Source organism: Thermomonospora echinospora, assembly GCF_900108175.1.
Classification (GTDB): domain Bacteria; phylum Actinomycetota; class Actinomycetes; order Streptosporangiales; family Streptosporangiaceae; genus Thermomonospora; species Thermomonospora echinospora.
In genome coordinates this window covers 1-111,745 of record NZ_FNVO01000023.1, presented here as the reverse complement: position 1 = coordinate 111,745, position 111,745 = coordinate 1, and the positions used below count along the sequence as shown (strand labels likewise).

The following is a 111,745-nucleotide window of genomic DNA, read 5'->3' as shown; positions in this document are numbered from 1 at the left end:
CGGTCGCCCTCTCAGGCCGGCTACCCGTCGTCGCCTTGGTAGGCCATCACCCCACCAACAAGCTGATAGGCCGCGAGCCCATCCCCAACCGAAAAAACTTTCCACCCCCCACCATGCGGCAAGAGGTCATATCCGGTATTAGACCCGGTTTCCCAGGCTTATCCCGAAGTCAGGGGCAGGTTGCTCACGTGTTACTCACCCGTTCGCCGCTCGAGTACCCCCGAAGGGGCCTTTCCGCTCGACTTGCATGTGTTAAGCACGCCGCCAGCGTTCGTCCTGAGCCAGGATCAAACTCTCCATCAAGGTCACACACCCACCCCCAGAGGGGACGGGCAAACCTGAACGGGACTCACATCCCAGCAGACACCCACCAGCCACAACAACCGGCGAGCATCGCCTCAAAGAAATTCCTCAGACGAGGAACAACAACCCCAACAACCAGGGGCTGTCACAAGGCACTGGCTTTTAACACACTGTTGAGTTCTCAAGAAACGGACACCCACCCCGCAACACCCACCCTCCCGGGCGAGCGCCCCGTGGGGCAACCCTTCTACTGTACCCGTTCGTCCCGGTTTGTCCAACTCGGTCCGCTCGGGCGCCGCCGTGATCTTCAGGACGCGAGGCATCGCGCCCGTCCGGTCTGTGGTGGCTTCCCCCGGGGCCGGCCGCCTGTCGGCGTCCCGCTCCCCCGTGGGGCAGGTAGAACATTAGGTTGACCGTGCCACGTCGTCAAATCGACGGCAGAGTGAACGAACAACCAGGTCAGGAGGGGTATTTCCGCCTCCACAGGCCCCCTGGCGAGGGCCTCGTGATCACTCTGTGATGTTGATCGTGGTGCCTCCACGGGCCGCGAAGCGGCCCGGCGGAGATCCCGGGCGGACGTCACGGCAACGTCCAGACAAGACAACCACCCAGGTCAGCCGGAATATTCCCGCCCTGCCCGCCCCGCAAACCTCTGGCGGGACCCTCATGGATCACTCCGTGACACGGGACCCCGACACCTCCGCAAACCGTCAAGCGGACCGGCGGACGTCACACCGGCGCCCGGGAGAGACACGTCCAGGTCAGCCGGGGGACGTCCAGCCCCACAGGACTCTGGGGCTCCTCCCGGATCACCGGGCCGCGCAAACCGTGAAGCCGGTCAGCAGGGCCTTCGGCGTCAGGCGAGAGACCAACACCCCAGCACGTCCCCTGGCAGGCGTTGTCGACCGCCCCACGACCGTGGGCGCAAGCCATCAGGTAGACCGGCGGACGTCACATTGGCGCCCGCCGGAGACAGTGACCGGGCCGGCCGGGACGTCCCTGCAGACCACCCGGCAAGGCCCTCGCGATCGCCCCGTGACGCAGCCCCCGGCGTGCCACAGGTCGTGAAGCGGCCCGGCGAGGGCCTTGGGCGGACATCACGCCGGACGAAGTAAGGACAACGACCGGGCGACGAGGATGTCCCAGGCGGTGAGGGCCGTCCCGGACATGACGGACGCCCGGCCGGGGTGGGCCGGGCGTCCGTGGGGTCGAAGGCTCCTGGAGCCCCGCTCGCGCCTCGATGAGCGGGGTGGCCGGGCGTCCGTGGAGCCGGGATCAGGCCTCGGGGAGTGCGACCTCGACGCCGCCGACGTTGCGCTTGCCCCGCCGCAGCACCAGGAACCGGCCGTGCAGCAGGTCTTCGGGTACGGGGACGGCGTCCTCGGAGACGACCTTGGTGTTGTTCAGGTAGGCGCCGCCCTGGGCGATGGTGCGCCGGGCCTCGGACTTGCTCTTGCACAGGCCGCTGCCAACGAGGAGGTCCGCGACGGCGGGCAGCTCGCCGGGCGGGATCTCCGCGTGGGGAACCTCACGCAGGGCCGCGCGGAGGGTCCGTTCGTCCAGTTCCTCCAGGGCGCCCTGCCCGAACAGCGCGCGGGAGGCCGCGATGACCTTCGCGCACTCGTCGGCGCCGTGGACCATCGTGGTCAGCTCCTCGGCCAGGGCCCGCTGGGCCTGGCGGGCGGCGGGACGTTCGGCCGACTCCTTGACCAGGTGCTCGATCTCCTCCCGGGAGCGGAAGCTGAAGACCTTGAGGTACTTCTCCACGTCCCGGTCGTCGGCGTTGAACCAGAACTGGTAGAACGCGTACGGCGAGGTCAGCTCGGGGTCGAGCCAGTAGGTCTCGCCGCCGGCGGTCTTGCCGAACTTGGAGCCGTCCGCCTTGGTCAGCAGCGGGGTGGTGAGGGCGTGGGCGGACCCGCCCTCCACCCGGCGGATCAGGTCGACGCCCGCGGTGAGGTTGCCCCACTGGTCGCTGCCGCCGGTCTGCAGGCGGCAGCCGTACCGCCGGTAGAGCTCCAGGAAGTCCATCGACTGCAGCAGCACGTAGCTGAACTCGGTGTAGCTCATGCCCGTGCTCTCCAGGCGGGTCTTCACGGTCTCGCGGGCGAGCATCCGGTTGACCGGGAAGTGCTTGCCGATGTCGCGCAGGAACTCGATGGCCGTCATGGGGCCGGTCCAGTCGAGGTTGCTGACCATGAGGGCGCCGGTGGGGCCGTCGAAGTCCAGGAATCGGGCGACCTGGTCGCGGATGCGCCCGACCCAGCCGGCCACGACCTCCTCGGAGTTGAGGGTGCGTTCGGCGCTCTTGCCGCTGGGGTCGCCGATCAGGCCGGTGGCGCCGCCGACCAGCCCGATCGGGCGGTGGCCGGCGCGCTGGAAGCGGCGCAGGGTGAGGATCTGGATCAGGTTGCCCAGATGCAGGCTCGGCGCGGTCGGGTCGAACCCGCAATACAGCGTGACCGGCCCCGCGGCGAGCAGCGCCCGCAGATCGTCCAGGTCAGTGGACTGCGCGATCAGGTCGCGCCACGCGAGATCCTCAAGGACGTCGGTCACGATCTCCCTCGTCTTCCGTGCTCTCCGGGCTGTCCGGTACGCCCACCAGGGTGCCCGATGGGCCGTCGTTCACGGTAACGATATTCACCGGCCGTAGCGGAAGTGACGGGCGGGGACGCGCAGTTCGTGCCTGGAAGTGCTCTGGTCAGTGCCCCAGCGGCGAAGGGGCGCATCATCGGCTCTCACCGCTCCCGTCCAAGGCGGAGCCTCGGCCCGTGGCCCTGCGGCGGCGGGGGACGTGCAGGCGGTAGGCCGACACGCTGGGCTCGCCGTCGATCCAGAAACGCCAGGGGACGTCCTTGGCGGCGCTCACACCGACCCGTGGGCCGGTGCAGATCCGGGCGGGATCCACCGGTTCGCCGGTCAGGACCCGCACAGGCGAGCCGGGGGCACAGGCGTCCAGCCCGTTGTGCTCGCGGGCGATGCCCAGCGCCTGGCAGAGCCGGGCCGGGCCGCGGGCGAGGTCGCGGGGAGACGAGCGGGGGCGGCGCGCGACGGCCAGGTCCCGCCCGTCGGTCACCTCGCCGGCCCGGAGCAGCACCGCCGACGCCTTGCCCTCTGGCCCGCACACCAGATTCATGCAGAAGTGCATGCCATAGGTGAAGTACACGTAGACGTGCCCCGGCGGCCCCCACATCACCGCGTTGCGGGGGGTGCGGCCCCGGTAGGAGTGGGACGCCGGGTCGAGCGCGCCCGCGTACGCCTCGACCTCGGTGAGGCGCAGCGCGACCTCGCCCTCCTCGGTACGGTGCGCGAGCACCTGGCCGAGCAGGGCGGGGGCGACCTCCTCCACCGGACGGTCGAAGAAGTCGCGGCCGAGGAGGTCGCTCACGCCGGCCGCCTGCGGATCGGCATGGGCCGGGTCCTCAGGAGTCGGAGCCCGAGGCCCAGGCCGCGTGCTCGTTGACCAGGGCGCGCAGGTTGGCGAGCTGCTCGCGGACCTGGTCGGGGCCGGTGCCGCCGTAGGCCTTGCGGGAGGCCAGTGCGCCCGCCACGTTCAGCACCTCCCGGACGTCGGGGGTCAGGTGCGGGGACACCTTGGCCAGCTCGTCGTCGGTGAGGTCGCCGAAGTCGGAGTCGTTGACCTGGCACCACACCACCAGGTGACCGACGACCTCATGGGCGTCGCGGAACGGGACGCCGCGCCGTACCAGCAGCTCGGCCAGGTCGGTGGCCAGGGCGAAGCCCTCGGGGGCCAGCGACTCCAGGCGTTCGGTGTTGACCCGCATGGTGGCGATCAGGCCGGACATGGCGGGCAGCACCAGCAGCAGGGTCTCGACGGCGTCGAAGACGCCCTCCTTGTCCTCCTGCAGGTCGCGGTTGTAGGTGAGCGGCAGGCCCTTGAGGGTGGTCAGCAGCCCGACCAGATGGCCGATGAGCCGGCCGGCCTTGCCGCGGGCCAGCTCGGCCACGTCCGGGTTCTTCTTCTGCGGCATGATCGACGACCCGGTGGCGTAGGTGTCGTCCATCTCGATCCAGCGGAACTCCTGGGAGGCCCACAGCACGACCTCCTCGCCCAGCCGGGACAGGTGGACGCCGATCAGCGCCGCCGCGAACAGGAACTCGGCGGCGAAGTCGCGGTCGCTGACCGCGTCCATCGAGTTCGGCGCGGGGGCGTCGAAGCCCAGTTCCTCGGCGACCGCCTGCGGGTCCAGCGGCAGCGAGGAGCCGGCCAGCGCGCCCGAGCCCAGCGGGGAGATCGCCGCGCGCTTGTCCCAGTCGCGCAGCCGGTCGATGTCGCGGGTCAGCGGCTGGACGTGGGCCAGCAGCTGGTGGGAGAACAGCACCGGCTGGGCGTGCTGCAGGTGGGTCATGCCGGGGGCGGCCACCCCCAGGTTGTGCTCGGCCTGGGCGATCAGCGCGGTCTCCAGCTCCACCAGCCGGCTGACGATCTGCCGGACGTGGTCGCGCAGGTACAGCCGCAGGTCGGTGGCGACCTGGTCGTTGCGGCTGCGGCCGGCGCGCAGCTTGCCGCCCAGCGCGCCGAGCCGTTCCAGCAGGCCGCGCTCCAGGGCGGTGTGCACGTCCTCGTCGGCGACGGTGGGCCGGAACTCGCCGGAGCGGCAGGCCTCCTCCAGGTCGTCCAGGGCGCCCAGCATGCGGGTCAGCTCGTCGTCGGTGAGCAGGCCCGCCCGGTGCAGCACGCGGGCGTGGGCGCGCGAGCCCATCAGGTCGTACGGGGCCAGGCGCCAGTCGAACTGGACGCTCACCGACAGCCGGGCGAGCGCGTCCGCCGGACCGCCCTCGAACCGGCCGCCCCACAACCTCGTCGGTGCCTTGCTCACACTGCTCCCATCTGTACGCCGCGGCTCCGCCGCGACGGCGTGCTCATGGTCGCGCCTGTGGCGCGACGGCTCGCGGACGTGTTCATGGTCGCGGCTCCGCCGCGACGGCGGGCGGTCCTGAGGCCGCGTGGTCCGCCCTCGTCGTTCTCACGATCGCCGGTGCCTCGCGATCGTGAAAAGCCCCTCGGTCCAGACCATGCGGGCCCGCTCTCCGGTGGCCTTCGGTGACCCAGCCGTTCGAAGCCTACCGGGCGGGGCCGATCACGCCGCCCTCAATCTCCACAGCCTGGCAGGCCGCGCGGCGGGAACGCCCTGCCGGGCGAGGGAAAAGTCGAAGAGGCCTCGCAGGGGGCCGGTTCATCGCGAAGCTCCTGGTCGCGGCCGTCTCCGCCCTGGCCGGCGGGCCCTTCGGCATGTATGGGCCCTCTCCGCCGCGGTCGGGATCACCTGTTCACACGTTCTCGTCCAGGCTCGTCCAGGCTCGTCCAGGAACGCCCAGGACCGTACCGGCCGCTCCGGTTCGCGGCATCGGCCCGCTCGGCGGCGGGCCGACCGGCGGCGCGCGGCGCTTCCTCGTCGCGGGCAAGATCGCTCGTTCTCCGCGGTCTTGCCCGCGCCTCAGCTGGGACCGGTGCCGGTCCCGGCCGCGCCTCAGCCCTGGACGCGCCGGTCGCGGATGGCGGCCATCTTGCTGGGCAGGCCGAACAGCTCGACGAAGCCCTTGGCCAGGCTCTGGTCGAAGGTGTCGCCGGTGTCGTAGGTGGCCAGGTCGTAGCTGTAGAGAGAGGCGTCGCTGCGGCGACCCGTCACCACGGCCCGACCGCCGTGCAGGGTGAGCCGGATGTCGCCGGAGACCTGGCGCTGGGAGTCGGCGATGAAGGCGTCCAGCGCGTACTTCAGCGGGGAGAACCACAGGCCGTCGTAGACCAGTTCGCCCCAGCGCTGGTCGACGCCGCGCTTGAAGCGGGCCAGGTCGCGCTCGACGGTGACGTTCTCCAGCTCCATGTGCGCGGTGATCAGCGCGATGGCGGCGGGGGCCTCGTAGACCTCGCGGCTCTTGATGCCGACCAGCCGGTCCTCGACCATGTCGATGCGGCCCACGCCCTGGGCGCCGGCGCGCTGGTTGAGCTCGGTGATGATCTGGTACGGGGTCAGCGCGCGGCCGTCGAGGGCGGTGGGCACGCCGGCGGTGAAGGTGATGACGACCTCGTCGGGGTCGCGGGGCACGGCCGGGTCGGCGGTGTAGTCGTAGACGTCCTCGATGGGGCCGTTCCAGATGTCCTCCAGGAAGCCGGTCTCCACGGCGCGGCCCCACAGGTTCTGGTCGATGGAGTACGGGGACTTGGCCGACACGTCGATCGGCAGGCCCTTGGACTCGGCGTACTCGATGGCCTTGTCGCGGGTCCAGGCGAAGTCCCGGGCGGGCGCGATGACCTTCAGGTCGGGGTGCAGCGCGGACAGGCCGGCCTCGAAGCGGACCTGGTCGTTGCCCTTGCCGGTGCAGCCGTGCGAGACGGCGGTGCCGCCGAACTCCTTGGCGGCGGCCACCAGGTGCTTGACGATCAGCGGCCGCGACAGCGAGGACAGCAGCGGGTAGCGGTCCATGTAGAGGGCGTTGGCCTGCAGGGCGGGCACGCAGAAGTCGGCGGCGAACTCCTCGCGGGCGTCGACCACCACGGCCTCGGCGGCGCCGCACGCCAGCGCCCGCTTGCGGATGACCTCCAGGTCCTCGCCGCCCTGGCCGACGTCGACGGCCACGGCGATGATCTCGGCGCCGGTCTGCTCGGCGAGGAACGGGATGGCCACGGAGGTGTCCAGACCCCCGGAGTATGCGAGTACGATCCGCTCGCTCATAAGGTGATCTCCTGTTTCGGCAGTGCTGAAGAAGACGTGCGGGTTGTGGTGCGCTGGAGACGGGGGCCGCGGGCCCCTAGCCTCGTCGTTCGGTCAGCCGCAGCAGCGCGTCGGCCAGGGCCTGGCCGCCCTGGGGGTCGCGGGCGATGACGAGGATGGAGTCGTCACCCGCCACGGTACCCAGCACCGTCGGCCACTCGGCGTGGTCGATGGCCGAGGCCAGGTACTGGGCGGCGCCGGCCGGGGTGCGCACGATGACCAGGTTGGCCGACGCCTCGGCGGAGACCAGCAGTTCCTGGGCCAGCCGGGCGAGCCGGCCGTGGAAGGACTCGGCGTTGCCGATGCGGGTGCGCGGGATGCGCTCGCCGCCCTCCCCCGGCACCGCGTAGATCAGGCTGCCGTCGTCGGCGCGCAGCTTGACCGCGCCGATCTCCACCAGGTCCCGCGACAGCGTCGCCTGGGTGACCTCCAGGCCCTCCTCGGCCAGCAGCCGGGCCAGTTCTCCCTGGGAGTGGACGGGGTGGCGGGTCAGCAGCTCGATGACACGGGCGTGCCGCGCCGCCTTGGTCATCGGAGTGGTCATCCGGGGCCCCCGCCCGCGGACCGCTCCAGCAGCCAGGTGAGCAGGGCCTTCTGGGCGTGCAGCCGGTTCTCGGCCTCGTCCCAGACCACGCTGTGCGGGCCGTCCAGGACGGTCGCGGCGATCTCCTTGCCCCGGTAGGCGGGCAGGCAGTGCAGCACCGACACGTCGGCGGCGGCCAGCGCGACCTTCTCCTCGTCGATCGCGTAGGGCGCGAAGACGGCGACGTCCTTGGCGTCCTGGCCCATCGAGACCCAGGTGTCGGTGGCCAGCACGTCGGCGCCCTGGCAGGCGGCCTTGGCGTCGGTGGTGACGGTGACCGATCCGCCGGCGGATCCGGCGATCTCGGTGGCGCGTCCGACGACGGCCGGGTCGGGCGTGTAGCCCTCGGGGGCGGCGATGCGCACGTGCAGACCGGCGGTGGCGCCGCCCAGCAGGTAGGAGTGGGCCATGTTGTTGGCGCCGTCGCCGAGGTAGGCCAGCGTCACGCCGGCCAGCGTGCCCTTGGCCTCCTGGACGGTCTGCAGGTCGGCCAGGATCTGGCAGGGGTGGAACTCGTCGGTGAGGGCGTTGACGACCGGCACCGAGGACGCGGCGGCCATCTCCTCGACCCGCTGCTGCCCACCGGTCCGCCACACGATCGCGGCGACCTGCCGTTCCAGCACCCTGGCGGTGTCGCCGATGGTCTCGCCCCGGCCGAGTTGGCTGGTGCCGGCGTCCATCACCAGGGCATGGCCGCCGAGTTCGGCGATGCCGACCGCGAACGAGATCCGGGTGCGGGTGGATGGCTTGTCGAACAGCACCGCCACCGTCCGGGGGCCCTCCAGGGGGCGGTGGGCGAACCGGTCCCGCTTCATGGCCGCGGCCAGGTCGAGGACCTCGGCCTGCTCGGCGGGGGTCAGGTCGTCGTCCCGCAGGAAGTGGCGCACCATCTGTCAGCCCTCCTTGGCGGCGTCGAGGATCGAGGGGAACGCGTCGACCAGCGCGCCGGCCTGGCCGGCGGTGACGACCAGCGGCGGGGCGAGCCTGATCACGTTCGGCTGCACGGCGTTGACCAGGAAGCCGGCGTCCCGCGCGGCCGCCTCCACCCGTGCCGCCACCGGCTCGGCCAGCACGACGCCCAGCCACAGGCCGCGGCCGCGGACGCCTGCCAGCAGGGGGTGGCCGAGCGCGGCGAGGCCGTCCTTGAGCAGGGCGCCGACCTCGGCGGCGTTGCCGAGCAGCCCCTCCTTCTCGATGGTGTGCAGCACGGCCAGGGCGGCGGCGCAGGCCACCGGGTTGCCGCCGAAGGTGCTGCCGTGGTCGCCCTTGGCGAACAGCTCCCCGGCCGGGCCGAAGCCGACGCAGGCGCCGATCGGCAGGCCGCCGCCCAGGCCCTTGGCCAGGGTGAGGATGTCGGGGCGCACGCCGTCGTGCTGGTGGGCGAACCAGGTGCCGGTGCGGCCGATGGCGGACTGGATCTCGTCCATGACGAACAGGGCGCCGGTGTCGTCGCAGATCTGGCGGGCGGCGGCGAGATAGCCGTCCGGCGGGGGGACGACGCCGCCCTCGCCGAGCGTGGGCTCCAGGAAGACCGCGGCGCACTCGCCGGTGACGGCCTCGGCCAGCGCCTGCGCGTCGCCGTACGGGACGAACCGCACGTCGAGGGCGAACGGGCCGAACGGCTCGCGGATCGACTGCTTGCCGGTCAGCGACAGGGCGCCCATCGACCGGCCGTGGAAGCCGTTCTCGGCGGCCACGAAGTAGCCGCGACCACCGCGCCCCCGCCCCCGGCTCTTGCCGTACTTGATGGCGAGCTTGAGGGCGCACTCGTTGGCCTCGGTGCCGCTGTTGGACAGGAACACCCGGCCCTGGCCGCCCAGCAGCCGGCGCAGCTCCTCGGCCAGCAGCACCTCCTGCTCGTTGATGAACAGGTTGGAGGTGTGCACGATCGAGTGGACCTGCTCGCCGACGGCCTCGGCGAGCGCCTCGTGGGCGTGGCCGAGGGAGCTGACGGCGATGCCGGCGATGAAGTCCAGGTACTGCCTGCCGTCGGCGTCCCAGGCCAGGCAGCCCTGCCCGGCCACCAGCGCCACCGGCGGCACCCCGTAGTTGGGCATGAACGCGGCCTGGTAGCGGGCCAGCAGTTCCTGGGAGCTCGCGCCCGTCTGCGACCTGTTCACGAGGCTCCTCCCCGGCTCGGCAGCACCATGGTGCCGATGCCCTCGTCGGTGAACACTTCCAGCAGCAGCGAGTGCGGCACCCGGCCGTCCAGGACGTGCGCCTGCGGGACGCCGCCGCGCACCGCCTGCAGGCACGCCCCCATCTTCGGGACCATGCCGGCCGACAGGTCCGGCAGCAGCTTCGCCAGTTCGTCGGTGGTCAGCTCGTCGATGACCTCGTCGCTTTCGGGCCAGTCGGCGTACAGGCCCTCCACGTCGGTGAGCACGATGAGCTTGACGGCGTCCAGCGCGACCGCCAGCGCCGCGGCGGCGGTGTCGGCGTTGACGTTGTAGACCTCGCCGTCGTCGCCGCGCGCCACGCTGGAGATCACCGGGATGCGGGCGTCGTCCAGCAGGCTGCGCACCGCGCCCACCTGGACCTCGACGATCTCGCCGACCTGACCGATGTCGACCGGCTCGCCGTCGACGATGGCGGGCTTGCGCTCGGCGGTCAGCAGGTTGGCGTCCTCGCCGGACATGCCGACCGCGAACGCGCCGTGCCGGTTGATCAGCCCGACCACGTCCCGGTTGACCTGGCCGACCAGCACCATCCGGACGACCTCCATGGCCTCGGGGGTGGTGACCCGCAGCCCGGCGGTGAAGCTGGACTCGATGCCCTGCTTCTCCAGCGCGGCGTTGATCTGCGGGCCGCCGCCGTGCACGATCACCGGCCGCAGCCCGGCGTAGCGCAGGAACACCACGTCCTCGGCGAAGGAGCGCCGCAGCGCCTCGTCGGTCATGGCGTGCCCGCCGTACTTGATCACGACGGTCTTGCCGTGGAAGCGCTCCAGCCACGGCAGTGCCTCGATCAGCGTGGCGGCCTTGGCCAGCACGTGGCCCCGTGGCGCGCTCATGTCGAGTACGCCGAGTTCTCGTGGACGTACTCGGCCGTGAGGTCGGTCGTCCAGACGGTCGCGGACTCCGGGCCGGCCGACAGGTCCACGGTGATCGTCACGTCGCGGGGACGCAGGTCGACCTTGTCGCGGTCGTCGCCGACCGAGCCGTTGCGGCACACCCACACCCCGTTGATGGCCACGTTGACCTGGTCGGGGTCGAAGACCGCCTCGGTGCTGCCGACCGCCGACAGCACCCGGCCCCAGTTGGGGTCCTCGCCGTGGATGGCGCACTTGAGCAGGTTGTTGCGGGCGATGGCGCGGCCGACCATGACCGCGTCGAAGTCGCTGGCGGCGCCGACGACCTCGATCGCGATGGCCTTGCTGGCGCCCTCGGCGTCCACCAGCAGCTGGCGGGTCAGGTCGGCGCACACCTCGGTGAGCAGCGCGGTGAACTCGGCCTCGTCCGGGGTGACCCCGGCGGCGCCGGAGGCCAGCAGCAGGACGGTGTCGTTGGTGGAGATGCAGCCGTCGGCGTCGAGCCGGTCGAGGGTGACGGTGGTGGCCGCGCGCAGCGCCCGGTCCAGCACGGCGGCGTCCAGGTCGGCGTCGGTGGTCAGCACGCACAGCATGGTGGCCAGCGAGGGGGCGAGCATGCCCGCGCCCTTGGCCATACCGCCGATCGTGTAGCCGGCCTCGGCCCGCCGGAAGGAGATCTTGGCGACGGTGTCGGTGGTGCGGATGGCGTCGGCGGCGGCCAGCCCGCCGTCGCGCGACAGCTCGGCGGCGGCGGTGTCGATCGCCGGCAGCAGCCGGTCCATGGGCAGCCGCTCGCCGATCAGCCCGGTGGAACAGACCGCGACCTCGCCGGCCGAGTCGTCCAGCACGGTGCCGACCCGCTCGGCGGTGGCGTGGGTGTCCTGGAAGCCGGCCGCCCCGGTGCAGGCGTTGGCGCCGCCGGAGTTGAGCACCACCGCGCGCACCCGGCCGCCGCTCAGCACCTGCTGCGACCACAGCACGGGGGCCGCCTTGACCCGGTTGCGGGTGAAGACCCCGGCCGCCGCACGCGACGGCCCGTCGTTGACGACCAGTGCCAGGTCACGGTCGTCGCTGTTCTTGAGCCCTGCGACGACGCCGGCGGCGCGGAATCCCAGGGGGGCGGTAACGCTCAAGGGGACACTCCGATCGTGGTGAGTCCGAGCTCTTCGGGCAGGCCGAGGGCGAGGTTGGCGCTCTGCACCGCGCCTCCGGCGGTGCCCTTGGTGAGGTTGTCGATGGCGGCGACGGCGACCAGGCGCCCGGCGCGCTCGTCGAGGGCGACCTGGACGAGCGCGGTGTTGGCGCCCAGCGTCATCGCGGTGGCGGGCCACCGCCCCTCGGGCAGCAGCCGGACGAACGGCTCGCCGTCGAAGGCGCTCTCGTAGGCCTCCCGGACCGCGGCGGCGCCCACCCCGGGTCTGACCCTGGCGGTGCAGGTGGCGAGGATGCCGCGGCTCATCGGCGCCAGGGTGGGGGTGAACGACACGGTGACCGGCTCCCCGGCGACCGCGCCCAGGTTCTGGACGATCTCGGGGGTGTGCCGGTGCACACCGCCGACTCCGTAGGCCGCCACCGAGCCCATGACCTCGCTGCCCAGCAGGTGCGGCTTGAGGCTGCGGCCCGCGCCGGAGGCGCCGGAGGCCGCCACCACCACGACGTCCGGCTCGGCGATCCCGGCCGCGAACGCGGGGAACATCGCCAGCGTGGACACCGTCGGGTAGCAGCCGGGCACCGCGATCCGCCGGGTGTCGCGCAGCACCGCGCGCTGCCCGGGCAGCTCCGGCAGCCCGTACGGCCAGGTGCCGGCGTGCGGGGAGCCGTAGAAGCCCTCCCAGTCGGCGGCGTCCCGCAGCCGGAAGTCGGCACCGCAGTCCACGACCAGGACGTCGTCGCCGAGTTGCTCGGCCAGCGGGCCGGACTGTCCGTGCGGCAGCGCCAGGAAGACCACGTCGTGCCCGGCCAGCGTCTCGGCGGTGGTCTCGGCCAGCACCCGGCCGGCCAGCGGCCACAGGTGGGGCTGCAGCGAGCCCAGTTCCGCACCGGCGTTGGCGCCCGCCGTCAGCGTGCCGATCTCGAACTCGGGATGGCCCGCCAGGATGCGCAGCAGCTCCCCGCCCGCATACCCGCTGGCGCCGGCCACCGCCGCCCTGATTCCCATACCGTTCGGACCCCTCCCGCTCACTTGCTCGGCAAAATTATGCATCAAGGTGGATGAGTATCCAAGAGCGGGGGGGTGATCTCTCAGCATGTGGACGATCAGCCGGCCCCACCCGCGTATACCCATCCAACCCAGTGCCGCACCGTGATCACGATTGCGGGCCCCTCCGGCCGGTGCCCGCGGTACTGCGGGTACCGCGCCACCAGCAGGTCCACCGACCGCTCCAGTTCCGGCGGCTCCTCGACGACGCGCGCCTCACCGTCGGCCCGCACCCACCACAGCCGCGTCCAGTCGTCCTCGTAGTGGTCGGCCAGCACGCTCACCCAGGGGTTCTCGGCGATGTTGCGCAGCCGCTTGAGCTCCCGCGTCCGCTTGGGCTTGTGGTCGACCGCCATGTGGATCCGGTCCCCCTCCACGGCGAACGTCGCCACGACCAGATGCGGCCGCCCGGCCCCGTCCGCCGTCGCCAGCCGCGCCACCGGCATCCCGGCCAGCCGCCGCCGTGCCTCCCCCGCCTCAAGCCCCGGCATGCCGCTCCCCAGGTTCGCCCGGCCACCCGAACCGGCATACCCCGCGGGGCACTCCGCCAATGCACCGAGCAGATCACCACAAAGGCGACAAACCTCACAGCGCCGAGGCGATCCTCGGCACGCGCGCACCCGCCGTCGCGCAGCAGGCCCGGCAGGAACAGGTGGGACCCGGGGGTTTACCCATCCCCCGGGTCCCTGGTTGCCGCCCAATTGCGCGCGCCGGAACGTTCAAGGACGCGGATCAGGCTCATACCGTCCGCCTTACCTTTAGGCCATCGCCTCGCGAGAGAGGCGAGCCGGAATCGAACCGGCATAGTCAACGGCTTTTGTCCACGTCCGGAGCTCCGGCGCTCGGCGGCGAATGTTGAATCTGGAGCGAGAGTCTGAGTCTGGGCGGCGGCTGCCTCTACCGGTTGGGCCACCCCGGCGCGAGTGCCGGGGGCGGGATTCGAACCCGCGCTGTCACACGCCTGTCGTCAGCTTGAACTTCAGTTTCAACTTGCGCTCCTTGCGCACCCTCCGCGCCGAGGCGCGGAGGGAGTCTCCATGCTAGGCGACCGTCACTGGAACAGGTAGTCGAAAACGGCCTGCCCCACGTGCCGGTCGGTGACCTCGGCGCTGTTGGCCTCCTCACGGGCGTACTTGACGGCGTCCTGCAGCTTCTCCACGCGGTCGAGCAGTTCGTTGACCCGCTTGGCGGGCAGGGCGCCGGAGAACTTGACGGTGGTCCAGTACCCGACCGGCACGTCCTCGTAGTAGACCTCGACCTGGGCGGGGTGCTTGTCGGTGGCCTCGGCCTTGACGTGGTTGCGCGGCACCTTCTTGGTCTTGACGGTGCGGACCGGCTCGGTGCGCCACACGTCGGTGGAGGCGTCGTAGGTCCAGGACTCGGCGGCGTCCAGCACCGGCAGCTTCCTGACGAAGTCGTGCAGGTCCTTCAGCTGCTTTTCCAAGAAGAGCAGGTAGCTGACCGGCACCTCGCGCAGCAGCGCACGGCCGTCCACGGTGACGTCGGCGCGGGCGGTGCAGTTGGCCCAGTCCTTGGTGGCGGTGACGTCGAAGAGCCTGGTCAGCGTGGCGGCGACCTGGCGCAGCGTGTCCTCGGCCTTCACCTGGACCCGGGTGGACTCGGGCGGAAGCTGCTCGCCCTCCTCGTCCTTGGGCTGGTAGGTGCGGGAGATACCGGACAGCGGCGGCAGTTTCTGCAGCGCCTGGTGCGCCTGGGTCAGCTCCTGGAAGGACTTGCTCTTGACGCCCTTCTCGACGGCGATGATCTGATTGAGCTTCGCCATGCTCTGGTCCCCCTGTTCCTGCAGATCGGCGACCAAACTAGCAGCCACAAGATCGACATCTCATGACATTTTTCGAAGTTCCTCACCGCGGCGGGTCCTCCACGACCCCCGCGGCCCGGTCCATGCGCAGCCACCGGGTGACGCCGATCGTCTCCAGGAACGGCAGGTCGTGGCTGACCACGACGAGCGCCCCCCGATAGGCGCCGAGAGCCTGGGCGAGCTGCCGGACGCTGGTGACGTCCAGGTTGTTGGTGGGCTCGTCCAGCAAAAGCAACTGCGGGGCGGGGTCGGCGAGCAGCAGAGCGGCGAGGACGGCGCGGAAGCGTTCCCCGCCCGACAGGCCACCGGCGATCTGGTCGGCGCGGGCGCCGCGGAACAGGAAACGGGCCAGCCCGGCCCGGATCTCGTTCCGTGACGCGTTCGGGGCGAAGGCCCGCACGTTGTCGGCGACGCTCAGGGCGTCGTCGAGGACGTCGAGGCGCTGGGGCAGGTAGCGCAGTCCCTGCACACCGACCTTCACCTCGGTCCCGGGCAGTTCGTGCTCTCCCGCCAGGGCGCGCAGCAGGGTCGTCTTGCCCGAGCCGTTCGGCCCGGTGAGGGCGATCCGCTCGGGGCCGCGCACGATCAGCTCCCGCAGCGACCCGGTGTCCGGCTCGGGCGCGGTGAGCCCGGTGACGGTGAGCACCGTGCGGCCCGCGGGCACCTCGGTCCGGGGCAGCTCGACGCGGATCCCGTCGTCGTCGTGGACCGCCTCCTCGGCCTCCGCCAGCCGCTCCTCGGCGTCGCGGAGCCGTTCCTCGTGCAGGGCACGGTGCCTGCCCGCCGACTCCTGGGCGGCCCGCTTGCGCGCACCCAGCAGGATCTTGGGCATGCCGCCGCTCTCCGCCGCCCTCCTGCCCTGACGGGCCCGGCGGGCCAGCTTGAGCTGCGCCTCCGCCAGGTCACGGCGCTGGCGGCGCACCTCGGACTCGGCGGTGCGCACGGCCCGCTCGGCGGCCTCCTGCTCAACGGCCAGCGCCTCCTCGTAGGCCGGCAGGTTGCCGCCGAAGGTCCGCAGCCGGCCGTCCCGCAGATCGGCGATCTCGTCGACGCGCTCCAGCAGCGCCCGGTCGTGGCTGACCACGACGAGCACGCCGGGCCAGGAGTCCACGGCCTCGGCCAGCCGCCGCCGTGCGGCCAGGTCCAGGTTGTTGGTCGGCTCGTCCAGCAGCAGCACCTCGGGACGCCGCAGGAGCAGCGCGGCCAGCCCGACCATCATGGTCTCGCCGCCGGACAGGGTCTCCACGGCCCGGTCCAGGCCGACGTGCGGCAGGCCGAGCCGGTCCAGTTCGGCGCGCGAGCGTTCCTCGACGTCCCAGTCGTCGCCAACGGCGGCGAAGTTGGCCTCGGTGGCCTCGCCGCGTTCGATGGCGTGCAGGGCGGCCCGGGTCCCGGCGATGCCGAGCAGATCGGCGACGGTGCGGGCGGTGCCGAGCGGAAGGTTCTGCGGCAGGTGGCCCACGGTGCCCGACACTGTGATCGCGCCCGCCCGCGGGCGCAGTTCCCCGGCGATCAGCCGCAGCAGGGTCGACTTGCCCGAGCCGTTGCGGCCGATCAGCCCGGTGCGGCAGGCGCCGAACGTCCCGTCCAGGCCGGTCAGGACGGGCGTGCCGTCGGACCAGGTGAACGAGACGCCGGAAAGGACGACGGCGTGTGACATGGGGCGGTTCTCCTCTGGGTGCCGGAACGTGTACGGAAGCGACGTACAGACACCGCGGAGAACGCACGAAGCGTCAGCGGGGGACTCGCCCTGGGTCGGGGATCACCGAGGTCACGCGCGAACCGGCGGCATCACGCCACGGCCGGTCTTCTGCGCGGTGTCTGTGACCTCAGTGCCTCAACGAAACCTCCGACGGGCGGCGACAGGACCCGACCAGATTAGGAAACGCCGCGGCGCCCCGCAACCGGACCTCCGGTCACGGGGCGCCGCGTGGTGTCCGTCAGCCGCTGCGCAGGACGGCGCCGGTGCGCTCGGCCGCCGCCGCCACCGCCGCGTCACGGGCCGCGCCGGCCTCCTCGGCGGTGAGGGTACGGTCGGGTGCGCGGAAGCGCAGCGTGAACGCCAGCGACTTGCGGCCCTCGCCGATCTGCTCACCGGTGTAGACGTCGAACAGCCGGATCGACTCCAGCAACTCGCCGGCCCCCTCGCGGAGGGCGGCCTCCACCTCGGCGGCCGGGCGGGCGGCGTCCACCACCACCGCGACGTCCTGGGTGGCCGGCGGGTAGGTGGACACGTGCGGCGCCCGCACGGGGGCGGGCGGGGCCAGGCGGGACAGTTCCAGCTCCATCGCGCTGGTGCGAGGCGGAAGACCGTACGCCGCGATGACCCGCGGGTGCAGCTCACCGGCGTGCCCGACCAGGGTGTCCCCCACGTACAGGGCCGCGCACCGGCCCGGATGCCAGGGGGCGTGCCGGTCGGCCGCGACGGTCAGCTCGGCGCCGGTCTCCCGAGCCACGGTACGGGCGGCCTCGATGGCATCGGCCCAGCTCGCCGGGCGGCCCTGACCCCACCAGCCGGCCGGCTCACGTTCGCCGGCCAGCACCACGGCGACCCTCAGCGGCTGGTCCGGCAGCGCCGCGTTCACCGAGGCGATCTCCTCGGGGGCCGGGCCGCGGTCGACGGCCAGCCGGGGGGCCTGCGCCGGGGCGTCCGGACGGGGCCGGAACACCAGGCCCATCTCGAACAGGCCGACGTCGCCGCAGCCGCGCCCGGCGTTGCGGGCCAGCGCCTTCAGCAGGCCCGGCAGCAGCGTGGTGCGCAGCAGCGGCTCGTCCTCCGACATCGGGTTGGCCACCCGCAACGTCCGGCGGCGCCCGTCGTCGGCGGGAAGCTGTAGGTCGTCGAGGTCCTTGCCGGACGTGAACGGGAAGGTGAGCGCCTCGACGTACCCGGCCGCGGCCAGTGCCCGGCCGACCCGGCGGCGCCGCCGCTGGTCGGCGGTGAGCCCCTGCCCGGCGACCGGCCGGGGCGGCCGGGCCGGGATGTTCTCGTAGCCCTCCAGCCGGATGACCTCCTCGGCCAGGTCGTTGGGGTCGACCAGGTCGGGGCGCCAGGACGGGGGCGTGACGGTCAGCTCGTCGTCGCCGGCGACGGTGCAGCCGATGTCGGTGAGCCGGCGCACCACGGTGTCGCGGCCGTAGCGCACGCCGGCCACCCGGTCCGGGTGGTCGGCCGGGATGGTGATCACGGTCTGCTCGGCCGGCGCCTCGGCGTGCGTCACCCCCGGGACGAACTCGGCGCCGCCCAGCTCGACCAGCAGCTGCGCCGCCCGGTAGGCGGCCCGCAGCGGCAGCTCACGGTCGACGCCGCGCTCGAACCGGTAGGACGCCTCGCTGTGCAGCCGGTGCCGGCGCACCGTCCGGGCGATGCCGACCGGGTCGAAGTGCGCCGCCTCGATGACGATGTCGGTGGACTCCTCGTCGATCTCGGTCGCCAGGCCGCCCATCGCGCCGGCCATCGAGATGGGGCCGGAGGCGTCGGTGATGAGGATGTCCTCGGGGTCGAGGGTGCGGGTGACGTGGTCGAGGGTCTCCAGCTTCTCGCCCGCCCGCGCCCGCCGCACCACGATCTCGCCGGTCAGCTTGGCCCGGTCGAAGGCGTGCAGCGGCTGGCCCAGCTCCAGCATCAGGTAGTTGGTGACGTCGACGGCCAGCGACACCGGGCGCATCCCGGCCCGGTGCAGCCGCACCCGCATCCACATCGGCGTCTGCGCCGACGGGTCGAAGCCGCGGATCTCACGCAGCACGAACCGGTCGCAGGCGGTCGGGTCGGCAATGCTCGCCGGGTGGCTCGTCTCGGTCTCCTCCGGCGGCTTCACCTCGGCGGGGTCGTGGAACGGCACGCCGTAGGCGATCGCCGCCTCGCGCGCCACCCCGCGGATCGACAGCGCGTAACCGCGGTCGGGGGTGACGGCAATGTCCAGGACGTCGTCGCGCGCGCCCAGCAGCTCGATGGCGTCCGCGCCGATCTCCGGCTCACCGGGCAGCACCAGGATGCCGCTGTGGTCGTCGCCGATGCCCAGCTCGGCGACCGAGCAGATCATGCCCTCCGACATGCGGCCGTAGGTCTTGCGCGCGCCGATCTTGAAGCCGCCGGGCAGCTCGGAGCCGGGCAGCGCCACCACGACCCGGTCGCCCTCGGCGAAGTTGCGCGCGCCGCAGATGATCTGCTGCGGCTCGGCGTTGCCGACGTCCACCCGGCAGTAGCGGATCGGCTTCTTGAAGCCGGTCAGCTCCTCGATCTCCAGCACCCGGCCGACCACCAGCGGGCCGGTCAGGTCGTGCCCGGCGGACTCCACCGTCTCGACCTCCAGCCCGGCCGCGATCAGCCGGGCGGCCAGGTCGCGGCCGGTGACGTCGGCGGGCAGCTCGACGTGCTCGCGCAGCCAGGACAGCGGGACCCGCATCAGATCTCCATCCCGAACGGAAGGGTGAACCGCACGTCACCCTCGACCATGTCGTGCATGTCCGCCACACCGTGCCGGAACATCAGCGTGCGCTCCACGCCCAGCCCGAACGCCCAGCCGCTGTAGCGGTCGGGGTCGATCCCGCAGGCCACCAGCACCCGCGGGTTGACCATGCCGCAGCCGCCGAGCTCGATCCAGCCCGCACTGTCGCACGTACGGCAGGACCGCCCGCCGGTGTCCGTCGAAGCGCCCCGGCACGCGAAGCACTCCATGTCGACCTCGGCCGACGGTTCGGTGAAGGGGAAGTACGACGGCCGGAACCGTGTCCGCAGCCCTTCTCCGAACATGCCGCGGACGAACGCCTCAATCGCTCCGCGCAGGTCGGCCATGGTGATGCCCTCGTCGACGGCCAGGCCCTCCATCTGGTGGAAGACCGGGCTGTGGGTCGCGTCGAACTCGTCGGACCGGAAGGTGCGGCCCGCGCTGACCACGTAGACCGGGAGCGGACGGCTCAGCAGCGCCCGGATCTGGACCGGCGAGGTGTGCGTCCGCAGCACCATGCCCGACTGGCCCGACTGGCCCGACTGGCCCGACTGGCCCGACTGGCCCGACTGGTTCGAGCCGTCCGGGCCGTCCTGGCCCGCGATCCAGAACGTGTCCTGCATCGAGCGCGCGGGGTGGTCCAGCGGGATGTTGAGAGCGTCGAAGTTGAACCACTCGGCGTCCACCTCGGGGCCCTCCGCGACCTCGAACCCCATGGACACGAAGACGTCCGTCATGCGCTCCTGCATGGTGGTGACCGGATGCCGGGCTCCCCGCGGAGCGCGATCCCAGGGCAGGGTGACGTCGACCGCCTCCTGGGCCAGCGCGTTACGGTCTCGTTCCTCTTCCAGTTCCGCCTGGCGATCCTGCAGAGCCTGGGCCACCGCCTTGCGCGCCGCGCCCACCCGCTTACCCGCGTCGGCGCGGGCCGCCGGAGGCAACGCGCCGATCTCGCGATTCGCCAGGGCCAACGGGGACCGGTCCGCCATGTGGTCCAGCCGGGCGCGCTTCAGCTCCTCCAGGTTCGCCGCGGCGGCGATCGCCTGCAGTGCCTGGGCTCGCATCCGGTCGACCTCGTCCGGCTTGAGTATCGAGACCTCGACAGGGTCATAGGACTGATTGGACGCTGACATGATGTTGTGAGACAACCTCTTGAGTCGGTCGCACCCGCGCTACCAGCGGGTGTCTGCTGGGAGGTCGGACCGCTCACAGTCCCGTGCGGGCACCGAATGGTGAGCGGCGGGAGACGGCGGCCGACGATGACAGTCGATACGCCCGCCGGAGCGGTCCCGTCCGGGTGTCAGGTGTGATCGGGACCCTCGGCGGGCATCATAAATCGATGACCCAGGTCATCCGGATCCCGCCGCCTCGTCACGGGCCGGGCAAGCTGCTGCTCGCTGCGCACGGCCACGGCGGCACCCTCCTCACACATCCGATCGCTGGTGTCAACCCTACCAGCCCCTGCCGCGCGGACGGCGATGTCCTCCGTTGACCGAGGGTGAGCCGGCCGTACCCGTCCCGGCCGGCTGGTCCGTGGCCGGTTCGGGTCCACGTTCCGGGAGGACGCCCTTGATCGATCCGGTCGAATGCTGCCGGCGGTTGAAGCTGCACGGTTGTACGTATTTCTCAGGCGTCCCCTGCTCGTACTTCGCCTCCCTGCTCCAGGCCCTGGACCTTGACCCCGGCATGCGCTACGTGGAGGCCGCCAACGAGGGGTCCGCGCTCGCGACGGCGGCGGGAGTCGCCCTCGCGGGCGGTAGGCCCGTGGTCGTCCTGCAGAATTCCGGGCTCGGCAATCTCGTCAATCCGCTCACCTCGCTTTCGGCGGTCTTCGACCTGCCCGCTCTGCTCCTTGTCAGCTGGCGCGGCTGCCCGGACGAGCCGGCCGACGAGCCACAGCATCGGATCATGGGCGCCGCGACCCCTCGGCTGCTGCGCCTGCTCCAGGTCCCCTATTGGCTCGCCCCTCCGGATACGGAGAAGTTCAACGACGTACTGGAAGCGGCCGTCCAGACCATGCTGCGGTCCCAGCGGCCGGTGGCGCTGTTGTTCCGCCGGGGGACCTTCTCCCCTGTGGAACCTGCCGGTGTCCCACCCGCCGTCGGCGGTTTCACCAGGCGAGACGCCGTTGCGGTGATCACCCGGAAGCTCACCGACCGGGACGCGCTCGTCGCGACCACAGGAATGATCTCCCGCGAACTGTTCCGACAGCGGGACCGGCCGGCGAATTTCTACATGCAGGGGTCCATGGGGCATGCCGGCGCCATCGGGCTCGGGCTGGCGCTCAAGAGCCCCGGGCGCAGGGTCGTGGTGGTCGACGGCGACGGCGCCGCCATCATGCATCTCGGCAGCCTTTCCGTCATCGGCAGCACCATGCCGCCCAACCTCGTGCACATCATTCTCGACAATGCCGTCTACGAGTCCACCGGGGGGCAGCGCACCAGCGCAGCACGGACCGACTTCTCCGCGGTCGGCCGCGCCTGCGGTTATCGTCAGGCCCATCAATGCTCGGATGCCGCCGCACTGGCCGCGGTACTCGACGGCGCGGCACACTCCGCCGGCCCCACGCTGATTCATGTGAAGATCACTCCGGACTCCGGCACCAAGCCCGCGCGAGTGGCAACGGAACTTCTCCCTAGAGAAGTCAAGGAGCGTTTCCGCAAGGCCCTGCGCGAAGATATCGAAGCTTGAGGTCTCGGCGGGGAAAGAGTGACTCTTGGTCAACGGTCCCAGCCGGCGGAGGTTTCGTCCCCGACGGGTCCCGATCCGCGGTCCACCGGCGTCCTCGTGGCCCGTGTGGCCGCAGAAGGGGGCCGGGCGGGCCGGCCGCCACGGACCAGTGACCTTGACCGCCGAACTCGAACAGACGGGCAGATGCCGATGTCCCTACCCGAGATCCGCGCCCTCCCCGCTCTTTTGCGACCGCCTCGGAACAGGCCGGTACTGGTCGCCGGAGCCCACGACGGCATGACCGCCCGACTCGCCCAGCGCAACGGGTTCGGCGCCGTGTGGGCTTCCGGGTTCAGCCTCGCGACCAGCCACGCCGTGCCCGATGCCAGCGTGCTGTCCATGTCCGAGAGCCTGGCGGCGGTACGGATGATGAGGGCCGCGACCGACCTACCGATCATTGCGGATTGCGACACCGGCTTCGAGGACACCGCCGACATCACCTCCCTGGTCCAGTCCTACGAGGCCGCCGGGGTCTCGGCGGTCTGCATCGAGGACAAGGCGTTTCCCAAGTACAACAGTTTTCTGTCCGCACCCCAGACCCTTGAGACGACGTCGGTCTTCTCCGCCAAGATCGAGGCGGCCAAGAAGGCCCAGCGCGGCACCGGCTTCATGGTGGCCGCCCGCACCGAGGCGTTCATCGCCGGACTCGGCGCGCGACAGGCCATCGCCAGGGCCGAGGCCTATGTGAACGCGGGCGCGGACATGATCCTGGTGCATTCCAAGGCCTCCTCCCCGCATGAGATCTATGAGTTCATGGAACTGTGGGACCACCGCAGTCCCGTCGCCGTGATACCCACCAGCTATCACGGTGTCACGATCGACGAGTTGGGCTCGGCGGGGATCGCCATGGTCATCTATGCCCATCACGCGATGCGGGCGGCGGCCCGGGCGGTGAACATGGCATTGCGCTCCATCATCGACGCCGGCACGACCACGCATATCGAAAAGGATCTCGCCACCCTGCAGGAGGTGTTCGAGATTCAGGGGGCGACCGGGCTTCGGGGGTCGCGTTCCGCCGGCGGCGAGGCGGGATCACGGACCAGGAACGCTTCGAAAAATTTCATTTCCCCGGGCGACGGCACCGGACGTGATACCGTGTGATCACGTCCAATGAGCGACGATTCACCATCCGCCCATACGGCCGTATTCTTCCGCGGCCTGCCGCGGCCGGCGGACGAGACATCGAAGGATACCCATGGATTCGCCTGACCAACATGTCGAAAAAATCGTCGCCGAGCGACTGCTCTACACCGGCAGGACCATTAAGGTGTTCGAGTTGAAGGTGGAGACGAAACCGGGCGTCTACGAGAATCTGGAGATCGTCGAGAAGGCCGGGGACAGCGTCGCGATCCTACCGGTCGATGACTCCGGGAACGTGCACATAATAAAAGAATACTATGCGGCGGCCGACAGCAGGCTCTACAGCCTGCCCAAGGGGACCATAGAGGCCGGCGAGAGCCCCCAGGAGGCCGCCCGGCGCGAGATGCAGGAAGAGGTCGGGCTGGCCGGGGACCTCACCCCGTTGGCCGTATTCGACCTCAGCCCCGGATATCTGCGCCAGCGGACCAGCATCTTCCTGGCGCGCAACCTTCGACACGTACCGGTCGGCGGCGACGAGGTGACCTTCATCGCACCCGTGAGCATCCCCTACGACCAGGCCATCGCCATGGCCCTGTCAGGCGAGATCACCGAGGCCCGCCTGGTAGCCGCACTTTTTCTCGCCCAGCCGCACCTCAAGCGGGCAAGAGCCCTCCCGAGCAAAATCGAATAACAACTGGAGCGACACCGTGCCGCACGATACGGGAGCAAGTTTCCGCAACTGGCGCCGGGAGAACCTCGCGCACCGAAGGGTGTTCATATCACATGCGTCCGAGGACACCGACATCGCCTTCAATGTCGCGGCGCTGATCAAGCGTTATCTCGATCTCGACCCTCAGGTCGACCAGGGTTTCCTGCGGCCCGGGACCGACTGGTCGGCGGAGATAACACGGCGGGTCGGCAAGTCGGAGCTCGTCATCGTCCTGCTGTCCCGTGTCGTGGCCGGCGAACTGGCCAAAGGCGTTGAGGACGAGATCAAGCTCGCCCAGTCGCTCAACATTCCGATCGTCTTCGGCCGCATACGCGGCTACCGGTCGTCGATGCGTCATCAGGTCATCGACTTCGGCGAGGACGGGCGGCGGGTCGACGGCATCTGGGACCTGGCGAAGTACCTGCTCTCCGAGTCGCACCAGTTCCGCGTGCTCGGCCTCGACTCGCTCTATGTGAACCCCTCCGCGACCGGAGCGGTGCTGGGGAGTCCCGAGGACATCGCGAACCAGGCGGCCGAAATCAGCATCCTCGGCCACACCATGAAAAAGTGGCTGGGAGACTACGGCAATGCCATCCGCCACGGCAAGGCGTCGATATCGATGTACTTTCCCGCCGTCGACGCCATCGGCATGGATCTCTTGGTCGCCACCCACCGGAACGGCACCCAGGTACTCGAACAGATAGCCCGCGCCAAGCGTCACGCGCTCGCCATAGAAGAAGAGTTGGACGATCCGGCCAAGTTCAGCTGCTACGCGGTACGAATAAAACCGATGTTCAGCGCCATGATCGTCGACCGCGCTCAGCACAACGCCTTCATCGTCGCGGACCACTACTCTCTCGCCAGGGGCGCCGAAGGCCGACCCAACCTGGTGATCCACGGTTCTTCCACACCGCTGTTCGAGTATTACTCCAGTGCATTCGATCGAGTGATCGCCGATGCGTATCCGCTCAAGCAAGAGATCATTCCCTGACCGGCGCCGGATCGCAGCCCCCTGACCGGGCGGCCGGGAGAGAGCTCACCTCCCGTCATCCGCCCCATGCCTCTCGTACGAAGGAACGCCTGGCCGCGGGCCAGGCGTTCCTACTCCCCCGCCCGCCGAGAAGGAGTTACTTCGCAGGGGTCAGCGCGGAAGAGCGCTAATCATGGCCCGTCGCCGTCCGGCCGGTGCAAGCACGCGCTCCGGTACTGGCCAGCATGTCGGCGAGGCTCGGAGGAGGCTCGCCCTGCGCGTCCGCTCCGAACGGGAGGATCTTCACGAGACCGCCCTCCGGAGCGCCGCCGGACAGGTCCGCATCAGCGGCGACGATCACGGTCGGCAGCCCCCGGGCCGTTCTCAGGGAGGCCACCGTGCCCGGTAGTTTGCCCAGCCAGGTCGTCGCATCGACCCGTCCTTCGGCAGTGATCGCCACATCGCTTTCCAGCACCGCGGGCATCGCCCCGAGCAGATCCAGGACTCTGAGTGCCCCTGACTCCCCGGAGGTGGTCGCGACCGTGGCCAAGCCGGCCCCGACCCCTCCACCGGCGCCCAGCCACGGCCGGGTCCACAGCCGCTCGGCTCCGGAGGACCACAGCCTGTGCTCGTCGGCCGCCAGGACCCGCACGATCCTGGCGAGTGTTTCGGCGAGGACTCCACGGTTGGCTTCGGTCACTCCCTTCTGACGGCCGAAGCGGCCGATGCTCTCGTCCAGCCCGATGCGCACATCCGCCAGAACCTGAATCGTCACGTCGCCCAGCCGCCGGATCGCCGGGCGGAGATCGACGGACGCCACGTCGCGCAACGCCCAGGGAACTGGAGGGAGCGTGGCCCCGGTGGCGTCGAAGAAACGAGCCCCGAGGGCGCCGAGAGCGCCGGCGCCGGCATCCACGTACGCCGTGCCGCCGGCCCCCAGCAAGATATGGCGGGCTCCGGCCTCGACCGCCGCCGCGATCATTTCACCGACCCCGGCCGACGTCGCCCTGAGCGGATCCAGTTCGGCGGGCCGCAGGCTCGCCAGCCCGCAGGAGGCGGCCGACTCAACCACTGCAGTGGTCTCGGTCATGAGCAGCCAGGAGGCGTTCTTACGACGGCCGAGCGCATCGGAAACCGGCAGGACATGGCGGACGGCACCGGGCGAGCGGGCGAGTACGTCCGTTGTCCCGTCACCGCCGTCCGCCGCGGGAAGGAGCACGACCTCGCCCACCCCGGGGGCCGTGCCGGCTCCCCGGCCGAGAGCATGCGCGACGGTGTCCGCCGAAGCCGTGCCGCGCAGGCAATTGGGCACGACGGCCACGCTCATCGACCGGAAGGCACCCTGGGCCGGACTCACCGCCGACGTTCGTCCCTGCTGATCCAGGTGCGCAACAGCAGCCGGCTCCGCGCCGGATCCGGGTGGTCCACGAACTCCGTGCGCGCATGCAGGGTACGCAGGTTGTTTACGATCAGTACCTCATCCGGCCGCATGCGTCCTTCGATCTTCCTTGTCCGGTCGACCGCCGCGTCGAAGGCGTCCAAGGCGGCGTGCTGCCCGGCGGTCAGTTCCGGGGCGCCCCGCTGCCGGTGGCCGAGTTCGACGTAACGCCGGAGATAGGTGACGGCGGGTCGCCCTCGGTGGTCGAACAGGATCGGCTTGGCCACGGTGTGCTCTGCATCGCCGGTGCCGTCACCACGTCGATGGAAGTGAAACGGCCTGCCCAGCACGTCGACGACCGCCTCCTGCCCGGCCAGTTCGCGCACCACGTCCCGCAGGTGCGCCAGGTGCAGGGATCCCCCTCGCATCGCCTGCCGGACGCAGAACAGGGCGAACATGTCCGGTACCGGAAACCCTGCCTCCGCCCCATCGGTGTGGAAATGGCCACCGAATCTCGAATCCGCGTAACGAGTGCTCTCTCCCTGCCCGATCGTGCTGCCCCGGTCGCGGACCTCACGGACCACGGTGCCGTGCCGATCCTGTGGTATCGGCGTACCGAGGAGCTCGCTGAACCGCAGAACGGCGCGGTGATCGGTCCAGATCCCCTCCGGAAAGCCCTGCAGCACGCAAAGGCCCGGCCATGACTCCAGCTCTGTGACGAGGGAGTCCAGCCAGGAGCACAGCTTCCGCATCGTCGGGCCACCGCTGTCCTCTCCGCGCAGGAACGCGGGCAGCTCCGGCCTGATCGGGTACCGGAAACGATCGAATCCGTTCACCGTCGGCATGCGTTCCTCCCGGTGGCCGGCTCTTCGCGTACCCTCGATCGATCTCCGCGCCCGGATCAGGCGTAGTCGGGGGTGCCGGCGGGCACAGTGAATCGGAACTCCGCACCGCCGCCGGGGGCGCGCCGCACCGCGATGGTGCCGCCGTGCGCCTCCACCAGGCCCTTGACGATGAACAGGCCGAGCCCGGTGCCGCCGCGCCGGTTGCCGCCGGGGCCGCGCCAGAACTGGCGGAAGACGCGCTGCGCCGCCTCGGGCGGGATCCCCTCGCCCTCGTCGCGCACTGACACGACGGCCCCGGGGCCGTCCGCCGCGTTCACCCGCTCGATCACGATCGTCACGGTGCCGGCGCCGTGCCGGACGGCATTCTCCAGCAGGTTGCCCAGGATCTGGTCGATCTTGTCCGGATCCAGCCACATCTCCGGCAGCCCGTCGGCAGCGATCAGCCGGAACCGGTCGGCGGGGTCGCCGGCGGCCACCCGCCCGGCGATCACCTTGCGGGCCTCCTCGGCCAGGTCGACCACCTGGCGGCGCATCTCCAGCCGGCCCGCCTCGATCCGGGACACGTCCAGCAGTTCGGTGATCAGCCGGGTCACCCGGTCGGCGTCGGCGTTGACCGTCTCCAGCATCACCCGCTTCTGGTCGTCGTTGAAGCGGTGCCACTTGGCCAGCAGCGTCGCGGTGAACCCCTTGACGCTGGTGAGCGGGGAACGCAGCTCATGGGCGACGGTGGAGACCAGGTCGGCCCGGTCGCGTTCCTGGCGGGCCCGGCGGGCGGCGTCGCGGAAGCTGATCGTGAAACGTTCCACGGACCGGTCGGGACGGCGCCGGTAGGAGGCGGCGACCAGCAGTTCGGTGCCGCCGGCCAGGAACAGCGGGCGCTCGGGGTGCCGGGTGCGGGTGGCCAGGCCCCCGTACGGGTCCAGGCACTTCCACCAGTCGCGTCCCTCCGCGTCGTGCAGCGGCAGCACGTCGCGGAAGTCGCGGCCCAGCGCCGCCTCGGCGGCGATGCCGGTCAGCCGGGTCGCGGCGCGGTTGAACACCACCACGCGCGCGCGGGCGTCGGCCACCAGCAGCCCGTCGGGCAGGTCGTCGGCCCACTCCGGGGCCGGATGGCCGAGCGGGCCGCGCCCGTGCCGGAGGGCGGGCACGGCGGGCCGCGACACCTGCGGGGAGTTTTCGACACCCACCAGCGCCTCCAGAGCACCCGTGAAACGCGGCCTGTCGGAAGAGAGCCTATAGCCACCCGGCGGGAACGCGGGTCCGCGAAACCCCTTACCCACAGGGCTTTTCACGGTTTCCGGCGGATACGTCCCACTCGCGGGGAAGTCCAGCGGATACGTCCCACTCATGGAGAAGTCCAGCGGATACGTCCCACTCACGGAGAAGTCCAGCGGGTCCGTCCCCCTCGCGGGGACGCCCGGTGGAGGCGTCTCGCTCATGGGATGCGGCCGGGCCGTCAGCTCAGGGACGAGGTACGGCCCGCCGCGACGGCCTGGGCGACGGTGTCGTACAGCGGGAAGACCTGCTCCAGGCCGGTGATGCGGAACAGCCGCCGCTGCGACGGACGCACCGCGGCCAGGCTGATCTCGCCGCCGCGGGCGTGCAGGTGGTTGTGCGCGCCGACCAGGGCGCCCAGCCCGGTGGCGTCACAGAAGCCGACCCCGCCGAAGTTCAGCACCAGCCGGCCCTGACCGGCGGCGGTCAGCTCCTCGCCCAGCTCGATCAGCCGGGCGCGCAGCTCCTCGGCGGTGCGCAGGTCGATCTCGCCGGTGACCGCGGCCACCAGCGTCCCGCCGTGCGCGCCGGCCACCGTGACGGTCAGCTCGGCCTCGCCGTCGGCGGGCGAGAGCGCGCCGGCGCCCTGCCGGCAGCGCGGCACGGCCGCCGACGAGCGCGGTCCGTGGTGTTGCGGTCGTCGTGAACGCGGCACCTGAGGCGCCTTCCTGTCGTCGATCATCGTCGCCCCCCTCTCGCGGCGTCAGCGCCGCTCTCCGGCCACCGTAGGCACCGGATGAGACGCGCGGAATCCCTCGTCAGACGGGTTCCCGCTCCTGCTTGGGGACGAGCCCGCCGAGCGGGTCACCGTCAGACGGTGAAATTCTCACGACCATCCTGACAGCCGGGACACCCGTGAAGATCGCTAACGGGCGTCCGGAAACGGCCAGGGTTTTCCGGCTGGGAAGGCAACCGTCCAGGCCGTTCGGACGTTGTCGCCGACCCGGTGGCGGTGACGCCCGGCCCCTGTGGGCACGCGCCGACCGAGCCGCTTTCCGCGCGTTCCGGCGGGCCGCCCGTCCAGGTCGGGCCCGTTCCTCTCGGTCAGGCTCGTTCGGTGCCGGTGGAGGCTTCGCCCGCCACGGGCCCGCCGGGTGCGGGGCGATCGGAGCACCCGGTGCGCTGGGCGCGGGCGGAAGCGTACAGGCAGACCGCGGCGGCGGTCGCCAGGTTCAGGCTTTCGGCACGTCCGTAGATGGGGACCCGGACGACCTCGTCGACGTCGCGCAGGATCTCCTCCGGCAGGCCCCACGCCTCGTTGCCGAACACCCAGGCGGTGGGCCGGGCCAGCAGCCCGTCATCGATGGCCGAGTCCAGCGTGCGGTCCCCGGCCCCGTCGGCGGCCAGCACCGTCAGGCCGCTGTCCCGCAGCGCGGGGATCAGCGTGCCGAACCGGGGCCCGGCCACCACCGGGACGTGGAACAGGCTGCCCGCCGAAGCCCGCACGCACTTGCCGTTGTAGGGGTCCACCGACGCGTCGGTGAACACGACGGCCTCCGAACCGGCCGCGTCCGCCGTGCGCAGCACCGTCCCGGCGTTACCGGGGTCGCGGACGTGCGCGAGCACCGTGACCAGCCGGGGCCGGGGCGCCAGCGCCTCGGCCAGCCCGACGTCGACGAACCGGCACACCGCCAGCAGGCCCTGCGGCGTGACGGTCTGCGCCAACTCGGCCATGACCTCGCCGCTGACCCGCAGCACCGGTGCGCCCGCCCGCTCGGCCGCCGTCACCAGATCGGCGTGCCGGGACTCGGCCTCGGCCGTGGTGAACAGCTCCGACAGCACGCCCGGCAGCTCCAGCGCCTCCCGCACCGCCTGCGGCCCCTCGGCCAGGAAGCTGCGGTCGCGGTGCCGGAACGTGCGCTTGGCGAGCCGCCGAGCCGATTTCACCCGGGGCGACCGGATGGAGGTCAGCTCGCGGCCCGCCATGTTCCCCGCACTTCCCGTCCGGACGACCTTCTGCTCGCCGATGCTCAGGCGGCCTTGGCGTCCTGCGCCGGCAGCGACTCCTTGGCCAGCTCGACCAGGGTCTTGAAGACCTCCGGCTCGTTGACCGCGAGCTCGGCCAGCATACGGCGGTCGACCTCAAGCTCGGCGGCCTTGAGGCCCTGGATGAACCGGTTGTAGGTCATGCCGTTGGCGCGGGCGGCGGCGTTGATCCGCTGGATCCACAGCCGGCGGAACTGGCCCTTGCGGTCCTTGCGGTCCCGGTAGGCGTAGGTCATCGAGTGGAGCATCTGCTCCTTGGCCTTGCGGTACAGCCGCGACCGCTGGCCCCGGTAGCCGCTGGCCCGCTCAAGGACGACCCGACGCTTCTTGGCGGCGTTGACAGCCCGCTTCACACGTGCCACGTGTCCATCTCCTTTGCGCGAGGCCGGGTCCGATGGGGCCCGGCCGGTGATCGTCGAAGACCCTCGGAAGGTGCCGAGGGATGGCTACTTGCGAAGCAGCTTCTTGATGTTCTTGGCGTCGGAGTCCGCGACCACGACCCGGCCATCCAGGCGCCGGGTGCGCTTGGAGGGCTTGTGCTCGAGCAGGTGGTTGCGGTTGGCGCGGCGGCGCGTCACCTTGCCGGAGCCGGTCAGCTTGAAGCGCTTCTTGGCACCGCTGTGGGTCTTGGTCTTCGGCATGGTCGCCGTCGTCTCCCTCGTTCTCGTCCGCGCGGGCGCGCGGGGGACGTGCGCGAGCGGGGCGCGCGCCATGGGTGGCATGGCGGCGCGCCCGTTCGGCGCACCGAATGTACGTGCTGAACCCGCCCCGCCGGCGCACCGGTCAGGGGCGGCGGCCCGGGCGTGGGGCGCCCGGACGCGCGGACCCACCGCGCGACACAGCGGATCGCGCCCGTGGGCCGGCGAGACGCCCCGGCCGTGCGGCCGGGGACTTCAGTCTTCGCCGCGCGCGCGCTCGCGGTCGGCGGCGCGCTCGGCCTTGGCCTCCGCCTTGGCCTCGGCCTTCTTCTTGTGCGGGCCGATCACCATGATCATGTTACGGCCGTCCTGCTTGGGCCGCGACTCCACGAAGCCGAGGTCGGCGACGTCGTCGGCGAGCCGCTGCAGCAGCCGGAACCCCAGCTCGGGACGGGACTGCTCCCGGCCCCGGAACATGATGGTGACCTTGACCTTGTCGCCCGCCTTCAGGAACCGCACCACGTGACCCTTCTTGGTCTCGTAGTCGTGCGGATCGATCTTCGGCCGGAGCTTGATCTCCTTGATGACCGTATGCGCCTGGTTACGCCGCGCCTCGCGCGCCTTCATCGCGGACTCGTACTTGAACTTGCCGTAGTCCATCAGCTTGGCCACGGGCGGGCGCGCGGTCGGCGCGACCTCCACCAGGTCAAGATCGGACTCACGGGCGAGTTCGAGTGCCTTGACGATGGGCACGATGCCCACCTGTTCGCCGTTTGGGCCGACGAGCCGGACCTCCGGCACACGAATGCGGTCGTTGATACGCGGTTCGGCGCTGATGGGACCTCCTTGGGGCGTCACGTGGTCATATGTGTTCCAGCCGACCGGTCGCACCCGCGGGCCATCACGCGAAAAGCCCCGCACGACTCACATGCGGGGCCACCATCGGTCGTCACGGCGGCCGACGCCGCCGAAACTCGGCGACCGGCCGACACGTCGCCAGTGCGACGCGACACCGTCCGCCGGACCGATGACCCTCCGGCCTGACGGCCGAACAGGTGGGAGTGACCTCCGCTTGAGCACCCGGGGGCTGGTCGCCTCCGGGTCGGTCAGCGAGTAAGACTATCAGCTTTTAGTTTCGCGTCCACTCTACCCCATTCCCGACGGGGCGCGGATCTCCGACGGCCGGGTCCGGCCGCGGGCGGAGACGCCGTACGCCGCCTGAGCCGGCGTCAGCGAGAGGCCCGGGAACGGGCGGCCCGGCCTCCCGGGATCAGTGCGGATCGCCGCGCCGCGCGCGGGAGGCCAGTTCGGCCTCCCCGGCGGTCCGCATCGCCTCGACTGGGACGTCCTCGCGGCCGGTCATCATCGCCACCTGGCGGACGGCCTGGTGCAGCAGCATCGGGAAACCGCCGACCACCGTGCCGCCGGCCCGCTCGACCGCCTGGGCGAGCGCGGTCGACCACGGCGCGTACACCACGTCGAACAGCGCCGCGCCCGACTCGGCGACCAGGTCGCAGTAGGGGTCGGCGGCCCGGCCGGGCAGGGTGGAGACGACCAGATCGACCGGCAGGGCGCCGGCGAGCGCGTCGAACGTGAGGACGCCGACCGACAGCCCCAGCCGTTCCCCGACACCGCGGGCCTCCTCCGCCCGGGCCGGGTCGCGGACGGCCAGGGTCACCGCCTCCAGCCCGAGTTCGCGCAGCGCGGCCAGCGCGGACGCGGCGGTGGCGCCACCGCCGAGCACCACCGCCGACCGGGGGGCGCGCACCCCCGCCTCGGTCAGCGCGGTCACGATGCCGTACACATCGGTGTTGTCACCGAACCTGCGCCCGTCCCGCCAGATGACCGTGTTGGCGCCGCCGACGGCCGCCGCTGTTTCCGACACCTCGTCGACGAGCTTGAGCACGGTGCGCTTGAGCGGCATCGTCAGCGACAGGCCCACCCATTCGGCACCGAGACCGTCCAGCAGGGGCGCCAGGCCCGCCTCATCGCACTCGATCGCCTCGTACGTCCAGCCGGACAGACCCATCGCCGCGTACGCGGCGCGGTGCAGCACCGGCGACAGCGAATGCGCGATGGGTGAGCCCAGGACCGCGGCCCGTGGCACTCAGTCGCCTCCGTTCTGCTTGTTCCGGTTGTACTTGTCGACCAGGCGGTCGTGCTCCTCCTGGGTCTTGGAGAACTCGGTCAGGCCCTCCTCGGGATTGGTGGTGACGAAGAAGAGCCAGCCGTCCTTGGAGGGCTTGAACACCGCCTCGATGGCCTTGGCGCCGGGGCTGGAGATCGCTCCGGGCGGCAGCCCGTGGTTGCGGTAGGTGTTGTACGGGCTCTGCGTGTTGAGTTCCTCGTGGCTGGCCTCGATGCCGAACTTCTTCAGCGCGTACATCACCGTGCTGTCCATCTGGAGCTGCATCCGCCGCTTGAGCCGGTTGTAGATCACCTCGGAGATCTTCGGCATGTCGCTGGGCTTGCCGCTCTCCGCCTGGATGATGCTCGCCATCGCGATCGCCGTACCGGGCTTCATCCCGGCCTCCTTGGCCCTGTTCTCCAGGTCCAGGTCCTCGGCGTTCTGCTTGAACCGGTCGACCATCGTCTTGAGCGTGGCCTCGGCGCCGGCGTTGGGGTCCAGGTCGTAGCGGCCCGGCCACAGGTAGCCCTCGACCTGACCCTTGGCATAGGACGGCAGGCCGAGCCCCTTGGGATCCTCGACCACGGCCTCGAAGTCCTTGACGGGGATGCCGGTCTTCTTGGACAGCCGCTCGATGGTCTGCGAGACGCGCAGCCCTTCGGGAATGGTGATCTGGCTACTGGCGCGGGACTTGGGGTCCAGCAGCAGGCCCAGCGCGGCGGCGGCCGACATCTTCTTGCGCATGGCGTAGAAGCCGGGCTGGATGCTCGCCGAGCGCGGCTCCTTGGTGGCCGCGCGGACGTAGGCCTTGCTGCTCTTGACCACGTCGGCGGCCTCCAGCCGCTGACCGATGAGCTGGCCGGTGTCGCCGTCCTTGATCTGGACGGTGACCTGGCCGCTGCCCTGCCCGGAGTAGTCGGGCGTGGACAGCCGCTTCTCCAGGGCCACCAGGCCGAGCAGGCCGCCGCCGCCGAACACCGCCACCAGGAAGGCCAGCGAGAACATCACCGCGGCACGGCTGCTGGCCTTGCGCTTGCGTTGCCGTTTGCGGACCGAGGCCTTGCCCTTCCGGGTGGGCCGCTCCTCGTCGGGCTCGTCCTCGTACTGCTCCTCGAAGAGGCCCTGGTGATGGTCCTCGTGGAGGCCGTCGTAGTGACCATCTTGAGGGTCGTCGTAGCGGCCCCCTTGGGGACCGTCGTGGTAACTCTCTGAGCGGCCGTCGTAGTGGCCCCCTTGGGGACCCTCGTAATAGCCCTCTGAACGGCCGTCGTAGTGGCCCCCTTGGGGGCCGTCGTAATACCCCTCTTGAGGGCCGTCGTAGTAGCCCTCCTGGTGACCGTCATGAGGGCCCGCCTGGTGGTCGTCGTAGCGACCCGGCGGTCGGCGGCGGTCGTCGTAATGCTCCTCAGGGCCGCCGTAGTGTCCTGTGGGGCGGCCGTAACGGCCCCCGGGGCGGGGACTCCCGTAGCGGTCCTCGCCGCCGCGGCGGCCCTGATGGCCGTCGCGGCGGCCTCTGTGGGCGGGGTCTTCGAAAAGGTCCAGATCGTTCATGAGCTTCCCCGGACTGTCTCACCGGGCGGCCGTCCCGTCAGGCGTTCCCCGTCGAGGGCCGCTTGCAACAGGACGGCGGCGGCGGCCTGGTCGACCACCTGGCGGCGGGCCTTGCCGCGCACTCCCGACTGCCGTAGACCGGTCTCGGCCGTGACGGTGGTGAGCCGTTCGTCGTACAGCCGGACGCCGTCGTCGGGCAGCAGCCCCGACAGCCGCCCGGCCAGCGCCTCGGCGAACCGCCTGGCCTGGTCGGCGGCCGGGCCGCTGCGGCCCGACAGCGAGGTGGGCAGGCCGACGATCACCTCGACGGCCTCGTACTCGGCCACCAGCTCGGCGATCCGGTCCAGGTCCCCCTTGCCCCGCCGGACGGTCTCCAGCGGAGTGGCCAGGACGCCGCGAGGGTCGCTGCGCGCCACGCCGATGCGGACGCTGCCGACATCGACGCCGAGCCGGGCGCCCGGCCTCACGCCCGCCTCACCGGTTCGCGCGGGGCGGGCGGGCCGGCCGGGGCCCCATGACAACAAGATCCGTGCACATGACGAACAATACGGGCACCGTACCGAGCGCGGTTCGAGATCACGCGGACCCGACTGCCCGTTCGACGGCCACCAGCGCCTCGCCGATAGCCGCCGGGTTCGCGCCGCCGCCCTGCGCGAGGTCGTCCTTGCCGCCGCCACCACCGCCCAGGGTCTTGGCCGCCACACCGACCAGGGCGCCGGCCTTCAGGCCCCGCTCACGGGCGCCGTCGTTGATCGCGACGACCACGACCGGGCGGTCCTTGGGAACGCCGGCGACCATGACGACGGCGGGCCTGCGGGCCAGCCGCCCCCGTACATCCACGGCCAGCTTGCGCAGGTCGTCGGCGCCGGTGCCGTCGGGGGCGCGGTGCGCCACGAAGGCGATGCCGCCCACGTCCGCGGCGGACTCGGCCAGCGAGCCCGCCACCGCCAGGACCTGGGCCGAGCGCAGCCGCTCCAGCTCCTTCTCCGCCTCGCGCAGCCGGCCGACTATCCCGGAGATGCGCTCCGGCAGCTCCTCCTTGCGGGTCTTGAGCTGCTCGGACAGCTGGGCCACCAGCACGCTCTCCCGGGCCAGGAAGCGGAAGGCGTCGATGCCGACCAGCGCCTCCACCCGGCGGACCCCGGCGCCGATGGACGACTCACCGAGCACCTTGACCAGACCGAGCTGGCCGGATCGGGCCACGTGGGTGCCGCCGCACAGCTCGCGGGAGTACTCCCCGACCTCCACGACCCGGACCTCGTCGCCGTACTTCTCACCGAACAGGGCCAGCGCGCCCATGGCGCGGGCCTCGTCGATGGAGGTGTGGAAGGCCCGCACGTCCAGGTCGTTGACCAGGACCTCGTTGACCTCGTCCTCGACGTCGCGCAGCACGCTGGGCGAGACGGGCCCGGTGCTGGTGAAGTCGAACCGGAAGCGGCCGGGCGAGTTCTCCGAGCCGGCCTGCGCGGCCGACTCGCCCAGCGCCCGGCGGAACCCGGCGTGCACCAGGTGGGTGGCGGTGTGCGAGCGGGAGATCGCCCGACGCCGCTCGGTGTCGATCTCGGCGAACGCCGTGTCGCCGGTCTGCGCCTCGCCGCTGCGCACGGTGCCGCGGTGCACGATCAGCCCGGCCAGCGGGGACTGCACGTCGTGGATCTCGATCTCGGCGCCGCCGCCCAGCCGGATCAGGCCGTGGTCGGCGAGCTGGCCGCCGCCCTCGGCGTAGAACGGGGTGCGGTCCAGCACGACCTCGACGTCGGTGCCCGCGCCGGCCGCCGGCACGGAGACGCCGTTGACCAGCAGCCCGACCAGCCGGGCCTCGCCGGTGACGCTGTCGTAGCCGGTGAAGTCGACCTTGCCGCCGGACAGGTCGAGCAGCTCGCCGAGCACCGACACGTCCAGGTTGCCGGTCTTCTTGGCGGCCGCGTCGGCCTTGGCCCGCTGCCGCTGCTCCTCCAGCAGTCGGCGGAACCCCTCCTCGTCGACCGACAGGCCCTGCTCGGAGGCCATCTCCAGGGTCAGGTCGATGGGGAAGCCGTAGGTGTCGTGCAGGGTGAACGCCTGCGCGCCGGGCAGGGTCGCCCGGCCCGAGCGCCTGGTCTCCTCCACCGCCGCGTCGAAGATCGCCGTCCCGGTGCGCAGCGTCTGGCCGAAGCGCTCCTCCTCGGCGTCGATCACCGCGTGGATGTTGGCGGCGGTGCGGATCAGGTCCTGGTACTGCTCGCCCATCGCGCCGATCGCCACCGCGGTCAGCTCGTGCATCAGCCCGGCCTGCTCGCCGCCCAGCAGCCGCAGGTTGCGGATGGCGCGGCGCAGGATGCGGCGCAGCACGTAGCCGCGGCCCTCGTTGGCCGGGATGATCCCGTCGGAGACCATCATCGTCCCGGCCCGCACGTGGTCGGCGATCACCCGCAGCGACACGTCGGCGCGCTGCTCACGGCCGTACTTGGCGCCGGTGAGCTCGGCGGCCCGGTCGAGGATCTTCCACAGGGTGTCGGTCTCGTAGATGTTGTCGACGCCCTGCAGGATGGCGGCCATCCGCTCCAGACCCATGCCGGTGTCGATGTTGCGGGCCGGCAGCGGCCCGGAGATGTCGAAGTCGACCTTGCTGCGGACCTTGGCCAGCTGCTCCTGCATGAAGACGAGGTTCCACACCTCCAGGTAGCGGTCCTCGTCGACGACCGGGCCGCCCTCACGGCCGTACTCGGGGCCCCGGTCGTAGTAGATCTCCGAGCAGGGGCCGCCGGGGCCGGGCACGCCCATGTGCCAGTAGTTGTCGGCCAGCCCGCGGCGCTGGATCCGCTCCTCGGGAACCCCGACCTTGCGGTGCCAGATGTCGGCGGCCTCATCGTCGTCGAGGTAGACGGTCACCCACAGCCGGTCCTCGGGGAACCCGAAGCCGCCGTCGGCCTCCGGCCGCGTCAGCAGCTCCCAGGCGAACGGGATGGCGCCTTCCTTGAAGTAGTCCCCGATGGAGAAGTTGCCCAGCATCTGGAAGAACGTGGCGTGCCGGGTGGTCTTGCCGACCTCGTCGATGTCGGGGGTGCGCACGCACTTCTGGGCGCTGGCCATGCGCGGCGCGGGCGGGGTGCGCTGGCCCAGGAAGTACGGCTTGAACGGGACCATCCCGGCGGGGACCAGCAGCAGGGTGGGGTCCTCGGCGACCAGGCTGGCCGAGGGCACGACCGTGTGCCCCCGCTCCTCGAAGAACGCGAGGAAACGGCGTGCGACCTCTGCCGACTCCATGTCAGTGGCCATCCTTGTCTTCGTCGATAACGGTGTAACGGGCTTTGAGGATCCGGCGCGGCCGGGGGGCCTCGATCTCGGGCGGGTGCCGGTCGGCCTCGATGGCCTCGCGCAGCTCGGCCTCGCGGGCGCGGGTCTCCTCCCGTACGTCCTGGACGAAGATCCGCAGCCGCTCGCCGGCGCCCAGCGCCCGGTCGGTGGCCTTGCCGGCCAGGCTGTGCGGGGTCAGCTGCCGGGCCATCCGGGTCGCCTTGCGGGTCGCCCACACCCCGGTGCCGGCCCCGACGACCAGCCAGAACGTCCTTCTCATCGGCGCCCCCTGCCCGAGCCGCCCGAGCTACCCGAGCCGCCCGAGCCGCGGCGGGCCGGCAGCGCGGCGCGGGTCTCGGCCCGCTCGGCGTCCCGGTTGTTGCCCAGCGCCTTGCGCACCCCGTAGGAGAAGGCGGCGGCCTTGACCACCGGCCCGCCGAACACCGTCGACATCACGGTGGTGACCGCCGAGACGTTCTGGGTGACCCCGGCGACCTGCTTGGTGATGACGTCGGTGCGGCCCAGCTGCTCGTTGGCGCGGCGAACCGTGTCGGCCATGTCGTCCAGCAGCGGGGCGGCCTGGTCGGCCAGCTCGGAGACCAGCTTGGTGGCCTCCCCCAGCAGCCGGGCCAGCCGCAGCAGCGCATAGGCCAGGAAGGAGACCAGGATGGCCCAGAACAGGGCCACGAGGAGGCCTGCCAGCTGTCCTGCAGTAAGCATCCGGGTTTCCGTTCGCGTCGCCGTCCGTGTTGGGGCCAGGTGCGGTGCTGCAAGACCCTACCGTGAGCACCGGTGACGCCCGTACCGGGTTTCCTGGCCGTGCGGCGTGCCGCGGCCCCGCGCCTCGCGGGGGTCCGCGTCAGCTCCTACCGGCAGGTTAGCCGGTCCGGGCGGCGTTCCGTGGCCGCCGGCCGATGTCATGTCGTCCGGCCGCCGTCCCGGTGACCTCGCAGGACCGCCCGGATGCGGTCCAGCACCTCGGAGAAACGCGCCTCCGCGCCGTGCCGGGTCGGCCGGTAGTACCGCCGGTCCGCTACGGCGTCGGGGGCGTACTGCTGCCGCACCACCCCGCCGGGGAAGTCGTGGGCGTACCGGTAGCCCTCGCCGTGGCCGATCTTGGCGGCGCCCTTGTAGTGGGCGTCGCGCAGGTGCGGGGGCACCTGGCCGACCAGCCCTTTGCGGACGTCGCCGATCGCCTGGTCGATGGCGGTGATCACCGCGTTGGACTTGGGCGCCAGTGACAGGTGGATCACCGCCTGGGCGAGGTTGATCCTGGCCTCGGGGAGCCCCACGAACTCCACCGCGTGTGCGGCGGCGGTGGCGGTCTGCAGGGCCGTCGGGTCGGCCATGCCGATGTCTTCGCTGGCGTGGACGATCAGCCGCCGGGCGATGAAGCGGGGGTCCTCCCCCGCCTCCAGCATCCGGGCCAGGTAGTGCAGTGCGGCGTCCACGTCGCTGCCCCGGATGCTCTTGATGAACGCGCTGACGACGTCGTAGTGCTGGTCGCCCTCCCGGTCGTAGCGCACGGCGGCCCGGTCCACCGCCTTCTCCAGCACCTCGACGTCGATGGCCCGGCCGTCCGGGACGACCAGCGCGGCGGCCTCCAGGTAGGTGAGGGTGCGGCGGGCGTCGCCGCCGGCGAGGCGGATCAGGTGGTCGGTGGCCTCGGGGGTCAGCTCGACCCGGCCGCCGAGCCCGCGCTCGTCGGCCAGCGCCCGGGCGATCACCTCGCGCAGGTGGTCCTCGCCGAGGGGTTCCAGGGTCAGCAGCAGCGACCGGGACAGCAACGGGCTGATCACCGAGAAGAACGGGTTCTCGGTGGTGGCGCCGATGAAGGAGACCCAGCGGTTCTCCACCGCCGGCAGCAGCGCGTCCTGCTGGGCCTTGTTGAAGCGGTGCACCTCGTCGACGAACAGGACGGTCTGCCGGCCGGTCATGCCCAGCTCGCGCCGGGCCAGGTCGATCTCGGCGCGGACCCGCTTGACTCCGTCGCTGACCGCGGAGATCTCCACGAAACGCCGCCGGGTGACCCCGGCCACGACGTAGGCCAGGGTGGTCTTGCCGGTGCCGGGTGGGCCCCACAGCACCAGCGACATGGGCACGTCCCGGTCCACCAGCTGCCGGATGGGCGTGCCGGGGCCAAGCAGGTGCTCCTGGCCGACAACCTCGTCCAGACCGTGCGGCCTCATCCGCACGGCCAGCGGCTGCTGCGCGGCGGGAACTCCTCCTGCGGCGGGACCCGCAGAAGAGGTGGACGCGGAGGAGGAGGCGGCGGCAGGGGGCTGCGCGGGCTCCCGGCCCGGCTCGTCGAAGAGGCCGTCCGCCTGCGCTGGGTCGACCCTGGACATGTGTTCGAGGCTATCGGCCCGCGGCCGCGCCGCCGCCCGCCCGGCAAAGCCCGGAACTTCGTGGTGCGGTGAGGGGCCTGCCACGGCTCCTCCTGTGCTATTCAAAGGGTCCGGGAACGTCCGTTTCGTTCCGGACGTTGGTCAGCCCCGGAGGAGCAACGGGCGTGAGAGTGACAGGCATGGCAGGCCGCGTACCCCATGGGGTCGCCGGCATGCTCGTCGTCTTGTTCGCGCTCGCCGGGGTGGCATTCAGCTACGGGCTGGGCGGCCATACGCCCCCGCTGAGGTTCTGCCTGGTGCACGCCCAGGAGCCGGGCGATAGGGCGCCGGTGGGGCCGGGGATCGTGGCCCAGGACCAGGCGCACCCCGCGCCGGGGCATCCGCGGCCCGCACCTGGTGACGCCTGCCTGTCGCTGGCGGTGCTGCTGACCCTCATGGTCCTGGCCCTGGCGGCCGTGCCGCGGCCCCGCGGCGTGCGGCCGCGTCGGTTCGGCTGGACGCTGGTCCCTCCGGCCCGTGCGCCGTCCCGGCCCCGTCCCCTGGCCGTCCTCCAGGTCCTGCGGCTGTGATCGGACGTGACGCACGGCCTGCGGCCGTGCGATCCCGCCGCCCACCAGCCGTCCCCCGAAGGGAACATCCATGTCCAAGAGCGCCAGAAACCGCAACAACCGGCAGAACGTCCTGACCAAGACCAGCCCGCCCTGGGGCGCGATCGCCTTCTTCACCACCATCGGCGTGATCGTCCTGGCCGCCGTCGGCTTCGCCGCCTGGCAGGCGTTCAAGCCCGCCGAGGCCATCGCGGGGCTGGTGGAGAAGGACGGCCTCAAGCAGGACCACGTGCAGACCCCGGTCACCTACGACACCACCCCGCCCATGGGCGGCCCGCACCACCCGGTCTGGCAGAACTGCGACGGCCGTGTCTACGACCAGCCGCTCAAGAACGAGCACGCGGTGCACTCCCTGGAGCACGGCGCCGTCTGGTTCACCTACCGGCCCGGACTGGCCTCCGGCGAGCTCGACAAGCTCAAGAGCAAGGTCGAGGGCACCGACTACACGATGCTGAGCCCCGTGCAGAACCAGGACGCCCCGATCGTGCTGAGTGCCTGGGGCAAGCAGGTCAAGGTGGACAAGGCCGATGACGGCCGCATCAACGCCTTCCTGAAGGCGTACCTGAAGGGCCCGCAGACGCCCGAGCCGGGCGCCGCCTGCTCCGGCGGCAAGGACACGCCTTGACCGAGGCCACCGAGGCCGCAGCGGCCACCCAGGCCACAGCGGCCGCGCCGCCGCGGGGACGCCGGGTCTCCCTCGTCCTCGCGGCGCTGGTGGCCGTCGTCGCGGTGATCGTGGTCGCCGTGTCGGTGCTGCGTCCGGGCGGCCCGGGGCCCGACAGTCCCGAGGCCGGTTTCGCCCGCGACATGAGCACCCACCACGCCCAGGCGGTGCGGATGTCGTTCCTGGTCCGCGACGCCACCGAGGACGAGGCGGTGCGGCTGCTGGCCTACGACATCATCAACACCCAGTCCGCGCAGATCGGCATGATGACCGCCTGGCTGGACCAGTGGGAGGCGCCGAAGGTCGACCCCGGCGGGTCGATGCGGTGGATGTCCGGGCACGGTGGGCACGGCGGGGGTCCCGCCGCCACGATGCCGGGGATGGCCACCCGCGAGCAGCTGGAGGAGCTGGAGAACGCCGAGGGCAGGGCCGCCGAGGTGCTGTTCCTCAAGCTGATGATCGCCCACCATCGCGGCGGGGTGTCGATGGCCGAGGCCATCCTGTCGCGCACCGACCACAAGCAGGTGGAACGGCTGGCCCGCACGATGGTCCAGGGCCAGCGCTCGGAGGTCGACCTGATGAACACCATGCTCCGCGAGCGCGGAGCGGCCTGAGGGCCACACGCCGATGGCCTCGCCCCCGCGGCCGCGGGGGCGAGGCCATCGGCGTTCGGTCCCGACCCGGTCAGGACTCCTCGTCCGGCTCGCCCCGGACGTCGATCCCGGCCTCCTTGCGCTGCTGCTCGGTGATCCCGGTGGGGGCGCCGGTGAGCGGGTCGTAGGCCGAGGCCGCCTTGGGGAAGGCGATCACGTCGCGGATCGAGTCGCCGCCCGCCAGCAGCATGACGGTGCGGTCCCAGCCGAACGCGATGCCGCCGTGCGGCGGCGGGCCGTACTTGAACGCCTCCAGCAGGAAGCCGAACTTGGCCTCGGCCTCCTCCTTGCCCATGCCCAGCACGTCGAAGACCCGCTGCTGCATTTCGGCGCGGTGGATACGGATCGAGCCGCCGCCGATCTCCATGCCGTTGCAGACGATGTCGTAGGCGTCGGCCAGCGCCACGTCCGGGTGCTCGTGGAAGGTGGCGGCGTACTCGGGCTTGGGCGCGGTGAACGGGTGGTGCACCGGGGTCCAGCCGGAGTGCGCGCCGGACTCGTCGTGCACCGGCTCGAACACCGGCGGGTCCACGATCCATACGAACGCCCAGGCGGACTCGTCGATCAGCCCGCAGCGGCGGCCGATCTCCAGCCGCGCCGCGCCCAGCAGCTCGCGGGAGGCGTGCGCCTGCCCGGCGGCGAAGAACACCGCGTCGCCCGGCTGCGCGCCCGCCGCGTGGGCCAGCCCGGCCCGCTCGGCGTCGGAGATGTTCTTGGCGACCGGGCCGCTCAGCGTGCCGTCCTCGGCAACCAGCACGTAGGCCAGGCCGCGGGCGCCGCGCGCCTTGGCCCAGTCCTGCCAGGCGTCCAGCTCCTTGCGGGTCTGCGACGCGCCGCCCGGCATCACCACGGCGCCCACGTAGGGGGCCTGGAAGACCCGGAACGGGGTGGCGGAGAAGAAGGCGGTCATGTCGACCAGCTCGTTGCCGAACCGCAGGTCGGGCTTGTCGGAGCCGTAGCGGGCCATCGCGTCGGCGTAGGCCATCCGCGGGATCGGCCGGGGCACCTCGTACCCGGCGATCTCCTTCCACAGCCGGGCCACCAGCTCCTCGCCGACGGCGATGACGTCGTCGGCCTCCACGAACGACATCTCCAGGTCGATCTGGGTGAACTCCGGCTGCCGGTCGGCGCGGAAGTCCTCGTCGCGGTAGCAGCGGGCGATCTGGTAGTAGCGCTCCAGGCCGGAGACCATCAGCAGCTGCTTGAACAGCTGGGGGGACTGTGGCAGCGCGTACCAGCGGCCCGGCTGCAGCCGCACCGGCACCAGGAAGTCGCGGGCGCCCTCCGGGGTGGAGCGGGTCAGCGTCGGGGTCTCCACGTTGACGAAGCCCTGCTCGCGCATCACGTCGCCCACCAGGTAGGCGGCCTGGGAGCGGATGCGCATGGTGCGGGCGACGGCGTCGCGGCGGATGTCGAGGTAGCGGTACTTCAGCCGCACCTCCTCGTTGACGTTGACGTCGCCCTCGATCGGGAACGGCAGCGGCGCCGACTCCGACAGCACCTCGATCTCGGTGGCGGCCACTTCGATGTCGCCGGTGGGCAACTCGGGGTTCTCGTTGCCGGCCGGCCGGGTGCGGACCTCGCCGGTGATCTTGACGCAGTACTCCGAGCGCAGGTCGTGCGCGGTGTCTTCCTCGCGGAAGACGACCTGGGCGACGCCGGTCGCGTCCCGCAGGTCAATGAACGTGACCCCGCCGTGGTCGCGGCGGCGCGCCACCCAGCCGGCGAGCACCACACGTTCCCCGGTGTGCTCCTTGCGCAGCACACCGGCGCCGTGCGTACGGATCATGGTGCGAGCCTCTCCTTCAGTGTTGCCGTGATGTCAGCGAGCGGAACGGCGCTCTGCTCACCGGTCCCCAGATCCTTGACCTGCGCGGATCCGGCGGCGATATCTCGCTCGCCGACGATCACGGCATAGGCCGCCCCGGACCGGTCGGCGCCCTTCATCGCGCCCTTGAGGCTCTTGCCCCCGTAGGACATGTCGGCGGCGATCCCGGCCGCCCGCAGCTCGGCCACCAGCGCGAAGACCCGCCGCTCGGCGGCCTCGCCCAGCGGCACCCCGAACACCTGGCAGCGGGACGGGACGGACGGCTGCACGCCCTCGGCCTCCAGGGCCAGCAGCGTGCGGTCCAGGCCCAGCCCGAAGCCGATGCCCGGCAGCGCCGGGCCGCCGATGTCCTCCGACAGGCCGTCGTAGCGGCCTCCGCCGCCGATGCCGGACTGGGCGCCCAGCAGCGGGTGGTCGAACTCGTAGGTGGTACGGGTGTAGTAGTCCAGGCCGCGCACCAGGCGGGGGTCGTCCTCCCACGCGATGCCCAGATCGGCCAGCAGCTCGCGCACCCGGTCGTGGTGGGCCTTGCAGGCGACGCACAGGTGGTCGGCCATCAGCGGCGCGTCGGCGACCAGGGCCCGCACCTCGGGGCGCTTGTCGTCCAGGACGCGCAGCGGGTTGATCTCCACGCGCGCGCTGGTGGCCTCGTCCAGGTCCAGGCCGCGCAGGAACTCCTGCAGCCGGACCCGGTAGGCGGGCCGGCACTCGCGGCAGCCCAGCGAGTTCAGCAGCAGCCGCACCTGGGTCAGGCCCAGGCTGCGGTACCAGTTCCAGGCGATGGCGATGGTCTCGGCGTCGACCTGGGGGTCCTCGCTGCCGATGGCCTCCAGGTCGAGCTGGTAGAACTGCCGGTAGCGGCCCTGCTGGGGACGCTCGGCGCGGAACGCCGGGCCGGTGGTCCACACCTTGACCGGCAGGCCCTGCTTGTGCAGGCCGTACTCCAGCACGGCGCGCAGCACCCCGGCGGTGAACTCCGGGCGCAGCGTGATGGAGCGGCCGCCGCGGTCGGAGAAGGTGTACATCTCCTTGCTCACCACGTCGGTGGACTCGCCCACCCCGCGCTTGAACAGCTGGGTGTCCTCGAAGACGGCCAACTCCACATAGCCGTACCCGGCCAGCCGGGCCTGCTCGGCGAACGCCTCGCGGGCGCTGCGCAGCAGCTCCGCACGCGGCGGCACGTATTCACTGACCCCCTTGGGGGCCTGAAAGCTTGAACTCATGGTCTGTAGTCAAAATCCCTTGCTGGGCCCGTCCGCGGGCGTCAGGTCCGCCAGGAACGGATTGACGGCGCGCTCGCGACCGATGGTGGTCTGCTCCCCGTGGCCGGGCAGGACGACGGTCTCGTCGGCCAGCGGCAGGCACACCCGCGCCAGGCTGGCCAGGATCTGCTCGTACGATCCACCCGGCAGGTCGGTGCGGCCGATCGAACCGGCAAACAGCAGGTCCCCGGTGAACATCACCTCGGGAATCTCCTCGGTCGCCGGCGTCCGGAACGTCACCGACCCGGGCGTATGGCCCGGCGCGTGATCGACGGTGAACCGCAGCCCGGCCAACTCCAGCACCGCGCCGTCCGACAGCTCACGCACGTCGTCGGGCTCGCTGAGCTCCAGTCCCCCGAACAGCTGCTGCCCGGCGCCCAGGCCAAGGCCCTTGCCGGGGTCGGTGAGCAGGTCGCGGTCGGCCGGATGGATGTAGGCCGGGACGTTCCTGGCGCCGCACACCGGGGCCACCGACCAGATGTGGTCGAGATGGCCGTGGGTGGCGATCACGGCGACCGGCTTGAGCCGGTGCTCGCGGACGACCTCCTCGATCCCGGCCTCGGCGTCCTGGCCCGGATCGATGATCACGCATTCCTCGCCCGCGGCGGGCGCCACGAGATAGCAGTTCGCGGCGAATGATCCAGCGGGGAACCCTGCGACGAGCACGGTCGTCCTCTCCTGCAGATTCGACAAGCCGTTCAGGAACTCAAGCGGCGCTTCGAGCGTACCGGCGCGGCCACGGCCATCGCGAACGAGATGCCGGGCCGTCGTGTCGCCGCCCGCGACGCAAGGGCGGCGGGAGGACGACGGGAGGAACGTCCCATGGCGGGCGCGGCCACCCCCGTCCGGCCGGTACCATGCGCAGCACGTTTCCTGATCAGTAGCGGGGCACCGCGAGGAGGACACGCGTGGCGGGGAAAGACCGCAAGAAGCAGTTGGCTCGGCAGCGCTATGAGCGTCAGCAGGCGCGCAGGGCGGCCGAGGCCAGGCGGGCGCGCCGGGTCCAGATCATCGGCGCGGTGGTGGGCGTGGCGGTGATCGCCGGCGGCGGCGCGGGCATCGTCGCGCTGGTTGGCGGCGACGAGGAGCCCAAGGCCAGCGCCGACGCCTCGCCGAGCCCCCCGCCGCAGGACGGGGCGCCCAAGCAGGAGATCTCGCTGCAGCGGGTGGACGTCAAGACCGCCCCGGGCGGCGGCACCGCCAAGTGCGAGTACCCCAAGTCCGACAACGACCAGGACCCCCCCAAGGACCTGGGCAAGCCCCCGGCCACCGCCGCCCACACCGGCACGGTGAAGGCGACGATCAAGACCAACCTCGGCGACGTCGGGGTGGAGTTGGACGCCGCCAAGGCGCCGTGCACCACCAACTCCTTCGCCTTCCTGGCGGGCAAGAAGTTCTTCGACAAGACCAAGTGCCACCGGCTGACCACCAGCGACAGCCTGAAGGTGCTGCAGTGCGGCGACCCGACCGGCACCGGCATGGGCGGCCCCGGGTACAGCTTCGCCAACGAGAACACCAAGGGCGCCAAGTACACCAAGGGCGTGCTGGCCATGGCCAACAGCGGCCCGGACACCAACGGCAGCCAGTTCTTCATCGTCTACGGGGACTCGCAGCTGGAACCCGACTATACGATCTTCGGAAAGATCTCATCGGGGATGGACGTCATCGAGAAGGTGGCCAATGCCGGGGTAGCGGCGCAATAGCGCCCTGACGGCTATGGTTTGGAAGGTCCGGCCATAAGGTAAGAAGGCCGGACCATGATGGGAGGCAATGGTGTCCAGCGCCACCGATCCCCACGGTCGTGTTGACGAAGACGGCACGGTCTACGTGAAGACGGCCGACGGCGGCGAACGGGTCGTCGGTTCCTGGCAGGCCGGTGCCCCGGAGGAGGCCCTGGCCTACTTCAAGCGCAAGTACGAGGCGCTGGTCACCGAGATCGAGCTGCTGGAGCAGCGGGTGCGTACCACCGACCTGGCGCCCGCCCAGGCCGAGCAGAGCATCGCGCGGCTACGCGAGTCGGTCACCGACGCGCACGCCGTCGGCGACCTGGACGCGCTGGCCCGCCGGCTGGACAGTCTCGGCGAGCTGGTGGGCAAGCGGCGCGAGGAGGTGCGGGCCCAGCGCGAGCACGCCCGCCACGAGGCCCGCGAGGTCAAGGAGCGCATCGTCGCCGAGGCCGAGCGGATCGCCGCCGAGGAGACCCACTGGAAGAACGGCGGTGAGCGGCTGCGCCAGCTGGTGGAGGAGTGGAAGGCCGCCGACCGTATCGACCGGCCGACCGAGACCGCGCTGTGGAAGCGGCTGTCGGCCGCCCGCAACGCCTTCACCAAGCGCCGCAAGGCCTACTTCGCGACGCTGGAGGACCAGCGCGAGCAGGCCCGCGTGGAAAAGGAGCGGCTGGTCGTCGAGGCCGAGGCGATGTCCGGCTCCACCGACTGGAGCGAGACCGCCGCCGCCTACCGGGACCTGATGCGCCGCTGGAAGTCGGCCGGCCGGGCCGGCAGGGACACTGAGGAGGAGCTGTGGGCCCGCTTCAAGGGGGCCCAGGACACCTTCTTCGCCGCCCGTGCCGCCGCCTACGCCGAACGCGACCACGAGCTGCGCGGCAACGCCGAGGTCAAGGAGCACATCCTCACCGAGGCCGAGCGGCTGCTGCCGGTCCGTGACGTCCGCCATGCCCGCCAGGCGCTGCGCTCCATCCAGGAGCGCTGGGAGGCAGCCGGCCCGGTGCCGCGCGACTCCCGCGACCGGCTGGAGGGACGGCTCCGCAAGATCGAGGACGCCGTCCGGGCCGCCGAGGAGGCCGAGTGGCGGCGCACCAACCCCGAGGCCCGCGCCCGCGCCGAGGCCACCGTCGGCCAGCTGCGCTCCTCCATCGAGCAGTTGGAGAAGCGGCTGGCCAAGGCCCGGGACGCCGGTCGCGACAAGGACGCCAAGGATGCCGAGGAGGCGCTGGCCGCCCGCCGCGCCTGGCTGGAAGAGGCCGAGCGCACCCTTGCGGAGTTCTCCTGAGGGTTCTCCCCCGGTCGGCAGAGCCGCTGAGTCTCACCTAGCCGGCAGGGCCGCGCCCGTGACAGACGGGGCGGGGTCCTGCCCGGCGTTTGACGGGCCGGTGCGCAGCCGGGCGACGGCGATGACAGTGGCCGCCAGGACCAGCAGGTTGCGGACGGCCAGGATCCAGGTCTCCAGGGGCTGGGCGGCCATCAGGTCGGGCCAGTTCAGCGGGTAGAGGAACTGGCTGAGGGCGGTGGCCGCCAGGATCAGCGGCACCGCCGGGCGCTGGCGGGAGCCCCGGTGGGCCAGGCAGACCGCGGCCAGGCCCAGCAGCCACAGCAGGTACTGCGGGGACAGCACCCGGCTGGTGGCGACCGCCGCCAGCACCGCTGCGAACGCCACGTCGCAGCCCCAGGCAACGTTCCAGCCCCGTCCGGCGCCGCGCCAGGCCAGCACGGCCACGACCAGCAGCGCGGCGACCGTCAGCGGCGGCAACAGCGCGGCCGCCCGCTCGACACCCGGCCCGACCAGCTCCATCGACCCGTACTGGTAGACGATCGTGCCGTCCCAGGACGACAAGCGGGCGATCATGAACGGGGTGGCGGCCACCGCCTCGCACTCCAGCCCACGCGACACCTGGGCGTCCAGGAACTCCCACGGGGCACGGCCCTGCGCCAGCCCGAACACCAGCAGGACCGCGCCGCACGTCACCGCGAAGGCCGCCGCCGCCTCGGCGCCCCGGCGGCTGCGGGGCAGGGCCGCCAGCAGCAGCACCGGCCACGCCTTCAGCAGGGCACCCACAGCGGCCAGCACCCCGAAGATCCGGTGGCGGGCCAGCATCAGCAGCGCCGCCACCGCCGCGACCGTGACGACCAGGTCGTAGCGCACATAGCTCATCGGCCCCAGCAGCACCAGACCCGCCGTCCAGACCCAGGCGCCGGCGAGCGGCCGCCCGGAACGGGTCAGCAGCCACATGATGAGCAGGTCGGCGGCCAGGGCCACCAGCGCGAACGTGGTGGTGTAGGTCCCCCCGAGCCAGCGCGGCAGCAGCATCACAGGGGCGGCCAGCGGCGGATACTGCCAGCGGACGTCCCCCTCGGGGAAGGCGCCCCCGGCCAGGATCCGGCTCCACTCCTCGTAGATGGCCGGGTCACCGAGGATCTCGCCGCGCCGCGGGTACGGGAACCGGTCGAGGATGATCAGCAGGCCGACGATCCGGGTCGCCAGCCAGCAACCCCAGACGAGCCCGCGTCTCACCGGGCGGCGCCGCTGGTCACCCGGTAGACGTCGTAGACGCCGTCCACGGAGCGGACGGCCTTGAGCACGTGCCCCAGATGCTTGGGGTCGCCCATCTCGAAGGTGAAGCGGCTGACCGCGACCCGGTCCCGGGTGGTGGTGACCGAGGCCGACAGGATGTTGACGTGCTGGTCCGACAGCACCCGGGTGACGTCCGACAGCAGCCGGGGCCGGTCGAGGGCCTCCACCTGGATGGCCACCAGGAACACCGAGTCCTCGCTGGGCGACCACTTCACGTCGATCAGCCGGTCCGGCTCGTTGCGCAGGTCGGCGACGTTGGCGCAGTCCTCGCGGTGCACCGAGACGCCGTGGCCGCGGGTGACGAAGCCGACGATGTCGTCGCCGGGCACCGGGGTGCAGCAGCGCGACAGCCGGACCCACACGTCCGGGTCGCCGGCCACCACCACGCCAGGGTCGCCGGCCGGGCGGGTGCGGCTCTTACGGCGGGTCGGCAGCGCGACCTCGGCCATGTCCTCCTCGGCGCTCTCCACGCCGCCGAGGGCCTCCACCAGTTTCTGCACCACGGACTGGGCGGAAATGTGCCCTTCGCCGACCGCCGCGTACAGCGCGGACACGTCCGCATAACGCATGTCGCGGGCCAGCGCGAGCAGCGCCTCACCGGACATCATCCGCTGCAGCGGCATGTTCTGCTTGCGCATGGCGCGGGCGATGGAGTCCTTGCCGGCCTCGATCGCGGTGTCCCGGCGCTCCTTGGTGAACCAGTGCTTGATCTTGTTGCGGGCGCGGGCGCTCTTGACGAAGTTCAGCCAGTCGCGGCTGGGCCCGGCGTCCGGCGACTTGGAGGTGAAGACCTCCACCGAGTCCCCGTTGTCAAGGGTGGACTCCAGCGGCACCAGCCGCCCGTTGACCCGGGCGCCGATACATCGGTGGCCGACCTCGGTGTGGATGGCGTAGGCGAAGTCGACCGGGGTGGCGCCCTGCGGCAGCGCGATCACGTCGCCCTTGGGGGTGAAGACGAACACCTCCGACACCGACAGGTCAAAGCGCAGCGACTCCAGGAACTCGGCCGGGTCGGCGGTCTCCTTCTGCCAGTCCAGTAGCTGCCGCAGCCACTGCATGTCGGCGGCCTTGCGCCCGCCGACCGTCTCCTCCTTGTACTTCCAGTGCGCGGCGACCCCGTACTCGGCCCGGCGGTGCATGCCCCAGGTGCGGATCTGCAGCTCCACCGGCTTACCCTCGGGGCCGATCACGGTGGTGTGCAGCGACTGGTACATGTTGAACTTGGGCATCGCGATGTAGTCCTTGAACCGGCCGGGGACCGGGTTCCACCGCGCGTGGATCGAGCCGAGGGCGGCGTAGCAGTCGCGCACCGAGTCCACCAGCACCCGGATGCCCACCAGGTCGTAGATGTCGTCGAAGCCCACGTCGCGGGCGATCATCTTCTGGTAGATCGAGTAGTAGTGCTTGGGCCGGCCGGTCACACTGGCCTTGATCTTGGCCTCGCGCAGGTCGGCGGAGACCTTCTCGATCACTTCCTGCAGGTAGACGTCGCGGCGCGGGGCCCGCTCGGACACCAGCCGGGCGATCTCGTCGAACCGCTTGGGGTACAGGGTGGCGAACGCCAGGTCCTCCAGCTCCCACTTCAGCGTGTTCATCCCGAGCCGGTGCGCCAGCGGGGCGAAGACCTCCAGCGTCTCGCGGGCCTTCTTCTCCTGCTTGTGCCGGGGCATGTAGCGCAGGGTGCGCATGTTGTGCAGCCGGTCGGCGAGCTTGATCACCAGGACCCGGATGTCGCGGGCCATCGCCACGACCATCTTGCGGACGGTCTCGGCCTCGGCGGCGTCGCCGTACTTGACCTTGTCGAGCTTGGTGACCCCGTCGACCAGCGCGGCGATCTCCTCGCCGAAGTCGTCGCGCAGCTCCTCCAGGGTGTACTCGGTGTCCTCGACGGTGTCGTGCAGCAGCGCGGCGCACAGCGTCTCGGTGTTCATGCCGAGTTCGGCCAGGATGGTGGTGACCGCCAGCGGATGGGTGATGTACGGGTCGCCGCTCTTGCGTTTCTGGTCGCGGTGGTAGTGCGCCGCGACGTCGTAGGCCCGCTCGATGAGCCGCAGGTCCGCCTTGGGATGGGTGTTGCGGACGGTCTTGATCAGTGGTTCGAGTACCGGATTCATGGTGGTACCACGCTGTGCGCCCAGCCTGGCCAGCCGGCGCCGGACGCGGGCTGCCGACGGTGGGATGACGGCCGCCGACGGCGGGGCAGCCGGCGGGGACGAGGGCGGGGTCTGCGGGGGCTGGGCGGGTGTTCCGGGAGACGTTCCGGCGGACGCGACCGGGCCGGGGCGGGTCCCCCGCTCGCCCCCGTCCTCGGTTCCACGACCGGATGCGGGACCGGGCGCGGCCGGCGCGGCCTGCGGGCGCGCGTGCTCGGGCTCGGCGGCGCGGGCCCGCAGGGCGTCCGCTACCGCGTCGGTCGAGACCACCTCACCTGGCACCCAGCCTCCTCATCAACGCGGGTTGTGCGTCGCCTGAATCCGTACGGGTCTGCCCGCTCGGACCGCCCGGCCTCATCGCCCGGCGCCTGGGGGCGGGATCGCCACCTTCCCTGGTCCGGCAAGTCTAACCACCGGGCTTTTTCGGTACTACACGGTAACCAGGGAGTGAACGTCCAGATTCCCCAGCTTGTCCCGCCCGTTCAGGAAGGACAGCTCCATCAGCACCGACAGGCCCACCACCTCGCCCCCGCCGCGCCGGACCAGTTCGGCGGCCGCCTGCGCGGTGCCCCCGGTGGCAAGCACGTCGTCAACGATCAGCACGCGCTCGCCGGGGCGCAGCGCGTCGGCGTGCATCTCGATCGTCTCGGTGCCGTACTCCAGATCATAGGTCTGCTCGTGGGCGCGCGCGGGCAGCTTTCCCTTTTTGCGCACCGGGACGAACCCCGCGCCGAAGTGGTAGGCCACCGGGGCGGCCAGGATGAAGCCGCGCGCCTCGATCCCGACGATCTTGTCGACGGTGCCGCGGCCGTGGTGGGAGACGATCGCATCGACCACCCCGGCGAACGCCACGTGGTCGGCCAGCAGCGGGGTGATGTCCTTGAACACCACCCCGGGCTTGGGGTAGTCGGCCACGTCCCGGATCCGCTCGGCGATCAGCTTTCCGAGGTCGATCATCGACTACCTTCCCGTTCGCCGCTGCTGCCGGGTGCCGCGCCTGGGCTGGCGGCGCGGTCCGGTCTGGACGACCTTGACCTTACGGGACGACTCCGGCTCCGCCGCGGCCGACCCGTCCCCGGCGCGCCCGGCGTCCTCGTCCGGCGGGTCCGCGGCCGGGGCCTTCGTCCCGGCGGCCGGACGGTCCGCCGGGACGGCGGCCTTGCGGGCCCGCCGCTTGGCGCCGGCCTCCCGCGAGCGCAGCCGCTCGCGCAGCTCCCGGTAGCGGGGCTCGCGCTCCTTGAGCTGGACGAGCAGCGGCGTGGCCACGCACAGGGACGAGTAGGTCCCCACGACGATGCCGACGAACAACGCCAGCGACAGGTCCTTCAGCGCCCCCGCGCCCAGCAGGAACGTGCCGACGAACAGGATCGAGGCCACCGGCAGGATCGCCACCAGGGAGGTGTTCAGCGAGCGCACCAGCGTATGGTTGAGCGCCTCGTTGGCGGCCTGGCTGTAGGTCTTCAGCTTGCCGGGGCTCCCCAGGTCGCGGGTGACCTCCTTGATCATGTCGAAGACCACGACCGCGTCGTACAACGAGTAGCCCAGGATGGTCAGGAAGCCCAGCAGGGTGGCCGGAGTGACCTCGAAGCCCGACCAGGCGTAGACGCCCGCGGTGATCACCAGGTCGTGCACCAGCGCCACCATGGCGGCCACTGCCATCCGCCACTCAAAGGCCAGCGACAGGTACAGCACGATCAGCAGCATGAAGACCGCCAGCGCCTGCCAGGCCTTCTTGGTGATCTCGTCGCCCCAGGTGGAGCCGATGACCTGCGAGCTGACCTGGCCGGCCGGGAGGCCGAACTCCTCGCCGACGGCCTGCTGCACCTCGGCGACCTCGGCCGACGGCAGGGACTCGGTGGTCACCCGCCAGCCGCTGCTGGTCTGCTGCACGATCACCTGGTGCGGCCCGGCCTCGGCGACCGTGGTCCGCACCTGCTCGATCGAGGCGTTCGGCGCCTTGAAGGTGAACACCGAGCCGCCGGTGAACTCCACGCCGAAGGACAGGCCCCGCACGACCAGCCCGGCGATGGAGAACACCAGCAGCAGTGCCGACAGCGAGTACCACAGCCGGGGACGCCCGACGATGTCGGCGCTGACCTCGCCCTTGTAGATCCGTGACAGCACGGCGCGCAGGGCCAGCATCAGGCCTCCTTGGTCAGCGACGGGGCAGGCCTGGTCTTACGGAGTCGCTCGCGGTCCAGCCCCGACCACCGGTGGCCGCCGGCGAAGAACTCCCGGCGGGCCAGCAGGGCCACCATCGGCTTGGTGAACAGGAACACCACCACGACGTCGATCAGCGTGGTCAGCCCGATCGCAAACGCGAAGCCCTTCACCCCACCGACCGCCAGCCCGTACAGCACCGCGGCGCCGATGAACATCACCGCGTCGGCGACCAGGATGGTGCGCCGGGCCCGTTTCCAGGCGCTCTCCACGGCCGGCCGCAGCGGCCGACCCTCGCGCAACTCGTCGCGCAGCCGTTCGAAGTAGACGATGAACGAGTCGGCCGCGATGCCGATCGACACGATCAGGCCGATGACGTGCGCCAGCGACAGCCGGAAGCCGAGGGTGCTCTCACTGCCCAGCAGCACCACCGACAGGTAGGTGATGCCCGCCGCGACCGTCAGGCTGGCCAGCGACACCAGCCCCAGGCCCCGGTAGTACAGCAGCGAGTAGGCCAGCACCAGCAGCAGGCCGATCGCGCCGGCCTGCAGGCCCTTGCTCAGCTGGTCCGAGCCCAGGGTGGAGGAGACCGTCTCGATCGAGCTCTTGTCGAACTTCAGCGGCAGCGCCCCGTACTTGAGCACGTTGGCCAGGTCGGTGGCGTAGGTCTGGTTGAAGCTGTCGGGCGGGCCGTCGATGCTGGCGGTGCCGCCGGTGATCGCACCGCGTGCGATCTCGGGGGCCGACACCACCTGCCCGTCCAGCACGATGGCGATCTGCCGCCGCGGCGAGGACGGGTCGGCCTGGTACTGCCGGTAGGCCTCGGAGGTCAGCTGGCCGAACTGCCGGCCGCCCTCGGACTTGAACCGCAGCTGGACCGACCAGCTGGTCTGGCCCTGCTGCGGGTTCGGCGGGACGGCGTTGGCCTCGGCGACCTGCCGGCCCTCCACCCGCACCGGGCCCAGGATGTACTTGGCGCTGCCGTCCTGGTCGCAGGCCGCCACCCACTTCTTGCGCGGGTCGTCGGAGCCGGGCACCTTCTTGTCCGGCCCGGCGCAGTTCAGCTTCTCGAACTGGGCGATGACGGCCTTGTCGTCGATGCCGCCGAAGTCGTCGCCGTTCAGCTGGTTCAGCAGCTCGGGCGGGATCGACGCGGACGGCGACGGCCCAGGGGTCGTGGACCCGGACGGGGCGGGCCCGGACGGCGAGGGCGACGGCGCGGCCAGCGCCTGCGACAGCGCCCTCGGCCGGGAACCGGCCGAGGGCGTGGACGACGGCGTGCCCGCCGACCCGCTCGGCGACGGGCTGGAGCCGTCGCCCGCGCCGCCGGGCGAGGAGGACGGCTTCGTCGACGGGCTGGTCGACGGGCTCGGCGAGGTCGCCGGGGGCGTGGCCGCGGCCGCCGCGTAGACCTGGCGGAACTGCAGCTGGGCGGTGGTCCCGATCAGGTCGACGATCCGCCGCTGGTCGCCCGTGCCGGGGACCTGCACCACGATGTGGTTGGCGCCCTGCTGGCTGACCTCGGCCTCGGAGACGCCCAGGCCGTTCACCCGGTCGCGGATGATGCTGACGGCCTGCCGCATCTGCGTGTCCGGCGGGGTGCGGCCGCTCTCGGTGGCCGCGGTCAGCGTAACGGTGGTGCCGCCCGCCAGGTCCAGCGCGAGCTTGGGAGTGGTCTGTCCCTGCAGGAACATCACCCCGGTCAGCGCCGCCAGGACAGCGAACAGCACCAGGATCGTCCGGCCGGGGCGGGACTGGTTACGGGGTGGTGCCACTGAAGGGTCTCTTCCCGTTCCGGCTCGGTCAGGCCGAGTGCTTGTCGGCCTTCGTGGCCTGCGCGGCCTTGTCGTCATCCTCGGCGATGTCGGTGTCCTTGCCGAGGTCCACGCGGTCGGCGGGCTTGGCGTCGTCCTCGACGGTGTCGTCGTTCTCGACGTCCTCAACGTCGTCGGTGTCGGCGGCGTCGTCGGCGATGACGTTCATGATGGCCTGCTTGACGAAGCGGGCCTGGACTCCCGGGGCGATCTCCAGCACCAGGCCGTCGTCGTCGACGGAGACCACCTCGGCGTACATCCCGCTGGTCGTCATCACGCGCACCCCCGGGTGCAGGGAGCTCTGCATCTGCAGTTGCTCGCGCCGGCGCTTGTTCTGCGGCCGGATCAGCAGCAGGTAGAAGACCACGGGGATCGCCAGCAGCAGGATGAGGTTGAAGGCCCCGCTGCCGCCGGAGCTCTGTGCCAGGAACATGCTGTCGCCCATCGAAGGGCATCCTTCCAATGTGGGTTGCCCCAGCCTTTCGCCGGACTGACGTTCACGCGCGGGACCGCCTGCTGGGGACGGCGACCAAGTCCCGGAGTGTAGAGATTACGCGAAACACCGGCAACGACGAGACGACTCGCAGCGCCCGGAAGTTCCCGAACGGTTATTCGAGATCCTCGTCCACGGCGAACAGGGTGTCGGCCATCGGCGCCGAGGGCGGAGGGGTGAGGCCCAGGTGGCGCCAGGCGGCCGGAGTGGCGATCCGGCCACGCGGCGTGCGCGCCAGCAGCCCCTGGCGCACCAGGAACGGTTCGGCGACCACCTCCACCGTCTCGGGCTCCTCCCCCACCGACACCGCCAGCGTGGACAGCCCCACGGGACCGCCGCCGAACTTGCGCAGCAGCGACCCCAGCACCGCCCGGTCCAGCCGGTCCAGGCCGCGCTCGTCCACCTCGTACAGGGTCAGCGCCGCCCGCGCCAGTTCCCGGGTGATCAGGCCGTCGGCGCGGACCTCGGCGTAGTCGCGGACCCGCCGCAGCAGCCGGTTGGCGATCCGGGGGGTGCCCCGGGACCGCCCGGCGATCTCCGCAGCGCCCTCGTCCTCGATCCGCACGTCCAGCAGCCGTGCCGAGCGGCGGACGATGACCTCCAGTTCGGCCGGGGCGTAGAAGTCCATGTGCGCGACGAAGCCGAACCGGTCGCGCAGCGGGCCGGGCAGCATGCCCGCCCGGGTGGTCGCGCCCACCAGCGTGAACGGGGCGATGTCCAGCGGGATCGCGGTGGCACCGGGGCCCTTGCCGACCACTACGTCGACCCGGAAGTCCTCCATCGCCAGGTAGAGCATCTCCTCGGCGGGGCGGGCCATCCGGTGGATCTCGTCCAGGAACAGCACCTCGCCCTCCGACAGGGTGGACAGCACCGCCGCCAGGTCGCCGGCCCGCTCGATCGCCGGGCCGCTGGAGACCCGCAGCGGTTTGCCCAGCTCCGCCGCGATGATCATGGCGAGGGTGGTCTTGCCCAGCCCCGGGCCGCCGGACAGCAGCACGTGGTCGGGAGTGCGGCCGCGGCGCAGCGCGCTGTGCAGCACCAGCGACAGCTGCTCGCGGACCCGCTGCTGGCCGATGAAGTCGTCGAGCTTCTTGGGCCGCAGCGCCGCCTCGATGACCTGCTCGTCCCCGTCGGCGCCGGCCTCGGCCGACACCAGGCGATCGCGGTCGCTCATGGCCTGCCGAGCTTCTTGAGGGCCGAGCGCAGCAGGACGGCCACCGGCGGGACCTGCCCGCCGTCGAGTTCGGCGGCGACCGCGTCCACGGCGGCCTCGGCGTCCTTGCCCGACCAGCCGAGGTTGATCAGGCCGGTATGGACCTGGGCGCGCCAGGGCTCGGCGCGGGCGGGGACGGGCAGCCCGGCGTCGTCGCCGGAGGGGGCGCCGAGCCGGTCCTTCAGCTCCAGCACGATGCGCTGGGCGCCCTTCTTGCCGATGCCCGGGACCTTGGTGAGCGCGGTGAGGTCCTCGGCGGCCACCGCCCGGCGCAGCGCGTTGGGCGAGTGCACGGCGAGCATGGCCAGCGCCAGGCGGGGGCCGACGCCGCTGGCGGTCTGCAGCAGTTCGAACACGGCCCGTTCGTCGTCGTCGGCGAAGCCGAACAGGGTGAGCGAGTCCTCCCGAACCACCAGGGAGGTCGGCACCCGGGCCTGCTCGCCGACCCGCAGGCCGGCCAGGGTGGCCGGGGTGCACTGCACCGACAGGCCCACCCCGCCGACGTCGACCACGGCGCCGTCCGGCCCGGCGGCGGTCACCTGCCCGCTGACGAAGGCGATCACGATCTGCTCCCTGTCTGTCGTACGGCGCGGCGGGCCGCCTCCAGCCGGGCCTGGGCGCCGCCCCGCCAGACATGGCAGATCGCCAGCGCCAGGGCGTCGGCGGCGTCGGCGGGCTTGGGCGCGGCCTCCAGCCGCAGCAGCCTGGTCACCATCATGGTGACCTGCGCCTTGTCGGCGCGGCCGTTCCCGGTGACGGCGGCCTTGGCCTCGCTGGGGGTGTGCAGCGCGACCGGCAGCCCGCGGCGGGCGGCCGCCACGATGGCGATCGCCCCGGCCTGCGCGGTGCCCATCACGGTGCGCACGTTGTGCTGGGCGAACACCCGTTCCACGGCGACGGCGTCGGGGGTGAACTCCGCCATCAGCGCCTCGATCCCCGTCTCGATGCCCAGCAGCCGGGTGGCGATGTCCTCGTCCGGGCTGGTGCGCAGCACGGCGACGTGGACCAGCCGCAGCGGCTTGCCCGGGGCGCCGTCGACGATCCCGACACCGCATCGGGTGAGCCCGGGATCGACACCCAGAACGCGCACGCCCTCGCCCTTCGACCACCTGTTCGACGATGCCACGTTACCGGCCGGCGCCGACCTTCCCGGCATCCCGCCCCGGGCGTGTCGCCCCGGGACCGGGCGGGCCCGGCCGCGGACGCCGTCACGCCCTCACCCGCCACCGGCCCGGTCGCGACCCTTACGGGCGCCACATGGCCCGGTCGCCGGCGTGTCACGATCCCCGCCCGCTCGGGCGGGCGCCGGCTAGTCCAGGGTCGCCAGGACCTCGTCGGAGACGTCGAAGTTGGCGAAGACCTCCTGGACGTCGTCGCTGTCCTCGAGGGCCTCGATCAGGCGGAAGACCTTCTTGGCGCTCTCCTCGTCCAGCGGGACCGAGACGCTGGGCAGCCAGTTGGCGTCGGCGGACTCGTAGTCGATGCCGGCCTCCTGCAGGGCGCTGCGGACGGCGACCAGGTCACCGGCCTCGCTGACCACCTCGAAGCTCTCGCCGAGGTCGTTGACCTCCTCGGCGCCGGCGTCCAGCACGGCCAGCATCAGGTCGTCCTCGGTGACGCCGTTCTTGGGGACGATGATGACGCCCTTGCGGTTGAACAGGTACGACACCGAGCCGGGCTCGGCCATGGAGCCGCCGTTGCGGGTGACCGCGGTGCGCACCTCGGAGGCGGCCCGGTTGCGGTTGTCGGTCAGGCACTCGATCAGCAGGGCCACGCCGCCGGGGGCGTACCCCTCGTACATGATCGTCTGCCAGTCGGCGCCGCCCGCCTCCTCGCCGGCCCCGCGCTTGCGGGCGCGCTCGATGTTGTCGTTGGGGACGGAGTTCTTCTTGGCCTTGAAGATCGCGTCGTAGAGCGTCGGGTTGGCGTCCGGGTCACCGCCGCCGGTCCGTGCCGCCACCTCGATGTTCTTGATGAGCTTGGCGAACAGCTTGCCGCGCTTGGCGTCCAGCGCGGCCTTCTTGTGCTTCGTCGTCGCCCATTTGGAATGGCCGGACATCTGTCTACTCCTCCTCCATCGCCCGACGCACCAGATCGGCGAAGTACCGGTGCACGCGGAAGTCCCCGGTGAGCTCGGGATGGAACGCGGTCGCCATGAGGCGCCCTTGACGGACGGCGACGATCCTACCGGTCTGCTCGCCTCTCTCGACGCGCCCGAGAATCTCGACCCCGTCGCCGACGGCCTCCACCCACGGCGCGCGGATGAAGATCGCCCGGAACGGGCCGGGCGGATCGTCCAGGGCGGGCAGCGTGACATCGGACTCGAAGGAGTCCACCTGGCGGCCGAAGGCGTTGCGCCGGACCGTCATGTCGATCCCGCCGACGGTCTCCTGGCCCTGGACGCCGTCCCGGATCCGGTCGGCGAGCATGATCATGCCGGCGCAGGAGCCGTAGGCGGGCATCCCGGCCTCCACCCGCTTGCGCAGCGGGTCCAGCAGTTCGAAGGTGCGGGCCAGCTTCCACATCGTGGTGGACTCCCCGCCCGGGATGACCAGCCCGTCCACCCGTTCCAGCTCCTGGGGGCGGCGCACGGGCACCGCCCGCGCGCCCGCGGCCTCCAGGGCGCGGGCGTGCTCGCGCACGTCCCCCTGGAGGGCGAGAACACCGATCGTCGGCTGAGCATGCGTCACGAAGCGGCCTTCCACACGAAGATCTGCGAACCTCTTCGAGCCTAAACGCTGGCCGGCACCGCCCCGGACCCGCGCGCCGCTCAGCCGATCTTGAAGCGGCGCAGCGGGAGTTCCAGGGGCAGGAAGCCGTCCTCGCCGCGGTCGGCGATGCCCCGGCCGAACATGTACGCCTGGGCCAGGTCCAGCCCGAAGGACTCCTGGTCGAACGGCAGCGGCACGTCGCCGGCGCCCGTGTCGATCGCCTTCCAGTAGGGCTGCTCCACCGGCAGCCGCTCGCCCCGGTCGATCACCACGCCGTCCTCGGCGGTGACGAACACGTCGCGGACCAGCGCGCCGCCCGCATAGCGGCGGAACCAGCAGCCGGAGATCACGCTGTGCAGCACGAGCACCCCGCCCTGTCCCCCGGGCAGGGCGGTGCCGACGGTGTCGGCGATCCGGCGGGCGTCCTCGTCCATGCAGAACAGCCGCCGGTCGCACACCAGCAGCGCCCGGTCGTAGGCGCCGACGAACAGCTCGTCCTCGTACGGCCACAGCGCGAAGTCCAGCACCGTGTCGCCGGTCTCGACCAGACCGGCCGCTGGGTAGAGCCCGTGGGCCACCCGCGCCGCCGCGGCGGGGTCGGAACGCAGCCCCGGCCCGAACACTGCGGCGGGCGGACCCGCGCTGGCGCAGGCGAGCGCTACCGACCAGGCCATAGTCTCCCCTCCCGGAGGCCGCCCGACCCCCGGATGATCATCATTTCCGGTGGCCGCCGCCCAGCGTAACCCGCATGCGCACGCCTCGGCGAGCGGCGGGGGCTCACTGACCCGCCGGTCAGCGGGCCGGGGGCCTACCAGCCGCGGGTGGCCAGCCGGTCGCGGTCGGCCAGGGTGCCCACGTTGATGCCGACCATGGCCTCGCCGAGCCCGCGTGAGACCTTGGCGATCACGTCGGGGTCGTCGTAGAAGGTGGTGGCCTTGACGATGGCCTCGGCGCGCTGGGCCGGGTTGCCGGACTTGAAGATGCCCGAGCCGACGAACACGCCCTCGGCGCCCAGCTGCATCATCATGGCGGCGTCGGCCGGGGTGGCGATGCCGCCGGCGGTGAACAGCACCACGGGCAGCTTGCCGGTCTGCGCGACCTCCTTGACCAGCTCGTAGGGGGCCTGCAGCTCCTTGGCGGCCACATACAGCTCGTCGGCGGGCAGCGCGGACAGCCGCTTGATCTCGGCGCGCAGCTGCCGCATGTGGGTGGTGGCGTTGGAGACGTCGCCGGTGCCGGCCTCGCCCTTGGAGCGGATCATCGCGGCGCCCTCGGTGATGCGGCGCAGCGCCTCGCCCAGGTTGGTGGCCCCGCACACGAACGGCACCGTGAACGCCCACTTGTCGATGTGGTTGGCGTAGTCGGCGGGGGTCAGCACCTCGGACTCGTCGATGTAGTCCACGCCGAGCGACTGCAGCACCTGGGCCTCGACGAAGTGGCCGATCCTGGCCTTGGCCATGACGGGGATGGACACCGCCTCGATGATGCCCTCGATCATGTCGGGGTCGCTCATCCGGGACACCCCGCCCTCGGCGCGGATGTCGGCGGGCACCCGCTCCAGGGCCATCACCGCGACCGCGCCCGCGTCTTCGGCGATCTTCGCCTGCTCGGGCGTGACCACGTCCATGATCACACCGCCCTTGAGCATCTCCGCCATGCCCCGCTTGACCCTGGCGGTCCCGGTCGCGGGGGCGGGCTGGGCGGACTCGACGGGGGCGGAACTGGCAGTGGACACCGGGTTACCTCACGAAACGGACGACTATGGCCCTCCCATGGTATGGCCTGCCGATCGTGCGTCAGGACCCTCCACAGTGTCAGGTCCGTCTCGGTCGACGCTGCACTGTGTAACCCGCCGGGGCTCCGGTCAGGGGATGACCGGCTTGCCGTCGTTGACCAGGACGATCCAGACCTGGCCGGGGGCGAAGGTCATCGGCTTGCCGTCCGCGGTGGTGAAGGTGGTGCCCTTGTCGGCGCTGGGCCGCGCCCAGCGCGCGTCGTAGGACATGCCGTCGCGCAGCACCAGGGCCCGGCCGCTGCCGACGGAGTGGATGATCGGGGTATAGGCGCCCAGGACGTCCCGGAAGCGGGAGCGGGTCATCTTGGCGTACTGGATGACGATCGTCTCGCCGCCCAGCACGCCGCCCTCGGCGGCGGTGTTGGTGCGCCCCCCATGGGTCGACAGCCAGCGCTTCTCCTTGGCCGACCACGTGAAGCCCATGGTCGCGGCGGGCCATCGGGCCGTGTAGCCGTCGGTGGGCTTGCCTCCCGCCGGGGGCGGGCCGAAGCGGAAGCCGATGTCGCGGGGGAGGCCGGCCCTGGGCGCCTTCTTCAGCAGGTCTTTCGGGTCGGCGTAGAGGTTGTACGGGATGGGCCGCGGGCCGTGGCGGTAGTAGGCCGAGCCGCCGGTCTCCTGTGAGACCTCGTAGATGGGCGCCCGCCGGATCTGCGGCTTGAACTCGGGGTTCACCCCGGAGAACGCGAACGCGGGCCTGCCGTACTGGCGCAGGATCTCCAGGTCGGAGATGCGGGCGCTGCGTACCGGGCCCACCCGCTTGGGCAGCTTGGAGGAGTAGACCGCCATCAGCCGGGTCTCGCCGCCCTCGACCTGCTCGACGTAGACGATGTCGGCCGCGCGGACCCCCGACTGCGGCAGCGCCGGCCGGGTGTTCTCGATCTTGACGGCCAGCACCGGGTTGCGCAGGCCGTCCCGGCCCCCGTCGAACGGGTGGTAGGGCAGAGCGGACGGGGTCGGCGTGGGGGTGGCGGCCGGCGCGGGCGGCTTCGGATCGTCGCCCGAGCAGGCGGTCAGGCCCGCTCCCAGGGCGCAGATGCCGAGCGTGGCGGCGGCCCGGCTCGTCGCGAATCGCACATTCAACCCTTTCCCCGGCGTTTGCGGCGCACGGGCCGAGCGTAACGGAACCGGCGCCGCCCGCCCGCTCAGAACCGGGGCGCCGCGTCGTCGATCTCGAAGAAGTCGGGCACCGGCGCCCGGCCGGCCAGCGGGATCATCCGCACCAGCAGCTTGCGGCGGGCGATGCGGGTGGCCGCGACGGCATCGTTGTAGAACCGGCGGGCGAAGGCGACCTTCTGGGCGGCGGCCTCCAGTTCGTCCAGCAGCGCCGTGCCGTCGCCGCGGGAGGCGAGCATGGCGCGGAAGTCCGGCTGGTCGACCACCGCGCGCAGGGCGCGCGACAGGTCGCTTTCGGCGAACTCGCGGCCGTCGGCGTCGGCGGTGCGGGCCTCGTGCGCGGCGGTGGCCAGCACCAGGCTGGTGGCCGGATCCAGCACCCGGGAGGCGGCCAGTTCCAGGGCGACGGCGGCGCGGCGCACCAGCGCGGCGTCCAGCGCGGCGCGGGCGGTCTCCACCCGTACGTGCAGCCGGTCGAGCCGGGTCGCCCGCCAGGACACGTACAGGCCGAGCAGGAACAGGCCCGCCGCCCACAGCAGGACGTCCAGCAGCCAGTCCGGGCCCATCAGGCGCCGACCCCGGACTCGACGACGCCGGCGCCGTCGACCGCGACGGTCTCGTACACGCGGACCACGTCGCGGGCGACGGTGGACCAGTCGTAGGCGCGGACGGCGGCGCGGGCCTCGGCCGACAGCAGCTTGCGGCGCGCCGGGTCGTCCAGCAGTTCGGCGGCGGCCTCGGCCAGCGCCTCGTGGTCGCCGACCGGGAACAGCGCGCCGGCCCTGCCGTCCAGCAGCACTCGGCGGAACGCCTCGATGTCGCTGGCCAGGATGGGGGCGCCCGCCGACATCGCCTCGGCGAGCACGATGCCGAAGCTCTCCCCGCCCAGGTTGGGCGCCACGAACACGTCCACCGAGTGGTAGGCGCGGATCTTGTCCTCGTCGCTGACCAAGCCCAGCATCACCACCCGGTCGCGCAACTGCGGGGAGACCTTGGCGAGCACGTCGTCGGCGTCGCCGGGCCCGGCCACCAGCAGCCGCAGCCCCGGCCGCCGCCGGCCGAGGATCTCGAACGCCTTCAGCAGCACCTGCAGGCCCTTGCGGGGCTCGTCGATGCGGCCGAGGAAGCCCAGCGTGCCGCCGTCGGGGCGGGGCTCGGCGCCGTCGCCGCGGCCGGGCCAGCCGGGCAGCGGGTCGGCCATCGCGTACCGCTCGGTGGCCACGCCGTTGGGGATCAGGACGGCGTCGCCGCCCAGATGCTCCACCAGGGTCTTGCGGGCGGCCTCCGACACCGCGATCCGCCCGGTGACCTTCTCCAGGGCGCTCTGCAGGATGGGCGCGGTCACCGACACCATCCGGGACCGCTCGTAGGAGGCGTGGAAGGTGCCCACGATCGGGCCGTCGGCGGCCCAGCAGGCCAGGATGCCCAGCGAGGGGGCGGCCGGCTCGTGGACGTGCAGTACGTCGAAACCGCCCTCGCGGATCCAACGCCGCACCCGGCCCGCCGACAGGAAGCCGAACGCCAGCCGGGCCACCGACCCGTTGTAGGGCACCGGCACCGCGCGCCCGGCCCCCACCACGTAGTAGGGCAGCGGGGCGTCGTCGTCGGCCGGGGTCAGCACGGACACCTGGTGGCCGACCGCGATGAGGGCCTCGGCCAGATCCCGGATGTGCTGCTGCACCCCGCCGGGGACGTCCCAGGTGTAGGGGCAGACGATGCCGATCTTCACGACAGGTCCTCCACCCAGACTCTCTGGAGCATGTGCCAGTCCTCGGGGTGCTCGGCGATGCCCTCCTGGAAGACCAGGGCGAGCCGCTGGGTCATCACGCGGATCTTGTCCTTGCGGCCGCCGGCCTCCGGCACGACGATCTCCTCGTGGACGCGGGCGGCCCACTTGTCGCCCTCGTACCAGAGCGTGACCGGGTACAGCGCGGCACCGGTCTGCACAGCCAGGGCGGCGGGGCCGCCGGGCATGCGGGCAAGCCGGCCGAAGAAGTCGACCTCGATCCCGCCCTCGGTGAGGTCGCGGTCGGCGACCAGGCAGACCAGTCGCCCGGCGCGCAGCCGCCGGGCCAGAGTGCCGAACACGGTGGCGCCGGTGCCGTCGCCCAGCGGCAGCACCTCCATGCCCAGGCTCCGGCGGAAGGCCACGAACCGGTCGAACAGCGACTCGGGGCGCAGCCGTTCGGCGACGGTGGTGAGCGGGTAGCCGTGCAGCGCGACCCAGGCACCGGCCTGCTCGTAGTTGCCCATGTGCGGCAGGGCCAGGACGACGCCGCGGCCGGAGTCGAGGGCGGCGAACACCTTCTCGTGGCCCTCGGCCAGCATGTCGCGCAGAACGCGCCCGCGGCCGAACTCCGGCAGCCGGAAGACCTCCAGCCAGTAGCGCATGTAGGAGCGCATCACCCGCTTGCTGAGGACACGGACCTCGTCGTCGACGGAGTCCTTGCCCAGCACCCGGCACAGGTTCCTCTCCAGTTGCCGCACTCCCCCGCCGCGCCGCTGCCAGGTCTGGTCGGCCAGCGCGGTGAACAGCAGGCGCGCGGCCCGCTCGGGCATCTTGCGGACCACCGTCCAGCCGAGCGCGTACGCGGCGTCGGCGGCCTCGTCGCGGAGACGGCCAACGGGGGTCGGCGTCATGGACGCGGCTCCGGGACGCGGGGTTCGGCGGGCCGGTCCAGCGTCTGGCGGTGGACGGCGGCGAACCGCTGCCCCACGGTGAAGGTGCTCAGCGCGGCCAGCGCCCACAGCGCGGCGACCAGCACGTAGGGCACGCCGAGGCCGTCGAGCCCGGCCGCCACCAGCACGATGATCAGCCGCTCGGAGCGCTCGGCGATGCCGACGTCGCAGGTGTAGCCCAGCCCCTCGGCGCGGGCCTTGGCGTAGGAGACCACCACCCCGGCCACCAGGCAGTACAGCGCCACGAAGGCCGCCGGCCGCCGGTCGCCGTCCAGCAGCCCGACCGCCAGCCCGGCGAAGATGGCGGCGTCGGCGACCCGGTCCATGGTGGAGTCCAGGAACGCGCCCCACTTGCTGATCCGGCCGGTGACCCGGGCGACCGCCCCGTCCAGCATGTCGAACAGCACGAACGCGGTGATCACCAGCGTGCCCCAGAAGAACTCGCCGCGGGGGAACAGGACGAGCGCGCCGGCCGCCACGCCGACCGTACCGATCACCGTGATCGTGTTGGGCGACACTCCGGTGCGCGCCACGGCCCGGCCGATCGGGGTCAGGACGCGCCCCAGCGCGGGCCGCAGTTTGTTGAGCATCGCCGTCCGATCGTCCGCGGGTGGTCAGGGGGCTCCGGGCATGAGTGCCACGGGGCGCCCATCGTAGTGGCTGATCTACCGAAGGGCCGGGTGGGCGGGTGGACCGGCCGCCCGCGGCACCTCCGGATTCCGTCTAGGACATTCCTCATTAGCCCATACAACTCCTGTCTTTCCGGTCACACCCCCTTGTGTTCGGCTCCCGGGCGGGAAATTGTGGTTCAACGGGTGTGACGCCGGTCACCCCACGGCGCCGCACTCGGCACGTGAGCGGCCCGATCCCTCGGACCGGGCCGGATCCGCGCGGGTCTCCCGGCGGGAGGTCCGCTGTCGAGGGAGGAAGCCATGACTGACCGGAGGGCGGACAAGCCCGGACACCCGGGAGCCGCGGGCAGGGCGCCGGAGGCCGTCCGGCCCGACAGGATCCGCAACGTCGTGCTGGTCGGCCATTCGGGAGCCGGCAAGACCACGCTCGTCGAGGCGCTGCTCGCTGCGACCGGTACGATCCAGCGGCCCGGTCGCGTCGAGGACGGCTCGACGGTCAGCGACCATGACGAGGTGGAGGTGCGCCAGCACCGTTCGATCAACCTGAGCCTGGCGCCGCTGGTGCACGGGGGCGTCAAGGTCAACCTGCTGGACGCCCCCGGGTACGCCGACTTCGTCGGGGACCTGCGGGCCGGCCTGCGGGCCGCCGACGCCGCGCTGTTCGTGGTGTCGGCGGTGGACGGGGTCGACGGCCTGACCCGGATGCTGTGGGAGGAGTGCGCCGCCGTCGGCATGCCCCGGGCAGTGGTGATCACCAAGATCGACCAGCAGCGGGGCGACTTCGACGAGGTGGTGGCGGCCTGCCAGGAGGCCTTCGGCGACGGCGTGCTGCCGTGCTACTTCCCGGCCAGCGACAGGCTGTACGGGCTGCTGTCGCGGACCTGCTGGGACTACGCCACCGGCGAGCGGGTGGCGTGCGAGCCGGACCCGGCCTACGCCGACCGCGTCGAGGAACAGCGGGCGAGCCTGATCGAGGCGATCATCCAGGAGAGCGAGGACGAGGGCCTGATGGACCGGTACCTCGCCGGGGAGGACCTCGACGTCCGGTCGCTGATCGAGGACATGGAGAAGGCCGTCGCGCGGGGCGGCTTCCACCCGGTGCTGGCCACCTCGGTGCCGCACGGCGACCACCCCGGGCCCGTCATCGGCATGGCCGAACTGCTGGAGGTCGTCACCCAGGCGTTCCCCTCCCCCCTGGAGCACGGCGTCCCGCCGGTGACCACGGTGGACGGCAAACCCGTGGACCGCGTCGAGTGCGACCCGGACGGACCGCTGGTGGCCGAGGTGGTCAAGACCGTCTCCGACCCGTACGTGGGGCGGATCTCGCTGGTGCGGGTCTTCTCCGGCACGCTGCGGCCGGACATGACGGTGCACGTCTCCGGGCACGGCATGGCCGACCGCGGCCACGAGGACCACGACGTCGACGAGCGCGTCGGCGCGCTGACGTCCCCGCTGGGCAAGACCCAGCGGCCGATTGGCTCCTGCCCGGCCGGCGACATCTGCGCGGTGGCCAAGCTCACCCACGCCGAGACCGGCGACACCGTCTCCGACAAGGAGAACCCGCTGCTGATGACGCCCTGGCAGATGCCCGACCCACTGCTGCCGGTGGCGATCGAGGCCAAGTCCAAGGCCGACGAGGACAAGCTCAGCCAGGCGCTGGCCCGGCTGGTCGCCGAGGACCCCACACTGCGGCTGGAGAACAACTCCGAGACCCGCCAGCTGGTGCTGTGGTGCATGGGCGAGGCGCACGCCGACGTCCTGCTGGACCGGCTGTCGGCGCGGTACGGGGTCGAGGTGGAGACCGTCGAGCTGCGGGTGCCGCTGCGGGAGACGTTCGGCGGGCGCGCCCAGGGCCTGGGCCGGCACGTCAAGCAGAGCGGCGGGCACGGCCAGTACGCCATCTGTCACGTCGAGGTCGAGCCGCTGGGCTCCGGCGAGGGCTTCGAGTTCGCCGACAAGATCGTCGGCGGGGTGGTGCCACGCCAGTTCATCCCGTCGGTGGAGAAGGGCGTCAAGAGCCAGATGGCCCGGGGCGTGGCGGCCGGCTATCCGGTGGTGGACATCCGGGTCCGGCTCTACGACGGCAAGGCGCACTCGGTGGACTCCTCCGACATGGCGTTCCAGACCGCCGGCGCGCTGGCTCTCAAGGACGCCGCCGCCAAGGTCCCGATGCTGCTGCTGGAGCCGGTGGACGAGATCGGGGTGCTGGTGCCCGACGACTACGTCGGCGCGGTGATGTCGGACCTGTCGGCGCGCCGTGGCCGGGTGCTGGGCAGCGAGTCGGTGCCCGGCGGCCGGACCATGGTCAAGGCGGAGGTGCCGCAGTTGGAGATCACCCGTTACGCCATCGACCTGCGCTCGATGTCGCAGGGCACCGGCACGTTCAGCCGCCGCTTCCTGCGGTACGAGCCGCTGCCGTCGCATCTGGCCGGCAAGATGACCGCCGCCGCCGGACAGGACTGAGCCGGGACTCGGCCAGGACCGAGCACGGCGCCGCCAAGGCCCGTGGCCCGGAACGGACCGCGGGCTTTGGCACGCCTTGAGGTGCCCTGGGGTGCTTTGGCGGGCGGGGACGATCCGGCGCGAGGTTCGCGTAATGCCCCAACATCGGTGATCAAGGTCGATAGGGTGGCCACGCGCCGGCCATGCCCGGCGCGCTCACACAGACACACTCGCACGGACAAGGGCGGCGTCGGCCATGCAGGGGGAACGACGGCGGCTCGGCCCGCGGGCCCGGCTGTGGCGATCGGCGGCGGCCGCCGCCGTGCTGGGGGCGCTGTGCTGGAGCAGTGCGTACGGCTCCGACGACCACTTCCCGCTGGGGCCGATGACCCAGTTCGCGTTCGCGGTCGACGAGGACGGCGGCGAGATCCACTCCCATTGGCTGGAGGCCGACACCGCCGACGGCCGGCGTATCCGGCTGTCCATGGACGCGGTGGGCTCGGGTCTCAAGCGCGCCGAGGTGGAGGGGCAGATGGACCGGCTGGTCCGCGACCCGTCCCTGCTGCAGGGCATCGCCGACGGGCAGCGCCGGCTCCATCCGGACCGCCCGGCCCTGACGAAGATCTACGTGGTGAAGCAGATCAGAACGCTGCGGCGCGGCGAGGTGGTCTCCACCCGGCAGTTCGACCGCGTGGTCTGGACGGTCCGGTGAGGGCGCTCGGCCGCTGGTGGTACCCGCCGGTCCCCCGCGCGCGCATCGCCTGGCTGCGCATCCTGGCCTACGGGTTCCTGCCGTTCGACATGCTGCTGCTGACCAACAGCACGCTGGCGCACGCGCACCTGCCGCCCTCCCTCTACCAGCCGGTGCTGCTGGCCCGGCTGGTGCACCTGCCCGCCCCCACCCCGGGCGCGATGTACGCACTGCTGGCCGTCACGCTGGCGGCGGCGGCGCTGGCGGCGGCGGGCCGGCTGCCCCGGGCCGCCGGGCTGGTGGCTGCGCTCGGTTACCTGTGGTGGGTCACGATCAGCATGTCGTACGGCAAGGTCGACCACGATCACCTGGCCCTGGTCGTGGCCCTGTTCGTGCTGCCCACGGCGGGGCGGGCGCGCATCGGCGACCGGGAGGGCTGCGAGGCGTCCGGGTGGGCGGCGCGCTGTGTCCAGATCGCGGTCGTGGCCGCCTACTTCCTGTCGGCGTGGGCGAAGATGCGCATCGGCGGCCCCGGCTGGCCCAACGGCGCGACCCTGCAGTGGGCGCTGAACCGCCGGGGCACGCCGCCCGGTCGCCTGCTGACCGACTATCCCGGCCTGCTGCGGGCCGGGCAGTGGGTGACGCTCGTCGCCGAGTTCGCCTCACCGCTGCTGCTGGTGGCGCGCGGCCGGTGGCTGTTGCTGGGGGTGGCGTTCTTCGCGGGCTTCCACGTCGTGACGTACGCCCTGATGACCATCCACTTCCTGCCGCACGCGATCTGGCTGGCGGCGTTCCTGCCCCTGGAACGGCTGCCCTGGCCGCGGCGGGCTCCGGGCGACCGCGAGCGCGAGGAGACCCGCGACGGGCTGGTGGCGGCGGAGGGATGAGGCCTGCGGCGGCGGGCGGGCCGTCAGGCGGCCGGTGGTGCCGCGCCGGGGCGCTCGGCGGGCGGCAGCGCGCAGGCGGCGGTGCCGCCGGGCAGGCGGTGACGGTTGGCCGCGACCAGCCGGTACACGCCGTGCGCCGCCCAGCGCAACGGCGGGATCCGGATCAGGGCGCCCAGCGGCCACCACGGCCCGCCCGCGTCCATCAGCAGCCTGGCCACCGCCTGCGCCCCTCCGTACCGGCGCCCGTCGCAATCCACCCAGACGATCTCGCGGGCGGCCCGTTCCGGGGCTATGCCGAGCGCGTCCAGGTCGGTGAACTGGAACGGCACCAGCCGCGCACCGGTCGGGACACGCCGTTCGACAAACCGTACGCAGCCGGTGCAAAAGGCGCAGTCGCCGTCGTAGACCAGCACCGGCCGCCCGCCGGCCGTCACCGCGTCACCCCTTGGGCCAGGCGTCGGCCAGCAGTTGCCGGGTGTCGCGCAGCAGTTGCGGCAGCACCTTGGTGTGGCCGATCACCGGCATGAAGTTGGTGTCGCCGCCCCAGCGGGGGACGATGTGCTGGTGCAGGTGCGCGGCGATGCCGGCCCCGGCCACCCCGCCGAGGTTGAGCCCGACGTTGAAGCCCTGGGCTCCGCTGGCCTTGCGCAGCGCGGTCAGGGACCGTTTGGTGAACTCGGCCAGCTCCGCCGTCTCGGCCGGGTCCAGCTCGGTGTAGTCGGCGATGTGCCGGTACGGGACGACCATGAGGTGCCCGGAGTTGTACGGGTAGAGGTTGAGGACGACGAACACCACGTCCCCGCGGGCCACGATGAGGCCCTCCACATCGTCCATCTTGGGGATCTCGCAGAAGGGGCAGCCGTCCTCGGGCCCGGCGCCGGTGGGCTTGCCCTCGCCCTTGATGTAGGCCATCCGGTGCGGGGTCCACAGTCGCTGGAAGCTGTCGGGCGCCCCCGCGCCGCCCCGCTCCTCCTCGACCTCGCACATGGTCCGACCGGCGGACCCGGGCGCGTCGAAGCGCGCCTGCGGCATGTCGGGCTCCCTCGGCTCTACGCTCAAGACGGCGCTCTCCTTTTGCTCGCCTGTCCAGCAGCATAGAGAGCGCCGGCCGCCCGCCTGAAGCCGGGCCACGCCGCATCCGGGTTTCCCGGAACGGATGATCGGCGCTTTTCCGGCGTCGCGGTGGCCGCTTCCGACACGATAGGACCCAGCGACCCGACCGGTGGGGGCCATCACATGAGCGACCTGGACGACAGCCGTGCCGTGGAGGACGGGGTGCCCGGGAGCGCCCCGCCGCCCGCGGCCGGCCCCATGCCGTTCTTCCCGGCCCCGCCGGGCCGGCACGCCACACCACCCGCCGGGATCCCGCTGTCGGGCTCCCCGTCCGAGGCGGGAGCGGCCGGCGCGATGCCGCCGCCGCTGCTGCCGTCCCAGGTCGGCGGACGGCACCAGCGCCACGGGTCCGGGGCCGCCGGGGAGCCGGCCGCGCCGCTGCCGGCCCCGCCCGCCGAGCAGGTGCCGCCCCAGGCCGCCGCCGTGGTCAAGGGCCGGATCACGATCGAGGACGAGGTGATCGAGAAGATCGCCGCGCTGGCCGCGCTGGAGGTGGACGGCGTCGCCGCGCCGAGCGAGCGCGCCCCGGGCGTCCGTGTGCACGCCCAGGGCAACGAGGTGGCGCTGGACCTGGCCGTCGTGGTCGAGTACGGCTGCGTGATCATGGATGTCGCCAAGCTGGTCAAGACCAACGTGGCCCGGGTGGTCAGCCTGATGCTCGGCATGCGCGTCACCGCGGTCAACGTGGTCGTCGACGACGTGCGGGTGCCGGGGGAGGACGTGCACCGGCCCGGGGAGACGGCCGGGCGGGGCGAGTGACGGGCCGGGTGACGGGCCGCGCGATGGGCTAGGTGAGGCGCAGGTCGCAGGTCTGCGGGACGGTCGTGCCCATCGACCTGACCTGGATGCGCTCGACCCGGTCGGCGGTGGCCTGCCGGAAGACGAAGGTGTGCGGCCTGCCGCCCTTGACCTGGGTGGTCTGCTTGAGGCTGGTCAGGCCCTGCAGGTGGACCTCCACCTGCACGAAGGCGGCGCCCCGCAGCTGGACGGTCACGGTGAGGCCGGTCATGCCGTACTGCACCGCGCCGAGCCCCCGCGGGCAGTAGTCGCGGGCGCCGCCGCCCGGCAGCGGCATCTCGGGGCCTTGGTCGCCGCCGCCCGCCTGGCCGAGGGGGTCCTGCCGGGGGTCGGGGACGTCGCCTTGGCCGGAGGGCCGCCGCGGGTCACCGGCGGCGGACGGCTGCTGCCGTCCACCGGCGCCCTGCGGGCCGGCGGCCGTCCGCGGATCACCGGTCGTCTGAGGGCCCGCCGAAGCACCGGCGTCCCTGCCCCCGCCGAGCAGCGGCAGGGCCAGCACCGCGACGGCGGCCAGCACCAGCAGCGTCGAGCCGCCGTAGCCGAGGAACCGCAGCCATCCGGACCGCCGCCCGGGGGCCCGTCTCCTGGTCTTCATCGGGGTGTCCCTGGTCGTGGTGATCGGAGCGTCGAGGGTAGCAACCGGCGGCGCGGCCACGCCCCGGAACCGGCGGGTCCGGTCCCGGGGCGCGCCGCGGCCGGTCAGACCTGGACGCGCTCCTCGACGGCGCGGACGATCTCCTCGACCGCCTCGTCGATCGGCACCCCGTTCTTCTGCTCCCCGCTGCGGTAGCGGAACGAGACCGCGTCCTTGGACACGTCGTCGTCACCGGCCAGCAGCATGTACGGGATCTTGGCCTTCTGGGCGTTGCGGATCTTCTTCTGCATCCGGTCGTCGGAGGCGTCCACCTCGGCCCGGATGCCCCGGGCACGCAGCGCGGCCACCACCTTCTCCAGGTGCGGCACGTGCGCGTCGCCGATCGGGATGCCGACCACCTGCACCGGCGCCAGCCACGGCGGCAGCGCCCCGGCGTAGTGCTCCAGCAGGATGGCGAAGAACCGCTCCACCGAGCCGAACAGCGCGCGGTGGATCATGTAGGGGCGCTGCCGGGTGCCGTCGGAGGCCTGGAACTCCATGTCGAAGCGCTGCGGCATCTGCAGGTCGACCTGCAGGGTGGACAGCTGCCAGCGGCGGCCGATGGCGTCCCGGATGTGCACGTCGATCTTGGGCGCGTAGTAGGCGCCCTCGCCCTCGGCGATGACGTAGGGCATGCCGGCCTCGCGCAGCGCGTGCTCCAGCGCGTCCTGCGCCTTCTCCCAGTCGGCGATCTCGCCGACGTACTTGTCGGGCCGGGTGGACAGCTCGGCCTCGAACTCGGTGAGCCCGAAGTCGCGCAGCAGCCCCACCACGAACTTCAGCAGGCTGGCCAGCTCGTCGGCCAGCTGGTCGGGGGCGACGAAGATGTGCGCGTCGTCCTGGGTGAAGCCGCGGGCCCGGGTCAGGCCGTGCAGCACCCCGGACTTCTCGAACCGGTAGACGGTGCCGAGCTCGAACATCCGCAGCGGCAGCTCCCGGTACGACCTGCCCCGCGCCTTGAAGATGGTGATGTGCATGGGGCAGTTCATCGGCTTGGGGTAGTAGGTCGCCCCCTCCATCTCCATCGGCGGGTATATGCCGTCGGCGTACCAGCCCAGGTGCCCGGAGATCTCGAACAGGGTCGACTTGGTCAGGTGCGGGGTGACGACGAACTCGTAGCCGTCCTCCTCGTGCCGCTTGCGGGAGTAGTCCTCCATCACCTTGCGGACGATGCCGCCCTTGGGGTGCCAGATGGCCAGGCCGCCGCCGATCTCCGAGGGGAAGGAGAACAGGTCCAGCTCGACGCCGAGCTTGCGGTGGTCGCGCTTCTCGGCCTCCTCGAGCATCTTCAGGTAGGCGTCCTGGCGCTCGCGGGACTCCCAGGCGGTGCCGTAGATCCGCTGCAACTGCGGGTTCTTCTCGCTGCCGCGCCAGTACGCCCCGCCCGAGCGCATCAGCTTGAAGGCCGGGATGTTACGGGTGGTCGGCAGGTGCGGCCCCCGGCACAGGTCCTTCCAGCACAGCTCGCCGGTCTTGGCGTCGAGGTTGTCGTAGATGGTCAGCTGCCCGGCGCCCACCTCGACGCTGGAGCCGTCGTCGGCCGAGGCGCCGCCCTTGAGGCCGATCAGCTCCAGCTTGTAGGGCTCGGCGGCCAGCTCGGCGCGGGCCTCGTCGTCGGAGACGGCCCGGCGGGAGAACTGCTGTCCCTGCTTGACGATCTCGCGCATCCGCTTCTCGATGCGCTTGAGGTCCTCGGGGGTGAACGGTTCGGCGACGTCGAAGTCGTAGTAGAAGCCGTTCTCGACCGGCGGGCCGATGCCCAGCTTGGCCTCGGGGAACAGTTCCTGCACCGCCTGCGCCATGACGTGCGCGGTGGAGTGACGCAGGATGGCCCGGCCGTCCTCGGAGCCGATCTCGACCGGCTCGACGTGGTCCCCGTCGCGCAGCGGGTGGGCCAGGTCGCGCAGCTCGCCGCCGACCCGGGCGGCGACGACGGTCTTGCCGTCGGCCTCCAGCGCCTGGCCCGCGGTGGTGCCGGCCGCCACCAACCGCTCGCTTCCGTCGAGGGTGATGCGCAGCTCAGACACGGTTGACACGGATACTCCTCGGTCGGATGGGTGGGGATCGCCGACGCCCGATGCTATCGAGCCGTCGCCGTCACCGGAGTGGACCGGCTTCATGATCGGTTCCTTTCCGCCGGGCGGGAGCGGCCCCGGGAACGGCAAGACCCCGGGATCGCTCCCGGGGTCTGTGAGTGCTCGCTGGTCAGCGCGCGAGCGAGAGCCGCCGGGAAATGCCCGGCGTCGTCGTCGACCAGAACACGCGCGCCATGTCCCCCATGATAGCCGCGGCTCACACCGGCTTGACACGCCTGGTGCGCCCGGCGCGCGTGACCACGGGAGCGCCGGCCACCTCGTCCATGTCCTCCAGTTCCCGGCCCTTGGTCTCGCGCACGCTCTTGTAGACGAACACGAAGGCGAGCGCGGCCGACAGGGTGTAGAAGCCGTAGGCGAACGACAGCCCGATGTCGGCCATCGCCGGGAAGGTCGTGGTGATCACCCAGTTGGCGATCCACTGGGCGGAGGCGGCCACCGCCAGCGCCGCGGCGCGGATGAAGTTGTTGAACATCTCCCCGAGCATCACCCACACCACCGGGCCCCAGGTGGCGCCGAAGGCGAACACGTACAGGTTGGCGGCGACCAGCGCGACCGGCCCGGCCACCGGGCCGAGCTCGGGCTGGCCGTCCACGATCCGCGCGGTGGAGAACGCGATCGCCATCGCCGCCAGCGTGACCGTCATCCCCGCGGCGCCGGCCAGCAGCAGCCGGCGGCGGCCGATCCGGTCCACCAGCGCGATGGCCACCAGCGTGGTGACGATGTTGGTGATCGAGGTGATCACCGAGGTGAGCATGGCGTCGTTCTCGGTGAAGCCGACCGCCTGCCACAGCGAGGAGGAGTAGTAGAAGATCACGTTGATGCCGACGAACTGCTGGAAGACCGACAGCAGGATGCCCACCCACACGATCGGCAGCAGGCCCAGCCGCGGCCCGCGCAGGTCGCGCAGCCGCACCGGGCGGTCCTCGCGCAGGGTGCGGGCGATGTCGCGGATCTTGCCGTCCACGTCGCCGTCGGTCAGCCGGCCCAGCACCTGGCGGGCCCGGCCCTCTTGGCGCTTCTTGACCAGGTAGCGTGGCGACTCGGGGATGGCCAGCGCGATCATCCCGTAGATCACCGCGGGCACCGCCGCGCTGGCGAACATCCACCGCCAGGCCGCGCCGCCGAGCGGGAACTCGCCCGCCGCCCCGCCGGAGACCCGGGCGATGAAGTAGTCGGCCAGCAGTGCGGCGAAGATGCCGGTCACGATCGCCAGCTGCTGCAGCGAGCCCAGCCGACCGCGCAGGTGCGCGGGCGCGATCTCGGCGATGTAGGCCGGGGCGATCACCGAGGCCGCCCCGACGGCCAGCCCGCCCACCACCCGCCAGAAGGTCAGGTCCGCGGGCCCGAAGGCCAGTGCCGAGCCCAGCGCGCTGACCACGAACAGCAGGCTGGCCAGCAGCATCACCCGCACCCGGCCGAACCGGTCGGCCAGCGGCCCGGCGAACCAGGCGCCGACCGCACAGCCCAGCAGCGCCGACGCCACCACGAACCCGACCGCCACCGACTCCAGGCCGAACTCGCTCTTGAGCGCGTCCACGGTCCCGTTGATCACAGAAGTGTCGTAGCCGAACAGGAACCCGCCCATCGCCGCCGCACCTGCGATCGTCGTGGCGACGGCGGTGGCGTGGGACGGCCGGTCCTGCCGGGCTGCACTGCCCTCAGTAGCCATGGCCCCGGTCGTCCCCGATCTCCACGGTGTTATGCGATCCGTGGTGAAACCGATACCCGGTGCCCCGGTGTCTGCTACTGCAGGTGCGGGCAGGGTATCCCTCTCGGGGGTCAGGCCGCCGCGGCCCGCCCGGGCTTAGGCTCTGGGCAAATGTCCGAGTACCCCACTGACCGTCACCCCCGCAGGGCGGGCTTCAGCGACGCCGCGCTCCGCCAGGCGGTGCTGGACGCCGCCGTCCGCGCGCCCAACGAGCCGCCGCGCGTCCTGATGCCCGGCCGCCGCTGGGTCCGCTGGCTGGAACTGCTGCTGGTGACCGCCATGGCCGTCGGGTTCACCGGCGGCACGATCGCGATCCCGCTGAACATCTTCGACCCCCGTCCCCCGGCCATGCTGGCCGTGGTGCTGGCCCTGATGCAGGCCGCGCCGCTGGCGTTCGCGCCGCGCTGGCCGCTGGCGGCCTGGCGGATCAGCGCGCTGGGCCTGCTGGCCGGGGCGCTGCTGCTGCGCGAGGACTACTTCTGGCCGTGGCCGGTGACCTCCTGGCTGGCGTTCGTGGTGATCCTGTTCTTCACGGCGGTGGGCTACGACCGGCCGGTGGCGGTGGGGGCCGGGCTGGTCAGCGTCGGCGGGCTGATCGTGCCGGGGGTGGTGGTGGCCGGGATGCCCGACTGGTTCGGGCTGATCCTGGCCGGGATCGTGGTGCTGGTGCTGGCGTTCGGCGACGCGGTCGGCGGGCGCTACACCGCGGAGCTGAGCCTGGCCGAGCAGGAGGCGCTGCGCCGTCAGGACCTGGCCCGGCAGGCCCGGCTGGAGGAGCGCGCCCGGATCGCCCGCGAGCTGCACGACGTGGTGGCCCACCACATGTCGGTGATCGCCATGCAGGCGGAGGCGGCGCCGTACAAGATCCCGGACCTGCCGGACGCGGCCCGCGACACCTTCGCGCTCGTCCGCGACGCCGCCCGGGACGCGCTGACCGAGACCCGGCGGGTGGTGGGGCTGCTGCGGTCGGAGGATGAGGGAGCCGAACGGCGCCCGCAGCCCGGCCTGGAGCGGCTGGAGGAGCTGGTCAGCGGGGCGCGGCGGGCGGGGCTGTCGGTGGACGCGGCGATCGTGGGGGTGCCGCGGCCGGTGTCGGCCGGGGTGGACCTGTCGGCGTACCGGATCGTCCAGGAGTCGCTCAGCAACGCCTCCCGCTACGCGCCGGGCGCCCGGGTGTGGGTGGAGGTCCGGTACGGGCGGCGGACGCTGGCGGTATCGGTGACCGACGACGGGCCGCGTACCTCCCCGGCCGAGCCCGGCGGCGGGCACGGGCTGGTCGGCATGCGCGAGCGCGTCGCGATGCTCGGCGGCACGCTGTCGGCGGGCCCGGCCGAGCCGCGGGGCTGGACGGTGGTGGCCGAACTGCCCTACGGCGACGGCTGAGCCCGGACGGTCGGGCCCGAACGGCCGGGCTCAGCGGGCCGAGCCCACCGGAGCCGGGTACGCCCCGGGGCGCGGCGGTCCTAAAGTGTTGATCGTGACCATTCGCGTGCTGATCGCTGACGACCAGGTGATGATCCGGGACGGCCTGGTCGCCCTACTGTCCTCGGCCCCCGACATCGAGGTGGTCGGGCAGGCCGGCAACGGGCTGGAGGCCGTCGCGCTGGCCGGTGAGCTGGATCCGGACGTGGTGGTCATGGACATCCGGATGCCGGAGATGGACGGGCTGGCCGCCACCGCACGGATCGTCGGCGGGGCCCCCGAGGAGGGCGCCGCGCCGGCCGGGCCCCGGGTGCTGGTGCTGACCACCTTCGACCTGGACGAGTACGTCTACGAGGCGCTGGGGGCGGGCGCCAGCGGGTTCCTGCTCAAGGACGCCCCGGCGGCCGACCTGATCAACGGGGTGCGGGTGGTGGCCGCCGGGGACGCGCTGCTGGCCCCGTCCATCACCCGGCGACTGATCGGCGACTTCGCGCGGCGGCGGCGCCACCAGCGGCCCAGCCCGGCGGCGACCGCCACGCTGACCCCGCGCGAGCTGGACGTGCTGCGGCTGATCGCGCGCGGGCTGTCGAACGCGGAGATCGCCGCGGAGCTGGTGCTGGCCGAGCAGACCATCAAGACCCATGTCGGGCACGTGCTGACCAAGCTGGCGCTGCGTGACCGCACCCAGGCCGTGGTGTACGCCTACGAGAACGGGCTGGCGGGCTGATCGGGCGGTGACTGCGCCTGGATCGCGGTGATCGCCACGGCGTTGACGATGTCCTGGACGGTGGCGCGCGGCGGCAGCGCGTTGACGGGCCTGCGCAGGCCCTGCAGCACGGGGCCGATGACCGCCGCCCCGGCGGCCCGCCGCTGCTGCACCAGGGCGTCGCCGACGTCCAGGTCCGGCACGACGTAGACGGTGGCCTCCCGGCGCTCCACGGCCTCCTCGTGGGTGACCGGGCCGGCCACCGGCAGCTGCGGGGCGCGCTGGCGCAGCAGGGCGGTCGCGGCGCGCGCCTGCTCGCCGCCACCGCGCGTGCCGGCCGGGTGCGCCAGCAGCGCCAGGTGCGGGTCGATGCCGAACCGGCGGGCGGTGGCGGCGGCCGACAGCGCGATGCCGGTCAGCCGCCCGGCGTCCGGTTCGGGGACGACCAGGCAGTCGCCGTACAGCAGCACCCGGTCGCGCAGGCACACGAAGTGGACGCTGGAGACGATCCCGGCGCCCGGTGCGGTCTTGACGATCTCCAGGGCGGGGCGGACGGTGTGCGCGGTGGTGTGCACCGCGCCCGACACCATGCCGTCGGCCAGCCCCAGGTGCACCATGAGCGCGCCGAAGTACTGCACGTCGGTGACCAGGTCGCGGGCCAGCCGGTAGGTGACGCCCCGGTGCGCCCGTACCTTGGCGTACTCGACGGCGAACCGCTCGCGCAGCTCCCGGTCGTAGGGGCTGACGACCCGGGCGGCCGACACGTCCAGGCCCAGCTCGGCCGCCTCGGTGCGGACGGCCTCCTCGTCGCCGAGCAGCGTCAGGTCGGCCACGCCCCGGCGCAGCAGCACGTCGGCGGCGTGCAGCACACGCGGGTCCGAGCCCTCGGGCAGCACGATGCGGCGCCGGTCGGCGCGCGCCCGCTCCAGCAGCTCGTACTCGAACATCAGCGGGGTGATCTCGGGGCTGCGGCGCACCCCGAGCCGGGCGGCCAGCGCGGTGCCGTCGACATGGTCGGCGAACAGCCCCAGCGCGGTCTCGATCTTGCCGTGCGCGTCGGGGGTGAAGCGGCGGCCGGTGGCGGCCGACAGCCTGGTGGCGGTCTCGAAGGTGTCGCCCTCGGTGATGATCACCGGCAGCCGGACCGACATGCCGTCCAGCAGCCGGGCCACCGCCTCCGGCAGTTCCATGCCGCCGGTCAGGATGATCCCCGACAGCGCCGGGAAGGTGGGCGCGGCGTGCGCGGCCAGCAGGCCGGGCAGCAGTGAGGCGGCCCGGTCGGAGGGGATCAGGATGGCCACGCCCTCGCTGAGCCGGTTGAGGATGTTGGGCAGCGACATCGCGCCCACCATCAGCCCGGTGGCCTCCCGGCCGAGCTGGTGGTCCTCCCCCAGCATCAGGTAGCCGCCGCAGGAGTCCATCAGCCCGCTGATCGTCGGGGCGTCCAGCCGGGCCACCTCGGGCAGCGCGTAGACCGGTGGGCCGTCCGGGCGGGCGGCGGCGCGGCGCACCTCTTCCAGCCGCCGGGGGTCCGTCCTGGTGATCACCACGGCCAGCAGGTCGGCCTGCTCGTTGCGCGCCTCCTTGACCGCCAGGTCGGCCGCGGCGGCGGCCTGCTCGGGGGTGCGGCCCAGGCCGTTGACGGCCAGCAGGACGGGGATGTCCAGGCGGGCGGACATGGCCGCGTCGAATCCGGCGGGGGCGGGCACGTCGACGTCGGTGTGGTCGGTGCCGACGACGACCACGGCCCCGCACCGGTCGGCCAGCTGCCGGTAACGCTTGGTGATCTCGGCGACGGCGGCCTCGGGGTCGGCGGCGAGGTCGTCGTAGGTGACCCCGACGCACTCGGCGTAGTCACAGGACAGCTTGAAGCGGGCGCGCAACGTCTCGACCAGGTCGTCGCGGGCGTCCCGGCGGACCACCGGGCGGAACACCCCGACCGTGCCGACCTGCCGCGACAGCAGTTCGGTCATGCCGAGGGCGAGCGTCGCCTTCAGGCTGGCGGCGTCACCGGCCGCGACATAGACCCCACACGTCATAGCGCGATCGTCCCAGAGTCAGGGGGAAAGCCGTATCCCCGGAATTACAGCTCACTGAACGATCGGCCGCCGGGAGACCTCGCCCCCGATGTCCGGATTCGTCCGCCGCCAGGGTACGCGCTGGAAAGTGGCCCTCCTCACACCGCCCGGCGGCCCGGTGGCGTGCACCGGGCCGCCGGGCCCGTGGTCGTCGGGGCTCGCGGCCCTTCCCGATCGCGGTGGGACGGGCGGATGCGCTAGCGGGAGGGGTCCAGGACGAGCTTGCCGGTGGTGCGGCGGGCGCGCAGGTCCTCGTGAGCCTTGCGGGCCTCGTCCAGCGCGTACTCGCCGCCGCAGATCACGCGCAGCCGCCCCTCGGCGACCAGTGCGAACAGCTCGTCCAGGGCGGTGCGCATGACGTCGCCGGGCAGCCGGAACACGTGCGTCAGCCACATCCCGGCGATGGTGGTCGAGTGCGCCATCAGGGTGGCGGGGTCGACCGGCGCCGGGGGCTTGCGCGAGGCCATGCCGTAGAAGGCCAGCCGGCCGAACGGGGCCAGGGCCCGCAGGCTCTGGTCGGTGACCGTGCCGCCGGTCATCTCCAGCACCACGTCGACGCGCCTGCCGTCGTTGGCCTCGATGAGCGCGGACTTCATGTCCTCCGCTCCGGCGTCCACGGCGACGTCGGCGCCCAGTTCCAGGGCCAGCTCCCGCTTGTCCTTGGAGGAGGCGGTGGCGATGACGCGGCCGGCGCCCCACGCCTTGGCGAGTTGGACGGCGAGGGTGCCGACACCGCCGGCGGCGGCGTGCACGACCACCGTCTCCCCCGGCGCCAGGTGGACGCTGCGGCGCAGCAGCACCCAGGCGGAGGCGCCCTGGACGACCATGCCGAGCGCGGTGACGTCGTCCACTCCGTCGGGCACCTCCCAGGTCATGGCGGCGGAGGCGACGGCCCACTCGGCGTACCCGCCGGACCCGGTCAGCGCGACGACACGGCGGCCGTCGGCGGTCCGCCCCACGACCTCCCCGCCGGGCACCATCGGCAGTGTGGAGCGGCTCAGGTAGCTGTCCTCGGCCTGGTGGGTGTCGGCGTAGTTGATCCCGGCGCGGGAGACCTCGATGAGCACCTCGCCGGGACCGGCGACGGGCCGGGGCAGTTCGGCCGGCGTCAGCACCTCGGGGCCGCCGAACTCGGTGATCTGGATGGCTCGCATGATCGCCTCTCTTCGGTCAGCGGGGACCGGGGACCCCGCGGAACTTGAACGGCTCGGAGGGACGGCCAGGCACCACGTACCATGCCTCGCCGGCGCCGTCCGAAGCCAGGATCTGCATGAACGCCGTCACGACGTCGGACACCTCGAGGATCGGGAAGCCCGTCTGCTCCAGGTGCTCCTTGATGTCGGTGATGATGTCAGTGTCGGCGAACGACGGGCACAGCGCGTTGATCCGGATGCCCTCCGGCAGGTGGTTGGGGCCCAGCGCGCGCACCAGCCCGACCACCGCGGCCTTGTTGGCGCCGTAGATCGGGTCGAACGGGGTGGCGGTCAGCCCGGCCATGCTGGCGGTGGCGACGATGTCCCCGCCGCCGCGGGCCCGCAGCGCCGGCAGGGCCGCCGCCACGCCGTAGACCACGCCGTCGAGGTTGATGGCCATGGCCCGCCGGTAGGCCTCGGGGTCGAAGTCGCGGCCCAGGCCGCAGTCGCCGGTCACCCCGGCGTTGAGGAAGGCGATGTCCAGCCCGCCGAACCGGTCGGTGGCGGCGGCGACGGCGGCCGTGCTGTCGGCCGGGTCGCGCACGTCGCACCGCACGAACGCGCCGTCGATCTCCCCGGCCAGCTCGTTCCCGCGCTCGGCGTCGATGTCGGACACCAGCACCCGGGCGCCCGCGGCGGCCAGGCGGCGCGCGACGGCCGCGCCGATGCCACCGGCTCCTCCGGTGATCCAGGCGACCTTCCCGGCGTATCCGGCGCCCGCTGCGCTGTCGCCCGCACGGCTCGCGGCGTCCATCCGCACCTCCAGGTTTCCTGCCTCGGCAAGTATGTGACTGACTCGTCAGTTACTGTAGCGCCATGGACTTCGGTTTGAGCCCGCGGGCCCAGGAATACACGGCCCGTCTGCGCGACTTCATGGACACCCACGTCTACCCCGCCGAGACCGTCTACGCGACCCAGCGGGCCGAGCTGACCGCCGCCGGACAGCAGCACACCGTCCCCCCGGTGGTCGAGGAACTCAAGGTCGAGGCCCGCAGGCGCGGGCTGTGGAACCTGTTCCTGCCCGACGCCGACGACCCGGCGCACGGCCTGACGGTCACCGACTACGCGTCGCTGGCCGAGATCATGGGCCGCTCCCCGCACCTGGCCCCCGAGGCGACCAACTGCGCCGCCCCGGACACCGGCAACATGGAGGTGCTGCACATGTTCGGCACCCCCGAGCAGCAGGAGCGGTGGCTGCGCCCGCTGCTGGACGGGGAGATCCGCAGCGCGTTCGCGATGACCGAGCCCGAGGTGGCCAGCTCCGACGCCACCAACATCGCCACCCGGATCGAACGCGACGGCGACGAGTACGTGATCAACGGCCGCAAGTGGTGGATCACCGGCACCGCCGATCCGCGCTGCCAGATAATGATCGTCATGGGCAAGACCGACCCCGAGGGCCATCCCTACCGGCAGCAGTCGATGGTGCTGGTGCCGATGGACACCCCCGGCGTCGAGGTCGTCCGGCCGCTGCCCGTGTTCGGCTACTCCGACCAGCACGGGCACTGCGAGATCACCTTCACCGACGTGCGGGTGCCGGTGGCGAACCTGGTCGGCGAGGAGGGCGGTGGTTTCGCCATCGCCCAGGCCCGGCTCGGCCCCGGCCGCATCCACCACTGCATGCGCGCCGTCGGCATGGCCGAGCGGGCGCTGGAGCTGATGTGCGAGCGGGCCGTCTCCCGGGTCGCCTTCGGCAAGCCGCTGGCCCGGCAGGGCGTGATCCAGCAGCAGATCGCCGAGTCCCGGATGGCCATCGAGCAGGCCCGGCTGCTGACCCTCAAGACCGCCTGGCTGATCGACCGGCACGGCGCCAAGGGCGCCCGCGCCGAGGTCGCCGCCATCAAGGTGATCGCGCCCCGGGTCGCGCTGGAGGTGGTGGACCGGGCCATCCAGGTACACGGCGGCGCCGGCGTCAGCGGCGACACCCCGCTGGCCCAGATGTGGGCGGCGCTGCGCACCCTGCGACTGGCCGACGGCCCGGACGAGGTGCACGTCCGTTCCGTCGCCCGCGCCGAACTGGGTAGGTATCTCGGCAAATGACGAACTCCACGGGGGCGGGCGGTGTCCGGCAGCGGATGCCGTACGCGCGCCGCCGCGAGCAGCTGCTCGCGGCGGCGCTGGGCGAGTTCGGGCGGCGCGGCTTCCATCTCACCCAGATGGAGCACGTCGCCTCGGCCGCGGGGGTGTCCAAGGCGCTGCTCTACCAGCACTTCACCTCCAAGGAGGAGCTGTTCTCGGAGGTGACGGGCGCCATCGTCGCCGAGCTGACGGACCGGATGCGCACCGCCGCGGCCTCCACGCACTCCTCCGTGGAGGGCGTGCGCGCGATGGTGCGGACGCTGTTCGACTACGCCACCGAGGAACCGGCCGGCTGGGCGCTGGTCATCCGGCATCTGGACAAGCCGGAGGTGGGCGACGACCTGCGGGGGATCCGCGACCGGATGGGCGAGGAGTTCGCCGGGCTGCTGCTGCGCCGCCGCCGCGCCAACCCGGCCCTGTCGCCCGCCGAGCTGGCCGCCAACGAGCGCCGCGCCCGGCTGCTGGCACCGCTGATGTACGGGTCGATGCTGTCGATGGTGTCGTGGTGGCTGGAGCATCCCGACACCCCGCGCCGCAAGGCCGAGAACATGGCGGTGGAGTTCATCTGGCTGGGCCTGGACCGGCTGCGCTCCGGCGAGCGCATCCGCTTCGAGGACTGACCGCCCGGGCGGTCCTCACTCGGCCAGTGCCCGCTGCCGCCCGACCAGGGCCCGCAGGGCCGCGCGGTCCAGCTTGTGGGATCGGCCGGCGCGGGGGAAACCGGGCAGGACGACGATCCGGTCGGGCAGCGCCCCGGCGTCGATCACCTCCGGCAGCTCCCGGCGCAGGCGGGCCGGCAGCGCGTCCGGGGGCACGCTGCCGTCCGGCAGGACCGCGACCACGACCTCCTCGTCCCGGGTCACCGGGTCGGGCAGGCCCACCATCGCGGCCTCGGCCACGCCCGGGAGCGCGGCGATGGCCGGCTCGTACAGGCCCGGGTAGATGTTGACCGACCCGCGGATCAGCATGTCCTTCTTGCGGCCGACCATCACCAGCCGACCCCGCTGGTCCAGGCGGGCCAGGTCGCCGGTCTCCAGCCACTCCAGCGGCGGGTCGCCCAGGTACCCCAGGCAGGTGTTGGGGCCGCGCAGCAGCAGCTCGCCATCGTCGGCGATCCGCGCGGCCACCCCGGGCAGGGGCGCGCCGAGCAGGTCTCCCCCGGCACCGCCGGACCAGTGGGCGAACTTCTCGTGGGCGTCGGCGATCGAGACCGGCAGCATCTCGGTCATCGCGTAGACCGACAGCACCTCGGTCCGCTCCCCCGCCGCCGCCACCGCGCGCCGCAGCACCGCCGGGGGTACCGGCGCCGAGCCCAGCAGCAGGTAGCGCAGGGACCGCGGGAGCCGGTCGGTCTCCTCCAGCATCCGCGCCAGATGGACGGGCACGCAGAAGGCGTGCGTGACGCCGCGCCGCGCCACCTCGGGCAGGAAGCCGTCCACGGGGTCGCGGCCGGACGGGATCGACCAGCGGGCACCGGCCAGCAGCGCGGGCAGCCCGAGCATGAACCCCGCGTCGTGCACCACGTCGCCGGGCCCGAGTGGGAAGCGCTCGCGGCACAGTTCCAGGCCGGCGGCCAGTGACGCCGCCGAGTGCACGACGCCGCGCGGCCGGGAGGTCGTCCCCGAGGTGAACACCACCACGGCGGGCGCCCCGGGGTCGCGTTCGCCGTCCGGCTCGGGCGCGGGGCCGCGCATCAGGGCGGCGAAGTCCAGCGCCCCGGCGGGTACGCCCGGCAGCCGCGGCCCGACGTGGACGTGGCGCATCCGCAGGTCGGTGACGCCGGGCAGCAGCAGCCCGGCCCGGCGCGCCACCCCGCGCAGGACGCCCAGCCGGTTGAGGGAGTACAGGGCCGACTCGGCGATGACCCAGCGGGGCCGGGCGGCACGCAGCCGGGCGGCGAACATCTGCGGACCCGCCCCCGGGTCGCAGATCACCAGGGTGCCTCCGGCGGCGACCACGGACAACGCGATGATCACGGTCTCGGCCGAGTGCCGCACGCCGACCAGCACGCCGTCGCCGGGCCGCAGCCCCGCCCGCCGCAGCCCGTGCGTCACCGCCAGGACCCGATGCCGCAGCTCCCCATAGGTCATCCGGCGGTCACCGGGGCCGTGCACCAGCGCCACGGCCCCGGGGGTCCGCTCGGCCTGGGCCAGCACCCGCCCGACCAGGTCGGCGTCGTCGATTACCCGGGGCGCCTTCGGCGGGTCGGCCGGAGGGCGGCGGGGTCTGCGCACGGGCAGGCGGACGTCCACCACCTCGGGCCGGTGGCCGTGGTCGGCGTACCAGGACAGAGTGCCGCGCAGCCCGTACGCCCGGGCCCGGCGCATCGACCAGTACACCCACACGTCGCGGCGCCGCCCGTAGGCCGTGGTCACCTTCCGGACGCGGTTGACCAGCTCGCGGTCGTCGTGGACCTCCTCGATCGGGGCGCGCGGGAAGCCCCCGGACCGCTCGTACAGCTCGGCGGTGATGGCCAGCGTGCAGGCCGGGCTCATCACGTAGGGGCCGAGGTAGTCCGGGTCCCGGTTGGCGGGCCGGAAGCGGCCGAACAGGGCGGCCAGCTCCTGCAACAGCGGCAGCAGGCGCCGTTCCTTCCAGGTCAGCGGGAACTCGTCGGTGCGCGGCCGGAGGCCGCCGGCCACCATCTGCAGCCCGTCGTCGAAGGCGCGGACGATCGCGGTCGTCCAGTGCGGCGGCGGCAGGCAGTCGGCGTCGGTGCGGGCCAGGTGGGTGGCGCCGCGGGCGATGGCGTGGCGCATGCCGGTGTCGGCGGCCGAGCCGGTGCCCTTCTGCGACTCGTGCAGCAGCTCCAGGTTCAGCTCCGGATGCGCGGCGGCGTACGCCCGCACGACGTCGGCGGTGTCGTCGGTGCTGGCGTTGTCGACCACGATCACGCCTTCGGGGGCGCGCCGCTGGGCCGACAACGCCTCCAGCGTCGCGGTGATGCCCGCGCCCTCGTTATAGGCGGGCACGACGACCCACAACTTCATCGGCTCACAGCTCCAGGAAGACCGCGCCGAGGCTGACGCCGCCGGCCAGGCCGAGCAGGGCCACCCGGTCGCCGGGCCCGCAGCGGCCCTCCTCCTGGGCGGTGGCCAGTTGCAGGGGCAGCGTCGCCGACGCCAGGTTGCCGTGCTCGGGCAGCGTCACCACCAGCCGGTCGGCGGGGATGCCGGTCCGCTCGCGCAGCAGGTCCAGGTAGGGCATCGCGACCTGGTGGACGCAGACCACGGCGAAGTCGTCCCAGCGCAGTCCGGTGTCGGCCAGCGCCTTGTCGAACAGCCCGGTGCCCAGCGACAGGAAGGCGTCCCGCAGCCGGCGGCCGTCGGCATGGAAGTAGGTGTACTCGGGGTCGCGGGGGTGCATGGTGCCGCCGCCGGGCAGCGTACCGACGTCCCAGGAGGTGGAGTCGGCCTCGAACGCCCGGTGGAAGATCCCGCCGCGCGGCACCGGCTCCAGCAGCGCCGCCGCACCGCCGTCCGACATCGTGTAGCCCGGGAACGCCTCGGTGAACTGGCGGAGGTCGCGCACCCGCCAGCGGATCGCCCGCGAGGGCATCTCGCCGGTGCACACCAGCACCCGGGCGTACTGCCCGGCCTGGATGAGCGCCTCGGCGATCTGGACGGCGTTCAGGAAGCTGTTGCAGGCGTTGGTGACGTCGAACACCGGGCAGCCGGTGCCCAGCTTGGCCGAGACGATGTGCGCGGTGGCGGGCTCGACCAGGTCCTGGCTGGCCGAGCCGAAGATCAGCAGGTCCACGTCGCCGGGCGTCAGGCCGCGCCGCTCCAGCAGTCGCCGGGCGGCCCCCACCGCCAGGTCGGAGGCCTGCTGGTCGTCGGCGGCCAGGTGGCGGGTGCCGATCCCGGTCAGCCGGGCGACGATGCCCGGCAGCGGCCGGTAGCCGTCGCTGCCGCGGGCGACGCGGGCCTCGACCTCTTCGCTGGTCACCGTCCGTTCGGGCAGGAAGGCGGCCACGCCGGTGACGCCGACCCGGACCATCCGGTCCCCCTCGGTCATGGGCGGGTTCCCCTCTCTGCGCCCGGTGGACGGCCGCGCCGCCGGGCGGCGTGGCGGACACGACCGGTGACCAAAAGGCCGTGATCGTTACTTTGAGGAAATACCAGATCACAACGGCCGGGTCTTCGGCAAGTCGATCACGCGCTTCGGACTTGGCACGGTCCGCCCGGCCCGCCCGTTCCCCCGGTCGCCTTCCGTACGGGTCTGCGCCCGGTTTACCTCGGCCCCGGAATGGCCGCCGCCATTGGCCGCCGGGCCCGACGACTTTATCGCCGGGCAGGCAAACGCCATGGCCACCCGGCGATTTCCGATCCGCCGCCCGCGTTCCAGTGAACGGCCTGCGGCCGGCGGCACCTCGGCCGGGCGGCCGCGCGGCGGCCCGCCACGGCGTTCCGGAGACCTTTTCGGCACCCTTTGAGAGAATGCCCTCCGCCGCCCTCCTGCGAGCCTTTTATGGCCCGTTCCAGACACCGGGCAACGGCATGGAGGTCCCTACGGCCACACAATTTCCGTAGCGATCCCGCTACCGACGGTCAGTGTCATCCCGACCCCATCGAGAGCCCGCGGGACCCCGGGAGCGCGGACCTTCCGGAGGGCGGCGGCACCTACCGGATCGCTCCCCCCGGCCATCGGATGAACCGGGCAGAAAATCTTGCAAAATTTACCCGGCGGTCACAACAACTCAATACTTCACTGCGCGCGACCGGCCGATCGCCCGTCCGGACTGTCATTGTCAGAGCGCTGACAACAAGCACTCACCCGCTTTTCGGAACGCCACAAGCCTTGGCAGCGGGCCGCATGGTCGGATGAGACGGCCGAGCGGACCGCCCGGCGCCGGGCCACGGCAGGCGCCGAGCCGAGGGAGTGTCCGGTCGGCAGGAAGGCAGGTACGTCACCATGGCGGGTCAAGTCGGTCAGCGAGTACGGACACGGCCACGCCTCGGTGCACGTCCCGAGCCGCACGGGGAGGTCACCATGCCGGCAGGCAGAACGGGACCCGTAGGCGCCGTCCGCGGGATCCTGACGTTCGACGGCAACACCACGGATGTCGCCCAGGCGCGCGGGTTCGTCGACAGCACCTTGCGCCATCACCCCGACCGTGAGACCGCGGTCCTGCTCACCAGTGAGTTCGTCACCAACGGCATCGTGCACGGCACGGGCGCCATCACCGTGGTGGTGCTGGAGACCGAAAGCGGTGTCCGGATCGAGGTGACCGACGCCGGCTCCGGGAAACTGCCCCGGATGCGCGAGTCCGGCGTCGACGCCGAGGGTGGCCGGGGCCTGTTCCTGGTCGACCACCTGGCCTCCCGCTGGGACCACGTCCGCACCGACGCCGGGCTCACCGCCTGGTTCGAACTGGACACCACGGCGCCCGCCGGCTGAACGCCCGGCCGCGGCGGCCACGACCGGGAGCCCGCCGGGGCGGATGTGTTCCGGTCCGGCCGGATTCCAGTCCGGCCGGAAAGTTTCTTGATCATGCCCGTAAACGGTTCGGCGGCGGGCGGGCGACCATCAGCCGACCGGAATTCAACGACGGCGATAACGATTTCGACTCGGGTGGTTCCGTGTCCCCTGGCGGACGGCGACCATGAACGATGTGGCAGCCCTGGGGAGTGGCGCGTCCTCCTTCGCCGACCGGCTCGTGAAGCGGTTGAACACCTGGCCCGCGGTGAGCATCGGGCGGGCCGACTGCGGGATCGGGTTCGGCCTGGGGGTCGGCCCCCGCCAGATCCTCCATCTGCATTCCGCCGACCTGCATTCCGCCGACGAGGCCGAGCTGCTGCTGACCCGGCCGGTCATCGAACGGCTCGGCGCCGCGCTGGCGCGGTCGGGCCGGGTGGCGGTGCGGCCCGGCGGCGACTGGGTGCGGATCGGCCTGTCCACCGACTCCGACGTGACCCTGGTGCTCTCGCTGGCGAGCGTGGCCATCAAGGCCGCCGGCGACCCGGTTGGAACGAGCCAGGCGACGCCCTGCTCGGCCGCCGAGCGGCCCGCGGCCGAGCAGACGGCCCCCCGGCCCGGGCGCGACCCCGGACCGGCCGCACTGAGCGGGAACGGCCCCCGGCGGACGTGAGCCGGCCGCCGCGCCGGGCCCGCTCCGTTGCGCCCCTCCCGCCGGCGGTCCCGCCCGGGCGGGTCACGGATGCGAGCCGAATCGGCGCCCGGCACCGCCACGCGCACCGACCGCACTAACATCCTGCGGAGTGCCAAGATCCTGTTGGCACGCTTCTGCACCGAAACGGCCCGAAATGGATGATCACGAGCGCCGGCCCGCCCCGCCGGCAGAACTGCGTCCCCCCGGTCTGCGGCACCTGTTCGGCGACGGGGGCGTAGGGCGTACCCTGGCGGCCGAGCTGCCGCCGGGGACCGTGGTGTGGCCGGACCCCGGCTACCCGCAGCGCCACCCGGTGCGCCGCCCGGCGTTCTGGGTGAGCGACGGGCCCGTGCCCGCCGGGCTGTGGGGCACGCTGCGCAGTGAGCACCCGCGCTCGGGCCTGTGGCCGGTGCTGCTGGACGAGTCCACCCAGCCCTGGTCGGCGGGGCAGGTGGCGCCCGAGCCGGTGTCGGAGATCGACAACTACGATCCGGCGGCGTTCATGGCCGAGGTGTGGTCGGACTGGTGCGCGCACCAGATCGACGGCGACTACTCCGAGCTGGATCCGTACGGCAAGAACTGCCCGGGGCTTGCACCGCCCGGCATCCCCGTGCACGACCCGGACGAGCTCGCCGACCGGTACGCCGCCGCCCTGACCCGGCGGGGCCTGTCGCTGGGCCTGGCGGCCGTGGAGCGGGGCGCCGACGCGCTGACCGCGATGGGGTGGCAGGGGGCGCTCAACCACAACGAGTGGACCGCCCCGCTGGCCGCCGTGGTGCGGGGCTGGGAGGAGCGGTTCGGGGCCCGGGTGGTCGGGCTGGGCTTCAACACGCTGGACCTCAGCGTGGCCGCGCCGCCGCTGACGTCCCGGCACGCCCTGCAGGTCGCCGCCGAGCACTGGGCGTTCTGCCCCGACACGATGTTCCAGGGGCCGGGCACGCTGATCGGATACGCCGAGGAGATCCGCGGCAAGACGGCGTGGTCGTTCTGGTGGGACTGACGTCCCCGGCGGCGGGCACGGGCCCGGGGACGTCTCAGGGCACCAGCTCGGCGTCCTCGGCGAAGACCAGGTCGAGCAGGCCGGGGAAACGCGCGTCGAGGTCGTCGCGGCGCAGCGTCAGGTAGAGCCGGCGGCCCTCGGGACGCTGGCGGATGACACCGCTTTCGCGCAGCACCCGCCAGTGGGTGGTGAGGGTGGACTTGGGGGCCGGGACGTCGATGGCCCCACAGGAGGTCTCCTCGCCGGAGGCCAGCGCACGCACGATGCCGAGCCGGATGGGGTGGCCCAAGGCGTGCATCACGTCCACGAGCCGGATCTGCTCGCGCGCGGGGTGGTGCAATGCCGCCATGGGGACCACCATAGGGCACCGTTACCGGCCGGAACACGCTCCGGCCCGAGTCACCCCTGGTGCGGGCGGGTAACGGGAAGCGTGCCGTCCAGATAGGCCCGCCGGCAGGCCGACCGGGCGACCTTCGCGCTGCTGGTCCTGGGCAGCCCGCCGGGCTCCAGCAGCACGAAGTCGCGCAGGTGCACGTCGTGCCGGAGCTGGACGGCGGCGCGGACCGCGGCGGCGACCTCCGCCGGGTCGAGCCGGGCGACGGGCACCCTGCGGTTGCGCTCGGCGATGATCACCACGCCCTCGGTGTCGTCGCCGGTGACCGCGAACGCCGCCGCGTAGTCGTGCCGGACGGCCTCGTGCGCGGTGCAGGCGGTGTACTCCAGGTCCTGCGGGTAGTGGTTGCGCCCGTCGACGATGATCAGGTCCTTGATCCGGCCGGTCACGTACAGCTCGCCGTCGTGCCACAGGCCAAGGTCGCCGGTGCGCAGCCATGGCCCGGCCGGGACGCCCTCGGCGGGCTCGGCGAGGACGGCCCGGAAGAGCTCGGCCGTGGTCTCCGGACGTCCCCAGTAGCCGTCCGCGACGTTGGGGCCGTGCACCCAGATCTCGCCCACCTGCCCGTCCTGCCTGGCCACGCACGTCTCGGGATCCACGACGAGGACGTGCTGGCCCCAGGGGGCGCCGCAGCCGACCAGCAGGGAGGCGTTCTCGTCATCAGGGCCGCACGGGCGGGCCACGCCTTGTTCGAGCCCTTCGCGGTCGAACGCCGTGGTGGTGGGCGGGCGGTCGCGACGCGAGGCGGTGACGTACACGGTCGCCTCCGCGAGCCCGTACGCGGGGACCTGCGACTGCGGGGTCATCCCGCAGCCGGCGAAGGCCGCCAGGAAGTCCTCCATCGTGCTCGGCCGGATCGGCTCGGCGCCGTTCATGAAGACCGAGACCCCGCTCAGGTCGAGGCCCCGCTTCTCCTCCTCGGTGACCGTGGCGGTGAGGTACTCGTAGGCGAAGTTGGGGCCGCCGGTGAAGACGTCCCGGTAGCGGCTGAGCAGTTCCAGCCAGCGCACCGGCCGCATGATGAACGCCACCGGGTCCATGAACGTGCCCGGGTTTCCGTACACCAGCGGCAGCCCGCACACCGAGACCAGACCCATGTCGTGGAACAGCGGCAGCCACATGACGCCGGTCGAGGTGCGCGGCGTCCCGTCGAAGGCGCCCCACAGCTGGACGGCGTTGGCGGCGAAGTTGCCGTGGGTGATGATCACGCCGGCGGGGGTGCGGGTGGAGCCGGAGGTGTACTGCAGGTAGGCGACATCGTCCGGACGGACCTCCTCAGGGGTCCACTCCGCGTCGTCCGCGCCGAGGTCGTCCACCACCACGATCTGCTTGGGCCGGGGCACTGGGTTCCGGTCGAGGAACGCCTCGACCTGCGGCAGCACCGCCGAGACGGTGAGCACGCACTCGGGGTCGGCGTCGGTGTAGACCGCCAGCAGCCGCTCGGCGTGGCCCGGTAGGTCCGGGGAGAACAGCGGGACGCCGATGGTCCTGGCGTACATGGCGCCGAAGAAGGCGACCACGTAATCCATGCACTGCGGCGCCAGGATCGCCACCCGCCGGCCGGGCTGGCACGCCCGGCGCAGCGCCGCCGCCACCGCGCGGGCCCGCCGGTCGAGCTCGCTCCAGGTGAGGTCGGTCACCGCCCCTTCGACGTCGGTGGTGTAGTCGACGAACGTGTAGGCACGGTCGTCGGGGTACTCCTTCGCCCAGCGTCCCAGCCGGGTGATCAGCGGGGTGCGGTCGATGTCCGGTAGCGCGGGGACGGTCATGCGGGTCTCCAGTGGTCACGGGACGGGGACGGCGGCCGGACGACCCCTGCGGAGCGGAGATCGCCCGGTCCGCGTCCGGGGCGCCCGGCGGAACGGGGATGTCAGGGCAGCCGGCGGGCGGCCAGGCGCTGCTCGTCGGGCCAGCGCACGTCCCACACCCAGCCGAGCCTCTCGAACGCCCAGATCACCCGGGCGCTGATGTCGATCTGGCCCTTGAGCACGCCGTGCCGGGCGCAGGTGGGGTCGGCGTGGTGCAGGTTGTGCCAGGACTCGCCGAACGAGGGGATGGCCAGCCACCACACGTTGCGGGAGCGGTCGCGGGTCCGGAACTCCGCCTTGCCGAAGACGTGGCAGATGGAGTTGATCGAGAACGTGATGTGGTCGCCGAAGAAGACCTTCATGAGCCCGCCCCAGAACAGCGCGGTGACCGCGCCGTGCCAGGACCAGGTGAGCAGCGCGCCCAGCGCGAAGGGCACCGCGAAGGTGGAGAGCACGATCAGCGCGTACACCGGGTTGAGCGACAGGAACCGGATGTCGGGGTCGGCCAGCAGGTCCGGGGCGTAGCGGCGGCGCGAGGTGCGGTCCTTAGTGAACAGCCAGCCCATGTGCGCGTGGAACAGGCCCTTGGTGAGCCCGACGAGGCCGGGCCCGTACTCCCACGGCGAGTGGGGGTCGCCCTCGGCGTCGGCGTACTTGTGGTGCCGCCGGTGGTCGGCCACCCAGCGGATCACCGAGCCGTGCATGGCCTGCCCGCCCAGAATCGCCAGCGTGATCCGCAGCCACCGCTTGGCCTTGAAGCCGCCGTGGGTGAAGTGCCGGTGGTAGCCGACCGTGATGCCGATGGCGTTCAGCGGATACAGCACCGCGAGGATGGCGACGTCCGTCCAGCCCATTCCCCAGCCCCACACGAACGGTACCGCCGCGCAGGCGGCCAGGATCGGCACGCCGACAAACAGCACCACGGCGATCCGCTCGACCAGCGGCACCGGGTGCGGGGACAGGTCGCGCTGCCGGGCCCAGCCCGTTTCTTTCACGGTCACGGTGGCCATCAGGAGCCTTCCTCAAGGTCCGGGGTCGCCCCCTGCAGAACGGAATTCAGGCGATGACCGTACGGTCCGGGTGGGCGGGGCTCTTCCGATCTGGGGACCGAATCTCGCGGAGTTCTTGTGAGCGAAGTGACAACGGGCCGGCATCCGGTGGGACGGCTGTTGCCGACCGGCCCCAGCGGGTGGCATTCTCACCTCGTCCGGCGATCCCCGCGTAGGAGACGACATCAGGCGTAAGGAGCATTCCGCCGTCCCCCGGTCCCGCCGTTGGCCGCCCGCCCTGCTGGGGGTCCTGGTGGCGGGCACGCTGGTCACCGACGTGTGTGTGCTGGCCTTCGGTGACCTCGGGCAAACGGCCGAACGCACGTCCATCGCGGCCCCCGACCGGTTCGTGTCCATCTCCAGCGACGCCGCACGCCCGGCCGCCGCACTGGTGGCGCCGCTGCGCGAGCAGCACACCCCGCACCTGCTGCTGGCCCATCCCGGCACGCTGCCGGCGGAGGCGGTGGAACGTGCACGGCGCACCAAGGGGGTGGCCGCGGTCGAGGTCGTGGACGCCGCCAGCGCCCAGGTGGCGGGGCGGCGGGTCGGGCTGCTGGGAGTCGACCCCTCGACGTTCCGCGCGTTCGCCCCGCAGGCGTCGGCGGTGTCCGACCCGCTGTGGCAGTCGGTGGCCAGCGGGGACCTGGTGGTCTCCTTCGGCCTGGGCCAGTCTGGGCGGCTGGCGCTGGGCGGCACGGTCACCGCGGGCAGCAGCGCCGCCCCCGGCCAGGTGCGCGTCGGGGCGTACGCCACGATGGGCATCGCCGACGTGGACGCCGTCGTCTCGCGGACGCGGGCCAGGGAGCTCGGGCTGCCCAGCGGCAACGCCCTCATCGTCAGCGCCCGCAAGACCAGCCCGGAGAAGCTGGGCAGGACGCTGCGGAAGATCCTGCCGCGCGGTACGAAGGTCGCCGTGCTGGCCCCGTCACGGCAGCGGGCCCCGGTCCGGCAGGCGCCCCGGGTGACCGGCCGGCCCGACGGGCTGCGCGGCTCCTCGACCCCGATCACGGGCAACCGGATGACGCCGCGGATGCGCGCGGTGGTGCTGGAGCTCAACAACCGGTTCGGCCCGTTCCCAACGATCGGCTGTTACCGGACCGGCGCCGACGCCCAGGACCACGGGTACGGGCGGGCCTGCGACTTCATGGAGAGCGTGGGCGGGCGGACGCCCAGCGCGAGCGCATTCAGGCATGGCGACCAGGTGGCGGCGTACGCGACCGGCAACGCCGCCCGGCTGGGCATCCACTACGTGATCTGGAAGCAGCACATCTGGAACATCCGGGGCGGCGGCTGGCGCCGGATGGCCGACCGCGGCAGCATCACCCAGAACCACTACGACCACGTGCACATCTCGGTGCGCTAGCCGCCCGCGGACGCGTCAGGGGCGGCCGAAGGCGGTCTCGGGCGGCACCGGGACCATCACGTGCTCGCCGCGCCGCAGCGGGGCGGCCCCGGCGCAGAAGCCGGCCAGGGCATCGGTGTCCATGCACCGGGCGCGGACCATGCCGCCGGCCGCCCGCCTGGTCAGCTCGGCGACGGGCAGCTCGGTGTCGGAGGCGGCCAGCACGAGGTTGCCGAAGCGGCGGCCGCGCAGCACGCCGGGCTCGGCCAGCAGCAGCGTGTGCGGGAAGACCTCCCGGACGGTGGCCACCATCCGCCGGGCGAACTCCAGCCGGTGCCCGTCGGCCATGTTGACCAGGTAGCCGCCGCCGGGCCGCAGCACTCGCCGCACGTCGCCGCAGAACTCCAGGCAGGCCAGCTCCAGGGGGAGGGCGGCGTCGGCGAACGCGTCGAGCACCACCAGGTCGTCGGAGGCGTCGGGCAGCGCGGCCACGCCCGCCAGCCCGTCGACCACCCGGATCCGCAGCCCCCGCACGCCCCGCAGCGGCAGCCGCTCGCGCACCAGCCGGACGAGGCCGGCGTCGGGCTCCAGCACGAGCTGCCGGGAGCCGGGCCGGGTGGCGGCGATGTAGCGGGCCAGCGTGCAGGCCCCGCCGCCGACGTGGACGGCGTCGATCGGAGCGCGCCCGTCGCCGAGGCAGTCGACCACGTCGCCCATCAGCCGCATGTACTCGAAGCCGAGGTAGGTCGGGTCGGCCAGGTCGACATAGGACTGGGGCACGCCCTCGACGGTCAGCAGCCAGCCGTGCTCGCGTTCGGGGTCGGGACGCAGTTCGACCCGACCGTCCGCACTGCGGTACACGCTGGGCACCGCCCGGCGGGCGGCGCGTCGCTCGGCCATGCTCGTCCTCCCCCGCTCCACTGTAGGGATGTTCACAACATCCGCGCACAACCCTTTCCTGGCGCTTACCATGCTTTCAGGCACCGACACCCGGTTTGTCCCAGGACTTGCCGGAAGTGCTTTACCTCAAGTACATTCCCCCGAGACCGGCTCGTGACCTACCTCCACCCTGGAGGTCGAGCCGACCGCCGAATGTTCGCGGCGCAGCCGGCGTCGCGAAGAACCGGGGACCCACCGCGGAAGCTCAGGGGACGCCCCTGTGCCAAGCGTCTCGGGGTGAATCCGCCGTGTGCGGTAGGGCGCCTCCTCGTCCGAACCCGACAGCTAACCCGGTAGGCGGCTGTGGAGAGACATGGATTCGATAGGCAAGAAACTGCTCGACATCGCCGAGCAAGAGCTCGGCTATACCGAGAAGTCCGGCGGATACACCAAGTTCGGCAACTGGTGGTTCGAGAACGTCGATGACGACCCCTATTTCAAGACGGCGCCCTGGTGTGACATGTTCCTCGCCTGGGCCGCCGACAAGGCGGGCGTGACGGAGCAGGCCGGACAGTTCGCGGGCACCGTCGACCACGCCAAGTGGTTCCGCAAGAACGACGCCTGGGGCACCGAGCCCGAGCCGGGCGCGATCGTGTTCTTCGACTGGAACGGCTCGAACGACATCGACGCCATCGACCATGTCGGGATCGTCAAGAAGGTCGACGGCAAGAAGATCCACACGATCGAGGCCAATGTCGACGGCGTCCATCTCAAGGAGAAGGTCCGCGACTCCAGCATGATCGTCGGGTACGGCTACCCAGCCAAGGTGAAGGTCGCCGCCAAGCCCGACAAGTACGTGCCCAAGCACGCCGCCCCCGCGCCCTCCCCGCAGGAGATCGCCGCGGCCGCGCCCGGCGAGCAGGGCACGGCCCGTACGCAGAACCAGGACGCCAAGCCCGACGGGCAGTTCACGGTCGGCGGCCAGGACATGGTGCTGGGCGGCCTGGTGGCGGTCGCGGTGGTCGGCACCGTGGCGCTGGCGGCGGGCAGGTCGGCCGCCGCCAAGGTCCCCTCCGCCCCGCCGGTGCGGGTGCGCAAGCGCGGCAAGCACCACCGCCGCCCGGTCGCGCTGCCGGCCGACATCACCCCAGCCCAGCTGGAGGAGGCCGAGGCCGCCACCACGATGATGCCGGCGATCAGCGCCGCGGTGGCCGCCGAGGCCGAGGACCGCGAGTTCTGGGGCAAGATCGAGCACCTCAAGGAGGACCAGGAACTGGCCTTCTGGGACTCGCTGCACGCCGAGGTCGTCACCCGCTCGAAGGCGAACGGCTCCGGGCACGCGGTGCCGTCCTCGCTGACCTCCTGACCCCTTCCGCACGTGGTCACGCGACTCGGACTGCGTGGTCCCACGCCGGTGGGCCCGGTGAGTCGCGTGGTGCCAGGCGCTGCGGTTGCGCATCCGGCGCCGGCGCCACATCCAGACCCCGGTCGCCGCGGCGGCCAGCACCACCAGGCCCGCGCCCGACCTGCGCACCGCCGGCCCCCTGCCCGCGGCGCCGGCCCGGTCGGCGAGCCTGTCCCTGACCTCGCCGGCCTTGCGCTGCGCCCGGGCCTTCATGTCGGTCTTGGCGGCCAACGCCTGCACGGTCTCGCCGATCTCCGCACGGGTGCGCTCGATGTCGGCGGACGCGTCGGTCGCCCTGGATCCACTGGCGGTCATCCTGTGCTGCCTCCTCGTGTGCAGTACGGGTCGCCGAAGGTCTTCCCTGCGCGGACGCGCCGGACAAGCAGCCCGGCCCGCGCTTTGCCCGGGGGTGGACGTTATTTGGCGATCATGATGCGGACGCTGTCCAGGGACGGGTCGGCCGCGTCGGGAATGACCATTCCCGCCCGCACTCCCGAGCGCAGGTAGTCCAGCACCGGCCCGGTGATGCGCTCCCCCGGCAGGACCACCGGGATGCCCGGCGGGTACGGCGTGAGCATCTCGGCGGCGATCTCCCCGACGGCCTGGTTCGCCGGGACTTGCCGGGTGCGGCCGAAGAACGCGTCCCGCGGCAGGTGCACCAGTTCCAGCCGCATCTGCCGGGGGGACGGGATGCGCGCCCGGGGGGCGTCGGCAAGTTCGCTGGCATGCCCGACCAAGTCCCGCAGCGCGGTCACCAGCGTCTCGGCGGTCTCGGCGTCGTCGGCGAAGGTGAACTGGGCGCTGATCCGGCGGTGGTCGGCCAGGTGCATGTTGATGTGGTGGTGCTCGCGCAGCCAGTCGGCGGCACGGTAGCCGGACGTGCCGAGGCCGGCGAGGTCGATGACGACCTGTAGCGGGTCGCGGTCGTGGGCGCGGTCGGGCCCGACGAACTCCGGGCCGTTGACGTGCAGCCCGTCGATGTCCCCGATGCGCTCGGCGGTCTCGGCGGCCAGCTTGATCGCCGCGTCCAGCAGGCTCTGCCCCCGCTGGACCATCTGCCGCCGCCAGCCGTCCAGCCCGGCGTAGATCAGCACCGAGGGGCTGGTGGTGCCCAGCAGGTCCTCGCGCGACTTGAGCACGTCGGGGTCCACCAGGTCGCCCTGCTGGTGGAACACCGAGCCCTGCTCCAGCCCGGCGCCCATCTTGTGCACGCTGGTCACGCAGACGTCGGCGCCGGCGTCCATCCCCCAGAGGGGCAGGTCCGGATGGAACGGCAGGTGCGCGCCCCACGCCTCGTCCACGATCAACGGCCGCCCGTGGCGGTGGCAGACCTCGGCGATCGCGCGCAGGTCGGCGCAGGTGCCGTACGGGGTCGGACTGGTGACCAGCGCACCGCGGGCGTCCGGGTGCTCGGCGAACGCCGCCTCGAAGCACTCGGGCGTGGGCGGGTGCGCCAGGTGCAGTTCGGGATCCCACTGCGGCGCCACCCAGATCGGCCGCACGCCGCTGAGGACCAGCCCGGACACCACCGACTTGTGGGCGTCCCTGCCGACGATCAGCTTCTCGTGCGGCCCGGCCACCGCCAGCATCGCGCTCTTGACCGACAGCGAACTGCCGCAGGTGGAGAAGAACGCCTGGTCGGCGTGCACCGCGTCGGCCATCAGCCGCTGCGCCTGCGCCAGCACACCGTGCGAGGAGCGGCGGTCGTCCAGCCCGGACATGGCCAGCACATCCGAGTGGAACACCGCCTCCCCCAGCACCTCCCGGACCCGCGGGTCCGCGCCACGCGCCTGCTTGTGACCGGGTGGGGTAAACGGAACGTCGCCACGCCGCCGGTAGGCGGCCAGCGCGTCGAGAACGGGAGCCTGCGAATGATCCATGCCGCTGCGCTTCCCGGCGCCGACCCGGCCAAACGACCGGCCGGCGGACCAGGCAGGCGACCCCAGGGGGGCGCCCCTCGCCCGCCCGTCGCTCCGGGGCTTCCGCAGAGCAACGGACGGGCGATCCCGGTCGAGCACTGGCGGGGTGAGGGCCGTCCGCCCTGCGGCCGCGCGTCCGGGGGTCTGTCTTGGAGGGCAGGTCAGGTGACGAAGCGCAGGTGGGGGCGGCGGCGCAGCCGGGTGGCCGACAGCAGCGCGACCAGCGCGGTGAGGACCAGCGCGCAGACCGCCCCGTGGACCAGACCCCGGGCCAGATAGCTGGTGTCGGTGTGGTCGACGGCATAGGTGGCGATCTCGCGGCTGAACCAGAAAGGCAGCAGCCGGGACGAGGCGTCGGCGGGATCCATGATCATCTGCAGGCCGACCACGGTGAGCAGCAGCAGGGTGCCCTCCAGCTCGCGGGGCAGCAGCGCGCTGAGCGCCAGCCCGAACGGCGCGGCCACCGCCACCGTCAGCACCATGATCAGGGCGATGGCACCGTGCGATACCCCGTCCTGGTCGACCAAGATGAGCAGGAAGTAGGGCGCCGACAGCAGTCCTCCGGCCGCCCACAGCGCGACGAGCCGGCCCAGGTACAGCTGGTGCGCCCGGTAGCCCGACAGCCGCAGCCGGGGTTCGAGCCCGCGGGCGGCGCCCCCGGTGAACAGCGCCGCCGTGCTCAGCGCCCAGCCCAGCCCCAGGCACACGAACCGGATGGACTGGCCGAGGTGGTCGCCGCGGCGGCTCAGGTAGAAGGCCAGCGGCATCATCGCAATGATCACCAGCACCGCGCGGCGCCGCAGGATCTCCCGCAGCGTCATGTCGGCCACGGTCAGCACCTTGGTCATGCGCGGATCTCCGGTTCCGGAACGGGGGTGAGGTCGAGCACGGTGTCGACCCGGTCGAGCCGGTCGAGCAGGTGGGTGACGACGACGATCGCCTTGCCGGCGTCCCGCCACCGCCACAGCTGGTGCCAGAAGTCGACGTAGGCGCCGCGGTCGAAGCCCTGGTAGGGCTCGTCGAGCAGCAGCACGTCGGGATCGCCGAGCCCGGCCATGACCAGGTTGAGCTTCTGCCGGGTGCCCCCGGACAGCAGCCGGGCCTGTCCGGCGCCGGCGGGGTTCCAGTCGAGGGCGGCGGCGTGCGCGCGGCCCGCGCCGACGGCGGCGGCGCGGCCCATCCCCCGGCCCGCGCCGACCAGCACGAAATGCTCGTCGGGGACGAGGAACTCACTGGTGCCCCCGTCCTGCGGGCAGTACCCGAGGGTGCCGTGCACGTGGACCCGTCCCCGGTCGGGGGAGACCATCCCGGCGCAGATCCGCAGCAGGGTGCTCTTGCCGCAGCCGTTGGCGCCCACGATGGCGGCGATCTGCCCGGCCCGCACGGTCAGGTCGACGCCGGCCAGGACCGGCCGGCGGCGGTACCGCTTGACGATCCCGCGCGCCTCCAGCCGGACCGGCCCCGGGGGCGGCCGGCGGGCGCCGGAGACCGGCTCCCCGACGCTGTCGGCGACCGCCGCCGCGTAGACGTCGGGCCGCCCGAACGCGGCCAGCGGCGGTTGCCGGCTGTCGCGCAGGTGCGCGGCCGCCTCCGCGACCACATGCCGGGCCAGCCCCGGCTCGATCCCGCGCCGCCGCAACTCCCCGTCCAGGGCCGCCAGCCAGGCGTCATGCTCCCCCGCGTGCTCCCTCACGTCGTTCGTCGCGTCATTCATCGCGCGGCCACCTCCCGCAGAATCGCGCTCACCCCGCCCGCGAAGGACTCCCAGTCGGCCGCGGTGCGCCGCAGCACCTCGCCGCCGGACTCGGTGATCCGGTAGTACTTGCGGGCCGGGCCCGCCTCGCCCTCCCGCCACTGCGCGGTCACCATGCCGGTGCGTTGCAGGCGCAGCAGCACCGGATACAGGGTGCCGCCGCGGATGGGCCCGAGCCCGGCCGCGTCCAGCGACTGCGCCAGCTCGTAGCCGTAGGACTCCCGGCGGACGAGCGCGGCGAGCACGCACAGGTCCAGTACTCCGCGCAGCCACTGGCCACGCCGTTCTTGATCCACCCGCAACAAGCTAGCACGGCTATCTAGATGGCACCGCCAACTAGTGCAGAACGGGCGCCTCAGCCGCACCGACCGACGTCACGCCCGGAGGGAACGGCCTGCTCACAGGGACCAACCTGCTCAGAGAGGACGGCCCCTCTGAAGGGCTGCCCCGCTCCGACAGAGGGCCTACTCATAGGGACCAACCTGCTTAGAGAGGACGGCTCGCTCTCAAGGGCCACCCCGCTCGGAGGGGGCGGCCCGCTCGGAGGGGGTCGGCTGCTCCGGCAGGGACGTCCGTTGGGGTGAGGGCGGCCGTTCGGAGGGGACGTTCCGGCGCCGTTCGGCCATCGCCCCGGGCAGGATCGGGATCCGCGTCCTGACCCGCCGCCGGGCGCCGCGGGCGATGGGGCGGCGGCGACGGCCGGGACGCTGGGTGACCGGACCCTGCCCGGCGGCCCGCAGTTCGTCGATCAGGCGGTCCAGGTGGACCAGCAGCTCACCGTGCAGCGGCCAGTGGCCGGGGTCCTCGCGCAGCAGCCGGCCCAGGTCGTCGCGGCAGCGCCGCGCCTGCGACAGGCGAGACTCCAGGGCGGTGACGAGCCGTACCGCGTCGTCGGCGGAGGAGGTAGTGGCCGCCCGCGTGTACAGACGGGTGGCGGTGGCCAGCTCGCGCAGCACGACCGCCAGTCGTGTCCGCACGTCGGCCTCCCACATCTCGGCGCCGAGACCGGTCCGGTCCCGCATCAGCAGCCCGGTACGGTCGGCCATCGAGCGGGCCAGCGCGTGGATGCCGAGCACCGAGTGCGCCAGGTGCTGCATGGCGGACCGCAGCGCCGGCCCGGGGCCCGGCGTCACCCCGATCCGGGTCCTGGGATTGAGCCGGGCGCTCTCCTCAGCCTCGGTCAGCGCCTGGTCCACCTCCTGGATGTCGTCCGTCAGCCTGCGGGAGCGTTCCATCCAGTCGGCCGTGGTCCGGTCGTCGGGCTCGGCCCGCAGCCCCTCGGCCATCCGGTCCAGCAGGTCCTGCATCGAGCGGCCCAGCTCGTCGACCGCCTCCTGGGCGGGCCGCACCCGCACCGGGGCGGCCAGCAGCCCGGCCAGCAGCCCCACCCCGGCGCCGATCAGCGTCTCCTTCACCCGTTCGGCGGCGGCGGTGTCGCTGCCCAGCTGCAGGATCAGCATCGCGCTGATCGGGACCTCCAGCAGGTTGTCGCCGAGCCGAAGCATCCGGCCCAGCAGCAGGGCCACGGCGATGGTCACGCCCAGGCTCCACCAGGTGAAGCCCAGCCAGCCGACCAGGAAGACGGCCAGGATCACCCCCGCGGTCACGCTGATGATCCGCTGCACCGCGCTGCGCAGCGTCTGGAACAGCGAGACCTGGACGACCAGCAGCGCGGTCAGCGGCGCCAGCACCGGGGCCGGCTCGGCCAGCAGCCACAAGGCGATCAGGTACGCCAGCACGGCGGTCACCACCAGCCTGGTGATGAAGAGGGCTGTGGGCTGGTCGCTGTGACCCACCGTCCACAGTCGCCGGGGCGAGGTGACGGTACGGACACGTTCGCGTACGGCTTGGCGGGAGGGCACTAACAGAAGACCTCGGAGTTGACGGAGACTAACAGAAGACCTCGGAGTTGACGGAGACTAAGAGAAGACCTTGGAGTTGACGGAGGCTGGGCGGAAGGCCTCGGAGCCGAGGGACATGCGGCGGACGGGCGGAGAGCACCGCCATCAGGGGTGCTCCCCGCCCGTCCCTCGGCCGTTCCTCAGCCGCCCTCCGTCAGCGCTTGGCGCGCACGTGCTGCAGGCTCTTCACGGGGTGCTCGCCCTCGGTCTGCAGGCGGTACTCGTCGCCGTACATCTCGCGGTGCTCGTCGATGACGGCGTCGCTCGGCGGCGTCACCGCGTCGTGGATCCGCTCCTGCATCCGCTCGAACCGCTCGTGCGCCTCCCGCACGTAGCCGGTGCCGAGCGTGGTGAGGTCCACCTGGGTCGCCAGCAGGTTGCGCAGGTACTCCTTGTTGGGCTCGAAGGTGAGCGGCGCCGGCAGCTCGCGGGCCAGGATCGACTCCGGGTCGCGCCCGTCGTGCTTGCGCATCATGTCGCAGGCCAGCCGCAGGTGCTCCAGCTCCATGTTCAGGTGCAGCTCCCAGACGGCCTTCACCCGCGGGTCGCTCTCGGTCTCCATGAACGAGTAGTAGACGTAGCACTCGTTGTACTCGTGGTTGACCAGCCGCTCCCACCAGGTCTCCCCCGGGTCGACCAGGGACTCGTAGTGGGTGACGTGCTCCTCCTCGATCAGCCCGATCTCCTGGTAGAGCTGCCGGGCGATCGGCTCCATGTACAGCGGGCCGACGTTCATGTAGAAGTTCATCGTCTGCTGCTCGGCCGACATGATGGTCAGCGCGTGCAGCTTGGAGATCGGGTCGGCCTCGTTGCGGTTGTAGGGTTCGCGCACGTTGTCCACCGGGTCCCGGTGGTGCAGCGGCGTGGGCCGGCCCGGGATGACCTCGGTGAGATTGTCAACGATCTTCTCCGCCTTGCGGTGCTCGATCATCTCGTACAGGTTGGCGTACCGGTACAGGTGGTCGAAGTCCTCCAGCACGCCGAACTCGTAGGCCTGCCTGAGGTAGGGGTCGGGCTCCATCCGCGCCACCCAGGCGGTGAGGTCGGTGGCCACCTGCTCGTAGGAGATCGTGGTCTCCAGCACCGAGGACTGCCCGGGCAGCAGCCAGTTGACCACCTTCTGCTGCTGCTGCTCGATATAGCGGACCTCCGCGAGTTGCTGCTTGATCTCCAGATCCGGACAGACTCGCGCGAAGTGGTGGCTGAACATGATCGATTCGATCTCGATGCCGTTCAGGGTGATGATCCGGCACTTGGTGTAGGGATCGGCGCGGTCGGGATCGACCGGCTCGACGTTGAGCTCTCGCCAGTTCCGCAACTGCCGGTCCAGCGGGATGCCGCGGTGTTCGAGCGGGTTGAACGTCATAGCGCTACCTCACTGTGTCGTCGGGTGGTTCGCCGTACCCGGGGTTCGCCACCCATCACCTTTCGGCCCCGTAAATTTCATTTGATCCAAATGTCCCTACTGTCCGGTATGGCGGGCCCGGCGCCGGGTAGGGGCGGCGGGCACCGACAATCCGCTGCAAGGAGCACCGATGACCCAGACCAAGACCGAGATGGACGTGATCGACCTGCTCGTCCACCAGCACTCGATGATCCGCGACCTGTTCGCCGAGGTGCTGGAGCACTCCGGCGAGCAGCGCCGGGAGTCGTTCCGGCGGCTGGTGCAACTGCTGGCGGTGCACGAGACCGCCGAGGAGGAGATCGTGCACCCGGTCTCCCGCCGCAGCCTGCCGGGCGGTGAGGGCATCGTCGACGACCGGCTGGCCGAGGAGCGCGAGGCCAAGGAACTGCTGTCGGAACTGGACGGCATGGACATCCACGATCCGCAGTTCCTGCCCAAGCTCGACAAGCTGCGCGTGTCCGTCCTCACCCACGCCCGGGCCGAGGAGCGCTACGAGTTCTACCGGCTGAAGGACGAGTTCAGCGACACCCAGCGCCGGGCCATGGCCGCGGCGGTCAGGGCGGCCGAGGCCACCGCGCCCACCCACCCGCATCCCGGCGTGGAGAGCGCGACCGCCAACCTGGCGGTGGGCCCGGTGGCGTCCGTGATCGACAGGGTGCGCGACATCATCCGCAGCACCTGACCCCGCCGCGGGACCGCTCCGGGAGACGGCCGCGGAACCGCGGACGCCGACCGGGCGACCCCCGCCCAGCCTGAGAACACCGCCCCCGATGCGATGACCGGGGACCGGGCCCGCATGTTTTGGGCTCGCAACGTACGGTCACATCACCTAACACGGAGTGATCTCTCCGTACGTTCGCATCGGGGGTTCTCAGGCGATGAAGACCATCACAAGCGCGCGGCCATGGCTGGTGGCCGCGGGCGCCACGGCGGCGGTGACGGCCGCCCTGGTCGCGGGGGGCCTGGTGATCAGACAGATCGCCGGGCCCGAGTTGCGCGTGAACGCCGTCCGGGACGGCGCGGTGCTGGGCCGCGCCGACCTGAACCGGCAGATCCTGGCCATCGAAGCCGGCGAACCGGGCAAGGTGCGCGCCCGGCTGGACGGCCGGCCACTGCCCCTGCGCATCCGGGGCAACCGGCTGATGGCCCGGCTCAGCCCCCTCACCGACGGCGAGCACAAGCTGACCGTCACCGCCCCCGGCAGCCTGCCGCTGGCGGCGGGCACCATCACCCGCCGCTTCACCGTCGACACCACGCCCCCCTCGGTCAAGATGGACGGCCTGCGGACGGCCGGTGCGAACGGTTCGACGCCCCACCTGCGGGCCCCCGGACTGCGCCGGCCGTTCTCGCTGTCCGGCCGGGTCACCGACGCGGTCCGGGTGACCAGCGACGGGCGGCCGGTCAAGGTGCGGGACGGGAAGTTCGCACTGGTCTACAAGGTCCCGCCGGACGCCGTGCGGATCACCGCCTACGACGCCGCCGGCAACCGCGCCGACCACCGGGTTCCGGTGGTCGTGCCGCATCCGGAGATCCGCGCCGTGCACGTCACCGCCCAGGCCTGGGCGTCGGAGCCGCTGCGCGACAGGGTGCTGAAAATGATCCGCGAGGGCCGGATCAACACCGTTCAGCTGGACATCAAGAACGAGGACGGCATCGTCGGCTACGACTCCCAGGTCCCGCTGGCCCAGGACGTCAAGGCGGCCCGCCCCCTCTACGACGCCCGCAAGACCCTCGACCGGTTACACGGCATGAAGGTGCGGGTCATCGGCCGCATCGTCGCCTTCCGTGACCCGCAGTTGGGCAAGGCGTCCTGGCTTGCGGGCCGGCGCGACCGCCTGGTCCGCGCTCCCGACGGAGGCGCCTACGGAGCGCAGTCGTTCACCAACATCGCCGACCCCGAGGTCCGCAGGTACAACATCGATCTGGCGGTGGAGGCGGCCAGGCTCGGCTTCGACGACATCCTCTACGACCACGTGCGCCGCCCGGACGGTCCGCTGAAGTCGATGAGCTTTCCGGGGCTGAAGGGGTCGGTGGAGGACAGCGTGGCCTCCTTCCTCGCCGAGGCCCGCCGGCTGGTGCGCCCGCACGGCGCGTTCCTCGGCGCCTCCGTCCACGGCACCGCCGTGATCCGGCCACTGGAGGTCGGACAGGACGTCACCAAGATCGGCCGGAACGTCGACTACGTCTCGCCCATGGTCTACCCCTCGCGCTGGCGGGCGGGCGAGTTCGGGATCAAGAACCCCGACGCCGATCCCCAGCAGACCGTGTACACCTCGCTGCTGGCCTTCCGCAAGGCGCTCCAGGGCACCCCGGCACAGGTCATCCCCTGGCTGCAGGACTTCTCGGCGGGACGCCCCTATGGCACCGCCGAGGTCAGAGCGCAGATCGACGCGGCGGCCAGGACCGGCAGCCGCTCGTTCCTGCTGTGGGACCCGTCCGTCCGTTACCACCCCGACGCGCTGCGGCCGGGGACGACCGAGAAGAGCGCATGACCATGGGGATTCGCACGATCACGGCCGCCGCGGCGGCCATCGCGCTGGCGGCCGCGGCCTGCTCCGGCACGTCGGACGAGGCCCGGAAGGCGGGCGGGCACCGCTCCGCGAGCACCTCGGCGCGGCCGGTCAACCCGGCCGCCGTCCGCGCCAACGAACTCGGCCAGATACCGGTGCTGATGTACCACCGGATCGCCGCCCACCCGGCGGCGATCCATGACCGCACCCCGGCCGACTTCCGCGCGGAACTGGACCGGCTGGCCCGCGAGGGCTACGTGCCGATCACCGCGGCCGAGTACGTCACCGGGCGGATCGACATCCCGGCCGGCAAGCATCCGGTGGTGCTGACCTTCGACGACGCCTCGGTCAGCCAGCTGACGCTGAGCGCCGACGGCAAGCCCCGGCCGGACACCGCGGTGGCGATCCTGCTGGACGCCGGCCGCCGCCATCCGGGGTTCCGGCCGGTGGCCACCATGTTCGTCAACAGCAGGCCGTTCAACGAACCGGGCGGCAGGCGGACGCTGACCTGGCTGCACGAGCACGGCTTCGAGATCGGCAACCACACCTCGACCCATGCCAACCTGGGCACGTCGGACGCCGCGAAGGTCCGCCGGGAGATCGCGGTCAACCAGCGGGACATCATCGCCGCGGTGCCCGGTGCGACGGTGCGGACGCTGGCGCTGCCGTTCGGCATCCAGCCCAAGCCGCCCGCGCTGGCGGTGCGCGGCGAGGACCGCGGCATCCGCTACGAGCACAAGGGCGTCTTCCTGGCGGGCGCCAACCCGGCGCCCTCCCCCTTCGACGCCTCCTTCGATCCGTACAACATCCCGCGGATCCGCTCACAGGGGGCCCATGGGGAGGAGGCGAACTACGCCTCCACGCAGTGGCTGGACAGGCTGGCCACCGAGGAGGGCAACCGCTACACCTCCGACGGCGACCCGGCGCGGATCTCCTACCCGCGGTACGGGACCGGCCAGATCGCCCCGGCCTGGAAGAAGGCCGCCAGGCCCTACTGAACCGTTCCGCCGACCGCGCGGACCGGCCTCACCGAGAGCCGCCGCGGGCACGCCCTACCGGGCGCGGAGCCGTCCGGGTCACGGCCCGGAGCCGTCCGCCGCCCGGTGGGGCGGCGGACGGCCGCCGTCAGCGGCCGGCTCCGCGCCGCCGGACCAGACCGGCCCCCGCGATCAGGAGCACGACCACCAGCGCCACGAGACCGACCCACAGCCAGTTCGAACCGCCGCTCCCGGAAGCGGCGGGAGTGCTCGTCACCGCCGGTGACGGCGCCGCCGGCGCCGTCTGGCCGGGCGTGGCGGACGGCGCCGGCGTGCCCGGCGCGCCCTCGACGGTGAACTTGTAGGTGCCGGTCACCGGGTGGCCGTCGACGGAGACCACTCGCCAGGCGACCGTGTACGTGCCCGGCTCCAGCGTGCCCTCGATCGGCTGGGTGACCTTCTCGTCGACCGCCTTGGGCGCCCCGCTCTGGTGCCGGGCGCCGGAATCGTCGGTCACCACCACCTGCGGCACGATCACCCGTTCGGTGAACGTCAGCACGATCTGCGAAGGGGACGGCACGGTCGCGCCCTTCGCCGGCGAGGACTCCTTGAGCGACGTGTGGGCTTGCGCCGGGCCCGCCGTGAGCACAACGGCCGACAGCGCCGCCACGACCGCCAGGACCAGCGCCCGCGCCCCGTTCATGACCACCCCCGGCTTCATGACCGCCCCCGGCCGCGGACCAGTCCCAGACCGCCGATCACCACGCCGAGGACGCCGACCCCCAGCCCGGCCCCGCCCAGCAGCCGGGCGGTCCCGTCACCGTCGGAGGCGTCTCCGTCGTCCTTGACCTGCGCGGCCGGGCCCGCGTGGTGATCGCTCCCGGCCGCCTTCGGGGTGAGCGCCAGGACGGGCGCCGGGTGCTCGGGCTCGTTCCCGCCGTCGCCGGGATCCTGGTCCCAGCGGACGACCTCGCCGTTGGAGTAGGTCTGCTCGGCCTTGAACACCATCCGGTCGGTCCCGGTCGGCAGCGGCCCCATCGAGACGTCGAACTCCTCGAACTGCGCGGGGTCGATGCGGCCGCCGCTCCAGGTGATCCGGGAGACCGCCTCGGTCAGTTCCCCGCCGTCGATCTTGACCGGTTTGGCCAGCTTGGCCTTGTCGACCTCGACCTTCCAGCCGGGCACCGGCCGTACCGACACGAACGCCACCGGCTGCTCCGCCGGCAGGTCGATCCGCAGCTTGGTCGTACCGGCGCCGTCCCGTTCGTTGGGGACCCGGAAGGACACCTTGGTGAACGAACCCTGCTCGGCCGTCCGGGGGTTGACGGTGACATGGGCGACGGCGGGACCGGCCAGAGCGACCACGGCCAGCGTCGCGGCGCCCGTCACGGCTGCCGTTCTGCGGACAGCGTTGACACACGTCATGGGCATGACGAATTTCTTCCGTTCGGTTCTTAGGTTGTCAGATCGCCGAAAACACCGAACGGAACGGCGGGCCCCGCAGCCCGACCGAATGGCGCAGCAGCGCCGACATCGCGGGCACGGGCGGCCCACTGCGGGGGCGCGCCGCCGGACGCGCGAGGGCCGGCGCCACCTCCAGCAGGACGAACACACAGGCCAGGGAGAAAGCGGCGAGCCGACGCGCCAGCGACCAGGCCAGCCGCTCCCCGCGCCACAGCCACCAGGCCGAGACCGCCGCCGCGGCCACGTGCGCCAGTGTCATGCCCGGGCCCGCCGGGACGAGCCCCGGCACATCCGCCGTGTGCCCGGCGTGCGCCGAGGGCCCGGCCTGCACCGCCGCGAACAGCACGTGCAGCCCAAACTGTCCACCGAGCAGGCCGCCCAGGATGGTGCAGACCGAACGCTCATGGCCCGCCAGCAACCAGGCGACTCCGAGCACTCCCAAGCCGCCGACCCCGGCCGCGGCCCACGGCACCGCCTCGCGGGAGGCGGCGGCGTGCCCGGCCATCGTCAGGGACACGCACACGGCCGCGAAGGCCGAGGCGCGGAGCAGACGGCAGGGCACGAGCACAGCCCCATCATGTCACCGGCCCCCGCCGGTGACCGGCGATACCCGCCCCATCATCCGCCGCTCGAACACATGTTTGACAGACCTCCTAGACTCAGACCATGACACCTCCGTTTCAGGGATCTCTGCTGACCTGCGACGATGAGGTGCACCCCGGCCCTCTCGGCGCCCTGGTCAGGCGCACGCCCCTCGCCCACGGCGCCTGGATCGACCTCCGCCCCGGTTGGATCGGCGGGGCGGACACCCTGTTCCAACGCCTGCTCCACCGCGTCCCCTGGCGCGCCGAACGCCGCCGCATGTACGAGCGGGTGATCGACGTTCCCCGCCTGCTCGCCTTCTACGACGAGCACGCCCCTCTCCCCGACCCCGCCCTGGACGAAGCCCTGCGGATCCTCAACGACCACTACGCCCCCGAACTCGGCGAGCCCTTCCGCACCGCCGGCCTGTGCCTCTACCGCGACGGCCGCGATAGCGTCGCCTGGCACGGCGACACCATCGGCCGCGGCCGCACCGAGGACACCATGGTCGCCATCCTCTCCCTGGGCACCCCACGCCCCCTACTGCTGCGCCCCCGCATCGGCGCCACCGCCCCCCTCCGCCACAACCTCGGCCACGGCGACCTCCTCGTCATGGGCGGCAGCTGCCAGCGCACCTGGGAACACGCCATCCCCAAGACCACCCGCCCCACCGGCCCCCGCATCAGCGTCCAGTTCCGCCCCCGCGGCGTCCGCTGATCCACCGACGATGCGCGGGAACCCTTCAGGATGCGCTACTCTTTTCACGCGACGGAACGCCCCAAGCGGACCGTCCGGGGCGATTAGCTCAGTGGGAGAGCGCTTCGTTCACACCGAAGAGGTCACTGGTTCGAACCCAGTATCGCCCACCAGTTCAGAGCCCCCTTCCGATCATGGAAGGGGGCTCTTTGCATGCCGTACAGCAGCGAAGTACAGCTACGACTACTACCGCCGTCTACAGGTCGAACTGCTTGCCGAGGCGCTTGAGCGCCTTGAGGGTCTTGGCGTCGGAGACCTCGGTGTAGACCTCCATGGTGACGGCGATCTGCGCATGGCGCAGGACGCGCATGGCGACGCGGGGATGGACGTCCAGCGCGGCGAGGAGCGTCGCGCAGGTGTGCCGGGTGTCATGGACGGTGATCTTGCGGACGCCCGCCTTGGCGCATCGCTGGTCGAAGCTGCGGTTGAAGTTGTGCGGGTTGATCGGTTGGCCGGTACGGGTCGTGAAGATCAGCCCGGTATCCGTCCAGTCCTTACCAGCCGCCTCTCTGCTCTGGTCC

Annotated in this window: 101 protein-coding genes, 1 tRNA gene, 1 rRNA gene, 1 pseudogene and 1 riboswitch; of the genes and pseudogenes, 27 read left to right on the top strand and 77 right to left on the bottom strand. The window is 72.1% G+C overall.

Annotation, left to right across the window (positions count from 1 at the left end; genetic code table 11):
• The 16 genes from C4U03_RS33500 to pheS form a co-directional block, all read right to left on the bottom strand.
• Positions 1 to 303: ribosomal RNA gene (locus C4U03_RS33500) — 16S ribosomal RNA — on the bottom strand; the annotation flags it as partial.
• A 1,275-nt stretch (positions 304 to 1,578) separates the two neighbouring features.
• Entirely contained in the window at positions 1,579 to 2,859 is a 1,281-nt protein-coding gene (gene tyrS / locus C4U03_RS33495; protein WP_103943783.1) for a tyrosine--tRNA ligase, read from the bottom strand.
• Between the two features lie 172 nt (positions 2,860 to 3,031).
• Entirely contained in the window at positions 3,032 to 3,691 is a 660-nt protein-coding gene (locus tag C4U03_RS33490; protein ID WP_103943781.1) for a DNA-3-methyladenine glycosylase, read from the bottom strand.
• 34 nt (positions 3,692 to 3,725) lie between these two features.
• A complete protein-coding gene (argH, locus tag C4U03_RS33485; protein ID WP_103943779.1) occupies positions 3,726 to 5,144 on the bottom strand; it encodes an argininosuccinate lyase in 1,419 nt (472 codons plus the stop codon).
• Between the two features lie 651 nt (positions 5,145 to 5,795).
• On the bottom strand, positions 5,796 to 6,998 hold the full coding sequence (locus tag C4U03_RS33480) for an argininosuccinate synthase (protein ID WP_103943777.1): 1,203 nt from the start codon (positions 6,996 to 6,998) through the stop codon (positions 5,796 to 5,798).
• 76 nt (positions 6,999 to 7,074) lie between these two features.
• On the bottom strand, positions 7,075 to 7,581 hold the full coding sequence (locus C4U03_RS33475) for an arginine repressor (protein WP_103943775.1): 507 nt from the start codon (positions 7,579 to 7,581) through the stop codon (positions 7,075 to 7,077).
• Entirely contained in the window at positions 7,578 to 8,510 is a 933-nt protein-coding gene (gene argF / locus C4U03_RS33470) for an ornithine carbamoyltransferase (RefSeq protein ID WP_103943773.1), read from the bottom strand. Before argF ends, C4U03_RS33475 begins: the two co-directional genes overlap by 4 nt.
• Positions 8,511 to 8,513: 3 nt before the next feature.
• Positions 8,514 to 9,740: an acetylornithine transaminase gene (locus C4U03_RS33465; protein WP_268817565.1), complete on the bottom strand. Its 1,227-nt coding sequence runs from the start codon at positions 9,738 to 9,740 to the stop codon at positions 8,514 to 8,516.
• Complete coding sequence (gene argB, locus C4U03_RS33460) at positions 9,737 to 10,633, bottom strand: acetylglutamate kinase (RefSeq protein ID WP_103943771.1); 897 nt, start codon at positions 10,631 to 10,633, stop codon at positions 9,737 to 9,739. Before argB ends, C4U03_RS33465 begins: the two co-directional genes overlap by 4 nt.
• Positions 10,630 to 11,784, bottom strand: coding sequence for a bifunctional glutamate N-acetyltransferase/amino-acid acetyltransferase ArgJ (gene argJ / locus C4U03_RS33455; RefSeq protein ID WP_103943769.1), 1,155 nt, complete (start codon positions 11,782 to 11,784; stop codon positions 10,630 to 10,632). The genes argB and argJ overlap by 4 nt, the downstream gene beginning before the upstream one ends.
• Complete coding sequence (gene argC, locus C4U03_RS33450; protein ID WP_103943767.1) at positions 11,781 to 12,809, bottom strand: N-acetyl-gamma-glutamyl-phosphate reductase; 1,029 nt, start codon at positions 12,807 to 12,809, stop codon at positions 11,781 to 11,783. Before argC ends, argJ begins: the two co-directional genes overlap by 4 nt.
• Before the next feature lie 98 nt (positions 12,810 to 12,907).
• On the bottom strand, positions 12,908 to 13,339 hold the full coding sequence (locus tag C4U03_RS33445; protein ID WP_103943765.1) for a TIGR03668 family PPOX class F420-dependent oxidoreductase: 432 nt from the start codon (positions 13,337 to 13,339) through the stop codon (positions 12,908 to 12,910).
• Between the two features lie 560 nt (positions 13,340 to 13,899).
• A complete protein-coding gene (locus tag C4U03_RS33440) occupies positions 13,900 to 14,631 on the bottom strand; it encodes a DUF7873 family protein (RefSeq protein WP_103943807.1) in 732 nt (243 codons plus the stop codon).
• 82 nt (positions 14,632 to 14,713) lie between these two features.
• Complete coding sequence (locus tag C4U03_RS33435; protein WP_103943763.1) at positions 14,714 to 16,330, bottom strand: ABC-F family ATP-binding cassette domain-containing protein; 1,617 nt, start codon at positions 16,328 to 16,330, stop codon at positions 14,714 to 14,716.
• A 280-nt stretch (positions 16,331 to 16,610) separates the two neighbouring features.
• Positions 16,611 to 19,076 (bottom strand): phenylalanine--tRNA ligase subunit beta, encoded by a 2,466-nt coding sequence (gene pheT / locus C4U03_RS33430; protein WP_103943761.1) that lies wholly within the window; start codon positions 19,074 to 19,076, stop codon positions 16,611 to 16,613.
• The gene (pheS, locus tag C4U03_RS33425) at positions 19,076 to 20,251 is read right to left on the bottom strand and encodes a phenylalanine--tRNA ligase subunit alpha (protein ID WP_103943759.1); all 1,176 of its coding nucleotides are present in this window, start codon (positions 20,249 to 20,251) and stop codon (positions 19,076 to 19,078) included. The genes pheT and pheS overlap by 1 nt, the downstream gene beginning before the upstream one ends.
• Before the next feature lie 436 nt (positions 20,252 to 20,687).
• Between pheS and aepY the strand changes: the two genes are divergently transcribed.
• The 4 genes from aepY to C4U03_RS33405 all read left to right on the top strand — a co-directional run bounded on the left by aepY (position 20,688) and on the right by C4U03_RS33405 (position 24,628).
• On the top strand, positions 20,688 to 21,809 hold the full coding sequence (aepY, locus tag C4U03_RS33420; protein ID WP_160147181.1) for a phosphonopyruvate decarboxylase: 1,122 nt from the start codon (positions 20,688 to 20,690) through the stop codon (positions 21,807 to 21,809).
• A gap of 183 nt (positions 21,810 to 21,992) precedes the next feature.
• Entirely contained in the window at positions 21,993 to 22,949 is a 957-nt protein-coding gene (locus tag C4U03_RS33415; RefSeq protein ID WP_103943755.1) for an isocitrate lyase/phosphoenolpyruvate mutase family protein, read from the top strand.
• Between the two features lie 94 nt (positions 22,950 to 23,043).
• Positions 23,044 to 23,619 (top strand): NUDIX domain-containing protein, encoded by a 576-nt coding sequence (locus tag C4U03_RS33410; RefSeq protein ID WP_103943753.1) that lies wholly within the window; start codon positions 23,044 to 23,046, stop codon positions 23,617 to 23,619.
• 16 nt (positions 23,620 to 23,635) lie between these two features.
• Positions 23,636 to 24,628, top strand: coding sequence for a toll/interleukin-1 receptor domain-containing protein (locus tag C4U03_RS33405; protein ID WP_103943751.1), 993 nt, complete (start codon positions 23,636 to 23,638; stop codon positions 24,626 to 24,628).
• A 166-nt stretch (positions 24,629 to 24,794) separates the two neighbouring features.
• Here the strand turns inward: C4U03_RS33405 and C4U03_RS33400 are convergent, their stop codons facing one another.
• From C4U03_RS33400 to C4U03_RS33330, 15 genes are all read right to left on the bottom strand, one after another.
• The gene (locus C4U03_RS33400) at positions 24,795 to 25,934 is read right to left on the bottom strand and encodes a glycerate kinase (RefSeq protein WP_146087610.1); all 1,140 of its coding nucleotides are present in this window, start codon (positions 25,932 to 25,934) and stop codon (positions 24,795 to 24,797) included.
• A gap of 26 nt (positions 25,935 to 25,960) precedes the next feature.
• Positions 25,961 to 26,830 carry a TauD/TfdA family dioxygenase gene (locus tag C4U03_RS33395; protein WP_103943747.1) on the bottom strand — a complete coding sequence of 290 codons (870 nt, stop codon included), beginning with the start codon at positions 26,828 to 26,830 and terminating at the stop codon, positions 25,961 to 25,963.
• Positions 26,831 to 26,886: 56 nt separating this feature from the next.
• On the bottom strand, positions 26,887 to 27,978 hold the full coding sequence (locus tag C4U03_RS33390) for a sensor histidine kinase (RefSeq protein ID WP_103943805.1): 1,092 nt from the start codon (positions 27,976 to 27,978) through the stop codon (positions 26,887 to 26,889).
• Positions 27,979 to 28,286: 308 nt separating this feature from the next.
• The gene (locus C4U03_RS33385; RefSeq protein WP_103943745.1) at positions 28,287 to 28,787 is read right to left on the bottom strand and encodes an STAS domain-containing protein; all 501 of its coding nucleotides are present in this window, start codon (positions 28,785 to 28,787) and stop codon (positions 28,287 to 28,289) included.
• 362 nt (positions 28,788 to 29,149) lie between these two features.
• Positions 29,150 to 30,031: a TrmH family RNA methyltransferase gene (locus tag C4U03_RS33380; RefSeq protein ID WP_103943743.1), complete on the bottom strand. Its 882-nt coding sequence runs from the start codon at positions 30,029 to 30,031 to the stop codon at positions 29,150 to 29,152.
• A 44-nt stretch (positions 30,032 to 30,075) separates the two neighbouring features.
• Complete coding sequence (rplT, locus tag C4U03_RS33375; RefSeq protein ID WP_103943741.1) at positions 30,076 to 30,453, bottom strand: 50S ribosomal protein L20; 378 nt, start codon at positions 30,451 to 30,453, stop codon at positions 30,076 to 30,078.
• An 84-nt stretch (positions 30,454 to 30,537) separates the two neighbouring features.
• A complete protein-coding gene (rpmI, locus tag C4U03_RS33370) occupies positions 30,538 to 30,732 on the bottom strand; it encodes a 50S ribosomal protein L35 (protein WP_103943739.1) in 195 nt (64 codons plus the stop codon).
• Positions 30,733 to 30,984: 252 nt separating this feature from the next.
• Positions 30,985 to 31,587 carry a translation initiation factor IF-3 gene (gene infC, locus C4U03_RS33365; RefSeq protein WP_103943738.1) on the bottom strand — a complete coding sequence of 201 codons (603 nt, stop codon included), beginning with the start codon at positions 31,585 to 31,587 and terminating at the stop codon, positions 30,985 to 30,987.
• A 412-nt stretch (positions 31,588 to 31,999) separates the two neighbouring features.
• Positions 32,000 to 32,836, bottom strand: a complete 837-nt coding sequence (locus tag C4U03_RS33360) for a shikimate dehydrogenase (protein WP_103943736.1) — start codon at positions 32,834 to 32,836, stop codon at positions 32,000 to 32,002.
• Positions 32,837 to 34,408: an endolytic transglycosylase MltG gene (mltG, locus tag C4U03_RS33355; RefSeq protein ID WP_103943734.1), complete on the bottom strand. Its 1,572-nt coding sequence runs from the start codon at positions 34,406 to 34,408 to the stop codon at positions 32,837 to 32,839.
• Positions 34,405 to 34,875: a Holliday junction resolvase RuvX gene (gene ruvX / locus C4U03_RS33350; protein WP_235018296.1), complete on the bottom strand. Its 471-nt coding sequence runs from the start codon at positions 34,873 to 34,875 to the stop codon at positions 34,405 to 34,407. Before ruvX ends, mltG begins: the two co-directional genes overlap by 4 nt.
• Positions 34,876 to 34,984: 109 nt before the next feature.
• Positions 34,985 to 37,654: an alanine--tRNA ligase gene (gene alaS / locus C4U03_RS33345; RefSeq protein WP_103943730.1), complete on the bottom strand. Its 2,670-nt coding sequence runs from the start codon at positions 37,652 to 37,654 to the stop codon at positions 34,985 to 34,987.
• Between the two features lies 1 nt (position 37,655).
• Positions 37,656 to 37,964, bottom strand: a complete 309-nt coding sequence (locus tag C4U03_RS33340) for a DUF6167 family protein (protein WP_103943728.1) — start codon at positions 37,962 to 37,964, stop codon at positions 37,656 to 37,658.
• Positions 37,961 to 38,404 carry a DUF948 domain-containing protein gene (locus C4U03_RS33335; protein WP_103943726.1) on the bottom strand — a complete coding sequence of 148 codons (444 nt, stop codon included), beginning with the start codon at positions 38,402 to 38,404 and terminating at the stop codon, positions 37,961 to 37,963. The genes C4U03_RS33340 and C4U03_RS33335 overlap by 4 nt, the downstream gene beginning before the upstream one ends.
• 197 nt (positions 38,405 to 38,601) lie before the next feature.
• The gene (locus tag C4U03_RS33330) at positions 38,602 to 40,032 is read right to left on the bottom strand and encodes a replication-associated recombination protein A (protein WP_103943724.1); all 1,431 of its coding nucleotides are present in this window, start codon (positions 40,030 to 40,032) and stop codon (positions 38,602 to 38,604) included.
• A gap of 179 nt (positions 40,033 to 40,211) precedes the next feature.
• Between C4U03_RS33330 and C4U03_RS33325 the strand changes: the two genes are divergently transcribed.
• From C4U03_RS33325 to C4U03_RS33315, 3 genes are all read left to right on the top strand, one after another.
• Complete coding sequence (locus C4U03_RS33325; RefSeq protein WP_103943722.1) at positions 40,212 to 40,601, top strand: hypothetical protein; 390 nt, start codon at positions 40,212 to 40,214, stop codon at positions 40,599 to 40,601.
• A 70-nt stretch (positions 40,602 to 40,671) separates the two neighbouring features.
• A complete protein-coding gene (locus C4U03_RS33320) occupies positions 40,672 to 41,265 on the top strand; it encodes a DUF3105 domain-containing protein (RefSeq protein WP_103943720.1) in 594 nt (197 codons plus the stop codon).
• Positions 41,262 to 41,918 (top strand): DUF305 domain-containing protein, encoded by a 657-nt coding sequence (locus tag C4U03_RS33315; RefSeq protein ID WP_103943718.1) that lies wholly within the window; start codon positions 41,262 to 41,264, stop codon positions 41,916 to 41,918. Before C4U03_RS33320 ends, C4U03_RS33315 begins: the two co-directional genes overlap by 4 nt.
• A gap of 70 nt (positions 41,919 to 41,988) precedes the next feature.
• Here C4U03_RS33315 and aspS read toward each other — a convergent pair whose 3' ends face one another.
• Genes aspS through C4U03_RS33300 form a run of 3 tightly spaced genes read right to left on the bottom strand, consistent with a single transcriptional unit; the run spans position 41,989 to position 45,713 of the window.
• Positions 41,989 to 43,746: an aspartate--tRNA ligase gene (gene aspS / locus C4U03_RS33310; RefSeq protein WP_103943716.1), complete on the bottom strand. Its 1,758-nt coding sequence runs from the start codon at positions 43,744 to 43,746 to the stop codon at positions 41,989 to 41,991.
• Complete coding sequence (hisS, locus tag C4U03_RS33305; protein ID WP_103943714.1) at positions 43,743 to 45,008, bottom strand: histidine--tRNA ligase; 1,266 nt, start codon at positions 45,006 to 45,008, stop codon at positions 43,743 to 43,745. Before hisS ends, aspS begins: the two co-directional genes overlap by 4 nt.
• Before the next feature lie 9 nt (positions 45,009 to 45,017).
• Positions 45,018 to 45,713 carry an MBL fold metallo-hydrolase gene (locus tag C4U03_RS33300; RefSeq protein WP_103943712.1) on the bottom strand — a complete coding sequence of 232 codons (696 nt, stop codon included), beginning with the start codon at positions 45,711 to 45,713 and terminating at the stop codon, positions 45,018 to 45,020.
• Positions 45,714 to 45,955: 242 nt separating this feature from the next.
• Between C4U03_RS33300 and C4U03_RS33295 the strand changes: the two genes are divergently transcribed.
• Both C4U03_RS33295 and C4U03_RS33290 read left to right on the top strand, forming a co-directional pair.
• The gene (locus C4U03_RS33295) at positions 45,956 to 46,750 is read left to right on the top strand and encodes a peptidylprolyl isomerase (RefSeq protein WP_103943710.1); all 795 of its coding nucleotides are present in this window, start codon (positions 45,956 to 45,958) and stop codon (positions 46,748 to 46,750) included.
• Between the two features lie 67 nt (positions 46,751 to 46,817).
• Positions 46,818 to 48,059 carry a DUF349 domain-containing protein gene (locus tag C4U03_RS33290; protein WP_103943708.1) on the top strand — a complete coding sequence of 414 codons (1,242 nt, stop codon included), beginning with the start codon at positions 46,818 to 46,820 and terminating at the stop codon, positions 48,057 to 48,059.
• Positions 48,060 to 48,092: 33 nt separating this feature from the next.
• Here C4U03_RS33290 and C4U03_RS33285 read toward each other — a convergent pair whose 3' ends face one another.
• The 18 genes from C4U03_RS33285 to pgsA all read right to left on the bottom strand — a co-directional run bounded on the left by C4U03_RS33285 (position 48,093) and on the right by pgsA (position 66,079).
• On the bottom strand, positions 48,093 to 49,298 hold the full coding sequence (locus C4U03_RS33285) for a glycosyltransferase 87 family protein (protein ID WP_103943706.1): 1,206 nt from the start codon (positions 49,296 to 49,298) through the stop codon (positions 48,093 to 48,095).
• Positions 49,295 to 51,793 carry a RelA/SpoT family protein gene (locus C4U03_RS33280; protein ID WP_103943704.1) on the bottom strand — a complete coding sequence of 833 codons (2,499 nt, stop codon included), beginning with the start codon at positions 51,791 to 51,793 and terminating at the stop codon, positions 49,295 to 49,297. Before C4U03_RS33280 ends, C4U03_RS33285 begins: the two co-directional genes overlap by 4 nt.
• A gap of 147 nt (positions 51,794 to 51,940) precedes the next feature.
• Positions 51,941 to 52,468 (bottom strand): adenine phosphoribosyltransferase, encoded by a 528-nt coding sequence (locus C4U03_RS33275; protein ID WP_200827646.1) that lies wholly within the window; start codon positions 52,466 to 52,468, stop codon positions 51,941 to 51,943.
• A 3-nt stretch (positions 52,469 to 52,471) separates the two neighbouring features.
• Positions 52,472 to 53,653 (bottom strand): protein translocase subunit SecF, encoded by a 1,182-nt coding sequence (gene secF, locus C4U03_RS33270; protein ID WP_103943702.1) that lies wholly within the window; start codon positions 53,651 to 53,653, stop codon positions 52,472 to 52,474.
• A complete protein-coding gene (gene secD / locus C4U03_RS33265; protein ID WP_235018295.1) occupies positions 53,653 to 55,446 on the bottom strand; it encodes a protein translocase subunit SecD in 1,794 nt (597 codons plus the stop codon). Before secD ends, secF begins: the two co-directional genes overlap by 1 nt.
• Positions 55,447 to 55,474: 28 nt before the next feature.
• Positions 55,475 to 55,930, bottom strand: a complete 456-nt coding sequence (gene yajC, locus C4U03_RS33260) for a preprotein translocase subunit YajC (RefSeq protein ID WP_103943700.1) — start codon at positions 55,928 to 55,930, stop codon at positions 55,475 to 55,477.
• A 163-nt stretch (positions 55,931 to 56,093) separates the two neighbouring features.
• A complete protein-coding gene (gene ruvB / locus C4U03_RS33255) occupies positions 56,094 to 57,152 on the bottom strand; it encodes a Holliday junction branch migration DNA helicase RuvB (RefSeq protein ID WP_103943698.1) in 1,059 nt (352 codons plus the stop codon).
• The gene (ruvA, locus tag C4U03_RS33250; protein ID WP_103943696.1) at positions 57,149 to 57,754 is read right to left on the bottom strand and encodes a Holliday junction branch migration protein RuvA; all 606 of its coding nucleotides are present in this window, start codon (positions 57,752 to 57,754) and stop codon (positions 57,149 to 57,151) included. Before ruvA ends, ruvB begins: the two co-directional genes overlap by 4 nt.
• On the bottom strand, positions 57,751 to 58,281 hold the full coding sequence (gene ruvC / locus C4U03_RS33245) for a crossover junction endodeoxyribonuclease RuvC (protein WP_103943694.1): 531 nt from the start codon (positions 58,279 to 58,281) through the stop codon (positions 57,751 to 57,753). Before ruvC ends, ruvA begins: the two co-directional genes overlap by 4 nt.
• A gap of 219 nt (positions 58,282 to 58,500) precedes the next feature.
• Complete coding sequence (locus C4U03_RS33240) at positions 58,501 to 59,250, bottom strand: YebC/PmpR family DNA-binding transcriptional regulator (protein ID WP_103943692.1); 750 nt, start codon at positions 59,248 to 59,250, stop codon at positions 58,501 to 58,503.
• A gap of 4 nt (positions 59,251 to 59,254) precedes the next feature.
• A complete protein-coding gene (pdxT, locus tag C4U03_RS33235) occupies positions 59,255 to 59,881 on the bottom strand; it encodes a pyridoxal 5'-phosphate synthase glutaminase subunit PdxT (RefSeq protein ID WP_103943799.1) in 627 nt (208 codons plus the stop codon).
• A gap of 80 nt (positions 59,882 to 59,961) precedes the next feature.
• Positions 59,962 to 60,576 (bottom strand): DUF6928 family protein, encoded by a 615-nt coding sequence (locus C4U03_RS33230; RefSeq protein WP_103943691.1) that lies wholly within the window; start codon positions 60,574 to 60,576, stop codon positions 59,962 to 59,964.
• Between the two features lie 134 nt (positions 60,577 to 60,710).
• Positions 60,711 to 61,637: a pyridoxal 5'-phosphate synthase lyase subunit PdxS gene (gene pdxS / locus C4U03_RS33225; RefSeq protein WP_103943689.1), complete on the bottom strand. Its 927-nt coding sequence runs from the start codon at positions 61,635 to 61,637 to the stop codon at positions 60,711 to 60,713.
• 129 nt (positions 61,638 to 61,766) lie between these two features.
• Positions 61,767 to 62,771: a DUF3048 domain-containing protein gene (locus C4U03_RS33220; RefSeq protein ID WP_235018294.1), complete on the bottom strand. Its 1,005-nt coding sequence runs from the start codon at positions 62,769 to 62,771 to the stop codon at positions 61,767 to 61,769.
• 68 nt (positions 62,772 to 62,839) lie between these two features.
• Entirely contained in the window at positions 62,840 to 63,376 is a 537-nt protein-coding gene (locus C4U03_RS33215; protein WP_103943685.1) for a LemA family protein, read from the bottom strand.
• Complete coding sequence (locus C4U03_RS33210; RefSeq protein ID WP_103943683.1) at positions 63,376 to 64,539, bottom strand: glycosyltransferase family 4 protein; 1,164 nt, start codon at positions 64,537 to 64,539, stop codon at positions 63,376 to 63,378. The genes C4U03_RS33215 and C4U03_RS33210 overlap by 1 nt, the downstream gene beginning before the upstream one ends.
• Positions 64,536 to 65,450: a phosphatidylinositol mannoside acyltransferase gene (locus C4U03_RS33205; RefSeq protein ID WP_103943681.1), complete on the bottom strand. Its 915-nt coding sequence runs from the start codon at positions 65,448 to 65,450 to the stop codon at positions 64,536 to 64,538. The genes C4U03_RS33210 and C4U03_RS33205 overlap by 4 nt, the downstream gene beginning before the upstream one ends.
• Positions 65,447 to 66,079, bottom strand: coding sequence for a phosphatidylinositol phosphate synthase (pgsA, locus tag C4U03_RS33200; protein WP_103943679.1), 633 nt, complete (start codon positions 66,077 to 66,079; stop codon positions 65,447 to 65,449). The genes C4U03_RS33205 and pgsA overlap by 4 nt, the downstream gene beginning before the upstream one ends.
• Before the next feature lie 342 nt (positions 66,080 to 66,421).
• Here pgsA and C4U03_RS33195 point away from each other — a divergent pair, with 342 nt between their 5' ends.
• The 3 genes from C4U03_RS33195 to C4U03_RS33185 all read left to right on the top strand — a co-directional run bounded on the left by C4U03_RS33195 (position 66,422) and on the right by C4U03_RS33185 (position 70,141).
• A complete protein-coding gene (locus C4U03_RS33195) occupies positions 66,422 to 68,584 on the top strand; it encodes an elongation factor G-like protein EF-G2 (protein WP_103943677.1) in 2,163 nt (720 codons plus the stop codon).
• Between the two features lie 235 nt (positions 68,585 to 68,819).
• Entirely contained in the window at positions 68,820 to 69,275 is a 456-nt protein-coding gene (locus C4U03_RS33190) for a hypothetical protein (protein WP_103943675.1), read from the top strand.
• Positions 69,272 to 70,141 carry an HTTM domain-containing protein gene (locus tag C4U03_RS33185; protein ID WP_103943673.1) on the top strand — a complete coding sequence of 290 codons (870 nt, stop codon included), beginning with the start codon at positions 69,272 to 69,274 and terminating at the stop codon, positions 70,139 to 70,141. The genes C4U03_RS33190 and C4U03_RS33185 overlap by 4 nt, the downstream gene beginning before the upstream one ends.
• A gap of 23 nt (positions 70,142 to 70,164) precedes the next feature.
• Here the strand turns inward: C4U03_RS33185 and C4U03_RS33180 are convergent, their stop codons facing one another.
• Both C4U03_RS33180 and C4U03_RS33175 read right to left on the bottom strand, forming a co-directional pair.
• On the bottom strand, positions 70,165 to 70,575 hold the full coding sequence (locus C4U03_RS33180; protein ID WP_103943671.1) for a thiol-disulfide oxidoreductase DCC family protein: 411 nt from the start codon (positions 70,573 to 70,575) through the stop codon (positions 70,165 to 70,167).
• Positions 70,576 to 70,579: 4 nt separating this feature from the next.
• The gene (locus tag C4U03_RS33175) at positions 70,580 to 71,128 is read right to left on the bottom strand and encodes an HIT family protein (RefSeq protein WP_235018298.1); all 549 of its coding nucleotides are present in this window, start codon (positions 71,126 to 71,128) and stop codon (positions 70,580 to 70,582) included.
• Between the two features lie 249 nt (positions 71,129 to 71,377).
• Here C4U03_RS33175 and C4U03_RS41430 point away from each other — a divergent pair, with 249 nt between their 5' ends.
• Entirely contained in the window at positions 71,378 to 72,013 is a 636-nt protein-coding gene (locus C4U03_RS41430; protein WP_200827645.1) for an Asp23/Gls24 family envelope stress response protein, read from the top strand.
• A gap of 28 nt (positions 72,014 to 72,041) precedes the next feature.
• On the opposite strand, the gene C4U03_RS33165 is transcribed toward C4U03_RS41430, so the two are convergent.
• The 3 genes from C4U03_RS33165 to C4U03_RS33155 all read right to left on the bottom strand — a co-directional run bounded on the left by C4U03_RS33165 (position 72,042) and on the right by C4U03_RS33155 (position 76,451).
• Positions 72,042 to 72,647 (bottom strand): hypothetical protein, encoded by a 606-nt coding sequence (locus tag C4U03_RS33165; protein WP_103943667.1) that lies wholly within the window; start codon positions 72,645 to 72,647, stop codon positions 72,042 to 72,044.
• A gap of 104 nt (positions 72,648 to 72,751) precedes the next feature.
• Positions 72,752 to 74,722, bottom strand: a complete 1,971-nt coding sequence (thrS, locus tag C4U03_RS33160) for a threonine--tRNA ligase (RefSeq protein ID WP_103943665.1) — start codon at positions 74,720 to 74,722, stop codon at positions 72,752 to 72,754.
• Between the two features lie 256 nt (positions 74,723 to 74,978).
• The gene (locus C4U03_RS33155) at positions 74,979 to 76,451 is read right to left on the bottom strand and encodes a sugar porter family MFS transporter (RefSeq protein WP_103943663.1); all 1,473 of its coding nucleotides are present in this window, start codon (positions 76,449 to 76,451) and stop codon (positions 74,979 to 74,981) included.
• Positions 76,452 to 76,601: 150 nt separating this feature from the next.
• Between C4U03_RS33155 and C4U03_RS33150 the strand changes: the two genes are divergently transcribed.
• On the top strand, positions 76,602 to 77,873 hold the full coding sequence (locus C4U03_RS33150; protein ID WP_235018293.1) for a sensor histidine kinase: 1,272 nt from the start codon (positions 76,602 to 76,604) through the stop codon (positions 77,871 to 77,873).
• A 94-nt stretch (positions 77,874 to 77,967) separates the two neighbouring features.
• Positions 77,968 to 78,639 (top strand): response regulator, encoded by a 672-nt coding sequence (locus C4U03_RS33145; RefSeq protein WP_103943793.1) that lies wholly within the window; start codon positions 77,968 to 77,970, stop codon positions 78,637 to 78,639.
• Here C4U03_RS33145 and pta read toward each other — a convergent pair.
• The 3 genes from pta to C4U03_RS33130 all read right to left on the bottom strand — a co-directional run bounded on the left by pta (position 78,615) and on the right by C4U03_RS33130 (position 82,643).
• Positions 78,615 to 80,657: a phosphate acetyltransferase gene (gene pta, locus C4U03_RS33140; protein WP_103943661.1), complete on the bottom strand. Its 2,043-nt coding sequence runs from the start codon at positions 80,655 to 80,657 to the stop codon at positions 78,615 to 78,617. The genes C4U03_RS33145 and pta overlap by 25 nt on opposite strands.
• Positions 80,658 to 80,893: 236 nt before the next feature.
• Complete coding sequence (locus C4U03_RS33135) at positions 80,894 to 81,850, bottom strand: quinone oxidoreductase family protein (RefSeq protein WP_103943659.1); 957 nt, start codon at positions 81,848 to 81,850, stop codon at positions 80,894 to 80,896.
• Positions 81,851 to 81,866: 16 nt separating this feature from the next.
• Entirely contained in the window at positions 81,867 to 82,643 is a 777-nt protein-coding gene (locus C4U03_RS33130; RefSeq protein ID WP_103943791.1) for an SDR family NAD(P)-dependent oxidoreductase, read from the bottom strand.
• A gap of 62 nt (positions 82,644 to 82,705) precedes the next feature.
• Here C4U03_RS33130 and C4U03_RS33125 point away from each other — a divergent pair, with 62 nt between their 5' ends.
• Together C4U03_RS33125 and C4U03_RS33120 are read left to right on the top strand one after the other, a co-directional pair.
• A complete protein-coding gene (locus C4U03_RS33125) occupies positions 82,706 to 83,929 on the top strand; it encodes an acyl-CoA dehydrogenase family protein (RefSeq protein ID WP_103943657.1) in 1,224 nt (407 codons plus the stop codon).
• On the top strand, positions 83,926 to 84,588 hold the full coding sequence (locus tag C4U03_RS33120) for a TetR/AcrR family transcriptional regulator (RefSeq protein WP_103943655.1): 663 nt from the start codon (positions 83,926 to 83,928) through the stop codon (positions 84,586 to 84,588). Before C4U03_RS33125 ends, C4U03_RS33120 begins: the two co-directional genes overlap by 4 nt.
• 15 nt (positions 84,589 to 84,603) lie before the next feature.
• Here the strand turns inward: C4U03_RS33120 and C4U03_RS33115 are convergent, their stop codons facing one another.
• On the bottom strand, positions 84,604 to 86,958 hold the full coding sequence (locus C4U03_RS33115) for an AMP-binding protein (RefSeq protein WP_235018292.1): 2,355 nt from the start codon (positions 86,956 to 86,958) through the stop codon (positions 84,604 to 84,606).
• Positions 86,959 to 86,962: 4 nt separating this feature from the next.
• The gene (locus C4U03_RS33110) at positions 86,963 to 87,985 is read right to left on the bottom strand and encodes a 3-oxoacyl-ACP synthase III family protein (RefSeq protein ID WP_103943653.1); all 1,023 of its coding nucleotides are present in this window, start codon (positions 87,983 to 87,985) and stop codon (positions 86,963 to 86,965) included.
• A gap of 975 nt (positions 87,986 to 88,960) precedes the next feature.
• Here C4U03_RS33110 and C4U03_RS33105 point away from each other — a divergent pair.
• From C4U03_RS33105 to C4U03_RS33095, 3 genes are all read left to right on the top strand, one after another.
• Positions 88,961 to 89,368 (top strand): ATP-binding protein, encoded by a 408-nt coding sequence (locus tag C4U03_RS33105; protein ID WP_103943651.1) that lies wholly within the window; start codon positions 88,961 to 88,963, stop codon positions 89,366 to 89,368.
• Between the two features lie 205 nt (positions 89,369 to 89,573).
• The gene (locus tag C4U03_RS33100; protein WP_103943649.1) at positions 89,574 to 90,059 is read left to right on the top strand and encodes a luciferase domain-containing protein; all 486 of its coding nucleotides are present in this window, start codon (positions 89,574 to 89,576) and stop codon (positions 90,057 to 90,059) included.
• 175 nt (positions 90,060 to 90,234) lie between these two features.
• Positions 90,235 to 91,080, top strand: coding sequence for a DUF4253 domain-containing protein (locus tag C4U03_RS33095; RefSeq protein WP_103943647.1), 846 nt, complete (start codon positions 90,235 to 90,237; stop codon positions 91,078 to 91,080).
• A gap of 34 nt (positions 91,081 to 91,114) precedes the next feature.
• On the opposite strand, the gene C4U03_RS33090 is transcribed toward C4U03_RS33095, so the two are convergent.
• The 3 genes from C4U03_RS33090 to C4U03_RS33080 form a co-directional block, all read right to left on the bottom strand.
• Positions 91,115 to 91,429, bottom strand: a complete 315-nt coding sequence (locus C4U03_RS33090) for an ArsR/SmtB family transcription factor (RefSeq protein ID WP_103943787.1) — start codon at positions 91,427 to 91,429, stop codon at positions 91,115 to 91,117.
• A gap of 50 nt (positions 91,430 to 91,479) precedes the next feature.
• Entirely contained in the window at positions 91,480 to 93,243 is a 1,764-nt protein-coding gene (locus C4U03_RS33085; RefSeq protein ID WP_103943645.1) for a fatty acyl-AMP ligase, read from the bottom strand.
• 101 nt (positions 93,244 to 93,344) lie between these two features.
• Positions 93,345 to 94,292: an acyl-CoA desaturase gene (locus C4U03_RS33080; RefSeq protein ID WP_103943643.1), complete on the bottom strand. Its 948-nt coding sequence runs from the start codon at positions 94,290 to 94,292 to the stop codon at positions 93,345 to 93,347.
• A gap of 292 nt (positions 94,293 to 94,584) precedes the next feature.
• Here C4U03_RS33080 and C4U03_RS33075 point away from each other — a divergent pair, with 292 nt between their 5' ends.
• The gene (locus tag C4U03_RS33075) at positions 94,585 to 95,694 is read left to right on the top strand and encodes a hypothetical protein (protein ID WP_103943640.1); all 1,110 of its coding nucleotides are present in this window, start codon (positions 94,585 to 94,587) and stop codon (positions 95,692 to 95,694) included.
• A gap of 15 nt (positions 95,695 to 95,709) precedes the next feature.
• Here C4U03_RS33075 and C4U03_RS33070 read toward each other — a convergent pair whose 3' ends face one another.
• On the bottom strand, positions 95,710 to 96,573 hold the full coding sequence (locus tag C4U03_RS33070) for a spermidine synthase (RefSeq protein WP_103943638.1): 864 nt from the start codon (positions 96,571 to 96,573) through the stop codon (positions 95,710 to 95,712).
• Between the two features lie 176 nt (positions 96,574 to 96,749).
• Positions 96,750 to 96,927: riboswitch (cyclic di-AMP (ydaO/yuaA leader) on the top strand.
• On the opposite strand from C4U03_RS33070, the gene C4U03_RS33065 reads away from it, so the two are divergent.
• On the top strand, positions 96,926 to 97,918 hold the full coding sequence (locus C4U03_RS33065) for a CHAP domain-containing protein (RefSeq protein ID WP_103943636.1): 993 nt from the start codon (positions 96,926 to 96,928) through the stop codon (positions 97,916 to 97,918). (Overlaps the previous riboswitch by 2 nt.)
• Positions 97,919 to 98,134: 216 nt before the next feature.
• Here C4U03_RS33065 and C4U03_RS43070 read toward each other — a convergent pair.
• The 7 genes and pseudogenes from C4U03_RS43070 to C4U03_RS33030 form a co-directional block, all read right to left on the bottom strand.
• Positions 98,135 to 98,272, bottom strand: a pseudogene (locus tag C4U03_RS43070) (DUF3618 domain-containing protein); the annotation flags it as partial.
• 101 nt (positions 98,273 to 98,373) lie between these two features.
• Positions 98,374 to 99,837 (bottom strand): aminotransferase class I/II-fold pyridoxal phosphate-dependent enzyme, encoded by a 1,464-nt coding sequence (locus C4U03_RS42905; protein ID WP_103943635.1) that lies wholly within the window; start codon positions 99,835 to 99,837, stop codon positions 98,374 to 98,376.
• 200 nt (positions 99,838 to 100,037) lie between these two features.
• Positions 100,038 to 100,724 carry a hypothetical protein gene (locus tag C4U03_RS33050; RefSeq protein WP_103943632.1) on the bottom strand — a complete coding sequence of 229 codons (687 nt, stop codon included), beginning with the start codon at positions 100,722 to 100,724 and terminating at the stop codon, positions 100,038 to 100,040.
• Positions 100,721 to 101,590: an ABC transporter ATP-binding protein gene (locus C4U03_RS33045; RefSeq protein WP_103943630.1), complete on the bottom strand. Its 870-nt coding sequence runs from the start codon at positions 101,588 to 101,590 to the stop codon at positions 100,721 to 100,723. Before C4U03_RS33045 ends, C4U03_RS33050 begins: the two co-directional genes overlap by 4 nt.
• The gene (locus C4U03_RS33040) at positions 101,587 to 101,925 is read right to left on the bottom strand and encodes a PadR family transcriptional regulator (protein WP_103943628.1); all 339 of its coding nucleotides are present in this window, start codon (positions 101,923 to 101,925) and stop codon (positions 101,587 to 101,589) included. Before C4U03_RS33040 ends, C4U03_RS33045 begins: the two co-directional genes overlap by 4 nt.
• A 210-nt stretch (positions 101,926 to 102,135) precedes the next feature.
• On the bottom strand, positions 102,136 to 103,491 hold the full coding sequence (locus tag C4U03_RS33035) for an FUSC family protein (protein WP_160147179.1): 1,356 nt from the start codon (positions 103,489 to 103,491) through the stop codon (positions 102,136 to 102,138).
• A gap of 193 nt (positions 103,492 to 103,684) precedes the next feature.
• Positions 103,685 to 104,896: a hypothetical protein gene (locus C4U03_RS33030; RefSeq protein WP_103943624.1), complete on the bottom strand. Its 1,212-nt coding sequence runs from the start codon at positions 104,894 to 104,896 to the stop codon at positions 103,685 to 103,687.
• Positions 104,897 to 105,065: 169 nt separating this feature from the next.
• Between C4U03_RS33030 and C4U03_RS33025 the strand changes: the two genes are divergently transcribed.
• The 3 genes from C4U03_RS33025 (at position 105,066) to C4U03_RS33015 (ending at position 108,443) form a co-directional block, all read left to right on the top strand.
• On the top strand, positions 105,066 to 105,617 hold the full coding sequence (locus tag C4U03_RS33025) for a hemerythrin domain-containing protein (protein WP_103943622.1): 552 nt from the start codon (positions 105,066 to 105,068) through the stop codon (positions 105,615 to 105,617).
• Between the two features lie 196 nt (positions 105,618 to 105,813).
• Positions 105,814 to 107,427 (top strand): putative glycoside hydrolase, encoded by a 1,614-nt coding sequence (locus C4U03_RS33020; protein ID WP_103943620.1) that lies wholly within the window; start codon positions 105,814 to 105,816, stop codon positions 107,425 to 107,427.
• Positions 107,424 to 108,443 (top strand): polysaccharide deacetylase family protein, encoded by a 1,020-nt coding sequence (locus tag C4U03_RS33015; protein ID WP_103943618.1) that lies wholly within the window; start codon positions 107,424 to 107,426, stop codon positions 108,441 to 108,443. Before C4U03_RS33020 ends, C4U03_RS33015 begins: the two co-directional genes overlap by 4 nt.
• A gap of 127 nt (positions 108,444 to 108,570) precedes the next feature.
• Here the strand turns inward: C4U03_RS33015 and C4U03_RS33010 are convergent, their stop codons facing one another.
• The 3 genes from C4U03_RS33010 to C4U03_RS33000 all read right to left on the bottom strand — a co-directional run bounded on the left by C4U03_RS33010 (position 108,571) and on the right by C4U03_RS33000 (position 110,454).
• Positions 108,571 to 109,143, bottom strand: coding sequence for a copper resistance CopC family protein (locus C4U03_RS33010; protein WP_103943616.1), 573 nt, complete (start codon positions 109,141 to 109,143; stop codon positions 108,571 to 108,573).
• Entirely contained in the window at positions 109,140 to 109,811 is a 672-nt protein-coding gene (locus tag C4U03_RS33005; protein ID WP_235018291.1) for a YcnI family copper-binding membrane protein, read from the bottom strand. The genes C4U03_RS33010 and C4U03_RS33005 overlap by 4 nt, the downstream gene beginning before the upstream one ends.
• Positions 109,812 to 109,884: 73 nt before the next feature.
• A complete protein-coding gene (locus tag C4U03_RS33000) occupies positions 109,885 to 110,454 on the bottom strand; it encodes a hypothetical protein (RefSeq protein ID WP_103943613.1) in 570 nt (189 codons plus the stop codon).
• A gap of 98 nt (positions 110,455 to 110,552) precedes the next feature.
• Between C4U03_RS33000 and C4U03_RS32995 the strand changes: the two genes are divergently transcribed.
• Entirely contained in the window at positions 110,553 to 111,185 is a 633-nt protein-coding gene (locus C4U03_RS32995; RefSeq protein ID WP_103943611.1) for an alpha-ketoglutarate-dependent dioxygenase AlkB, read from the top strand.
• Positions 111,186 to 111,262: 77 nt separating this feature from the next.
• A tRNA-Val gene (locus C4U03_RS32990) sits at positions 111,263 to 111,337 on the top strand.
• 83 nt (positions 111,338 to 111,420) lie between these two features.
• Here C4U03_RS32990 and C4U03_RS32985 read toward each other — a convergent pair.
• The coding region (locus tag C4U03_RS32985) for a tyrosine-type recombinase/integrase (protein WP_160147178.1) at positions 111,421 to 111,745 on the bottom strand (325 nt) is incomplete at its 5' end.

Coding starts and splice junctions, on each gene's coding strand:
- C4U03_RS33480 (WP_103943777.1), bottom strand. CDS start 6,998: ATGAGCGAGCGGATCGTACTCGCATACTCCGGGGGTCTGGACACCTCC.
- C4U03_RS33475 (WP_103943775.1), bottom strand. CDS start 7,581: ATGACCACTCCGATGACCAAGGCGGCGCGGCACGCCCGTGTCATCGAG.
- argF (WP_103943773.1), bottom strand. CDS start 8,510: ATGGTGCGCCACTTCCTGCGGGACGACGACCTGACCCCCGCCGAGCAG.
- argB (WP_103943771.1), bottom strand. CDS start 10,633: ATGAGCGCGCCACGGGGCCACGTGCTGGCCAAGGCCGCCACGCTGATC.
- argC (WP_103943767.1), bottom strand. CDS start 12,809: ATGGGAATCAGGGCGGCGGTGGCCGGCGCCAGCGGGTATGCGGGCGGG.
- C4U03_RS33445 (WP_103943765.1), bottom strand. CDS start 13,339: ATGCCGGGGCTTGAGGCGGGGGAGGCACGGCGGCGGCTGGCCGGGATG.
- C4U03_RS33440 (WP_103943807.1), bottom strand. CDS start 14,631: ATGGCGAAGCTCAATCAGATCATCGCCGTCGAGAAGGGCGTCAAGAGC.
- C4U03_RS33435 (WP_103943763.1), bottom strand. CDS start 16,330: ATGTCACACGCCGTCGTCCTTTCCGGCGTCTCGTTCACCTGGTCCGAC.
- pheT (WP_103943761.1), bottom strand. CDS start 19,076: ATGCGGGTCCCGCTGTCCTGGCTGCGCGAGCACGTCGAGCTGCCCGCC.
- pheS (WP_103943759.1), bottom strand. CDS start 20,251: ATGTCAGCGTCCAATCAGTCCTATGACCCTGTCGAGGTCTCGATACTC.
- C4U03_RS33415 (WP_103943755.1), top strand. CDS start 21,993: ATGCCGATGTCCCTACCCGAGATCCGCGCCCTCCCCGCTCTTTTGCGA.
- C4U03_RS33410 (WP_103943753.1), top strand. CDS start 23,044: ATGGATTCGCCTGACCAACATGTCGAAAAAATCGTCGCCGAGCGACTG.
- C4U03_RS33400 (WP_146087610.1), bottom strand. CDS start 25,934: ATGAGCGTGGCCGTCGTGCCCAATTGCCTGCGCGGCACGGCTTCGGCG.
- C4U03_RS33395 (WP_103943747.1), bottom strand. CDS start 26,830: ATGCCGACGGTGAACGGATTCGATCGTTTCCGGTACCCGATCAGGCCG.
- C4U03_RS33385 (WP_103943745.1), bottom strand. CDS start 28,787: ATGATCGACGACAGGAAGGCGCCTCAGGTGCCGCGTTCACGACGACCG.
- C4U03_RS33380 (WP_103943743.1), bottom strand. CDS start 30,031: ATGGCGGGCCGCGAGCTGACCTCCATCCGGTCGCCCCGGGTGAAATCG.
- rpmI (WP_103943739.1), bottom strand. CDS start 30,732: ATGCCGAAGACCAAGACCCACAGCGGTGCCAAGAAGCGCTTCAAGCTG.
- mltG (WP_103943734.1), bottom strand. CDS start 34,408: ATGAACGATCTGGACCTTTTCGAAGACCCCGCCCACAGAGGCCGCCGC.
- alaS (WP_103943730.1), bottom strand. CDS start 37,654: ATGGAGTCGGCAGAGGTCGCACGCCGTTTCCTCGCGTTCTTCGAGGAG.
- C4U03_RS33340 (WP_103943728.1), bottom strand. CDS start 37,964: ATGAGAAGGACGTTCTGGCTGGTCGTCGGGGCCGGCACCGGGGTGTGG.
- C4U03_RS33335 (WP_103943726.1), bottom strand. CDS start 38,404: ATGCTTACTGCAGGACAGCTGGCAGGCCTCCTCGTGGCCCTGTTCTGG.
- C4U03_RS33330 (WP_103943724.1), bottom strand. CDS start 40,032: ATGTCCAGGGTCGACCCAGCGCAGGCGGACGGCCTCTTCGACGAGCCG.
- C4U03_RS33325 (WP_103943722.1), top strand. CDS start 40,212: ATGGCAGGCCGCGTACCCCATGGGGTCGCCGGCATGCTCGTCGTCTTG.
- C4U03_RS33320 (WP_103943720.1), top strand. CDS start 40,672: ATGTCCAAGAGCGCCAGAAACCGCAACAACCGGCAGAACGTCCTGACC.
- aspS (WP_103943716.1), bottom strand. CDS start 43,746: ATGATCCGTACGCACGGCGCCGGTGTGCTGCGCAAGGAGCACACCGGG.
- hisS (WP_103943714.1), bottom strand. CDS start 45,008: ATGAGTTCAAGCTTTCAGGCCCCCAAGGGGGTCAGTGAATACGTGCCG.
- C4U03_RS33290 (WP_103943708.1), top strand. CDS start 46,818: ATGGTGTCCAGCGCCACCGATCCCCACGGTCGTGTTGACGAAGACGGC.
- C4U03_RS33275 (WP_200827646.1), bottom strand. CDS start 52,468: ATGATCGACCTCGGAAAGCTGATCGCCGAGCGGATCCGGGACGTGGCC.
- secF (WP_103943702.1), bottom strand. CDS start 53,653: ATGCTGGCCCTGCGCGCCGTGCTGTCACGGATCTACAAGGGCGAGGTC.
- yajC (WP_103943700.1), bottom strand. CDS start 55,930: ATGGGCGACAGCATGTTCCTGGCACAGAGCTCCGGCGGCAGCGGGGCC.
- ruvB (WP_103943698.1), bottom strand. CDS start 57,152: ATGAGCGACCGCGATCGCCTGGTGTCGGCCGAGGCCGGCGCCGACGGG.
- C4U03_RS33240 (WP_103943692.1), bottom strand. CDS start 59,250: ATGTCCGGCCATTCCAAATGGGCGACGACGAAGCACAAGAAGGCCGCG.
- C4U03_RS33230 (WP_103943691.1), bottom strand. CDS start 60,576: ATGGCCTGGTCGGTAGCGCTCGCCTGCGCCAGCGCGGGTCCGCCCGCC.
- C4U03_RS33215 (WP_103943685.1), bottom strand. CDS start 63,376: ATGGGCCCGGACTGGCTGCTGGACGTCCTGCTGTGGGCGGCGGGCCTG.
- C4U03_RS33205 (WP_103943681.1), bottom strand. CDS start 65,450: ATGACGCCGACCCCCGTTGGCCGTCTCCGCGACGAGGCCGCCGACGCC.
- pgsA (WP_103943679.1), bottom strand. CDS start 66,079: ATGCTCAACAAACTGCGGCCCGCGCTGGGGCGCGTCCTGACCCCGATC.
- C4U03_RS33195 (WP_103943677.1), top strand. CDS start 66,422: ATGACTGACCGGAGGGCGGACAAGCCCGGACACCCGGGAGCCGCGGGC.
- C4U03_RS33190 (WP_103943675.1), top strand. CDS start 68,820: ATGCAGGGGGAACGACGGCGGCTCGGCCCGCGGGCCCGGCTGTGGCGA.
- C4U03_RS33175 (WP_235018298.1), bottom strand. CDS start 71,128: ATGTGCGAGGTCGAGGAGGAGCGGGGCGGCGCGGGGGCGCCCGACAGC.
- C4U03_RS41430 (WP_200827645.1), top strand. CDS start 71,378: ATGAGCGACCTGGACGACAGCCGTGCCGTGGAGGACGGGGTGCCCGGG.
- C4U03_RS33165 (WP_103943667.1), bottom strand. CDS start 72,647: ATGAAGACCAGGAGACGGGCCCCCGGGCGGCGGTCCGGATGGCTGCGG.
- C4U03_RS33155 (WP_103943663.1), bottom strand. CDS start 76,451: ATGGCTACTGAGGGCAGTGCAGCCCGGCAGGACCGGCCGTCCCACGCC.
- C4U03_RS33150 (WP_235018293.1), top strand. CDS start 76,602: ATGTCCGAGTACCCCACTGACCGTCACCCCCGCAGGGCGGGCTTCAGC.
- pta (WP_103943661.1), bottom strand. CDS start 80,657: ATGACGTGTGGGGTCTATGTCGCGGCCGGTGACGCCGCCAGCCTGAAG.
- C4U03_RS33135 (WP_103943659.1), bottom strand. CDS start 81,850: ATGCGAGCCATCCAGATCACCGAGTTCGGCGGCCCCGAGGTGCTGACG.
- C4U03_RS33130 (WP_103943791.1), bottom strand. CDS start 82,643: ATGGACGCCGCGAGCCGTGCGGGCGACAGCGCAGCGGGCGCCGGATAC.
- C4U03_RS33125 (WP_103943657.1), top strand. CDS start 82,706: ATGGACTTCGGTTTGAGCCCGCGGGCCCAGGAATACACGGCCCGTCTG.
- C4U03_RS33120 (WP_103943655.1), top strand. CDS start 83,926: ATGACGAACTCCACGGGGGCGGGCGGTGTCCGGCAGCGGATGCCGTAC.
- C4U03_RS33115 (WP_235018292.1), bottom strand. CDS start 86,958: ATGAAGTTGTGGGTCGTCGTGCCCGCCTATAACGAGGGCGCGGGCATC.
- C4U03_RS33110 (WP_103943653.1), bottom strand. CDS start 87,985: ATGACCGAGGGGGACCGGATGGTCCGGGTCGGCGTCACCGGCGTGGCC.
- C4U03_RS33105 (WP_103943651.1), top strand. CDS start 88,961: ATGCCGGCAGGCAGAACGGGACCCGTAGGCGCCGTCCGCGGGATCCTG.
- C4U03_RS33100 (WP_103943649.1), top strand. CDS start 89,574: ATGAACGATGTGGCAGCCCTGGGGAGTGGCGCGTCCTCCTTCGCCGAC.
- C4U03_RS33095 (WP_103943647.1), top strand. CDS start 90,235: ATGGATGATCACGAGCGCCGGCCCGCCCCGCCGGCAGAACTGCGTCCC.
- C4U03_RS33090 (WP_103943787.1), bottom strand. CDS start 91,429: ATGGCGGCATTGCACCACCCCGCGCGCGAGCAGATCCGGCTCGTGGAC.
- C4U03_RS33085 (WP_103943645.1), bottom strand. CDS start 93,243: ATGACCGTCCCCGCGCTACCGGACATCGACCGCACCCCGCTGATCACC.
- C4U03_RS33080 (WP_103943643.1), bottom strand. CDS start 94,292: ATGGCCACCGTGACCGTGAAAGAAACGGGCTGGGCCCGGCAGCGCGAC.
- C4U03_RS33070 (WP_103943638.1), bottom strand. CDS start 96,573: ATGGCCGAGCGACGCGCCGCCCGCCGGGCGGTGCCCAGCGTGTACCGC.
- C4U03_RS33065 (WP_103943636.1), top strand. CDS start 96,926: ATGGATTCGATAGGCAAGAAACTGCTCGACATCGCCGAGCAAGAGCTC.
- C4U03_RS42905 (WP_103943635.1), bottom strand. CDS start 99,837: ATGGATCATTCGCAGGCTCCCGTTCTCGACGCGCTGGCCGCCTACCGG.
- C4U03_RS33050 (WP_103943632.1), bottom strand. CDS start 100,724: ATGACCAAGGTGCTGACCGTGGCCGACATGACGCTGCGGGAGATCCTG.
- C4U03_RS33045 (WP_103943630.1), bottom strand. CDS start 101,590: ATGAATGACGCGACGAACGACGTGAGGGAGCACGCGGGGGAGCATGAC.
- C4U03_RS33030 (WP_103943624.1), bottom strand. CDS start 104,896: ATGACGTTCAACCCGCTCGAACACCGCGGCATCCCGCTGGACCGGCAG.
- C4U03_RS33025 (WP_103943622.1), top strand. CDS start 105,066: ATGACCCAGACCAAGACCGAGATGGACGTGATCGACCTGCTCGTCCAC.
- C4U03_RS33020 (WP_103943620.1), top strand. CDS start 105,814: ATGAAGACCATCACAAGCGCGCGGCCATGGCTGGTGGCCGCGGGCGCC.
- C4U03_RS33015 (WP_103943618.1), top strand. CDS start 107,424: ATGACCATGGGGATTCGCACGATCACGGCCGCCGCGGCGGCCATCGCG.
- C4U03_RS33010 (WP_103943616.1), bottom strand. CDS start 109,143: ATGAAGCCGGGGGTGGTCATGAACGGGGCGCGGGCGCTGGTCCTGGCG.
- C4U03_RS32995 (WP_103943611.1), top strand. CDS start 110,553: ATGACACCTCCGTTTCAGGGATCTCTGCTGACCTGCGACGATGAGGTG.